The 115,343-nt window shown below is 34.9% G+C and carries 116 protein-coding genes, 7 pseudogenes and 1 riboswitch (2 of these 124 only partly in view); of the genes and pseudogenes, 17 read left to right on the top strand and 106 right to left on the bottom strand.

Annotated elements, in window-relative coordinates; translation table 11 throughout:
* A protein-coding gene (locus ILS93_RS06185) for a DUF2515 domain-containing protein (protein WP_064469407.1) crosses the window boundary here: on the top strand, positions 1-864 show its 3' portion. 315 nt of this gene lie to the left of the window's left edge; 864 of the gene's 1,179 nt are visible here — the last part of the coding sequence; its start codon lies beyond the left edge, outside the window; its stop codon occupies positions 862-864.
* Positions 827-1,240, top strand: coding sequence for a CBO0543 family protein (locus ILS93_RS06190; RefSeq protein WP_222660175.1), 414 nt, complete (start codon positions 827-829; stop codon positions 1,238-1,240). The genes ILS93_RS06185 and ILS93_RS06190 overlap by 38 nt, the downstream gene beginning before the upstream one ends.
* A 22-nt stretch (positions 1,241-1,262) precedes the next feature.
* On the opposite strand, the gene ILS93_RS06195 is transcribed toward ILS93_RS06190, so the two are convergent.
* The 12 genes from ILS93_RS06195 to ILS93_RS06250 form a co-directional block, all read right to left on the bottom strand.
* A complete protein-coding gene (locus ILS93_RS06195; protein WP_064469405.1) occupies positions 1,263-1,688 on the bottom strand; it encodes a YfmQ family protein in 426 nt (141 codons plus the stop codon).
* Positions 1,689-1,709: 21 nt separating this feature from the next.
* Positions 1,710-2,381: an LrgB family protein gene (locus tag ILS93_RS06200; protein WP_048545914.1), complete on the bottom strand. Its 672-nt coding sequence runs from the start codon at positions 2,379-2,381 to the stop codon at positions 1,710-1,712.
* Between the two features lie 23 nt (positions 2,382-2,404).
* A complete protein-coding gene (locus tag ILS93_RS06205) occupies positions 2,405-2,761 on the bottom strand; it encodes a CidA/LrgA family holin-like protein (protein WP_000878487.1) in 357 nt (118 codons plus the stop codon).
* Between the two features lie 30 nt (positions 2,762-2,791).
* Positions 2,792-4,225 carry a MocR-like pyridoxine biosynthesis transcription factor PdxR gene (pdxR, locus tag ILS93_RS06210; protein ID WP_064469404.1) on the bottom strand — a complete coding sequence of 478 codons (1,434 nt, stop codon included), beginning with the start codon at positions 4,223-4,225 and terminating at the stop codon, positions 2,792-2,794.
* A 67-nt stretch (positions 4,226-4,292) separates the two neighbouring features.
* Positions 4,293-5,066: an alpha/beta fold hydrolase gene (locus ILS93_RS06215; RefSeq protein ID WP_222660177.1), complete on the bottom strand. Its 774-nt coding sequence runs from the start codon at positions 5,064-5,066 to the stop codon at positions 4,293-4,295.
* Between the two features lie 23 nt (positions 5,067-5,089).
* Positions 5,090-5,770, bottom strand: coding sequence for a bacillithiol biosynthesis deacetylase BshB2 (gene bshB2, locus ILS93_RS06220; protein WP_064469420.1), 681 nt, complete (start codon positions 5,768-5,770; stop codon positions 5,090-5,092).
* 53 nt (positions 5,771-5,823) lie between these two features.
* Complete coding sequence (locus tag ILS93_RS06225) at positions 5,824-6,015, bottom strand: hypothetical protein (protein WP_000006469.1); 192 nt, start codon at positions 6,013-6,015, stop codon at positions 5,824-5,826.
* Between the two features lie 214 nt (positions 6,016-6,229).
* Positions 6,230-6,937, bottom strand: coding sequence for a GntR family transcriptional regulator (locus ILS93_RS06230; protein ID WP_064469403.1), 708 nt, complete (start codon positions 6,935-6,937; stop codon positions 6,230-6,232).
* A 30-nt stretch (positions 6,938-6,967) separates the two neighbouring features.
* A complete protein-coding gene (locus ILS93_RS06235; RefSeq protein ID WP_222660179.1) occupies positions 6,968-8,377 on the bottom strand; it encodes a glycoside hydrolase family 1 protein in 1,410 nt (469 codons plus the stop codon).
* 231 nt (positions 8,378-8,608) lie between these two features.
* On the bottom strand, positions 8,609-10,324 hold the full coding sequence (locus tag ILS93_RS06240) for a methyl-accepting chemotaxis protein (protein ID WP_098111125.1): 1,716 nt from the start codon (positions 10,322-10,324) through the stop codon (positions 8,609-8,611).
* Between the two features lie 233 nt (positions 10,325-10,557).
* Positions 10,558-11,538: a phosphatidylinositol-specific phospholipase C gene (locus ILS93_RS06245; protein ID WP_064475043.1), complete on the bottom strand. Its 981-nt coding sequence runs from the start codon at positions 11,536-11,538 to the stop codon at positions 10,558-10,560.
* A gap of 177 nt (positions 11,539-11,715) precedes the next feature.
* On the bottom strand, positions 11,716-13,557 hold the full coding sequence (locus ILS93_RS06250; RefSeq protein WP_222660181.1) for a S8 family peptidase: 1,842 nt from the start codon (positions 13,555-13,557) through the stop codon (positions 11,716-11,718).
* Positions 13,558-13,847: 290 nt separating this feature from the next.
* On the opposite strand from ILS93_RS06250, the gene ILS93_RS06255 reads away from it, so the two are divergent.
* The 3 genes from ILS93_RS06255 (at position 13,848) to ILS93_RS06265 (ending at position 18,632) form a co-directional block, all read left to right on the top strand.
* Positions 13,848-14,645, top strand: a complete 798-nt coding sequence (locus ILS93_RS06255) for a cell wall hydrolase (protein WP_064475041.1) — start codon at positions 13,848-13,850, stop codon at positions 14,643-14,645.
* A 264-nt stretch (positions 14,646-14,909) separates the two neighbouring features.
* Positions 14,910-16,247, top strand: coding sequence for an NAD(P)/FAD-dependent oxidoreductase (locus tag ILS93_RS06260; RefSeq protein WP_064469397.1), 1,338 nt, complete (start codon positions 14,910-14,912; stop codon positions 16,245-16,247).
* 465 nt (positions 16,248-16,712) lie between these two features.
* Complete coding sequence (locus ILS93_RS06265; RefSeq protein ID WP_064475040.1) at positions 16,713-18,632, top strand: LTA synthase family protein; 1,920 nt, start codon at positions 16,713-16,715, stop codon at positions 18,630-18,632.
* A 98-nt stretch (positions 18,633-18,730) separates the two neighbouring features.
* Here ILS93_RS06265 and ILS93_RS06270 read toward each other — a convergent pair whose 3' ends face one another.
* Positions 18,731-21,514: a dynamin family protein gene (locus ILS93_RS06270; protein WP_222660184.1), complete on the bottom strand. Its 2,784-nt coding sequence runs from the start codon at positions 21,512-21,514 to the stop codon at positions 18,731-18,733.
* 482 nt (positions 21,515-21,996) lie between these two features.
* On the opposite strand from ILS93_RS06270, the gene ILS93_RS06275 reads away from it, so the two are divergent.
* Positions 21,997-22,182, top strand: coding sequence for a hypothetical protein (locus ILS93_RS06275; RefSeq protein ID WP_000461129.1), 186 nt, complete (start codon positions 21,997-21,999; stop codon positions 22,180-22,182).
* 468 nt (positions 22,183-22,650) lie between these two features.
* Here the strand turns inward: ILS93_RS06275 and ILS93_RS06280 are convergent, their stop codons facing one another.
* The 41 genes and pseudogenes from ILS93_RS06280 to spoVFB form a co-directional block, all read right to left on the bottom strand.
* Entirely contained in the window at positions 22,651-23,637 is a 987-nt protein-coding gene (locus ILS93_RS06280; protein ID WP_064475038.1) for a choloylglycine hydrolase family protein, read from the bottom strand.
* A gap of 214 nt (positions 23,638-23,851) precedes the next feature.
* On the bottom strand, positions 23,852-25,213 hold the full coding sequence (locus ILS93_RS06285) for a sensor histidine kinase (protein WP_064475037.1): 1,362 nt from the start codon (positions 25,211-25,213) through the stop codon (positions 23,852-23,854).
* On the bottom strand, positions 25,201-25,863 hold the full coding sequence (locus ILS93_RS06290) for a response regulator transcription factor (protein ID WP_064475036.1): 663 nt from the start codon (positions 25,861-25,863) through the stop codon (positions 25,201-25,203). The genes ILS93_RS06285 and ILS93_RS06290 overlap by 13 nt, the downstream gene beginning before the upstream one ends.
* Positions 25,864-25,904: 41 nt before the next feature.
* On the bottom strand, positions 25,905-26,663 hold the full coding sequence (locus tag ILS93_RS06295) for a lantibiotic immunity ABC transporter MutG family permease subunit (RefSeq protein WP_000279847.1): 759 nt from the start codon (positions 26,661-26,663) through the stop codon (positions 25,905-25,907).
* A gap of 1 nt (position 26,664) precedes the next feature.
* Positions 26,665-27,417, bottom strand: a complete 753-nt coding sequence (locus tag ILS93_RS06300; RefSeq protein WP_064475035.1) for a lantibiotic immunity ABC transporter MutE/EpiE family permease subunit — start codon at positions 27,415-27,417, stop codon at positions 26,665-26,667.
* 3 nt (positions 27,418-27,420) lie between these two features.
* The gene (locus tag ILS93_RS06305; RefSeq protein WP_000138158.1) at positions 27,421-28,125 is read right to left on the bottom strand and encodes a lantibiotic protection ABC transporter ATP-binding protein; all 705 of its coding nucleotides are present in this window, start codon (positions 28,123-28,125) and stop codon (positions 27,421-27,423) included.
* Between the two features lie 269 nt (positions 28,126-28,394).
* Positions 28,395-30,338 (bottom strand): DNA mismatch repair endonuclease MutL, encoded by a 1,944-nt coding sequence (gene mutL / locus ILS93_RS06310; protein WP_064475034.1) that lies wholly within the window; start codon positions 30,336-30,338, stop codon positions 28,395-28,397.
* Between the two features lie 8 nt (positions 30,339-30,346).
* A complete protein-coding gene (mutS, locus tag ILS93_RS06315) occupies positions 30,347-33,019 on the bottom strand; it encodes a DNA mismatch repair protein MutS (protein ID WP_064475033.1) in 2,673 nt (890 codons plus the stop codon).
* Between the two features lie 181 nt (positions 33,020-33,200).
* The gene (gene cotE / locus ILS93_RS06320; protein ID WP_001288802.1) at positions 33,201-33,743 is read right to left on the bottom strand and encodes an outer spore coat protein CotE; all 543 of its coding nucleotides are present in this window, start codon (positions 33,741-33,743) and stop codon (positions 33,201-33,203) included.
* A 125-nt stretch (positions 33,744-33,868) separates the two neighbouring features.
* Positions 33,869-34,300 carry a YlbF/YmcA family competence regulator gene (locus ILS93_RS06325; RefSeq protein WP_000649386.1) on the bottom strand — a complete coding sequence of 144 codons (432 nt, stop codon included), beginning with the start codon at positions 34,298-34,300 and terminating at the stop codon, positions 33,869-33,871.
* A gap of 3 nt (positions 34,301-34,303) precedes the next feature.
* Complete coding sequence (miaB, locus tag ILS93_RS06330; RefSeq protein WP_001005383.1) at positions 34,304-35,833, bottom strand: tRNA (N6-isopentenyl adenosine(37)-C2)-methylthiotransferase MiaB; 1,530 nt, start codon at positions 35,831-35,833, stop codon at positions 34,304-34,306.
* 429 nt (positions 35,834-36,262) lie between these two features.
* Entirely contained in the window at positions 36,263-37,129 is an 867-nt protein-coding gene (locus ILS93_RS06335) for a 2-oxoacid:ferredoxin oxidoreductase subunit beta (RefSeq protein ID WP_000190158.1), read from the bottom strand.
* A complete protein-coding gene (locus tag ILS93_RS06340; protein ID WP_000625413.1) occupies positions 37,116-38,873 on the bottom strand; it encodes a 2-oxoacid:acceptor oxidoreductase subunit alpha in 1,758 nt (585 codons plus the stop codon). Before ILS93_RS06340 ends, ILS93_RS06335 begins: the two co-directional genes overlap by 14 nt.
* Before the next feature lie 227 nt (positions 38,874-39,100).
* A complete protein-coding gene (locus tag ILS93_RS06345) occupies positions 39,101-40,024 on the bottom strand; it encodes a dipeptidase (protein WP_064475031.1) in 924 nt (307 codons plus the stop codon).
* 58 nt (positions 40,025-40,082) lie between these two features.
* On the bottom strand, positions 40,083-40,343 hold the full coding sequence (gene spoVS, locus ILS93_RS06350) for a stage V sporulation protein SpoVS (protein WP_000404341.1): 261 nt from the start codon (positions 40,341-40,343) through the stop codon (positions 40,083-40,085).
* Between the two features lie 149 nt (positions 40,344-40,492).
* Positions 40,493-41,287: a TIGR00282 family metallophosphoesterase gene (locus ILS93_RS06355; protein ID WP_001221093.1), complete on the bottom strand. Its 795-nt coding sequence runs from the start codon at positions 41,285-41,287 to the stop codon at positions 40,493-40,495.
* A gap of 164 nt (positions 41,288-41,451) precedes the next feature.
* Complete coding sequence (rny, locus tag ILS93_RS06360) at positions 41,452-43,014, bottom strand: ribonuclease Y (RefSeq protein ID WP_064475030.1); 1,563 nt, start codon at positions 43,012-43,014, stop codon at positions 41,452-41,454.
* Positions 43,015-43,496: 482 nt separating this feature from the next.
* Positions 43,497-43,919, bottom strand: a pseudogene (locus ILS93_RS06365) (recombinase RecA family protein); the annotation flags it as partial.
* Between the two features lie 268 nt (positions 43,920-44,187).
* Positions 44,188-44,811, bottom strand: a complete 624-nt coding sequence (locus ILS93_RS06370) for a PDDEXK family nuclease (protein ID WP_222660186.1) — start codon at positions 44,809-44,811, stop codon at positions 44,188-44,190.
* Between the two features lie 97 nt (positions 44,812-44,908).
* A pseudogene (recA, locus tag ILS93_RS06375) lies at positions 44,909-45,517 on the bottom strand (recombinase RecA); the annotation flags it as partial.
* Positions 45,518-45,659: 142 nt separating this feature from the next.
* Positions 45,660-46,898, bottom strand: a complete 1,239-nt coding sequence (gene cinA / locus ILS93_RS06380; protein WP_088047316.1) for a competence/damage-inducible protein CinA — start codon at positions 46,896-46,898, stop codon at positions 45,660-45,662.
* Positions 46,899-46,918: 20 nt separating this feature from the next.
* Entirely contained in the window at positions 46,919-47,497 is a 579-nt protein-coding gene (gene pgsA / locus ILS93_RS06385) for a CDP-diacylglycerol--glycerol-3-phosphate 3-phosphatidyltransferase (protein ID WP_048563304.1), read from the bottom strand.
* A gap of 63 nt (positions 47,498-47,560) precedes the next feature.
* Complete coding sequence (locus tag ILS93_RS06390) at positions 47,561-48,472, bottom strand: helix-turn-helix domain-containing protein (protein ID WP_064475028.1); 912 nt, start codon at positions 48,470-48,472, stop codon at positions 47,561-47,563.
* 21 nt (positions 48,473-48,493) lie between these two features.
* A complete protein-coding gene (locus ILS93_RS06395) occupies positions 48,494-49,279 on the bottom strand; it encodes a DUF3388 domain-containing protein (protein WP_000574107.1) in 786 nt (261 codons plus the stop codon).
* Positions 49,280-49,418: 139 nt separating this feature from the next.
* Positions 49,419-49,667, bottom strand: coding sequence for a DUF3243 domain-containing protein (locus tag ILS93_RS06400; protein WP_000114455.1), 249 nt, complete (start codon positions 49,665-49,667; stop codon positions 49,419-49,421).
* A gap of 75 nt (positions 49,668-49,742) precedes the next feature.
* Positions 49,743-50,456, bottom strand: a complete 714-nt coding sequence (ymfI, locus tag ILS93_RS06405) for an elongation factor P 5-aminopentanone reductase (protein ID WP_048563302.1) — start codon at positions 50,454-50,456, stop codon at positions 49,743-49,745.
* 255 nt (positions 50,457-50,711) lie between these two features.
* On the bottom strand, positions 50,712-51,998 hold the full coding sequence (yfmH, locus tag ILS93_RS06410) for an EF-P 5-aminopentanol modification-associated protein YfmH (protein ID WP_064475027.1): 1,287 nt from the start codon (positions 51,996-51,998) through the stop codon (positions 50,712-50,714).
* Positions 51,999-53,273 carry an EF-P 5-aminopentanol modification-associated protein YfmF gene (yfmF, locus tag ILS93_RS06415; RefSeq protein WP_000772421.1) on the bottom strand — a complete coding sequence of 425 codons (1,275 nt, stop codon included), beginning with the start codon at positions 53,271-53,273 and terminating at the stop codon, positions 51,999-52,001.
* A 198-nt stretch (positions 53,274-53,471) separates the two neighbouring features.
* A complete protein-coding gene (locus ILS93_RS06420) occupies positions 53,472-54,431 on the bottom strand; it encodes an ABC transporter permease (protein ID WP_000008857.1) in 960 nt (319 codons plus the stop codon).
* Positions 54,432-55,490 (bottom strand): ABC transporter permease, encoded by a 1,059-nt coding sequence (locus ILS93_RS06425; RefSeq protein ID WP_001085261.1) that lies wholly within the window; start codon positions 55,488-55,490, stop codon positions 54,432-54,434.
* Positions 55,483-57,015 (bottom strand): ABC transporter ATP-binding protein, encoded by a 1,533-nt coding sequence (locus tag ILS93_RS06430; protein WP_064475025.1) that lies wholly within the window; start codon positions 57,013-57,015, stop codon positions 55,483-55,485. Before ILS93_RS06430 ends, ILS93_RS06425 begins: the two co-directional genes overlap by 8 nt.
* Positions 57,016-57,133: 118 nt before the next feature.
* Positions 57,134-58,210 carry a BMP family lipoprotein gene (locus tag ILS93_RS06435; protein WP_222660188.1) on the bottom strand — a complete coding sequence of 359 codons (1,077 nt, stop codon included), beginning with the start codon at positions 58,208-58,210 and terminating at the stop codon, positions 57,134-57,136.
* Between the two features lie 89 nt (positions 58,211-58,299).
* On the bottom strand, positions 58,300-59,025 hold the full coding sequence (locus tag ILS93_RS06440) for a GntR family transcriptional regulator (RefSeq protein ID WP_064475023.1): 726 nt from the start codon (positions 59,023-59,025) through the stop codon (positions 58,300-58,302).
* A 232-nt stretch (positions 59,026-59,257) separates the two neighbouring features.
* Positions 59,258-59,359, bottom strand: a riboswitch (purine riboswitch).
* A gap of 203 nt (positions 59,360-59,562) precedes the next feature.
* Positions 59,563-61,947: a DNA translocase FtsK gene (locus ILS93_RS06445; RefSeq protein ID WP_222654927.1), complete on the bottom strand. Its 2,385-nt coding sequence runs from the start codon at positions 61,945-61,947 to the stop codon at positions 59,563-59,565.
* A 212-nt stretch (positions 61,948-62,159) separates the two neighbouring features.
* The gene (locus tag ILS93_RS06450) at positions 62,160-62,363 is read right to left on the bottom strand and encodes a YlzJ-like family protein (RefSeq protein WP_000605035.1); all 204 of its coding nucleotides are present in this window, start codon (positions 62,361-62,363) and stop codon (positions 62,160-62,162) included.
* Positions 62,360-63,109: a translocation-enhancing protein TepA gene (tepA, locus tag ILS93_RS06455; RefSeq protein WP_000139828.1), complete on the bottom strand. Its 750-nt coding sequence runs from the start codon at positions 63,107-63,109 to the stop codon at positions 62,360-62,362. The genes ILS93_RS06450 and tepA overlap by 4 nt, the downstream gene beginning before the upstream one ends.
* A gap of 104 nt (positions 63,110-63,213) precedes the next feature.
* A complete protein-coding gene (locus tag ILS93_RS06460; RefSeq protein WP_000823080.1) occupies positions 63,214-64,884 on the bottom strand; it encodes a ribonuclease J in 1,671 nt (556 codons plus the stop codon).
* A 776-nt stretch (positions 64,885-65,660) separates the two neighbouring features.
* Positions 65,661-66,539, bottom strand: coding sequence for a 4-hydroxy-tetrahydrodipicolinate synthase (gene dapA, locus ILS93_RS06465; protein ID WP_222660190.1), 879 nt, complete (start codon positions 66,537-66,539; stop codon positions 65,661-65,663).
* Positions 66,540-66,550: 11 nt separating this feature from the next.
* Positions 66,551-67,783 carry an aspartate kinase gene (gene dapG, locus ILS93_RS06470; protein WP_064475022.1) on the bottom strand — a complete coding sequence of 411 codons (1,233 nt, stop codon included), beginning with the start codon at positions 67,781-67,783 and terminating at the stop codon, positions 66,551-66,553.
* A gap of 23 nt (positions 67,784-67,806) precedes the next feature.
* A complete protein-coding gene (gene asd / locus ILS93_RS06475; RefSeq protein ID WP_000414854.1) occupies positions 67,807-68,853 on the bottom strand; it encodes an aspartate-semialdehyde dehydrogenase in 1,047 nt (348 codons plus the stop codon).
* Positions 68,854-69,003: 150 nt separating this feature from the next.
* A pseudogene (gene spoVFB, locus ILS93_RS06480) lies at positions 69,004-69,192 on the bottom strand (dipicolinate synthase subunit B); the annotation flags it as partial.
* Positions 69,193-69,683: 491 nt separating this feature from the next.
* Between spoVFB and ILS93_RS06485 the strand changes: the two are divergent.
* The 3 genes from ILS93_RS06485 (at position 69,684) to ILS93_RS06495 (ending at position 72,079) form a co-directional block, all read left to right on the top strand.
* Positions 69,684-70,178, top strand: a complete 495-nt coding sequence (locus tag ILS93_RS06485) for a hypothetical protein (RefSeq protein ID WP_088047312.1) — start codon at positions 69,684-69,686, stop codon at positions 70,176-70,178.
* A gap of 579 nt (positions 70,179-70,757) precedes the next feature.
* Positions 70,758-71,672 (top strand): WXG100 family type VII secretion target, encoded by a 915-nt coding sequence (locus ILS93_RS28660; RefSeq protein ID WP_261783933.1) that lies wholly within the window; start codon positions 70,758-70,760, stop codon positions 71,670-71,672.
* 17 nt (positions 71,673-71,689) lie between these two features.
* Positions 71,690-72,079: a hypothetical protein gene (locus ILS93_RS06495; RefSeq protein ID WP_222660192.1), complete on the top strand. Its 390-nt coding sequence runs from the start codon at positions 71,690-71,692 to the stop codon at positions 72,077-72,079.
* 121 nt (positions 72,080-72,200) lie between these two features.
* Here ILS93_RS06495 and ILS93_RS06500 read toward each other — a convergent pair whose 3' ends face one another.
* The 32 genes and pseudogenes from ILS93_RS06500 to ILS93_RS06655 all read right to left on the bottom strand — a co-directional run bounded on the left by ILS93_RS06500 (position 72,201) and on the right by ILS93_RS06655 (position 97,057).
* A complete protein-coding gene (locus tag ILS93_RS06500) occupies positions 72,201-73,007 on the bottom strand; it encodes an N-acetylmuramoyl-L-alanine amidase C-terminal domain-containing protein (RefSeq protein ID WP_222660194.1) in 807 nt (268 codons plus the stop codon).
* Complete coding sequence (locus ILS93_RS06505; RefSeq protein ID WP_222660196.1) at positions 73,007-73,219, bottom strand: hypothetical protein; 213 nt, start codon at positions 73,217-73,219, stop codon at positions 73,007-73,009. The genes ILS93_RS06500 and ILS93_RS06505 overlap by 1 nt, the downstream gene beginning before the upstream one ends.
* Positions 73,220-73,221: 2 nt before the next feature.
* Positions 73,222-73,710: a phage holin family protein gene (locus tag ILS93_RS06510; RefSeq protein ID WP_222660198.1), complete on the bottom strand. Its 489-nt coding sequence runs from the start codon at positions 73,708-73,710 to the stop codon at positions 73,222-73,224.
* 34 nt (positions 73,711-73,744) lie between these two features.
* A complete protein-coding gene (locus tag ILS93_RS06515) occupies positions 73,745-73,999 on the bottom strand; it encodes a hypothetical protein (protein ID WP_222660200.1) in 255 nt (84 codons plus the stop codon).
* A 97-nt stretch (positions 74,000-74,096) separates the two neighbouring features.
* Positions 74,097-74,579: a hypothetical protein gene (locus tag ILS93_RS06520; RefSeq protein WP_222660202.1), complete on the bottom strand. Its 483-nt coding sequence runs from the start codon at positions 74,577-74,579 to the stop codon at positions 74,097-74,099.
* Between the two features lie 36 nt (positions 74,580-74,615).
* Positions 74,616-76,589: a phage tail protein gene (locus ILS93_RS06525; RefSeq protein ID WP_222660204.1), complete on the bottom strand. Its 1,974-nt coding sequence runs from the start codon at positions 76,587-76,589 to the stop codon at positions 74,616-74,618.
* Positions 76,590-76,636: 47 nt separating this feature from the next.
* Positions 76,637-77,479 (bottom strand): LPO_1073/Vpar_1526 family protein, encoded by an 843-nt coding sequence (locus ILS93_RS06530; protein ID WP_222660206.1) that lies wholly within the window; start codon positions 77,477-77,479, stop codon positions 76,637-76,639.
* Positions 77,469-77,669 carry a hypothetical protein gene (locus tag ILS93_RS06535; RefSeq protein WP_222660208.1) on the bottom strand — a complete coding sequence of 67 codons (201 nt, stop codon included), beginning with the start codon at positions 77,667-77,669 and terminating at the stop codon, positions 77,469-77,471. The genes ILS93_RS06530 and ILS93_RS06535 overlap by 11 nt, the downstream gene beginning before the upstream one ends.
* A 67-nt stretch (positions 77,670-77,736) precedes the next feature.
* Positions 77,737-77,985 (bottom strand): hypothetical protein, encoded by a 249-nt coding sequence (locus ILS93_RS06540; protein WP_261783935.1) that lies wholly within the window; start codon positions 77,983-77,985, stop codon positions 77,737-77,739.
* Between the two features lie 3 nt (positions 77,986-77,988).
* A complete protein-coding gene (locus ILS93_RS06545) occupies positions 77,989-78,171 on the bottom strand; it encodes a hypothetical protein (protein WP_222660210.1) in 183 nt (60 codons plus the stop codon).
* 22 nt (positions 78,172-78,193) lie between these two features.
* Positions 78,194-79,675, bottom strand: coding sequence for an SGNH/GDSL hydrolase family protein (locus tag ILS93_RS06550; protein WP_222660212.1), 1,482 nt, complete (start codon positions 79,673-79,675; stop codon positions 78,194-78,196).
* Positions 79,676-79,692: 17 nt separating this feature from the next.
* On the bottom strand, positions 79,693-80,499 hold the full coding sequence (locus ILS93_RS06555; RefSeq protein WP_222660215.1) for a distal tail protein Dit: 807 nt from the start codon (positions 80,497-80,499) through the stop codon (positions 79,693-79,695).
* Positions 80,496-81,935 (bottom strand): annotated as a pseudogene (locus tag ILS93_RS06560) (phage tail protein); the annotation flags it as partial. The gene ILS93_RS06555 and the pseudogene ILS93_RS06560, both read right to left, overlap by 4 nt.
* Positions 81,936-82,182: 247 nt before the next feature.
* Positions 82,183-83,451, bottom strand: a pseudogene (locus ILS93_RS29065) (tape measure protein); the annotation flags it as partial.
* Positions 83,452-83,709: 258 nt separating this feature from the next.
* Positions 83,710-84,936 (bottom strand): annotated as a pseudogene (locus ILS93_RS29070) (tape measure protein); the annotation flags it as partial.
* 241 nt (positions 84,937-85,177) lie between these two features.
* Complete coding sequence (locus ILS93_RS06575) at positions 85,178-85,540, bottom strand: hypothetical protein (RefSeq protein ID WP_098103277.1); 363 nt, start codon at positions 85,538-85,540, stop codon at positions 85,178-85,180.
* A gap of 4 nt (positions 85,541-85,544) precedes the next feature.
* Positions 85,545-86,123: a major tail protein gene (locus ILS93_RS06580; RefSeq protein ID WP_098103278.1), complete on the bottom strand. Its 579-nt coding sequence runs from the start codon at positions 86,121-86,123 to the stop codon at positions 85,545-85,547.
* Positions 86,124-86,453 (bottom strand): hypothetical protein, encoded by a 330-nt coding sequence (locus ILS93_RS06585; RefSeq protein WP_098103279.1) that lies wholly within the window; start codon positions 86,451-86,453, stop codon positions 86,124-86,126.
* Positions 86,453-86,794, bottom strand: a complete 342-nt coding sequence (locus ILS93_RS06590) for an HK97 gp10 family phage protein (protein WP_098103280.1) — start codon at positions 86,792-86,794, stop codon at positions 86,453-86,455. The genes ILS93_RS06585 and ILS93_RS06590 overlap by 1 nt, the downstream gene beginning before the upstream one ends.
* Position 86,795: 1 nt before the next feature.
* Positions 86,796-87,149: a phage head closure protein gene (locus ILS93_RS06595; protein WP_222660221.1), complete on the bottom strand. Its 354-nt coding sequence runs from the start codon at positions 87,147-87,149 to the stop codon at positions 86,796-86,798.
* A 1-nt stretch (position 87,150) separates the two neighbouring features.
* Positions 87,151-87,444: a hypothetical protein gene (locus tag ILS93_RS06600; RefSeq protein WP_074602631.1), complete on the bottom strand. Its 294-nt coding sequence runs from the start codon at positions 87,442-87,444 to the stop codon at positions 87,151-87,153.
* 5 nt (positions 87,445-87,449) lie between these two features.
* Entirely contained in the window at positions 87,450-88,601 is a 1,152-nt protein-coding gene (locus ILS93_RS06605; RefSeq protein ID WP_222660224.1) for a phage major capsid protein, read from the bottom strand.
* A gap of 3 nt (positions 88,602-88,604) precedes the next feature.
* Complete coding sequence (locus ILS93_RS06610) at positions 88,605-89,348, bottom strand: head maturation protease, ClpP-related (protein WP_098103283.1); 744 nt, start codon at positions 89,346-89,348, stop codon at positions 88,605-88,607.
* Positions 89,348-90,490: a phage portal protein gene (locus ILS93_RS06615; protein WP_261783937.1), complete on the bottom strand. Its 1,143-nt coding sequence runs from the start codon at positions 90,488-90,490 to the stop codon at positions 89,348-89,350. Before ILS93_RS06615 ends, ILS93_RS06610 begins: the two co-directional genes overlap by 1 nt.
* An 11-nt stretch (positions 90,491-90,501) precedes the next feature.
* Complete coding sequence (locus ILS93_RS06620) at positions 90,502-92,169, bottom strand: terminase TerL endonuclease subunit (protein WP_222660226.1); 1,668 nt, start codon at positions 92,167-92,169, stop codon at positions 90,502-90,504.
* The gene (locus ILS93_RS06625; protein WP_000301140.1) at positions 92,166-92,477 is read right to left on the bottom strand and encodes a P27 family phage terminase small subunit; all 312 of its coding nucleotides are present in this window, start codon (positions 92,475-92,477) and stop codon (positions 92,166-92,168) included. The genes ILS93_RS06620 and ILS93_RS06625 overlap by 4 nt, the downstream gene beginning before the upstream one ends.
* A 126-nt stretch (positions 92,478-92,603) precedes the next feature.
* On the bottom strand, positions 92,604-92,939 hold the full coding sequence (locus ILS93_RS06630; RefSeq protein ID WP_222660228.1) for an HNH endonuclease: 336 nt from the start codon (positions 92,937-92,939) through the stop codon (positions 92,604-92,606).
* A complete protein-coding gene (locus tag ILS93_RS06635) occupies positions 92,932-93,189 on the bottom strand; it encodes a hydrolase (protein WP_222660230.1) in 258 nt (85 codons plus the stop codon). Before ILS93_RS06635 ends, ILS93_RS06630 begins: the two co-directional genes overlap by 8 nt.
* A 247-nt stretch (positions 93,190-93,436) precedes the next feature.
* Positions 93,437-94,249 (bottom strand): hypothetical protein, encoded by an 813-nt coding sequence (locus ILS93_RS06640; RefSeq protein WP_222660232.1) that lies wholly within the window; start codon positions 94,247-94,249, stop codon positions 93,437-93,439.
* Positions 94,250-94,787: 538 nt separating this feature from the next.
* A complete protein-coding gene (locus ILS93_RS06645; protein WP_222660234.1) occupies positions 94,788-95,837 on the bottom strand; it encodes a hypothetical protein in 1,050 nt (349 codons plus the stop codon).
* A 210-nt stretch (positions 95,838-96,047) separates the two neighbouring features.
* Positions 96,048-96,590: a site-specific integrase gene (locus tag ILS93_RS06650; protein WP_088047291.1), complete on the bottom strand. Its 543-nt coding sequence runs from the start codon at positions 96,588-96,590 to the stop codon at positions 96,048-96,050.
* Positions 96,587-97,057 (bottom strand): ArpU family phage packaging/lysis transcriptional regulator, encoded by a 471-nt coding sequence (locus tag ILS93_RS06655; RefSeq protein WP_098103290.1) that lies wholly within the window; start codon positions 97,055-97,057, stop codon positions 96,587-96,589. Before ILS93_RS06655 ends, ILS93_RS06650 begins: the two co-directional genes overlap by 4 nt.
* Positions 97,058-97,429: 372 nt before the next feature.
* Here ILS93_RS06655 and ILS93_RS06660 point away from each other — a divergent pair, with 372 nt between their 5' ends.
* A complete protein-coding gene (locus ILS93_RS06660; protein WP_088047290.1) occupies positions 97,430-98,014 on the top strand; it encodes a hypothetical protein in 585 nt (194 codons plus the stop codon).
* 10 nt (positions 98,015-98,024) lie between these two features.
* Positions 98,025-98,300: a DUF3986 family protein gene (locus ILS93_RS06665; RefSeq protein ID WP_088047289.1), complete on the top strand. Its 276-nt coding sequence runs from the start codon at positions 98,025-98,027 to the stop codon at positions 98,298-98,300.
* 99 nt (positions 98,301-98,399) lie between these two features.
* Here the strand turns inward: ILS93_RS06665 and ILS93_RS06670 are convergent, their stop codons facing one another.
* A complete protein-coding gene (locus tag ILS93_RS06670; protein WP_088047288.1) occupies positions 98,400-98,582 on the bottom strand; it encodes a hypothetical protein in 183 nt (60 codons plus the stop codon).
* A 1,463-nt stretch (positions 98,583-100,045) separates the two neighbouring features.
* Here ILS93_RS06670 and ILS93_RS06675 point away from each other — a divergent pair.
* Positions 100,046-100,453: a magnetosome magnetite crystal formation protein family gene (locus ILS93_RS06675; protein WP_222660236.1), complete on the top strand. Its 408-nt coding sequence runs from the start codon at positions 100,046-100,048 to the stop codon at positions 100,451-100,453.
* A 138-nt stretch (positions 100,454-100,591) separates the two neighbouring features.
* On the opposite strand, the gene ILS93_RS06680 is transcribed toward ILS93_RS06675, so the two are convergent.
* The 8 genes from ILS93_RS06680 to ILS93_RS06715 all read right to left on the bottom strand — a co-directional run bounded on the left by ILS93_RS06680 (position 100,592) and on the right by ILS93_RS06715 (position 104,896).
* Positions 100,592-100,801: a hypothetical protein gene (locus tag ILS93_RS06680; protein WP_088047286.1), complete on the bottom strand. Its 210-nt coding sequence runs from the start codon at positions 100,799-100,801 to the stop codon at positions 100,592-100,594.
* Positions 100,802-101,060: 259 nt separating this feature from the next.
* Positions 101,061-101,249, bottom strand: a complete 189-nt coding sequence (locus ILS93_RS06685; protein WP_222660238.1) for a hypothetical protein — start codon at positions 101,247-101,249, stop codon at positions 101,061-101,063.
* A 15-nt stretch (positions 101,250-101,264) separates the two neighbouring features.
* Positions 101,265-101,456 (bottom strand): DUF3954 domain-containing protein, encoded by a 192-nt coding sequence (locus ILS93_RS06690; RefSeq protein ID WP_088047284.1) that lies wholly within the window; start codon positions 101,454-101,456, stop codon positions 101,265-101,267.
* Between the two features lie 73 nt (positions 101,457-101,529).
* On the bottom strand, positions 101,530-101,892 hold the full coding sequence (locus tag ILS93_RS06695) for a cell division protein SepF (RefSeq protein WP_088047283.1): 363 nt from the start codon (positions 101,890-101,892) through the stop codon (positions 101,530-101,532).
* The gene (locus ILS93_RS06700) at positions 101,867-102,055 is read right to left on the bottom strand and encodes a hypothetical protein (protein WP_088047282.1); all 189 of its coding nucleotides are present in this window, start codon (positions 102,053-102,055) and stop codon (positions 101,867-101,869) included. The genes ILS93_RS06695 and ILS93_RS06700 overlap by 26 nt, the downstream gene beginning before the upstream one ends.
* 2 nt (positions 102,056-102,057) lie before the next feature.
* Entirely contained in the window at positions 102,058-103,380 is a 1,323-nt protein-coding gene (gene dnaB, locus ILS93_RS06705) for a replicative DNA helicase (protein ID WP_222660240.1), read from the bottom strand.
* Positions 103,377-104,333, bottom strand: coding sequence for a DnaD domain-containing protein (locus ILS93_RS06710; protein WP_222660243.1), 957 nt, complete (start codon positions 104,331-104,333; stop codon positions 103,377-103,379). The genes dnaB and ILS93_RS06710 overlap by 4 nt, the downstream gene beginning before the upstream one ends.
* A gap of 278 nt (positions 104,334-104,611) precedes the next feature.
* Positions 104,612-104,896: a hypothetical protein gene (locus ILS93_RS06715; RefSeq protein ID WP_222660244.1), complete on the bottom strand. Its 285-nt coding sequence runs from the start codon at positions 104,894-104,896 to the stop codon at positions 104,612-104,614.
* Between the two features lie 181 nt (positions 104,897-105,077).
* On the opposite strand from ILS93_RS06715, the gene ILS93_RS06720 reads away from it, so the two are divergent.
* Complete coding sequence (locus ILS93_RS06720) at positions 105,078-105,344, top strand: hypothetical protein (protein WP_098103552.1); 267 nt, start codon at positions 105,078-105,080, stop codon at positions 105,342-105,344.
* Positions 105,345-105,356: 12 nt separating this feature from the next.
* Here the strand turns inward: ILS93_RS06720 and ILS93_RS29075 are convergent, their stop codons facing one another.
* The 5 genes from ILS93_RS29075 to ILS93_RS06740 all read right to left on the bottom strand — a co-directional run bounded on the left by ILS93_RS29075 (position 105,357) and on the right by ILS93_RS06740 (position 107,031).
* On the bottom strand, positions 105,357-105,449 hold the full coding sequence (locus ILS93_RS29075) for a zinc-ribbon domain-containing protein (protein WP_116892287.1): 93 nt from the start codon (positions 105,447-105,449) through the stop codon (positions 105,357-105,359).
* Positions 105,450-105,629: 180 nt separating this feature from the next.
* The gene (locus ILS93_RS06725) at positions 105,630-105,851 is read right to left on the bottom strand and encodes a hypothetical protein (RefSeq protein ID WP_000215313.1); all 222 of its coding nucleotides are present in this window, start codon (positions 105,849-105,851) and stop codon (positions 105,630-105,632) included.
* 13 nt (positions 105,852-105,864) lie between these two features.
* Positions 105,865-106,452 carry a hypothetical protein gene (locus ILS93_RS06730; protein ID WP_000537276.1) on the bottom strand — a complete coding sequence of 196 codons (588 nt, stop codon included), beginning with the start codon at positions 106,450-106,452 and terminating at the stop codon, positions 105,865-105,867.
* 90 nt (positions 106,453-106,542) lie between these two features.
* Entirely contained in the window at positions 106,543-106,791 is a 249-nt protein-coding gene (locus ILS93_RS06735; RefSeq protein ID WP_098103551.1) for a hypothetical protein, read from the bottom strand.
* 51 nt (positions 106,792-106,842) lie between these two features.
* Positions 106,843-107,031 carry a helix-turn-helix transcriptional regulator gene (locus ILS93_RS06740; RefSeq protein WP_061654401.1) on the bottom strand — a complete coding sequence of 63 codons (189 nt, stop codon included), beginning with the start codon at positions 107,029-107,031 and terminating at the stop codon, positions 106,843-106,845.
* A 155-nt stretch (positions 107,032-107,186) separates the two neighbouring features.
* On the opposite strand from ILS93_RS06740, the gene ILS93_RS06745 reads away from it, so the two are divergent.
* The 4 genes from ILS93_RS06745 to ILS93_RS06760 all read left to right on the top strand — a co-directional run bounded on the left by ILS93_RS06745 (position 107,187) and on the right by ILS93_RS06760 (position 110,557).
* Entirely contained in the window at positions 107,187-107,621 is a 435-nt protein-coding gene (locus ILS93_RS06745; protein WP_061654403.1) for a helix-turn-helix domain-containing protein, read from the top strand.
* A gap of 12 nt (positions 107,622-107,633) precedes the next feature.
* Complete coding sequence (locus ILS93_RS06750) at positions 107,634-108,077, top strand: ImmA/IrrE family metallo-endopeptidase (RefSeq protein ID WP_098103550.1); 444 nt, start codon at positions 107,634-107,636, stop codon at positions 108,075-108,077.
* A 20-nt stretch (positions 108,078-108,097) separates the two neighbouring features.
* Complete coding sequence (locus ILS93_RS06755) at positions 108,098-108,916, top strand: hypothetical protein (RefSeq protein ID WP_098101675.1); 819 nt, start codon at positions 108,098-108,100, stop codon at positions 108,914-108,916.
* Positions 108,917-109,009: 93 nt separating this feature from the next.
* Positions 109,010-110,557, top strand: a complete 1,548-nt coding sequence (locus ILS93_RS06760; protein WP_098101674.1) for a recombinase family protein — start codon at positions 109,010-109,012, stop codon at positions 110,555-110,557.
* A 32-nt stretch (positions 110,558-110,589) separates the two neighbouring features.
* Here ILS93_RS06760 and dpaB read toward each other — a convergent pair.
* The 6 genes and pseudogenes from dpaB to pnp all read right to left on the bottom strand — a co-directional run.
* Positions 110,590-111,015: pseudogene (gene dpaB, locus ILS93_RS06765) on the bottom strand (dipicolinate synthase subunit B); the annotation flags it as partial.
* Positions 111,012-111,914, bottom strand: a complete 903-nt coding sequence (dpaA, locus tag ILS93_RS06770; protein WP_222660247.1) for a dipicolinic acid synthetase subunit A — start codon at positions 111,912-111,914, stop codon at positions 111,012-111,014. The gene dpaA and the pseudogene dpaB, both read right to left, overlap by 4 nt.
* A 274-nt stretch (positions 111,915-112,188) precedes the next feature.
* A complete protein-coding gene (locus ILS93_RS06775) occupies positions 112,189-112,440 on the bottom strand; it encodes a YlmC/YmxH family sporulation protein (RefSeq protein ID WP_064475021.1) in 252 nt (83 codons plus the stop codon).
* A 130-nt stretch (positions 112,441-112,570) separates the two neighbouring features.
* Positions 112,571-113,812, bottom strand: coding sequence for a M16 family metallopeptidase (locus ILS93_RS06780; protein WP_000593005.1), 1,242 nt, complete (start codon positions 113,810-113,812; stop codon positions 112,571-112,573).
* Between the two features lie 86 nt (positions 113,813-113,898).
* Positions 113,899-114,798: a polysaccharide deacetylase family protein gene (locus tag ILS93_RS06785; RefSeq protein ID WP_064475020.1), complete on the bottom strand. Its 900-nt coding sequence runs from the start codon at positions 114,796-114,798 to the stop codon at positions 113,899-113,901.
* 152 nt (positions 114,799-114,950) lie between these two features.
* Positions 114,951-115,343, bottom strand: partial view of a polyribonucleotide nucleotidyltransferase gene (gene pnp, locus ILS93_RS06790; protein ID WP_046957398.1) — the 3' portion only. It continues 1,746 nt past the right edge of the window; 393 of the gene's 2,139 nt are visible here — the last part of the coding sequence; the start codon falls outside the window, past its right edge; the stop codon is at positions 114,951-114,953.

The raw sequence follows: 115,343 nt of genomic DNA on the forward strand, positions 1-115,343 counted from the left end.
TTATATACGAAAATTTTATCAGAGAAAGATCAAATCACATTTTTTTCTTTTTTAGAAAGAGGAAATTGGCTTATTTTCCAAGATGTATATCCTCAATTTCTGCTTTATGAACAAAGTGTAAAAAGAGCACAAAAGCTATTTCACCTTCTCCCTCACCTAAATGTTTCTACATTTATGGAAACGATGTGGAACGATTTTTGGAAAACAGGTAACAAAAAAACATTAGCTATTGCAACTATTATTAATGAACAAAACTACTTAGAAAAAAGAGTGATTCAAAATATACAATTTAAAAAGACTGTACTTAATAGTATTGGATTTAAACTCTTTGATTTCTTTCAGTTTAATCATATCCTTTTCCCATTCTACGAAAATGATAAGAAACACAAAGTATTACTATTTGGTGATACAATGAAACATTTTACTTCCTTACACGAACGAATCTTAATTGGAAAAAGGTTGTATTCATTATTATTTCGAGACACACATGTTTTATCTCAAATAATAAGCTGGGCCCAGCACCATCCGCATACAGGATCAAGGAAAGATTACTGGCCCCATTTATTCTCAAGTGTAAATGAATCTTTTTCCCGTGAGTTTTATAAACGTCGAATAAAGAAATGCCAGTTGCGTACTGGCACCTATCGTATATACAGTCCTGCACTTATCTATGCATGGCGAGATATGAAGCATGAAGAAGTTGACAGTGAAGATTGGTTTACGGACTGGCAAGTTGTAAATTACTTAGTAGATAAGGAGGAAAATATAAATGGACAAATTACAGAAGACTACTGTAAAACACTCGAAAAAATTGAGTTGGCAATTCTTGCAAAGAAAAACGTCCTCCTTCGAGAAGAAGAATGATTTTCTAGCATTAGCAGTTACAATCTTACTCTCTTCTATTATCGGCACTTGCTTAGATGCTTTCTTTGTTGCAAAACAAATCTATTCCTTTCCCGTTAGACCATTCTCATCCATATTTTCAGTTAACATTGGCTTTACTTTGTTTGTACTACCGATTTTAACAACGCTTTTCATACAAATTTCAAAAACATTATCTGCAGTTTCTAGAATTTTATTTATTGTTTCAATAGGTATTTGTGCTAGTATTTTTGAACAGATTGCAGAAAGATTCGGTTTCTTTATTCATAGCGTAGATTGGAATCATACATACTCTTTATTTGGCTATATGATTTTCTTTTCTTTTATTTTGAAAACATATCATTTCATACAAAAATAAAGAGACCATAATCGATCTCTTCTTAAGCATAATCTTCAGTTATTGTTAATGATATAGGATTTTGAAGACTTTTTGAACGTAAACGATAGGCAACGATTTTCTTCTTATATTGCTTGATTACATCAACATGTTCCTCATGGCTATACAGAGAAAATCTAATCTCTTTATTCCCTTTCTTCGTATTAATAACGATTGGTGTTCCTTCCCCGTGCGGTGGGAAATAATGTTTATCTAAAAATAAAGCCTCATTAAATTCATGAATAACTTGTAGTTTCATTTCTCCCACTATATTTTTTCCATCTATCGATATAGAGGTATTCTCTTCTTCAAGTTTTTGATGCAATTCAAATCTACTAATAATTGATTCTACAACAGAAGTTGGCATACTAGAAACTAGTACTTTAAGAGCGCCAAAAATAAATAATGTAACTATAAACCATGTTGTCATTTTCATCATCTCCATTATATTTTAAAATATAAATTTCGTTCCATAAGGTATAAATATACTAATGAGTATTCCGGTTACAATCATCGTCACTGAACCGATCGTCGCCTCTTTCTCGCCTTCCTTCACGAGACGGCTCACACCAATAATATGTGATGCGCAGCCCATCCCCACTCCTTTTCCAATCGTACTTGTTATACGGAAAAACTTAAGTACTGTTGGTCCGATAATAGCACCTGTTATTCCTGCTACAACTACAAAACTAGAAGTCATAGATGGAATACCACCAATTTGATCCGCTAATGAAATGGCGATAGGCATCGTCGCTAATTGCGGCAGTGTTGTTAATATGAGTTCCTTATCTATATTTAACATTCCGCCTATCACTACATTCATACTCGTTAAAGCCACTATACCTACCGCTACGCCGATAAGTATCGACAAAAAATTTTTCATAAGTATATTTCGCTCTTTAAATAAAGGTATCGCTAACGCTACAATTGCAGGACTCAATAAGCCGGAAAGAATGTCTCCCCCATTTTCTCTATACTCATGATGAGAAATACCCAAAATCAGAAATAAGCAAATCATACTTGCTGTAACTGTTAACACCGGTAACGTAAATGGAAACGGAATTTTTTTATATAACTTTGTCGCCAATACATACATTACTACAGTAATAATAATTAAGACCATTTGCATCTTGCACCTTGTCGATTTTATTTTTTTGATGCTACTAATAATTGACTTATATACCCTGAAACAATCAATGTTACTATTGTGCTTGCAACTACTAAAAGGAATATAACACTCCCCTTACTGAAAAGAAAAGACCCATATTCCATCAGCCCTGTTGTCGAAGGAATTAGAAATAACGGTAAAAATATAATTAACTTTTCCGCACCTTCCTCAAACCACTTTAATGGTAAAATACGAGTAGCAAGGAGTAAAAACAGCATTAACATCCCTATTAAACTTCCTGGCATTGATAAATGGAATACTTCCTGAATCCACGTACCAACTAAGCTAAATACATATAGCACGCCTACTTGAAGTAAAAGCGTCACGTACTTCATTTCTTTCCCTCATTTCAATATGCATCACTATTATGAAATCTCGTTTAATGTTTCCGCAAACCTCGTGATTCCCAGTTGAATTTGTTCGACATCTACTCTTCCAAAAGTAAAACGAATATATTCACTTTTAGTACCTAAAACACTTCCTGGGACAAACGCTACACCATTTCGTATAGATTCGCCTAATAAATGATATTCATCAAACGTTCCTTGCACTTTGCACCATAAATGTATTCCACCCTCTGGAACAAAAAATTCAACCTGGTCCCCCAATATTTCTTCGAGCTTTCTAATTAACACATCTCTTCTTTCTTTCAATTGTTCACGAAGCATTGCAATATGTGCATGAAAATCTGCTGATTCTAAAAACTGATTTGCCACCCACTGCGTAAATACACTATGGCCAAAATCAACTTGCTGCTTCGCATCTGCTAAACGTTCTATTACACGTGTAGGGCCAATTACCCAGCCAATACGTAATCCTGATGCAACAATTTTTGATAATGAACTTATATAAAGAACATTCCCGTTTTGATCCATTGATTTTAATGTTGGATTCACTTCTCCATTAAATGAAGTTAAACTATACGGATCATCTTCTACAATCGGTATCCCAAATTCAGAAGACAGTTCTAAAATTTTTTTACGTCTCGCCAATGAAAGCACAGTTCCCGTTGGATTTTGATAATCTGGATTCAAAAACACCATACGAATACGATGCTTTTTATGCAAATCAATTAAATCATCTGGATTCATTCCATACTGATCAACAGGTAAATGGAATATTTTTAAGCCAGCGGATTTAAACATCGGCAATGAGAAACAATACGAAGGGTCCTCAATTGCAATCGCATCGCCAGGTTTTAATAAGCATTGAACGATAAGATTAAGTGCCTGTTGTGCGCCAGATGTAATAAGGATAGAATTCGAATCCGCTTCAATTTGTTTATATTGCTGAACATGTGCTGCAATTGTTTTTCTCAACATTTCATTTCCAAGTGGATGGTCATAACCGAGGTTCCCCATAAATGTTTTCTCCGACAAAATCGTTCGGAATCTATCACTCGGAATTAATTCTGGTGACAATTCACCACTCGCTAAATTAATTAAGTCATCTTTTTGTGTTTCCGTTCTAATTTGTTGAACGAGTGGTACATTAGGTAAGAACGATCCATCCTCAACGTACCTACCCCAGTTCGGTATTCGTTTATGTGAAACACCCCATATGTCTGTATTTACCCGTGTTCCGCTTCCTTTTTGCCGTTCTACTACTCCCAGTGATTTTAATTCTTCATATGCAGCTACTATCGTACTTCGGTTCACCTGTAATTCTTTCGCTAACGTACGCTCAGAAGGTAACTTGCTGTCAGAAGGAAACTCACCTGAAGAAATACCCCTTTCAATATAATCCGCTATTTGTTTATATACAGGCGTCTTATCTGCACGATTTGGTTTCCATTCCACCTTCTTGCCCCTCTCAAAACGAAATATACTTGATTTCCTACTAACAGTATTGACTGTAATAATAGTATTAATTAAGCGCATGATTTAAAAACATTTTTACAGTCCTATTAAAGCTAGTCGGCTGTTTTAAATAAGGTAAGTGACCACTACTTTTCAACTCAATGAAAGTTGTATTTTTCAAATGTCGTTCAAACTCTCTTACATATTTCTCAGGGACAAAATCATCATTTTCCCCTCTTATAATTAAAATAGGACATGAAATATTTGATAGAAACGGTCTTTGATCATAGTCCACTAATTCAGCAAATAACCTTTGAATATGCACCGAATTAATTGACTGTAAAGATTGATAAAATCCCCTGACAATTACTTCATTATCTGCTACTCCCATCGCCTTCAATAATGTATCCGCCCATGTTTTTCCGTCATCGTGCAAGCTAAGTAAATCATATACTTCAATTCGTTCTTTTCGATCTTCAGGCTCCAAATAGGGAAATGCATTTACAACAATTAAGCTAGAAACAAAGCCTGGATATTGAATAGCAAAATCGATACCGACTCTAGCTCCTTTTGAAAGACCACACATAACTACTTTTTGTAGCTTTAAATAACTGCATAACTCATACAAAACATTTGTATATTCTTTAAAAGGGATTTCCAGCCCTTCAGATTTCCCATGCCCCGGTAAATCAAGAGAAATCACCGTCCAATTCTCTTTGAAATATTGCCTTTGATATAGCCAATTGTTTGCGTTCCCACCAAGACCGTGTATTAACAATATAACAGGGCCCGACCCTTCTATATTGTAAGAAATTTTCCAATTATTATATTCAAAATACATATTCATCACCTTCAGCTATAACGTCACTTACTCTTATCTTTGAATGAATATATCCAAAATGGTTCCTTTTCTAACCACTCTACTATTTCCGGTACACCTTCTTCATACTCTCTTTTTAGTTCCGTTACTTTCGTCGCAAATTGTGATGCATGTGCTTGCAATGCCTCTAACTTTTTGGGAACATATTCTTTCACTTCATTTTTAAAATGCGGAGGACCTATTTCCGCTTCATGATTCTTCGAAAAAGCTACCGCATAAAATGTTGGCCTTTTATATTCCGGAATATTAGCTAACACCTCTGCTACCGCTTCTCCTGTTGCATCATGATCTGGATGAACCGCATATCCCGGATAAAAAGAAATGACTAACGAAGGATTCAATTCTTCTACACATTTTTGTATTACACATCTTAACTCTCCGGGAGTTTCAAATTCCAGGATTTTATCACGATATCCCATCATACGTACATCTTTAATCCCTAAAATATTTGTAGCCCTCTTTAGTTCCTTCTCTCTTATAACATATAATGATTCACGTGTTGCAAAAGGAGGATTTCCCATCGTCCTCCCCATTTCCCCTAACGTTAAGCAAACATAAGTAAGAGGAACATTTCGCTGCGCATAAGCTAAAATTGTACCTGCCACGCAATATGACTCATCATCTGGATGCGGAAATACAATTAAAACGTGGCGTTCATTTTTTATCAAAATCATACTCCTCCATCATACACAATATTAACCTTTTTCTTTCAAAACTATTAAATCACTACCGCATACCACGTTACCCCAACAAGTAGTACGAAAAGAAGGAGAATATAAATAGTTGATAAGTTTTTCACATTTCTCTTTGTAGACTTGCCGTAATTCTCCTCCACATTTCGTGCAACTAGCACGGTCCCAAACAGCGATACAATTACAATAATAACCACTAGTGAAATTGCAAAACTCATTGTATTTTCACCTCTCTAAAGACAATCTATTTTAATAAAGAACTTCCTCTTTAAAACATTAATAACATACTACCTTTCTTCTCTTATCATAATGTATGTTTGCAAAAAACGGACCAACCACTTTTGTGTTTTTTTGCTCATCCACTTTGAAAATAAAAAACAACTGATCACTTTGGACTCAGTTGCTTTTCACACGATAAATTATTTTCTTTTTTTATTTGAAATTAATTCGATTTAAAAGTTTAGTCTTTTCATAATGAAACATCGATTGAGATAACTCGAAAATTGTCCCGTTTACAAGACATACTGTATTTTCAATAAGAAGCGCCGGCTCACCTTCATTTAATTCTAACAGCTGCGCGTTTTCTTTATTTACTTTTTCACAACTAATAACTTTATCGGCAAAGCCAATATTTAATCGTAAATCTTCAATGAAATAACTGTATACAGAGCTTAATGCTATTTCTTTATTCAAATATGGAATAATATCCTTTTTGAAATAACTTACTTCAATAGAGAATGGTTTACCATCTACAATTCTTAAACGCTTCAAAAAATATATTCTAGTTCCAGCTTCGCATTGCATCCGCTTTGCTATATCTTCATCCGCATCTATTACTTCAAGCTCTAACACTCTCGTTTTAATATTTTGCGAAACGAGATTTTTCGTTAATCCACGTAAACTTCCTAAATTAATGTAATCTGTTACAGAAGTTTCGCGTAAAAACATACCACTACCTTGCACTTGAAAAATATAACCTCTATTTACAAGCTGGCTACTTACTTTACGTATCGTATTACGGCTTACTTCAAATCGATTCATCAACGCTTCTTCTGTAGGTAGTTTTTTCGTTTCATTAAAAAGCCCATCTCGAATGTTTTGCTCTAACACATCTGCAATTTGTTTATACTTTGCACTCATACACTTTCTCCTAAAATACTCTTTTATCTGTTATAACTCTTCTCCTCTCGTTTCGATCACATGTTTATACCAATGAAACGAAAGTTTTTTCTTACGTTTTAAGTTATCATTATGATCGACAAAAATAAAGCCATATTGCTTTTTATATCCATTTAACCAACTTAATAAATCAATTACTGACCATGCATAATAACCTTTTAAATTGATTCCCTCTTCAATTGCACGCTTTATTATTTTTAAATGCTTTTCAATAAATTTAATTCTCGGAACATCTACAACTTCTCCTTCAATGATTGGATCTTCATCACCAAGTCCATTTTCCGTTACATACATCTTTATGTCACCGTAACGCTCTTTCAACATATGCAATCCATCTAAGAAACCTTCGGGAGATATTTCCCATCCCCATTTTGTATATGTTTTATCATCCATTTTTACTGTTCGATAAAAACCATCAAAAGAAGGATTACCTGGAGCAAGTGTTGAGTTTTCTCGAGAATGCTCATCGCTCTTTATATCCATATCGTATCTTTCTATTCGTATTGGTTGATAATAATTCAAGCCAATAAAATCATTCTTTTCGGCATTTTGTTTAATGATTTCTAATTCTTCAACCGTCCAATTAGGAGTCCACCCTTTTTCCTTTAATTGTTGAACAACATAAGGTGGGTACTCACCTTTTAAAACTGGATCATAATACCAATACGTTTCATATTCATTCGCATGATTTGCTGCTAGTATATTTTCTTTTTCATCATCCACACTATAAGCAGGTAAGAAAACATGTGTAATCCCAATCTCCCCATATTGTTTCAGCTGCTTGTACACCGCAACTGTTTTCGCATGCGCATAAAATACATAATGAGTCGCTTGAAAATACTTTGGAACATCATTTTGTATTCCTGGTGGATGTGCACCTTTTAAATAGCCTAATCCACAAAACATTACGGTTTCATTAAAAGTAATCCAATGTTTCACTCTATCACCAAATGCCTTAAAGCAAATTTCGGCATACTTTACAAAAGCATCTGCTGTTCGTTTATTCGTCCACCCACCATCCTTTTCTAACGGTAATGGTAGATCCCAATGATATAAAGTGACAAACGGTACAATCCCGTACTTTAAACATTCATCAATTAAATTGTTATAAAATTTAATGCCTTTTTCATTTACCTCTCCATCTCCAGTCGGCAATATTCTCGCCCAAGAAATCGAAAAACGATATGATTCCAATCCCATCTCAGCCATTAAACGAACATCTTCCTTATATCGATGATAATGATCAACCGCTACATCACCATTTGTTCCATTGTATGTTTTGCCAGGAATTTTTGAAAACTCATCCCAATTCGTAACACCTTTTCCATCCTCATTCCATGCACCTTCTACTTGATAAGAAGCTGAAGCAGCTCCGAATAAAAAATCATGTGGAAACTTCATAGTATATACCTCCATTTCATTAGAATAAATCAAATTCATTATTACATATAAAATTTGTAGGTACAAATTTAAATAATTATTATATAATAAGTTTCTGTTTTTCACTATAATTAAACATAGCATTCACACCATTTACAAAAAAAGAACCTATGAAGGTCCTTTTTCAAATTGTGCAACGCAGCACTATATTGAGTATCTTAAAGTTTATACTACTGATAAATGTTAACAAACTTATTCTTCAATAATGAATTGTGAAATGAGCATTTCTAAATTTTCGACTTTCTTTTTCATTTCATTAGATTTCGTCGTTATTTCTTGAATCAATGTGGCTTGTGCTTGAATTGATTGTACCGTTCGATTCGTTTCTTGTGCGACTTGTGTTGCAGTTTCAGAAACTATTGATAAAGAGGCATTCACTTCTTCTGTCCCAGCAGACATTTCTTCTGTGGCAGCAGACACTTCTTGAATTTGGGACGTTATTCTATTAATATCTTGCATAATAGATGAAAAAGCGAGTTCTGCCTTATGTGCCGCTTCTTTACCACCACTAGCCTGTTGTTGACCTTTTTTCATTACATGAACTGTATCCTGTGTATCTTGATGTATAAAACGTATTAAATTATTTATATCATTTACAGATGTTTTAGATTTCTCAGCCAGACCTCTTACTTCAGCTGCAACTACTGCAAATCCTTTTCCATTTTCTCCGGCGCGTGCTGCCTCAATTGCAGCGTTTAAGGCCAGTAAATTCGTTTGTTCTGCAATATTAGTAATAACATCTAGCGCTTCTTCAATTTGTTGTGTCCGCGTAACAAGTCTATCAATGACCTTAGAAGTTTCTTCAACAACTTCATTCACACTATTCATTTGACGAATAGATTGTTTTATAACTTCACTACCAGAATTTGCTTGGTCTATTGTTGTAACAGCAACTTCAGCAACCATCGCTGAAGATTCAGCTACTGTTTGAACTCCAGTTGCAATTTCTTCCATCGAAGTTGAACTTTCTTGAATACTAGTCACTTGTCCCTCTATTTCTTTATTTATTTCAGAAGTAGTTCGAACAACCTCGTTTGATATATGTGCTGCCGTTTTTGTCTCTTGTAACATATTTTCAGTTGAAATAATCACTTCTTTCGCTGTAACCTTCACCTGACCGACTAATTGTTGCAAGTTATCTAACATACTATTAAAGGATTGTACAATATGGCCTAATTCGTTCTCGGATTTATAAAAAGTTCGAATTGTTAAATCTCCAGCAGATACTCGTTCCATATCTTTTTGTAATAATACAATTGGTTTTTTTATAACATTTTTTATTATAAAACCAATAAAAATAATTATTATGATTCCAACAAATGAAATAATTACAAATGTTATTATCGTATTTTTCACACTATTGATATTCTCTTTTTGTAGTTGTTCAGCCGCGGTATTATTATATAAAATAAGTTCACGGATAGACTGAATTGTTTTTCCCATATTAGGCTCAATTTCTTTTAAATAATAGCTATACGCTTCTTCATTATTAGTCAGTCCCAAGTCCTGTGCTTTCTTCATTTGTATTCTTAAATCTTTGAATTGACTTTGAAATGCATTATACAAGCCCTTTTCTTTATGAGAACTAATTCTAGTTTCAAATTGTTTTAATAACTCATCATTTTCTTTCCTAGTCTTATCCATTTCTGTTATTAGTTCTTTCATTCTTTTTTCATCTTTCGATATCATAATCTCCATAAAATTCATATTCACATGGTAAAAATTTGATTCTACAGTTCCTATCCATTCAATTGGTAATAGCCTTTCGTCATACATACTAGAAGATGTATTTTCACCTTTTTGAAGCCCTAGAAACCCCAGAGAAGATAACATGATGCACGCCAAACTCGATATAATGACTAACACATTTAATTTCGTTCCAATTTTACTATTTTTAATAAAAGACAATAAATCCACCTCATCTGTATATTACACTTATATGTTTTATATTACAATATTAATCGACATTTATCGACAATTTTTTTCGTGTCGATTTTATAACCGTATTAAATTATTATATTAACTATATAAACCTATTCAAAGAACTTTGATTCTCATAATATTAAATACTAAAAAGTCTTATGGGAATTCCACAAGACTTTTAATAGCGTTACATTGTTTCTATGAAATTATGGTGAAACTTAAAGTGACTTATTAGTTCTTATAACTTCTTGATAGAGAATCGGTGACCACTTATCACTAACATAATCTTGGATCACCCAACCAACTCTTTTGGGATCCTCTTGTTTAATATATGCCGCAATTTCGGGATTTATATAAGAGGCATAATAATATGGACTATTCCATGCTGTACCACCAGAAGACAAGCTTGTAAAATTAATATATAGATGATTTAAATCCTCACTATTGTTAATCGTTTCATTTATCGTCTCTTTAATAGATTTTACTTTCTCATCATAACTCACTTTATATTTATCTTGTACTGTTACATTTATATTTTGATTTACAGTTGTCGTAAACGTCTCATTATCTGGCCAATAAAAATTATTATACCCTCCAGATTCATTACTACCACTATATCTTTTTAGTAGTACAATTTTCCCTCGAGCATCTCCAAGTTTTATATTTCCTTCTGTTTTTAAAAAGATAGGATCAACAAAATAATTTTTTTCAAACGTATTACTAAATGAACCTTCTGCCCCTTTCATATCCTCATACTCTTTTTTTAAAGACATAATAATTGTTTCACTTGGGTTATCTTTTAAAAATTGTTTCGCTTCGTTTATGAATTCATGCAGTGTTACATAAAGAAATAATGGCCCATGATGAAGAACTATCGTATTATCATCTGTTAAACGGCCTCTTATATCAAAAATGCGAGCTCCATGATCCATTTGATAACGAAAATCATACTCTTGCGTCATTCCCCATACTTGCTTTATTGGATTTTGTAATTTGAACGTACCACTATCATGTGTTCCTGGAATTGAAATTCGTGCTAACGGGATGTTATCAGGTATAGGTTGCATCCATTTTGACCAATTTTCAAGTTCAATAACAGAACTAGCTGCAACGACTTGCTTATCATGTAAAGCAAATACAGATGTGATAAATATCATACTACATATGAATAATTTCAAAATAAACTTCTTATTGCTCATTATTATTCCTCCTTTTTCTGTTTTACATCAAACTTATTGAATATAATATAATCTGGTGAGTAAAAAATAAATAATATTTCATCAATATGAAATATTGCATAGAAGTAAAGTTAAAAAATCATTCACATATACTGAATTAGAAAAATTTAAAGGAACTTCATCTGAAGTTCCTTTCGTTTATTTTATATTCAATATATATGAACCATCTTTATTCTCATACTTATAAACATATAAATAATATTTACCTGGCTTTGCATTATAAGTTCCCTTAACTACATTCCCTTCATTTTCACCATATGCTACATAGTTGTTTAAATCTGATTCATGATGAAGTACCCATGTCATTCCAATGTTTTGTTCATTTAGTAGAGAAATATTAATATTCTCTGGTGAGTCAATTTGGAAAGTAAATACATCTACCTTATCACGATTATGTAGTGTTCCTTTCATTGGTGTATGAAAGTTAACTTTATTTGCCTGTCTAGGTTCATTATTTGGTTCATTTTCTGTTACTTGTAACTCATTCCCACCGTTCGGCTCTCTTTGTTCATACCCTAAGTTTACTAGTATAGACTTCAAATCTGGTAAAACACCAATTTTATCTGCATATGGATTTTTAGATTTCGTTCCAGTGTTATGGTTACTTAATATCGTTCTTAATTCACTCGGTCTATACGGTTGTCCTGAATTTTTTTTAGCAATGCTTTGTACTAAAGTCGCTGCCCCAGCAATAATTGGCGAAGCACTAGATGTTCCACTAAAGCTTGTAGTATAAAGATTTACAGCACTTCTACTTTGCTCGGCTTTAGTTGTATCTACATTTTCTCCCCACCCGTACACATCAATCCGACTTCCATAATTTGAAAACCACATACGCTCATGAGGGAATGTTGAAGAGCCCGCTCCTACCATAATTGCACCTGAATCTTTAAAATCTTTACTATTACGATTTAAAACTTGTTTACCATTTCTATCTTTAAATTGATCTAAATCATTCCAGCCATTTGCTCCAGCCTCTATAATTACAACACCTTTATCTGTACCAGCACGAATTACATCAAAGATATCTGGTTGTACTTCAACAGGTAAATATTTATCACCATATCCATCAAAGGAAGCTTGTGCCTCTAATAATAAAACATCCCCAGCTTCTAAATGATTTACAGCACTTAATATTGCATCAGCTGTATTATACTGTCCGTTATCTCTTATTTGAGAAATCACTTTCGCTTTCGCTTTTGGCGCAATCCCAATATTCCCCACTTCATTATCTTCGGAGGATACAATTCCTAGTACAGACGTCCCATGTCCAACATGCTGATCTATATTTCTTCCAGACATTAATTCAATATTTTGATGTACTAAATCCTCATGATTTAATAACCATCCATATTCCATATCAACAAAAGTTATACCATTTCCATTACCGCCTTGAACTCCCCAGGCGAAAGGCGCATTAATACCGTATGGTGCTGCTTCAAGGTAACCTTGTTTTTTATATCTAGGATTGTTATTAGGATTAAAAGATACACTTAATGGTTGTACTTCCGGTGGCGTTATTTTTTCTTGTTTTTTCATATACACATCTTCTATTAAAGAAGATGCCTTTAACTTATCTACTAGTTCTTCTTTCTGCCCACCATTTTGAGTTTGAAGAATATAGTAGTTTAATAAACTTGTAGATACATTATTGGGTGCTTTCACTTCAAGGTCTTGTATTTCTTCTGGACTTACAGATGTGAATAAACGAGTGAATGTTACATCTGGATATTCTACCAAAAGATCTTCTAGTACTTTATCACTTGCTTGAGCTTGTATCTGTTTTTCAATACCATCTTCATATGGTAATTTCAAATCCGCATTGAATTTTACAATGATTTGTTTATCTGTTTCTTGTTCTATCCCTAATTTACTCTGCTGTTCTATAGAATCAGCATTTACAATATTGACAGTGTCCCCTATTCCTAAAAATGTTGAAATGATTACAGCTGAAACAGATATTCTTTTAAAGATATTCATTACATCACTCCTCCAACTTAAAAATCATTATATCAATCTATAATGATTTAACTTCTATAACATATAAAGTTACCTTTCTACTAAATAGATTATAGTAATCAGCAATATGAACTTCAATGTATTTTCATATGCAATATTTCATATTTGGACTCTACACTGCATAAATAAAAAACTTATGATGATTATTTATTTTATACGTGCTAATATACTTATATTAAAATATTATACATAGATATTCTGAACTACATTACTTAACAGTTTCACCTTAATTTTTTCTAGGAGGATTTACAATGAAATTATTAAAAATAAAACATATACTCCCTTTATCTGCAGCGGCAATTACATTCGTATGTAATCAAGGCATAGCTGAAGCATCTACCATTCATACAGTAAAAAAGAATGATACACTTTGGGGCATTAGTAAACAATACGGAGTTTCAATACAATCCATTAAACAGGCTAATAATAAAGGAAACGATCAAGCTTTTATTGGTGAACAGTTACATATTCCAGGGTCTACGAACTCAAATGAAATCACCGTTCGTCAAAACGCCAAACCTGCGAACATATCTGGACAAATTATTTATCAAGTACAACAGGGAGATTCATTAGAAACGATAGCAAAGCGTTACAATGTTACCGTTCAATCTATAAAACAAATTAACAATACAGTCGGAAACAAGCTTTATACAGGGCAACATCTAAAAATTAACTCAAGCATTTCAGAAAAAGAAAAAGACTTAATGGCACGCTTAGTTACCGCTGAAGCAGGTGGCGAATCCTATAAAGGAAAAGTGGCTGTAGCAAAAGTTATACTAAATCGTGTAAATGCAAAAGGTTTTCCAAATACAATAACAGGCGTTATTTATGAACCTATTAAATACGGATATGCCTTTACTCCTGTTACAGATGGAAGAATCAATCATCCTGCAAGCCCAGAAGCAAAAATGGCAGTAGAAGAAGCTATCTCCACAAATGGAATACATTCTGATTGGCTTTATTTCTACAATCCGAAAACATCAACAGACAAATGGATTACGACACGTCAAACAGTAGCAGTAATTGGTAACCATGTGTTTGCTAAATAACATTTAAAATCATTAACAGACCTCTTCACTTGGAAGGTCTGTTTTTTATATGTTAGATTTTATTAATCATATGACATAGTGATCATTTAAAACTATTTCTTCTTTCAAATAAAAACATTTGTATTTACCCCACCACTCGGAGAAATTAAAAAAGCATCCAGTTCAAAAACTCCCTCTTTATTAATAAAAGCTATTTCTTAACTTCATAAAATTGTTATACACTAGAAAAATAAAAACAAATTATTCGTTAGCAGGTGAAAAAATATGTATGATGTTACAATTATCGGTGCTGGAGTAAGTAGCATTTTTATGGCTTATTCACTAGCTAAAAGTAACAAAAAGGTTTTAATTCTTGATAAAGGTAAAGCGCTAGAAGATCGCCATTGTCCTTTAGACGAAGGAAAAGTGTGTACTTGTACTACATGTGATAAATATTTCGGGTTTGGTGGTTTAGGAAAATCTGAAGGGAAATTTAATTATACAAACGGATTTGGCGGAGAACTTGAGCAAAAAGTCGGTAAAGAAAGCTTTATTCAACTCATGGCTGAAGTAGATGAAATTCTATGTCAGTTCGGAGGAAGTTCTGTTTCAAAATACTCTACAGAAAATCCAAATCTCAATAAGAGAGCTGAAACGTGTGGTTTACAAATGCTAACAACAGAAGTAAGGCATCTTGGTACTACCCTTTCAAGTGACATTTTTCAGCAGCTCTATGAATTTTTACTTACAAAAATAAATATTCAATTTCATATAGATGTACAACATATTATGAAACAGAAAGATCATTTTACAATAGAGACAAATGAAGGAATAGTTGAATCTAAGCAACTAGTGTTTGCAACTGGGCGTTCCGGAGCGGATTGGTTAAAAGAAATGTGCACTTCTCTTAAAATTTCTCAGGAGCAAACTCGTGTAGATTTAGGGATTAGAGTAGAGATGAAAGAACACCAATTACGTTCTATATTAAAAGATACATTTGAGACAAAACTTTCTTATGAGCATGAACACTTCACCGCAACTACGTACTGTATGAATCCAAAAGGACGCATCATTAGAAAGTACGAAGAAGGTTTAGTTATGCCTGACGGTCAAAATTTTCGAGAGGAAGGAACTGGCACACCTAACTTAAATTTCACTTTATTTATCCCGCGCTATTTTTCAACTCTCAAAGAAGCAAATGTATACGCAAGTTCAATTATAAAAAACATTAACCAAGGACGAGATCGGATTGTTATACAGCGCTTAGAGGACTTACTAAATAAACAACCTACAATAAAGAACGACATGAAACATAACCGTATACAACCTACACTACAAGGAGATTATGGAGATTTGAATACAGAAATTCCCCCATTATATATTGAAGGACTAAAAGAGTTTTTATTACGCTTAGAACGATTTATCAAAGAACCGATCGATAAAGATACTTTGTTATATGGAATTGACGGAAAGTTCTATGCTCCTACGATAAAAATCAATAACCATTTTGAAACAAGTGTGCATGGACTATTTTTAGTTGGAGATTGTTCAGGCGTCACTCATTCATTATCTCAAGCTGCTGCAAGTGGGTTGTATGTTGGAAAATATTTATCTCATATTTAATTTCTTTCATTAAGATATCAATCAAATATTTTAACTTCCATAACGCTTTATTTATGTACCTTGTCCTTCCCCCGCTAATGATTATCCCGCCAAAAATCGGGATTTTACGAGATACATTTTTAACATAACTATGTATGGTAAAACTATCGACATTCAATTCTAAAAAATTGAATGTCAACAGTTTTAAAAGCCTCTATTCATTTCCACTTTCATTTGTTCGGTATTTTGTAACATCATCATAGTGTTTAATATGTTAGGATGTCTATAAGTATTTTTTACTACAACTATGACTTTTTCTGTTCTGTTTCCCAAAATAGATTTGCGCTTTAAAATTCCTCATTGTACGTATATGAATACTTCATATTGTTACCTTTAGAAACCATTAAATGGTACATTACACTCTAATAGTTATGAAAATATAATATATAACACAAGTTAAATAAATTGTATAAAGAAGGTGTAAAAATGAAAAATAAAATCAATTTACAAATGCAAAATATAAGCTTTGTTTTAATAATTGCTTTAGCAGTATGGTTAAAAACATATCTTATTACAAGATTCAGTTTTGATTTAAAAATTGAGTCTTCAACGCAAGAGCTTATTTTGTTTATTAGCCCTCTCGCTGCATCATTAGCTTTTGTCGGATTAGCATTATTTGCAACCGGTGAAAAGCGAAATTATATAGCGCTATGTATTAATCTCTTATTAACAATCATACTTGTTGGGAATGTAATGTTCTATGATTTTTATAGTGATTTCGTTACGTTACCAGTACTTGGACAAACATCAAACTTTGGCCAATTAGGCGGCAGTATTATAGAAATATTGAACTATAAAATTATACTCGCTTTCGTAGACATTATTTTCTTCTTTATTTTGTTAAAGAAGAAGGCACTAGTCTTCCAAACAGGACGTGTAACTCATCCGGCACGCTTGTTATATTTTCTCTTAACGTTTGGTGTATTTTTTGCGAATCTACACCTTGCAGAAAAAGAACGCCCTGAACTATTAACGAGATCATTCGACCGAGTCATGCTTGTTAAAAATTTGGGACTATACACTCATCAAGTATATGATTTAACACTACAAGTAAAAGCAGGATCACAAAAAGCACTTGCTGATAGTAGTAAATTACAAGAAACTGAAAACTACGTAAAGGCAAACCAAAGTGAGCCAAACCCTAACATGTTTGGTGCAGCAAAAGGAAAAAACGTAATTGTTGTCACTCTTGAATCCCTACAAACCTTTTTAATAGGCGCATCAGTTAACGGTCAAGAAGTTACACCATTCTTGAATGAATTCATAAATGAAAGCTATTACTTCGATAACTTTTTCCACCAAACTGGGCAAGGAAAAACATCCGATTCTGAATTTCTAATCGATACGTCATTGTATCCATTAAATCGAGGAGCTGTATTTTTCACACACGGTAACAATGATTATACTGCGACTCCAGAAATTTTACGTCAGCAAGGTTATTTCACTTCTGTATTCCATGCGAATAACGCAACATTTTGGAATCGTAATATTATGTACTCCGCTCTTGGTTATGATCGTTACTATAACGAACTTGATTACAAAATTACACCCGAAACAAATTTAAATTGGGGATTAAAAGATATCGAATACTTCGATCAATCAGTAGATATATTAAAAACTGTTGATCAACCATTTTACGCTCGTTTCCTTACGTTAACGAACCATTATCCATTTACGTATGATGAAGATACAAAATTCATTGAACCATATAACTCTGGTAATGGCGTATTTGATCGTTATATCGTAACAGCACGTTACTTAGACGAATCAATTAAAAAGTTTATTGAGCGTTTAAAAGCCGAAGGAATGTATGATGATTCTATTATTGTGTTGTATGGTGATCATTATGGTATTTCTGAAAAACATAATCGTGCAATGGCACAGTTTTTAGAAAAAGATCAAATAACAGAATTTGATACTTTAAATTTACAACGCACACCTTTATATATTCATGTACCTGGCCAAACAGAAGGTCAAACGATTTCAAAGCCTACGGGACAAATCGATATGAAACCTACTATTCTAAATTTATTAGGGATTGATACTACGAACGATATCCGTTTTGGTCATGATATGTTTTCAGATGAATATGCCGGTTTTGTCGTTTTACGTGATGGTAGCTTTATTACAGACAAGTATGCATACACAAACAATACTTTCTATGACCGCATAACAGGTGAAATTGTAGATTTACCAAAAAAAGAAGCACAAGCACTCATTAACCGTGCACAAAATGAATTACGAATGTCCGACAAAATTATTGAAGGCGATTTATTACGTTTCTCAGAAAGTAATAAAATTAAAACTGGCAAAGTACAAACTAAAATTAAAGAGACTGAAAAATAATCTAAATACGAAAAGGGAGCAACTTATTACAGTTGCTCCCTTTCACTCTCTTATAACATATGATGCAATGTCATATAAAAACCTCGTATATTTTACTTTTATTCTACGCTTGTTTCTAAAGTTACATCTGTATAGGTATGATCATCACCTATATTTAAAATTACTTCACATTGACGTAATCTCAATTCAAAGAGCATGATAGAATCTTGATAAACTTCAGGTTGTGATTTCATCTTATGTAACATCTCTTGTTTTTCTTGTATTTCTAAATGAGTGTTTTCTACAGCTTGTTTCAAGGAGTTAAATGGATTTCTAAAGAATATGTTAATATCCCGCTCTTGCGTGTTTTCAAATAGCTCAAATTGCAAGAAAAATTTCTTCATAATAGAAGCCGTTACCTCGGTATAATCTTCATTTTCTACATACTGTTTGTATTTGTTATATAGCATACCTTTGTTTTTAGGAAGAACTCCAAATAATTTACCGGCACTTTTCAGTAAAAATTGCGCTGGCGTAAAGCGACGTAAAATATTTACTTCATCCATTTGTATTCTAGTCGTCATTCTGTCAGTATCTCTGCGCCAGTCATCAAGCACTTTAAAATCACATTCTAACTGTATTCGATTTTCTCCAAATAAAGAATTAAGCCCTTCACTAAGTTCTTCTAAGTACGATTGACTTTGAAGGAGCTCATTATTAGAAATCGCAATCCAATTTTGCATAGAAAGAGCAAAATTAGGTAATACAGTTTGCTCTAAATATTTATGTACTCTTTCATTCATCGCTTTATTTAGTTCCGTATCAATGTGCCCGAAATCGCTTTCTTCACTAATTAAATCCGAACAACTCTGTAATATCTTCGGAATATTTTCAGTAAGGTCATTCATAATTTCAGTTTTCATTGTACGATATGATTTTGTAATGAAATGAATTTTTTCCTTCTCAAAAGCAGTAAGATTATTAATACTACCATTTAGTTTCACTAGCATATCTTCGTTCCAATTAATCGCATCCACTAGATTATTTTCTTTCTCAACGCGTTTATCCAAAAGATATGTAATTGTTTTTCGAATGAAAAACAATAGCTTTTCCGTACGTTCTGCATCGATATTTTTATGATTACAGTTAAAATGAATAAACTCAGTTAAATCATTTAATTGTTGACTACTTGTATATAGCGAAGAGTAAGGGAAAATTCTCGCATGCGGGAAATATGTGTTTATTCTCGCTTGCGTATCATGTAATACTCTTTTCACTTCTGCATCACTGTATATGTTATCGATTTTATTTAATAAGAAATGAATTTGTAAATTTGGTGTATGTTCTTGAATGCTTAATAGAATATCACGTTCTTTGTCAGTAAAAGGTGAATCCGCATTTAATACGAATAGTAATTCGTCTACAGAATTTAAATATTCGAATATCTCATCCCTAGTATCGTTATTTCTATTAAAGCCAGGTGTAACTACAAATGTAAGTTTATTTTCACTTAAAAATCTGCATGGTAATTTAAATTCAACACACGCTCTATCTCTATATGTTTGATGGTGCTGAGACATCATATTATAGTAATCAGAGACATCTTCCGTTGTTGTAATTGTAGAGTCTGTTATGGCGTTAATTTCTGTATGCTCATCATTTTTTAAAACTACTACATTTGAAATTGATTTTTCTAATATATTTTCTCCTAATATAGAGTTAATAAATGTAGTTTTTCCGTTTCCTGAAGTTCCCGTTACTAAAATGCGATTTGTGCTTAAATCTGCGAGCTCGCCAACTAACCATCTAAATCGGTGACCCATTTCTATATTATGCTTTTGTGCCCACTCTGTAATAGATTCAAAAAGATGCAAACTATACTCTAAGCCGTTCACATGATTAATAGAATATAACAACAGGTTTTCAGCATGTTTTATATTTGCTGCATCTATTTTAGAAGGGAAAATCTCATCCCATGCCAACACAGCTGCAGATGGAAATACAGCATAAGATGGATTGACTACCTTTAACCAATTTGTTAACAAGTTTGGAATGATGTCGTGTAATTGTTTAAGCTTATATTGACCTTGAATTAATTCAAAGTACGTTCCTTCGTAAAGAGAAGAAATTTTGTCCCATATATCGGACGAATGTATTTCAATATGTAAGAAAAATTCATTTATTGTGTTAAGCCATGATAAGTAATTTTGTTCGTTTTTATAACTATTCCAAAGTGATGAAACCATTTGCGTAAATTGTACTTGATCTACATTATTTAACGTAACTAATACTTCATAAAAATAATCTGGTGAAATATGTTTAGTAAATCTTTTATCGATATATCCTTTTAAAACCTCAAACCACGGATAAGATTCTGTTCGAATTAACTCATTGACAGCAAGCTCTACTGCACTATCAAAATCTTGCTGCTCCTCATAAAAGGAACGTGCAATTTTTGTAACATTTGGATAATCCGGGTTTATAGAAACTGCTTCTTTAATAACAGCGAAAGCAGAGTCAAAATTATTTTGCTCTATGTAAAGAGAAAGTAATTGTAATCTAATCTCCGTCATCAATATTATATTATCAGTAGTAATGGAAGTATAAACATTTTCAGCAACTGGTAATTGATTAAGCTCGAAATAAGCATCGGCAATATTTTTTTGTGCCCATGGTGCTAATTCATTACTAACCTTCTCCCATTTAAAAATAGCTGCTTCAAAATCTTGATGGCGATAATAAAATTCACCTTGTGCAAAACGAATGTAAGATCCATCAGAAATCTCATTTCTTTCTTCGTTTACATAAGCTTCTCCAAGTACGTCAATAGGTGGTTTTGTTTCATTCTCCATTAGGAATGTTTCATAATACATCTTTTTTATTAATTGTTTTTCTACTCTCATCTTTTCCCCCACTATATCTTAAAAATACATTTTTAAGATATGTCAATACTTTTTGTATGTATGCTTTTTATCTTAACAAAGAATATCTTTTGGAAAATTTCATTTTCCTTTCATTTTTTAAGTTAGATTGAATTTTTATGAGAAAAGTTTCAGTTTTTTTTCATTTTCCTTTCAGTTGTGAAACAGCATTAAATGTTCCTAATAACCTAATAACACTATAATCTCCCGCATTATATTATCAGGAAAAATCTATATAAACCATATTATAAAAACAATTTATAACGAATATATATGCAATATTTCCTTCCCTAATAAATAAAAGAAGCATTATCATATATTTCTCACATTGTTTTCCTTTGAAATATTTCAGTAGTTACGTAATTTAATTCCATTAACCTATATAAATAACTAGTCCAAAAAAAATCTATATGCATATCATGTTATAGTAAAGAATTCAGGAAATCCTAAAAGGAGGCATTTTCATGTTTGAAGATAAATCTAAAATAAATTACCCATATGAATTTACTGAAACTACAACAATCCCGCTAAAAAACCCCATCAATAAAACTTTCAAAAACGGCTCTGGTACACATACTTTCCCAATTAAAAAACACTATAAAGAACAAGTGTTATATACGGAAAAAATTAATAATAATAAAAATAAATAAGCGTATAGTTCTTCATTTTGACGCTGCATAGTTACGTTTTAAGTAATTTATACTTTTTATACAGCTCATGTACTTTTAAAAAGTGCTGATATACAGCGCTTTTTTATACATAGATAATAGAAAAACAAAAAAGGTATGGATATTTTCCACACCTTTTTTGTTCTTTACTATTTATAAATGGAGTACGTCCATGTTCATTTTACCTAATAGCACTTTAATGGGCCTTCTAGAAGAAATAAGTTTCTTAGCGTTTTTAGAGATATTCAGGATAATACTATTCAAATACATTAGGCAATAAAGTCCACCATCACTGCACCTTAGCCAATGCTTCTACCAGCAAAGTTTTACTTGTTGGAGTCATTGAAGAAAGGAGTAGATCTATGGTGAATCACAAAGTTAAAGAAGTACCCAAGAATTATATAGGCATTATTGCTCTATTATATTTACCAAACATTGTTTCAAAGCTACCTAGTTTTCATAAAATATTTTTTGTTTCCGTTGGAACGGATAGGCTTTAATCTCATTTGTATCTAAATTTTCATGAAATAAATGAATGGCTATAATTTGTCTACAATCGTAGGTATGATAATAATATGTTCCGGACTCCATACACATTACGCTTGTATATATGGTATTATCTAATGCACCTTCTTCTGTTATTACTCCGCCTTTAGGAACCTCGCAATTTGATAAAATATGAAATAGGGCCGATACTCCCTCTTCTTCACTATCTATACCTTGAATGTTTTGTTTGCCATATGCTGCTCGCACAAACCTTGATGGCGGGGTGAAATCCCCTGGAAGTCCCATTGAGCCTGAGCCCTGACCAAAAGCACTTAATGATAAGTTACTCCACTCAGTTGGCGCGAATGGCTGCGATTTAAGGCCTATATATTGTCTTAAATTTTGCAAATGCCAATTAAACTCCGGACTATTCGTCATCACTCCTAGTGGGTTATCATACATTTTTAATCCTTCATTTGTCGGCTCCAGTACAATACAATCTCCCCATTTATCCGCTAAAATCCAATGTAGTGGTGGCGTAAGTCCTAAATCCGGTAATGGTATATCCAAAAAGGTAAGGCTATCTACAGATTTCTTTAACTCTTTGACAGAATTGAATTGCGTGAGACTCCAAGTCACAAAATCAAATGGAGCCAAATTCGTTTTGTTGTCATCTATGCTTTGACTATAAGCAGCGAATCCTGGAAAATAGAGTGTTGCACATGTCATACCAGCTTCATTTACTCCGTCCGCCATAATGACCCTTCCGTGATGATTAATCCCCATTCCGACCGTAGCATGTTTCGTATTAATAATTTCACCAGTTATATTATTCCACTGGTAATGTCGAGGAATGATTATTACTTCTTGATTCATATCTAATGTGAAGTCCATCGTTCTTGCAAAAAGATGCTGACCGTTTTTTGTCTGTAATGTCAAACTAGTACACATAAAGAACACCCCGTTTTATGGTTTTATCTACACTTTACATAATTCTGATAAATCTGTAAATTGAAAACCTCTTTCCTTACAAAAAAATTGAGAAGGCACATATAAAGTACAAATAGGTTGAGGTTATCTCTAGTTTATAAATGAATTTTTAAAATGTAGTTGCAAAAGAATTATATTAAAAAGGAGCGACTTGTTATAATCTGTACCCTCTCTACTACGCTGATATTTCCAAAACAACTTTTGCACCGTGCAGCTTTTCCGAATTACTTAAGTAAAGGTTTCCACCGTGTTGCTTTGCAAAGCTTTTAGCAATGTATAACCCCATTCCATGATGATCTTTGGAGTTTCTACTTTTATCTCCTCTATAAAACTGCTCTGTAGCTGAATGCATTTCCTCTTCTGTAAACCCTCTTCCCGAGTCCTCTACAATAAATTGCAGTTTTTCACTAATCATTTCCACTGAGAACATCAAGTCACCCTTTGTTGGAGAATATTCAATTGCATTCATCATTATATTCATAATTGCTCTTTTCAAAGCGGTCTCGTCAATAGGAATAAAATTTGGTATGTCCTGAACATTTTCAATTAGATTTAACTGTTTGCCTAAAACACAAATTGCACTTTCTTCTATAATATTACGAATAAAGTCGCGGAGATCTGTTTGCTTGAATTGAAGTGAAGCGCCTTCCTCACATTTCGTAATATCGAGCAAAGATTTCATATATATTTCCATCTCATCAATACTTTTCAAAATATGCTCATTACATTTCTTCTGATTTGAATCTAGCATTGATTCATTTAATAGCTCTGCATTCCCTCTCAATATCGTTAATGGCGTTTTAATGTCATGTGCCAAAGCAGCAATCTGCTCTCTTCTATTTGTTTCCATATTCCACTGTGTACGTAACGAATGATTTAATTCATCTTTCATTTTTACTAAAGAAGTTAATACTTCATTCACTTCTTTTATTTTAGATTGTTCCACTTGAAAATCTAAATCTTCCTTTTGAATTTTATCTGTTACATTTCTCAAAATCAGCATTTCCTTTGACAATGTTTTACCAAAAGAGCGAGATAGAAATATCACTTCGGCAACAAATAATAGAATAAAAAGAACAATTTCACAAACTTCCGGACTTGGTAAATACTTCTTCAAAAAAGGATTTTTAAAAGTAGCATGTAACGTATATAGAATGACACAAATATCTTTATCACGTTCTATAACTGCATAGTAGTACTTACTATCACCTTTTTCATCCTTATGTATGTTATTCCATATTTGTCCCGCATAATCTTTATTAATACTCCCTTGAATAACGTTTCCAGAAAAATCATACACAACATATTTATATTGCTTTAAAATTTGATCATCGTCCTGCTCCGCTTTAACTATAGCATCTCTTTGCGACTCAATCTGCTTTTCATAATAATTTGCTGGCAAGATTACCTCTGCGTTAACTCCAACTTGGAATAGAATCATAAAAAAAGTAACTAATGCAATCGTCCCTATTGAAAATGCAAAAATATACTGTATTAAAATCTTACTAAGATTGACTTGCTTTTTCACTTTCTCCATTTATAACCAATTCCCCATACTGTTTCTATTGGATTCATGTTATGCTTACATAATTTTTGACGGATATTTTTAATATGTTCCACAATTACTTGGTTATCACTTTCTCCCTCATAACCAAAAACATTTTCGTAAATCTTTTCTCTTGAAAATACTTGTCCATGATTCAAAGCTAAATATTCGCAAATTCCATACTCACTTTTCGTAAATGCGATAGATGTATCGTCATGCCATATTTCTTTACATGACAGATGAAATGTAAGACCTGACAGGAAAAATGCATTTTGCTTTTCTCTATGCTCACGCCTTACATGTGCGGATACCCTCGCACGCAGTTCTCCAATTCCAAAAGGTTTTGTAATATAGTCATCTCCACCGAGACTAAGCCCTGTGATCAGATCCTTCTCCATTGTTTTGGCTGTTAGAAATACAATTGGACTATCAACCAAATCCCGTATTTCCTTACAAAGTGTAAAACCATCTATTTCTGGCATCATGACATCTAATAGAATTAAATCATAATGACAAAATTTCTCCTTTGGTATAGTAAGAGGATTACTAACGGCAGTTACCTCATGGCCTTCTTTCTCTAAAGCACTTTTTATAATATAAAGGATGCCTTCTTCATCATCAATTGCTAATATTCTTGCCATATAGAATCCCTCCTCTCACTTCCATTATAATACAAATGCACTTACATTTCTTTACGGCCTTCATAAAAGGAAAACCATACAAGGGAAATAACAAATGCAATGATCGTGAAACAAACGCAAATCACTGCTCCAATTTTTCCCTCTACTTGTAAGACATGAATAGAAGCGGGGCTCAATTTGTGCTCCAAAAAATAATTGCATAATCTCACACTCCACGCACATGGCGTGTATTTCCAAATCACATCTCCCATCCCTGTAAGCATTAAAGCTACCAGCAAGCTTTCTATAATTCCAATCCCAATGGAAGCACCTTTACTAAAGCGAAAATTTAAGAACAGATGCCATATATACATAAAGATTTGACAACCAAAAAGAATGAAGGAAATTTCAACATACAAAGCAAATGGAAAGTTATTTTGTCCTAACAGAGAATGAAACCCTGCCGCAAACCCAACGACTGCCAACATAGTTGAACAAAACCCACATATTAAAAGTAAACATACTTTACTAATAAATGCTTTACGCCTTCCGTATTCCGTTGATAAAAGTTCTTTAAAATTCCCTGCCACAGCCTCCTGTTCCACAACAGAAGAGCACACAATGCTAATTAGCAACGGAAAAGATATCGATAATACTTGAATATATCCTGAAACCTTATTTATAGAATCAACTTTTGAAATGGAATAATAACTTAAAAAAAGAGCAATACCGATGATTGGCATCGCTATATGTATCCAGAAAAAAATCGTATGTTTCATTTTTATAAAATCAGCTCTTACTATCCTCGACAAAACCGCCATATTATTTTGCCTCCTGCTTTTCAAACCATTTTGCCGTCATATAAGTAAACAAAAAGAACAACACGACAGAAATTGCCACGCCTGGCAAAATTACATCGTAGGAAAGGAGTTCTGGTTTGAACGTTACACTTCCGGTTTCTGCATATAGACCATTTGGTAGTATTTTCAAAATAGGAATCATAAGTCTACTTGGATATGTGTATGGACTAATCATCCAAATATTTTTTGTTGCCAATACAACTCCAAAAATTCCATTTGCCCCTACATTCAACAGAAGCGTCGGAAATAGACCTATTTTGTTACCTAAAAACAAGCAGAGTGGAATTTGCCACATAAAAGTAACGATTAAAAGAACGCTTCCTAATAGCGCATTTACTGTAGGAATGATTTGGAAGTTCTCCTTATTTAATAGTAAACTAGATAACTGGATTCCACAGAAAAAAAGTATGCATGAAAAGCTCAAAATCCCTAAAATTAGTAATACTTTAGAAATCCATACTCGTTTTAATGAAACTGGTAACGATAAGATAGAACGATTATTCATTTTCTTATCTTTCTCCGCAAGAAGTACACAACTTAAAGAAATCATTCCTGGAAGCATCGTAATGTACCACCAATTGTAACTAGATAATTGAAAATAATCCGCCGATAATAAAAAAGCAATTAGTATTGTGGCAAATGGAACTAGCCATATAAGTTTGTTCAAAAAAGTATGTTTAATTTTAATTTTTTCAGATGCAATATATAAATTCATTTCTTATGCCTCCCTTCTATACTTTCCAGCCACTTGTACAAATAAATCTTCCAGGTCATCATCCTTATTCAGTTTCCCCTGATACCCCAACACACCGCCTGAGATAATCCCAACATGATCTGCAATTTGACTTACTTCGCTTAAAATATGACTGGATAAAATGACAGTAATTCCTTTTGTGGGAAAGGAAAGGATTAATTTTCTTAATTCCTGAATCCCAAAAGGATCTAGTCCATTCATCGGTTCATCTAATATTAAAAACTTCGGATGATTCAGCAATGCAATCGCAATTCCCAATCGTTGCTTCATCCCCATAGAGAATTCCCTCGCTTTTTTCCTATCTGTATTCTCTAGCTCCACAACATGCAATACTTCATCAATCCTTGATTTAGGTAATCCTAAAACAGTCGTACGAACCAACAGATTTTCTCTTGCTGTTAAATTTTCATAAAGTGGCGGAGACTCAATTAAAGCACCAATAGAATGTAAATCTTGCCGCGTCCATTTATGACCATCAAAATAAATCTCACCAGAAGTAGGTATAAGCATACCTGTTATCATTTTTAAAGTTGTCGATTTCCCTGCCCCATTAGGACCTAACAATCCATAAATTGCATATTTTGGTACAGAAAGCGAAATATTTTGTACTACACTTTGCTTTCTAAATGTTTTGCAAAGATTTTTTGTTTCTAACATCATCTCAGTCATCCTAAACTTCCTCCTCGTATATTGTAATTCTAGAGTAAACGACAATTATAAGGATTCTATAAGGAAAATAAAAAAACATAGAGAAAAAGGAAAAGCTTTTTCAAATGCTATATGTATGAAACTATAGATTCACTTGATTTTTCTACACATGGTTACAAATGAAAAATTTATAAAAAAATGAAAAGCTTTTAATATAAATGCAAACAAAAAAGAAGCGATTTATTTCATCGCTTCTTTTTTATTAAATCATATCCAAAATGACAGTATCCCTACATAACCCTCTTAAACATCTTCTCCAACTCATAAGTAGAATGATGCACAAGAATTGGTCTTCCGTGCGGGCATGTGTATGGGTTTGTTGTTGTACGTAGTTCTTCCAATAAAGCAAATATTTGATCGTTCGTTAAATATTGATTTGCTTTAATGGACGCTTTACAGCTCATCATGATGGCTGCTTCTTCACGTAATTTTTTAATATCAACTTTTTTTAGTTTGACGACTTGTTCCATCATTTCGTCGATAATTTCTGTTTCTTGTCCTTTCGGGAACCACGTTGGATGTGAGCGGACGATAAAGGATTGATGACCGAATTGCTCTAAGAACAGTCCAACTTTTTTCAGTTCTTCTAGTTGCTCTTCGACACGTAAAAATTCAGTAAGAGATAAGTCAATACGGTATGGTACAAGTAGCTCTTGTACTTCTTGCGCTACTCTTCCTACTTTGTCACGGAAGTATTCATAATTAATACGTTCCTGCGCGGCATGTTGGTCAATCATATATAAACCTTTATCATTTTGAGCGAAAATATATGTTCCATGCATTTGTCCAATTGGATAAAGCGGTGGTAAGTCATTACCGTTCATTTCAATCTCTTTTATTTCCTGAACTTCTTCTTCCAATTCCTCTAATTCAAAGTCTTCATCGTTACTGTTCCACGATTTCTCTTCTCGAATTGGTTCTTCTATTATCGGTTTAGTAGATGGCTGCCAACTTTGTTCTTCTCTTACGAGCGACTGTGGTGGTTGCCATTCTTGTTTCGGCGGTTGCCACAGTTGTGCTGGCTGTTTCACAGCCAGTGGTTCTTCTCGTTTTTCATCCATGCCCGTCGGTAAAATGATGTCCGGCATAGATGGCTCTTTCGGCTTCGCATGCTCAAACTTGAACTGTTCTTGCACACTTTCATCTTTTTCTTTTTTCTTCGTTGTTACACCTGCATCTGGGATGAGCTGTATTTTTTTAAATGCTGCTTGCAATGTTTCTTCGATAAGTTTTAGCAATTCTTGTTCTTTACTAAAACGGACTTCTAATTTCGCAGGATGTACGTTAACGTCAACAAGCATTGGATCCATTTCAATCGATAAGAAACCGATTGGATATCGTCCAATTGGCAATAATGTATGGTATCCTTGCTGAACTGCTTTCATTAATACGAAATTTCGAACGTAACGACCATTTACGATCGTTGACATATAATTTCGAGATGCTCTCGTTACTTCTGGTAGTGTTACATAACCTTTAATTGTGAAATCTAAAGATTCAGCTTCAATTGGAATAAGCTTTTTCGCAACTTGAATGCTGTAAATCGATGCAAGTACTTGTCTTACATCACCATTTCCTGATGTGTGAAGCAATTTCTTTTCATTATGAAACAGCTTTAATGATACTTCTGGATGTGACATTGCAATACGATACACGATATCCGTAATATTCCCAAGCTCTGTATGAATGGTTTTCATATATTTAAGACGCGCTGGTGTATTAAAGAATAAGTTTTGTACTGTAATATCTGTTCCTTTTCGGCTCGCTGTTTTCTCCTGCTTTATAATGTCTCCACCTTTAATCATAAGGTGTGTACCAGGCGCATCACCTGTGCTTGTGATTAATTCTAATTCACTAACTGAGGCAATACTCGGCAATGCCTCACCGCGGAAACCGAGTGTTCTAATGCGAAACAGATCGTTTTCATCTTTAATTTTGCTCGTCGCATGTCGTTCAAAAGCGACGATACAATCTTCTTCTGCAATGCCATCCCCATTATCAATGATGCGAATTTTTGATAAACCAGCTTCTTCTAAGTGGATTTCAATAGATGTACTATTCGCATCGATAGAATTTTCCACAAGTTCTTTTACGACTGAGGCAGGGCGCTCTACTACTTCCCCTGCCGCAATTAAGTTAGAGAGTTGATCATCGAGTTTGCGAATTTTCCCCATCTACTTACTCATCCTTTCTTTAACTTTTTCTGCAAGCGATACAGTTCGTTCATCGCCTCTAAAGGTGTCATATCAAGTAAATCAATTTTTTTAATTTGTGCAAGTACCGTCGTTTCTTTTGCATCTAGCACTGACTTGTCTTGTTTTTTTGAAGACTGTTCTCCACCAAAGAATGATAATTGCGATTCTTCCTCAGTCTCTACTTTCGGCTCTTGTATTTCTGCTGGTTCTTCTTTTACAACAGCTGGTTCTGGAGCCACTTCTTGTACTTTCACTTCTGTACGCTTTGGAATAATAATTTCTTCTTGTCCTTCTAGTTGCGCTAACACTTCTTTCGCACGAGCGATTAAGCTATCTGGAAGCTCCGCAAGTTGCGCAACGTGAATTCCGTAACTTTTATCAGCTGCTCCATCTTGAATTTTATGAAGGAATACTACTTTTCCGTTTTCTTCAATAGCTGAAACGTGTACATTCTTCAATTGTCCTAAACTTTCTTCTAGCACCGTCAATTCATGATAATGCGTAGAGAATAACGTTTTCGCACCAATTTGGTCATGAATATGTTCAATGATTGCTTGTGCAAGTGCCATACCATCATAAGTAGATGTACCGCGTCCAATTTCATCGAATAAAATTAAACTTCTTTCTGATGCATTTGCAATTGCATTTTTCGCTTCTAACATTTCGACCATAAATGTACTTTGACCCGAAATTAAATCATCCGCTGCACCAATTCTCGTAAAGATTTGATCGAATACAGGTAATACCGCTTCTGTTGCTGGTACGAAACAACCAATCTGTGACATAACAGTTACAAGTGCTAATTGTCTCATATACGTACTTTTACCAGACATGTTCGGTCCTGTAATTAAAAAGACATCCATCTTCTCCGGCATAATACAATCATTCGGTACATACAATTTCCCGTTCAATACTTTTTCAACGACAGGATGACGACCATCTTTTATAAAGATTTCGCGCTTAGTTGTTAAAACAGGTTTTACAAACTGTTCTTCTTCACTAACTGTCGCGAAACTTTGCAGTACGTCTAATTCACTAATTACTTTCGCTAAATGTTGTAATTTCGGAATAAATACTTTTACTTCTTCACGAAGCGCTGTAAATAAATCGTATTCTAATTGTACAATTTTTTCTTCTGCTTCTAAGATTAATGTTTCTTTTTCTTTCAATTCATCTGTAATGAAACGTTCCGCATTAGCAAGCGTTTGTTTACGCTCATAGCGGCCTTCTGGAAGTGCTGCAAGATTCGCCTTCGTCACTTCAATGTAGTAGCCGAAAATACGGTTGTACCCGATTTTTAATGATTTAACTCCTGTAATATCACGCTCTCGTTTTTCAAGCTCAGCGATCCACGTTTTCCCGTTTTTACTAACGTAACGATATTGATCAAGCTTGTCATTATAACCGTCTTTAATAATATCTCCATCTTTAATAGAAAGTGGTGGGTTTTCTTGAATACTTCTTCCTAGTAATTCAGTTAAGCTCTCACATGGATCCGCACCTTGAATTAACCTTGCTGCATAAGCATTATCTAATAGACTAATCGCTTCTAAAATAGCTGGTACTTGAAGTAAAGATCGTCTTAACTGTAATAAGTCCCGTGCATTCACATTACCAAATGCAACTTTCCCTGCTAAACGTTCTAAATCATATACTTCTTTTAATTTTTCTTTTAAATCTTCACGTAAGAAGTAATCATTTACAAATGTTTCAACCATTTCTAAACGCTCTTCTACTTTTTCTTTTTGAATCAATGGACGTTCCATCCACTGTTTTAACATACGACCACCCATAGCTGTTTTCGTTTTATCTAATAGCCATAATAATGATCCTGTTTTTTCTTTCGTTCGAAGTGTTTCTGTCAGCTCTAAATTTCGCTTTGAATGCACATCAATTTTCATAAATTGATTCGTATAATAAATTTCCACTGGTTGCAAATGGTCTAACGAACGTTTTTGCGTTCTTATCACATAGTTAAATAAGCGTCCAACTGCTTTAATTAACTTTGCTTGCGAAACGTTTTTCACAAGATGTTCTAACCCTTCCGGAATCGTTGTTGCATCTTCATACGAAATCGTCATTTTTAATGTTGCAGTTAATTTATTTAATTCATCTTTTGAAAATGTAGAATCTACAACAATTTCTTTTGAACCAGTTGCATACACTTCTAATAAAATATCTTCTACTGAACCTGTTAACAACGTTACTGTATTTTGTCCAGTCGTTAAATCATTACAAGCTAAAGCATACGATCCATCTTCAAAATGTGTTAATGCTGCTAAGAAGTTATTTTCTTTCTCATCAATAGTACGCCCTTCCATCATCGTTCCTGGCGTAATTAGTTGTACGACTTCACGGCGCACTACACCTTTAGCTGTTTTTGGATCTTCCACTTGCTCACAAACAGCTACTTTATATCCTTTTTCAACAAGTTGTTCAATATAATTTTTAGCTGCATGATGCGGTACACCGCACATCGGTATACGATCACTACTACCACCATCTCGGCTCGTTAATGTAATTTCAAGTTCATGAGCTGCTTTAACCGCATCTTCAAAGAACATTTCATAAAAATCACCTAATCGGAAAAATAAAAAGGCATCTTGATAGTCTGCCTTAACCTTTAAATATTGCTGTATCATAGGGGTATATTGCGTCATACTTTTCCTCCATAATTCTTACATAGTAATCAATTTTCATATATGTCACACTTCACGGACATCCATATCTCCTATTTCAGGAGTCTTTCCTCATTATAGCACATTTCATAAGGAATCATGTTCATTCAAGCATCACTTATGTAAAGTAAAAAGCTAGGAAGAACTTCTCCCTAGCTTTCTATTACTCTTCTTCTGCATCGACGATAAAGTTCGGATCTAATTCTTCAAACTCATCATCATCGACTTGGAAATCCTCGTCTGATTCTACACAACCTTCAGGATTTACACTTACACAAATTTTCGTTTCCCCAACTACTTCTGTTACAAATTCACGTTCTACAGTTACAACAATTTTATTACCATTTGGTGATACAAGAGCTTCTAAACAATTTGGTGGCTGAATGACACGAGCAATAATTTCTAAATCATCACCAGAAAAGTTTTTATCACGATACCCAATACTCACTTCATCAGTGTAGTTCACACGTTCTGTTACAACTTCTGTCTTTGTATTACCATCAAATGAATACCAAGTGTTCACATCATAGAAACCTTCAATTTCCACATGCTTTCCATTCTTTCTTGCTTCGTACGAGTGGTTAATTACCCAGCACCCTAAAATACTTGTTGGCTCATTATTCGATTCACATGTATGCGTTGACTTTGTATACTTACGTCCTTTTCCAACCACTGCTTTTGTAATAATCTCTCTAAATTCGGACATTCGTAACCCTCCTCAATCACTATTCACTTAATCATATGCGTGACAATAGCGGAATGTGTCATTCTTTTTTCGAGAAGAACTTACGTTTAACCCACTAAAAAAAGAGATGTCAATTCGACATCTCTTTAACAACCACAATTTCCTTTTTTACTTTCTACCGCCGCACCCGTTTCACCCTTCAATACATCGCCATTAGTTGAAATTAATATTTCATCTGTTACGTTGTTAGAAATCGTACTTGCAACTAGCTGTAGTAAGTCATTTACATATGTTTGTGAAGATTTAAATTCTTGCACAACTGGGATACTATCCAACTTATCTTGCAATGCATCAATGTCAGCTTCTACTTTTTTCAAAGCTTCCCATTTCCCGTAATGCTGCAAGTTTACTGCTTGTTTTTGCAGTGCTTTAATTTCATCAATTGCGCGCTTTACATTTTCATTTTTATGAATTTGCGCCTCTGCTTTCTTAAAGAAATCAACTTCTTCTGTTTCAGAAATCATTTTTGCTAATTCTTTCGCTTGTTCAACAATTTCATCTTTCGAATATGCTTTCATCTATTATTCCACCTCAATCGGCTCTTCAACTAATTCCCCGTTAAGAGACCAAGTTTTTGCTTCCGTTACTTTTACTTTCACAAGCTGACCAATTAAAGATTTTGAAGCGACGAAGTTTACAAGTTTATTCGTACGAGTATAACCTGCGAGTACTTCTGGATTATTTTTACTTTCTCCATCAACTAACACTTCTACAATTTGACCTTTGTAACGATTATTCTTTTCAATTGCCAACGTATTTACTAGTGTATTTAAGCGTTGAAGACGTTCTTTTTTCACTTCCATCGGTACATTATCTTTCATTTTTGCAGCTGGTGTACCTTCGCGCGGAGAATAAATAAAGGTAAAGGCAGTATCAAATCCTACTTCACGATATAACGACATCGTTTCTTCAAATTGCTCATCTGTTTCATTTGGGAAACCAACGATAATATCAGTTGTGAATACTGCATTTGGAATTGCTTCTTTAATTTTTCTTACAAGTTCTAAATAATGCTCACGTGAATATTTACGCGCCATAATTTTTAACATATCTGTGCTTCCAGATTGAACTGGTAAGTGAATATGTTCTACTAAGTTTCCAGCTTTTCCAAGCACTTCAATTAAGTGATCATCGAAATCACGTGGATGGCTCGTTGTAAAACGAATACGAGCAATATCAACTTTACGGAGTTCGTCCATTAAATCGCCAAGTCCGTATTCAAAATCTTCAAAGTCTTTACCATATGCATTTACGTTCTGGCCAAGTAACGTAATTTCTTTATAACCATTCGCAGCTAAATGACGAATTTCTTGGATAATGTCTTCTGGACGTCTGCTTCGCTCTTTTCCACGTGTATACGGCACGATACAATATGTACAGAACTTATCACAGCCATACATAATATTTACCCAAGCTTTAATATCACCACGGCGTACTTTCGGAAGGTTTTCAATTACATCCCCTTCTTTTGACCAAACTTCAACTACCGTCTCCTTCGAGAACATTGCATCTTTTAGAATATACGGCAATCTATGAATATTATGCGTTCCAAACACCATATCTACATGCTGATTTTTTTGCATAATTTTATTTACAACAGATTCTTCTTGAGACATACAACCACATACACCAATTAAAAGGTCCGGATTTCTTCTTTTTAATGACTTTAAATGACCTAGTTCACCGAACACTTTATTTTCAGCATTTTCACGAATTGCACAAGTATTTAATAAAACTACATCTGCATCTTCAGTTGAAAAGGTTGGCTCATATCCAAGTGCGGTGAAAATACCCGCCATTACTTCCGTATCATGCTCATTCATTTGACAACCATATGTACGAATATAGAACTTTCTTCCTGTACCAAAATTGCGAAATTCTTCAGGTAAGCCAAAATCCCGTTCAATTTTAACTTCTTCTTTCCCTCGTTTTTTCGCGTCTTTTAAGGAAGGTGGCTGGTATACACTTTCAAAGTATTTACTATAATCTTTCTCTTCTTTTTTCGTAGAGGAATTTGCTTGTTGACTTGCTAATCGTTGTTGCTCGTTCATCGGTAATCTCCTTTCACCCTTAACTATACACACTCTATAGTCCATTTTAATGCGCTTTGACTCACCTCAAAAATGGTTAGATAGCTTGAGAGATAACTTGTCCTTTGAAACTTGAGTAATCAATCTAATCATTCATAAGAATGAAGTCTTCCCCACACAAATAGACATTCCCTTTTCATACTTCTTTTTGTCCTATCCAAAAGCATATTGCTTTATCCCTATAAACATTACCATAGTATGAAGCGTTGCGCCAATTTTAACAAGAAAGAGGCTCTGTCTGATCTTACATTTCATCAGCAATGAACTCGCCATTTTCATACAACGATTTATATATTATTTTACCATTCTGAATTTTCTAAGTAAATAAGACTACCCTATATTTTTTACTCATAAAAAAAGGTTACCAAATGGCAACCTCCTCTTCTTATATTACATAAATTCAGCAACAAGTTCATCAAACATTTTCTGATCCATATTTAAATCAGCTTGCACTAAAGGCTTCTCACTATAGCCTTTTACAAGTTCTTGGTATGAAGGTTGCGCTGTATTTTGATATATTAAACCTGTTACTAATCCGTTATTTTCCATTAACGTTTGCATAGCCATCATGCGATTAGACGGATCATATCCCTCTACTGTACTTAGTTTTGTTAAATTTTCTTTAAACCAATCGTAAGTATTTACTTTATTGTAAGTAACACATGGGCTGTATACGTTAATTAATGAAAATCCTTTATGGTTAATACCAGCTTCAATAATTTGTGTTAGTTCTTTTAAATCACTTGAAAAGCTTTGCGCCACAAATGTCGCACCAGCTGTTAAAGCCATTTCCATAACATTTAGTGACGGTTCAATTGAACCTTGTGGTGTACTTTTCGTTTTAAATCCAGCTTCACTACGCGGTGAAGTTTGCCCTTTTGTTAATCCGTAAATTTGGTTATCCATTACGATGTACGTAATGTCTATGTTACGACGAATAGAATGGATTGTATGTCCCATACCAATCGCAAATCCATCACCGTCACCACCTGATGCGATAACTGTTAAATCACGATTTGCCATTTTCACACCTTGTGCAATTGGAAGGGCACGACCATGAATACTATGCACACCATATGAATTAATATAACCCGAAATACGACCTGAACAGCCGATACCGGAGATAACAGCAAGTTCATCTGGATTTAAGCCAACGTTAGCTGCCGCACGTTGAATTGCAGCTTGCACCGAGAAGTCTCCGCAACCTGGGCACCAGTTTGGTTTTACACTGTTACGAAAGTCCTTAAATGTTGCCATTTAATACAACCCCTTTTTTGCATTCGTTGTAAATCTCTTTCGGCAAGAATGGGTTCCCATCATATTTTAAAAGACTAGAAATTTTCTCACCGTTACCAAGATTCATTTTCATAATGTTAGCAAGCTGACCTGTTGCATTGTTTTCTACTACTACAACACGCTTCGCATTTTTCACAAGTGGATCGATTTCAGCTGTTGGGAACGGGTGAATTAAACGCACATGAGCATGGTTTACTTTCATACCCTCTTGTTCTAAGCGCTCCATTGCCTCTTCGATCGCACCACGAGTTGAGTTAAATCCAACAAGCAATACGTCCGCTTCTTCATGCTTAACATTTTTATAGACAGGGGTGTTAAACTTCAAGTTCTCCATTTTACGGAAACGTTTGTCCATTTGATCTTTACGGTTTATTGCTGATTCAGATGGTTTACCAGTTTCATCATGTTCTACACCTGTAACATGGTGAACACCATTTTTCATACCAGGTAAAACACGTGGTGAAACGCCATCTTCGGTTACTTCATAACGCTTGAAGTATGCTTTATTTTCACGTTCTGGTAATTCCGCTTCTAAATCAAGCTTACCGCGACGAATTTCCACTTTATCTAACGTAAGCGGTTCTACAGTTTGTTTTCCTAAAGAAAGCTGTAAATCCGTTAAGAAAATAACAGGTACTTGATATTCTTCAGCTAGGTTAAATGCTTCTACAATATCATAGAAAGCTTCTTCAACTGTACTTGGCGCCATTACGATTTTTGGAATCTCACCGTGCGTACCGTAAATCATCGCCATTAAATCCGACTGCTCTTGTTTCGTTGGTAATCCTGTACTTGGACCACCACGTTGTGTATCAACAATTACTAATGGTGTTTCTGTAATACCCGCTAAACCAATCGCTTCCATCATTAAAGATAGACCCGGACCAGCAGATGCAGTTAATGTACGAACACCAGCATAGTTTGCACCGATTGCCATTGTACAAGCTGCGATTTCATCCTCAGTTTGGATTACTGTTCCGCCAACTTTTGGCAATTTTTTAATTAAGTATTCCATAATTTCAGATGCAGGTGTAATTGGATATGCAGACATAAAGCGAGCACCACCAGCTACCGCACCAAATGCGATTGCATCGTTTCCAATCATAAACATGCGTTTCTTACCATCAGCTTTTTCAAGCTGCATCATGTTTACTTTCTCACCTAGCAATTCTTTCATATATTGAGAGCCGCGCTTAATTGCGTCCATATTCTTTTGAACAACTTGCTCTCCTTTACGACCAAAGATTTCTTCAACAACATCTAAATAAGCTGTTTCATCTAATCCTAATACCGCACTTGATGCCCCAACAGCAACCATGTTTTTCATTAATGATGTGCCTAATTCTGAAGCAATATCTGTAAACGGTATCACATATAGATTTACATCTGTATTATCAGGTATTGTTGGATTAAATTTCGCATCCGCAACTACAATTCCACCTGGACGTAGTTCGTGGAAGTTAAAATCAATTGTTTCTTGATCAAAAGCAATTAGAATATCTAAATCATCTGAGATCGCGCGTACTTCTGTTGTACTTACGCGAATTTTATTATTTGTATGGCCGCCTTTAATACGTGATGAGAAGTGGCGGTAACCGTATAGGTAATATCCTAATCGGTTTAATGCAATACAGAAGATTTCTCCTGTACTTTCAATTCCTTCACCTTGTTGGCCTCCAACTTTCCATGAAAGTTGACTAATCATCTCCTACACCCCTTTTGGCTGCATTCATTGTAGTGTATTTTTTTACAGTAATAGTTTAGCATTTTTTATACAAATAAACTACAACGGACGCAAATTATGCCTCTTCTGATTTCCCTGAATCTTTAGTATAAAGCTATTTTGTTTTTCATTCTAGTATTAGGTCTTAAAAAAAGCAATAATATCAAATGAATTAATTCTAATTTTTCTGGATTTTTAAAACAAAAATCTTAAAAGCTTATATGATCAACAAAATTATCATATAAAAATCGCTCTACTGTAGATGCAGCATAGTGTTTACAAAGCTCATTAATTACATTTTCATATTCTCCATACGCTGATACATTTACAACTGTTTCTAATATCCCATCAAAATCCGAACCAAACCCTATATTGTTCTCTCCACCTAATGAACAAATATATTCAATATGTTTTACTATATCTGCTATATTCGCTTGTTTTTCACTTATTAGAAACTGTGGTACGAAAGTAACACCAATCATGCTATTTCGCTTTATAAGAGCTCTAAGTTGTTCATCGTTTAAATTACGTGGGTGCTGACAAAGTTTCATACAATTTGAATGGGAGGCAATAGGATTTTTTGCAATTTCTATCACATCCCAAAAGCTTCTTTCATTCAGATGCGACACATCAGTCCATACATGTAACGTATTAAGTTCTTGTACAACATGTTTACCAAAGGTCGTTAAACCCGCCCCACGTGTCTCTAGCGCACCATCAGCTAATAAATTGGCATAATTCCATGTTAGTCCAAAAGAACGTACTCCTAGACGATAAAACAACCGTAATTTCATTGCATCTTTTCCAATTGCTTCGCATCCTTCTAGTGTTAATATCGCTCCAATCTCGTCCTGTTTTAACATGTTAATATCATCTTTTGTCTGAATAAACTTTACACCCGGTAATGATAAAATTTCATTATAAAAAATATCTACCATTTGTAATGCCGCTTCAAATCGTTTTTCATATAGCACCGTTTCTGGCACATATATAGCAAAACATTGTATACTTCCTTTTCTTTTCTTTAACTGTTCAAATGTAATATGTAATTGCGGATCGTTTTTAAAATCCTTTTTCCCCTGTGCACTCCATAACTGAAAGAGTACATCACAATGAGCATCAAAAATTTTCATTTCCATTCCTCCATTACAAAAACAACCTGTTTGCATACTGCAAACAGGTTGTTTAAACTTAACGAGGTTCTACAATTAATTTTATTGCTGTACGCTCTTCCCCATCAATCATAATATCTGTGAACGCTGGGATACAAATCAGGTCCAAACCACTAGGCGCTACAAATCCTCTTGCAATTGCTACTGCCTTTACCGCTTGGTTCAATGCACCAGCACCAATGGCTTGAATTTCTGCTGTTCCGCGTTCGCGAATAACACCTGCAAGTGCACCAGCTACAGAATTAGGGACCGACGTTGCTTTAACTTTTAATATTTCCATTCCGCGTTTCCTCCTCGTTTCTATAAAAAGTATTAGCAATTATTTTACTTTAACTTATATTCACGAGGAATGACGCGTATTCCTGCTAAATTTCTGTAATTTTTCTAAAAAATTAAAAAATAATAACTTTTCTAAATTCTATCCAGGAATTACTCAAAAAATGGCTGATCATCATTAATTAAGATACGCTGGATTTTCTTAGCTTTTCCTGTATTAGGATCCACATCAACTAACACTGCACTTAATTGTGTTCTACCACTTGTCACTTCAAATCGTACTGGTAAGTTTGTTAAAAACTTCTTCAATACCGCTTCTCGATCCATACCTAAAATCCCATCGTAAGGCCCTGTCATACCAACATCTGTGATATATGCGGTTCCGCTTGGTAAAATACGATTATCTGCTGTAGGAACATGTGTATGTGTACCCACTACTGCCGTAGCACGACCATCTACATACCAACCTAACGCTTGTTTTTCACTTGTAGTTTCCGCATGAAAATCAATAAAGATAATATTCGTACGTTTTTTTGCAATGTTAATCAATTCATCCACTTTACGGAATGGGCAATCAATCGGAGGAAGGAATGTACGTCCTTGTAAGTTAATAACTGCAACTTCTGTTCCATTACAGTTCACAAAGATAAGTCCTTTTCCTGGAGTTCCTTCTGGGAAGTTAGCTGGTCTTGCAAGATATTTTGCGTCATCAATAAATTCAAATACTTCACGGTTATCCCAAGCGTGGTTTCCAAGTGTAACCGCTTGTGCCCCGCATTCTAAAAAGTTTCGATATATTTTTTCCGTAATTCCACGTCCACCTGCTGCATTTTCTCCATTAATAATGGTTACTGTAGGTGTATATTTCTTTTTTAATGCCGGTACGTATTGTTGAATCATACCTCTACCAGGAGATCCTACTACATCCCCAACAAATAATATTCTCATATGTCTTACCCTTCCTATGTACTACATTTTTTATTACTATAGCTTCAAGTGATTTCCTTACAATATATTTATTATAAGTTTGTTTCACTTATATACTAGGTATAACTAATTTCCTTTATTTTAACCAATTCCAACACAAAAAAATAAAGTGGTGTTTCACCACTTTATTTTGCGTATTCCACTGCACGTGTTTCACGAATAACAGTTACTTTAATATGTCCTGGGTAATCCAGTTCATTTTCAATACGTTTTCGAATATCACGAGCTAAACGATGAGCTTCTAAATCATCAATTGTATCTGGTTTTACCAGAATACGAACTTCTCGTCCTGCTTGAATTGCGAAGGATTTTTCTACGCCTTCATAAGACTCTGAAATCTCTTCTAACTTTTCAAGACGACGAATATAGTTCTCAAGTGTTTCACTACGAGCTCCAGGTCTTGCAGCTGATAATGCATCTGCTGCTGCAACTAAAACTGCAATGATAGAAGTTGGTTCTGTGTCCCCATGGTGAGATGCAATACTGTTTATAACTACAGGATGCTCTTTATACTTCGTTGCGAGTTCGACACCAATTTCAACGTGGCTACCTTCTACTTCATGATCAATTGCTTTACCGATATCATGTAATAGACCAGCACGTCTTGCTAGTTTTTCATCCTCACCAAGCTCCGCTGCCATAAGTCCAGTTAAATATGCAACTTCCATAGAATGTTTTAAGACGTTTTGTCCGTAACTTGTACGGTATTTTAAACGACCTAAAATCTTAATTAAATCTGGATGTAATCCGTGAACACCCACTTCAAACGTTGTTTGCTCTCCGACTTCGCGAATATACTCGTCCACTTCACGTCTTGATTTTTCGACCATCTCTTCAATACGCGCTGGGTGAATACGTCCGTCCTGTACTAGTTTATCAAGAGCGATACGAGCTGTTTCACGACGAATTGGGTCGAATCCAGAAAGGATAACTGCTTCTGGTGTATCATCGATAATTAGGTCAATACCTGTTAACGTTTCTAACGTACGAATATTTCGACCTTCACGTCCGATAATACGTCCCTTCATTTCGTCATTTGGAAGATTTACAACCGAAACGGTTGTTTCAGCAACATGATCAGCTGCACATCTTTGCATTGCAAGAGATAAAATCTCTTTTGCTTTCTTATCCGCTTCTTCTTTCGCACGAACTTCACTTTCTTTTACCATTACGGCAATTTCATGAGAAACTTCACTTTCTACTTTACCAAGAATAATTGCTTTCGCTTGTTCGCGTGTCAGATTGGAAATGCGCTCTAATTCTGTTTGTTGCTTTTGAACTAACTCTCCCACTTTGCTTTCCAACTCTTCAATCTGTTGTTGTCTCGCTACAAAAGAATCCTCTTTCTTTTCTAACTGTTGCTCGCGTTTATCGAGCGTTTCGTCTTTACGATCAAGGTTCTCTTCTTTTTGCATTAAACGATTTTCTTGTTTTTGTAATTCGCTTCTACGGTCACGAATTTCTAATTCAGCTTCTGTACGAAGTGTATGAATTTCATCCTTTGCTTCTAAAAGCGCTTCTTTCTTAAGTGCTTCAGCCTCACGATTCGCTTCGTCTAGAATACGTTTCGCTTCATTAGCTGCACCATTAATCTTCGCTTCAGCAATAGACTTTCGAACAAAAAAGCCAACAACTGCACCGACTGTTGCAAGCAAAATGGAGATGAGTATCCAAACTGTACTACTCATGATTTCACCTCCCCTTGCTATGAATGAAAAAAGACTGTCGGCATGTACATTGAATACCAACATACAGCAAAGACCGTCGTCCCGCTTTTTTAAGGGACTTTCTTCATTTCACAATTAAAATGTCATATTATTATTTCGGCAAGATTTAAGTCTTACTCCGAATATTACTTCTCTTCTTGAGAAGAGTGTTTCGTATATAAGAAAAAATATACATTCTCATTGTATCTATCGCAATTTTCATTGTCAAGCGTTGTCTACTTTTACTTTCTTTACCTTCAGCCCTAATTCATATATGAATTTAAAAAGAAGACAGCATATTATCCTGGAAAACCTTAGTAAATTCCAGTTTATGCATACAAAACATGCATATATCCCTCTTTATACATAGCCTTTTAGGCAGATTAAATATTTTATCTCCAATGATATACAACGCTTTCATAATGATTAAAAAATAAAAGACACGGAACCGTGTCTTTTATTTTTTAATCTTGAAGATTTGAATCTTCCGTGTCTTCAGCACCAGAGTCTTCACCAATTCCGTGATGGTCACGAACAAAGAAGGCAATTTCCTCTCTTAAATCCGTATTCTCTTTTAAGAATTGCTTCGAATTTTCACGACCTTGCCCTAAACGCTCTTCATTATAAGAGTACCAAGCACCACTCTTTTGAACGATATCAAGTTCAGAAGCCATATCTAAGATTTCACCTTCTCTTGAAATACCTTCTCCATACATAATATCAACTTCAGCAACACGGAATGGTGGTGCCACTTTATTTTTAACTACTTTTACTTTTGTTTTATTACCAACGATGTCATTGCCTTGCTTTAATTGCTCCGCACGACGTACTTCAAGACGAACTGTTGAATAGAATTTCAACGCACGACCACCTGGAGTTGTTTCTGGCACTATCTATAGATTTTCCATCTCTATAGTCCGGACTATCTCTTCATCTCTTTACAGAGAGCCTTGCACTTCCAGCAGTAGCCTATCATCTGCCGTACCCTACTCAGTTAACTAAAAGTCCTTTTCGGTAGTCTCTACACCTTCCCCATATAAATATGAAGCTTGGCACGGTATTACCCTAAATAATGGTGGGCTTCACCGTTAGCAACTATATAAATAGTTACACCCTTAGGCAATAAGGTTCACAAGGTTTTTTAACATGCTATCACTAGCAAGGGAAACCCATGGTATACTCCTTAATCTTTTGTGCGACTTTTTCTTTATTTACTAACTCTTCTTCATGTATAACAAGATATTTATAGCAGCTCTCTTCCATAAATAAAAGTTTTCTTTTATCTCGTTCTTTTATTTTTTTGAGTGAGTGTGCCCATTTCCCATGGACGTCTAAACAATATTTTCTACCTAAGTAGAAATCAATAGACCACTTATCGATTCTTTTTTGCTTAATGAACGCCAGATCTAAGCTTAATAATATCTGTTCAACCTGTTGTTCCAGTAAAGTATCATAATTTTTCTTTCTGACCTTTACATTAAGCTCTTTTCTCCTTTTAGCAACACATGTATCGGATACGCCATACTTAACGGCAATTTCAACATGTGATAAATATGGATTTTTTAACTCCTGTTCAACTTCTGCGGTTTTAGGTAAATAAACCTTCCTATGTCTGGTTCTTTTAATTCCGAGTAACTTTAATATTTCACCTACTCGCCTTTCATCAAGATTAATTTCTTTACCTATATCTTTTAATTTTCTCTCCGCATGTGTCGTGATAAAATCCACTTGCCATTGTTCTATGTTTCGATAAGTTCTATTTCCAATTGTCACTGCCACCTTAATCTCTCCTTATAAGAAATCCCTTATAAAGACTTAAATGAAGAAGACAAATAAAGATTCAAGTACTACGCTCTGATTAAGCAACTTGTGGTTGATTTCCGAACATAACCCCAACTTTTTCACGAATTTGGTTAATAAAGATTGCAATTGTTTTTGATTTATTGATTGCACCTGACAGCTTACGAAGTGCTTGAGACATTAAACGAGCTTGTAGACCTACGTGTGAGTCCCCCATGTCTCCTTCAATCTCAGCTTTCGGTACAAGAGCTGCTACAGAGTCAATTACGATAATATCAACCGCGCCACTTCGTACAAGTGCTTCTGCGATTTCTAGTCCTTGCTCTCCTGTGTCAGGTTGTGATAATAGTAATTCATCTATGTTAACGCCTAATTTTTGTGCATATACAGGATCCATTGCATGCTCCGCATCAATAAACGCTGCTTGTCCACCTTGACGCTGTACTTCCGCGATTGCGTGTAATGAAACTGTTGTTTTACCTGAACTTTCTGGTCCATAAATTTCGATAATACGGCCACGTGGGTATCCGCCTACCCCTAATGCCACATCAAGTGCTAAAGAACCACTTGAAATTGTAGAAATTCTACGCTCCGCTTGTTCTCCTAATTTCATAATTGAACCTTTACCGAATTGCTTCTCTATTTGTTTTAACGCCATATCTAACGCCGCTTGACGATCACTCATTCAAAATTCCTCCTTAACTGAATTGCTAATCTTATTATACCTATTTTCAATTCAATTTGCCAACAAAATCGAACATTTATTCGATTTTTTTATTTTCCATTAAATAAAAATGAGTTTAACCATAAAAAAAGCTAGAAGAAACTTATATCTCTTCTAGCTTTTTATATAAATGATAAAATCCATATTTCACCGAACGTTCCCTAATTTGTTGACGACTTCCACTTAAAATAAGAGGAAAGACTACAGTTGGTTCATCCTTCATCGCCAATCCAACGAATACTGTTCCCGGCTCTTTATGTTCTGAAGCATCCGGTCCTGCTACCCCAGTGAAACTAATTCCGATATCCGCTTTTAATAAGCCCTTAACATTTTCAGCAAGATAACGAGCACATTCTTTACTAACTGCACCATCAGTAGACAACACTTCCGCAGGTACATGTAAAACATGTTGCTTCACATCATTATGATAACAAATGACACCGCCTTTAAATACTGAAGACACACCAGCACTTTCTGTTACTTGATTGCCGAAGAGACCACCGGTTAAACTTTCTGCACACGCTAAAGTTAATCCTTTTTTCTTCAATAACTCTATTGCCTTATCATGCAGAAACTCTTGATCATACCCGTAGAAAAATTTTCCTACTCTTTCTAAAATCAAATCTTCCATATGCTGAATGCGTTTCGCAGCTTCATCAGCATTTTGATGTTTGGCAGTTAAACGTAGTGTCACTTCTCCATCATTCGCAAGGGGGGCGATTGTCGGGTTCGTTTGTCCATCAATTAAATCTTGAACTTTCACTTCTAATTGAGATTCCCCAATCCCGAAAAAGCGAAGCACACGAGAATAAATGTTTTCTCCTGTTGTAAAGTTACGTAAAAAAGGCTCTACATAACTTATATACATCGGCTTCATCTCTTTCGGTGGTCCTGGTAATAAAATATAAACTTTCCTGTTCTTATTTAGCCCCATACCAGGTGCCATGCCGTGATCATTCGCAAATACAGTTGCTCCATTCAAAACGAGCGCTTGCTTTTTATTATTCTCTGTGAACTCGCGACCTGTACGCTTAAAGTACTCGCTTATCGATGCTAATGCCTTTTCATCATATACAAGCTCTTCACCCAAACTAGAAGATATCGTTTCTTTCGTCAAATCATCTTTTGTCGGGCCTAATCCACCTGTGAAAATAAGTATGTCAGCACGTTCTTCCGCAACTTCAATCGCCTGCTGTAATCGCTTGTTATTATCTCCAACTACAGTATGGTAGTACACATTAATTCCGATTGAAGCTAACTTTTCAGATAAAAACTGGGCATTTGTATTTGCAATTTGTCCAAGTAATAATTCAGTTCCAACCGCAATAATTTCAGCATTCATCCCAATTCCCCCATAAACTTCTATTTTGAGTTTACAAAAGCAGCTCTATTTTTCCAGAAATAATCCCACCCTGAAATAACAGTAAAGATTAATGCAATCCATATGAAAATATCAGCAACTGGGATATGGATTAAATTTAAAGGTACATCGTGTAATAAATACGCCGCAATTGCAATAATTTGTGTCCACGTCTTAATTTTCCCTAACTGATTTGCTGCCACTACTTCTCCTGTTCCAGCAAGTACAAGACGTAAACCAGTTACTGCAAACTCACGGCTGATAATTACAATAACGATCCAAGCAGGTACGTATTGCATCTCAACTAATGTAATAAGTGCTGCTGAAACAAGTAATTTATCAGCTAACGGGTCAAGAAACTTCCCTAAATTCGTTACAAGATTATACTTTCTTGCGTAATGTCCATCAATCCAATCTGTAGCCGAAGCAATAATAAAGATAAGTGCCCCTACTAAATGTTGAATTGGTAAATCAACATCACCAATTGTGTATGAACCCCAATCAAAGGGCGCTAACATAATTACCATAAAAACTGGAATTAAGAAGATTCTAGATATTGTAATTTTATTTGGTAAATTCACAGCTATTCCTCCATCATATCAAAAACATTTGTTCATTGAAAAAAGTCATCGAGGCGATGACTATTATTGTGCAGGTTGCCCTATCCCTTGGTTTTTTATCACCAATCTTTGGTGAAGTTCTTTTTCTGGATTCAATGGATAAGCGACCACTTGGCCATTCAGTTTAACTTCAACATTCGTTGCATTCCCAATATTAAGTCGCACTTCTTTTAATGTTGATACATCACGTTTTTCTATTTGGCCCTCTTGTACTGTAGCGTTTAGAATCACATTCCCCGCATCATCTTTAACATCTACATAGCTCGCACCTTTACCCGATATTTCCAGTTCTAATGTTTTATTGTTATGAATTTCCAAAGTAGATACTTTACCAGTTGTACCAACTACTTTTACTTCTTCTTGTCCCGTTGGTTGTGCTGGTTGTTCCTCTTTCTTTGGCTCTTCTTTCTTTGGTTCCTCTTTTTTCGGCTCTTCCGCTTTCACTTCATCTTTCTTCGTATCTAACGGAGAGTTTTCTGCTTTTTTAACTTCAATTTTCTCACTTTGAGCATTCGGAACTTTCTCATCACCTTTTCCAGTTAACGCTTGGAAAACAAACCAAATTACCACTCCAAATGCAATTACTAATAGCGCAACTAAAACTTTCGGCATATGATCTGCAATTGGCCATGATGAAGATTTTTGCATTGTTTCTTGCGTTTTCTGTCCTGTTGATACTTGTGGAACGTCGCGTTTTTCAGATTGTGGTATCGTACTCTGATATTCTACAAGCAGTTCCTCTCCATTTAACCCAACCGCATCTGCGTATTGTTTAATGAATGCACGCGCATAAAAAGCTCCGGGCAATACATCATAATTGCCTTCCTCAATCGCTACTAAATGGCGTTTTTGAATTTTTGTAATCTCATGCAGCTGATCCATAGACAAGCCCTTCGTTCCTCTTGCTTCTTTCAGCTTTTGTCCTAATTCTGTCACTACTAACACCTCAATATTTCTTTAAAAGTCAAACATAGAGAAATTATTTTGCGTACCTTGCTCAATTTCATCTACTAAATTATATTGGATTTCTTCATCATAATCGTTACGCAACTCGATAATATAATCAAAATCATCCAATGTGTATTCTGACTGACTCACAAATACGTCAGGATGTTCCACAACTTTCGTTGCAGGTAATCTCATAATTTCACGAACAAGCTGCCAATGCCTTTCGTTAGCACGCTTTGTTGACACGATTCCATCTAAGATAAAAATATTGTCGTCGCTATACTCATCTTCAATCAATTGACTACGAACAGTTTGCTTAATAAGAGTAGATGATACAAATAACCATCTTTTATTTGCACAAACACTTGCGGCAACAATGGATTCTGTTTTTCCGACACGAGGCATTCCTCGTATCCCGATTAGTTTATGACCTTCTTTTTTCATTATTTCAGCCATAAAGTCTACAAGTAACCCTAATTCATCACGTACAAATCGAAATGTCTTCTTATCATCTGCATCTCGTTGTATGTACCTACCATGTCTAACCGCTAGCTTATCTCTTAGCTTTGGCGGACGATATTTCGTTACCGTTATGTTATCCATCGTATTTAAAATTGATTCAAGTCTAGAGATTTGCTCTTGATTATCACACATAAGGAGTAATCCACGTCGTGCATTATCTACACCATTAATTGTGACAATATTAATGCCGAGCATACCGATTAACGAAGAAACGTCACCAAGCAAGCCAGGTCGGTTTTTATGTATTTCATATTCAAAATACCATTCAATCATCCAAGATCACTCCCCTTGCTTACTTTACACCTACGTACTATATTATATGATTTCACCTTAATAGGGAAGCTAAATGTATAATCTATCCTGCGTTATTATTATACAAAAAAAATAGAGAGGAGAATCTCCTCTCTATTTTTTACTTATGCTGTACAAACTTCACCATTAAGTTTGCGATTGTATGTTGCTCTTGTTCATCAGCGACTTTCCAAAGCTCAGACAATAATTTCTCTTGATCGTTGCGCGCTTCTACTTCATTTGCTAAATAATCTCCAACACGAAATGCCATATCTGATACAGCACCACCATCAAGACCTTTTCCTGATGCTTGTTCTAAACGTTCTCCTAAAAAGCTCTTCCATTGATCAAAATTATCTAAAACTGACATGTTTAAGCACCTCACTACTTAGTAATAGAATCATGCTTAATTTGTACAGTTTTTTATTTTTTATGTAAAAATTTTTTAGCAATGCCAACCGCCATTCACTCCGATAATTTGTCCAGTTATGTAAGAGGCACCTGGTGACACGAGAAATGACACTGTTTTCGCTACTTCTTCTGGTAATCCTAATCGTCCTAACGGAATCTCTTCAGCAATTTCATTCTTATCCTCTTCTGAAAATACGTTTAACATTTCCGTTTCAATTGCACCTGGTGCTACCGCGTTCACTCTTACTCCACTTAATGAAACTTCTTTTGCTAATGCTTTCACATATGAATTTTGTGCACCTTTTACCATCGAATAAAGCACTTCACATGATGCGCCGATTTGGCCCCATATAGACGAAACAAGTACAATATTACCGCTTCTCCGCTGAATCATTGATGGCAGTGCCATTGATAATAGTTTATAGATGCTCTTCACTTGAAGTTCTACCATATAATTTAATTCATCGTTCGTTACATCTGTTACGAGTCCAAAAATACTCTTCCCAGCTGCATATACGATAACATCAAGAGGATGTTCAATTTGTTCCCACAATTGCTCCGCTCCATCACTAGAAGCTAAATCCGCTTGAACAGGAATCACTTCCCCCCACTCTTTCTGTAACTCATTCACTTGCCCTTCACCGTTATTATAATGAACATATACTGTATATCCATCTTGAATTAATTGTTTTGAAATAGCAGAGCCAATCCCTCCGCTTCCTCCAGTTACTAATGCATACTTCTTCATACAATTCCTCTCTTATCTCAACAAAATCTTTTTCCTATAAATAAAGTGAAACTTTAATCAGTGGGTGGATGAACATCCCCCACTGATTATTAGTTGAACCAATCGGGCTTTTACGGGCAGTTGATCCCCCCACCTACTTCTGTGCTTTCACTGAATTTTTAAGTGGGGGGTCTTACTGCCCGTTAATGCGGGGTAAATAATACCCTCATCTTACAATTTATCAATGATAAGATGAGGGTATTATTATGAAACCTTTTATTTTTTCGGTAAAACTTGACAAACACTCATTCTTTCTTCTGATAATAATAATTTAGCTACTTCTTGTAAATCTTGAACAGTTAGACTTTCTAATACAGTCAATGCCTCAAACAGACTAGATTCATTAAACGCATATCGTGTAAATTGATTCGCGATATATTCTGGCGAATTCAACGAGCGTAAAAAGCCACCTATTTTCTTTTTCTTTACTCGTTCTAATGCCGCCTCATCTAATTGATCATAATTTGTATTTAGTAAAATGCTTTTCAAACGCTCTTCCAGCTCATCAGGTTGCTTCGTATCGCCGCCAACCATTGCAAAACCGAAGTTATTCTCTTCCGTATAATCATACGAGAACGAATCATCAATAAGACCTTCATTATATAAAGATTCGTAATGAACGGAGCTTTTCCCAAATAAATAATCTAAAAGTAACGTAAGCGCAATTTCTTGTTTTAAAAGGGCTTTCCCTTTTTCTTTTAAATTTGTCGCTTTAATACCAACTAAACATTTCGGTGTTTGTACAGGCATGGAAATAATTTTCTTCTTTTCATTTACCTCATCAGGTTCTTCCTCAAATGAACGTACAATTTCTGACTGGTTTTTATAATCTTTTTTCGCTTGATTTTCACGTACTAAATCCATTGTTTCCTCTGGATCAATTGCCCCCACAACGAATAATAACATATTGCTCGGATGATAAAATGTTTCATAACATTCATATAATAAGTCTTTCGTAATTTTACTAATAGACTCGATTGTCCCTGCGATATCAATTTTAATTGGGTGCTTTACAAACAAGCTATCAATTAATCCAAAGTATAAGCGCCAATCTGGATTATCTTGATACATTTGAATTTCTTGCCCAATAATCCCCTTCTCTTTTTCAACTGTTTTTTCAGAGAAGTAAGGCTCTTGTACGAAGTTTAACAATGTATTTAAATTTTGTTCTACATTTGATGTACATGAAAACAGATAAGCTGTTCTTGTGAAAGATGTGAAAGCATTTGCTGATGCTCCTTGTTTACTAAACAATTGGAAAGCATCGTGATCTTCTTTTTCAAATAATTTATGCTCAAGAAAATGAGCAATTCCATCAGGCACACGAATCATTTCTTCTTTACCTAGTGGTACGAATGTATTATCCATAGAACCATATTTTGTCGTAAACGTTGCAAATGTTTTATTAAATCCTTGCTTCGGTAAAATATATACATCTAATCCATTAGGAAGTTTTTCATAATAGAGTGTCTCTTTTAATTGCTCATAAACAATTTTCTCCATTTATTCTCCCTCCGTTCCATGTAAAAAGTAAATTGTGTCTAGTTCAATATTTTTAGCAACTTTCACAATCTCTTCTTTCGTCACACTTTCAATACCTGAAAGCCATTCTTCAACCGGACGCGTACGGTCTGAAATAATACCATGATACAGCATTTCCACAAATCCGCGCGGTGTATCAATCGCCTCTAATATTTGATTTTGAATAACACTTTTCGTTTGATGCATCTCTTCTTCTGAAAAATCACCATTTTGCATCGCCAACATTTGTTCTTTAATAATCTCAACAGCTTTTTCATAATTTTTCGCTTCGATTCCTGACATGACAAACAATAAGCCTTTATGACTTTCAAAGCGGGATGCTGCATAGTACGCTAAACTATTTTTTTCACGAACATTAACGAATAACTTTGAATGAGAGAATCCTCCAAACAGTCCATTGAACAATTGCAGTGCAAAATAATCTTCGTCTTTATACGTAATAAACGTACGATAACCGATGTGTAATTTACTTTGTTTTAATTCTTGTTTTTCCACAACTTCTTTTTCTTCATTATTTCTCTTATGAAGAAGTACATTTCTTTCTCTCACAGGACGCGCTGAAATAGAAAAATACTTACTTACAAGATCAACTGCGTTTTCTGAAATATCACCAATAATGTATAGATCCATTTCATCTTCCGCTAACACTTTTTGATAATATTGATACAAACTTTCATTTGTAATAGATGCAACACTCTCTTTTTTTCCATTTGCACTTAATCGATACGGTTCTACTTTGCACATTTCTTCAATTAAACGCTCGTTTGCATAGCGCATTTTATCATCATACGTAGCTTCAATTCGTTGCAAGAGCGCTCTCTTTTCACTTTCTACAATAGAAGGTAGAAAACTATTCCCCTCTGTTGCTGGATGTAAAACTATATCCGATAACATAGAAAGTGCTTTTTCAAATAACGGTGGTGCATCATGTAAATATACTTCATTTGCAATGTCTACATAAATAGAGATGATATGGTCTTCTCCTTTTTTACTTACATCTACTGCCAAAGAAGATCCATATAATTCTTCTAAATATTGACGAAGACGAATTACAGAAGGAAGTTTTTCTGTCGCACTTTGCAATACGTATGGCAATAGGGCACGCTCTGTCACCGTCTCCTCATTTAAAGGTGCTTTAAAACGAAATACAAAAGTATTTGTTTTATATTTATCAGTCGGAATAATATGTACTCGCAAACCACCTAACTCATGTAACTGTTGTTCCATTAGTTTCATTTATAGCCCTCCTTTACGTATATAGGAATATTCCTCTTCAATATACAGTTTTTAGAAATGAAAAATCAACTTTTCTTCCTCACTATACTTACATCAGGCTCTTTCTAAAAACTTTTATATGTAAGGAACATAGTAAAATTCCGTATTACATATATTCTATGTAAAAAAGCCCGCACTAATGTGCGAGCTTTTTTATACTTATCGTTTTCCTTTTTCATACGGCGTTCCTAACGCTTTCGGAGCTTCAGAACGACCTACAAAACCAACAAGCGCTAATATTGTGAATACATATGGTAATATCGTTAATAAAACACTCGGAATTTGATCTAATACAGGAATTGTTCCACCTGTTACACTTAACGATTGTGCAAAACCAAAGAATAGCGCTGCACCTAATGCACCTAGTGGATTCCACTTCCCAAAGATCATGGCAGCTAACGCTAAGAAACCTTGTCCAGTAATAGTTGCCCCTGAGAAGTTATTAGAAATTGACATTGCAAAAATTGCTCCACCAATTCCAGCAAACACACCTGATATACAAACACCAATATAGCGCATTTTATATACGTTAATTCCCATCGTATCAGCTGCCATTGGATGCTCACCAACCGCACGAAGACGAAGACCGAACGGTGTTTTATAAATAACATACCAAACAACGAATGCTAAAATAATAGCAATATACGACGTTATCGGTACGTTAGAGAAGAATATTTTCCCTAAAACCGGGATATCCGAAAGGCCTGGAATATCAATCTTTTCAATACGGTACTGAATAAAGTCAGTCTGTCCTTTATCAAAAATCTTCTTAATTGCAAATACCGTTAATCCAAGAGATAAGAAGTTAATCGCTACACCACTTACAACTTGATCCGCTCGGAATGTAATAGATGCTACCGCATGAAGTAATGCAAATAACCCACTACCAATTGCCGCAAATAATAACGCAATCCACGGAGTCATCGTTCCCCATGTATCACCCATTAATAAGTTTGTAACAACTCCAATAAATGCACCAAATAGCATTAGTCCTTCTAATCCGATATTTACAACACCCGATCGTTCACTAAATACACCACCTAGTGCTGTAAAAATTATAGGTGCTGATGTATATAACGTACCCGTCACAAGAATGGCTAATATATCTAAAAAGCTCATTTATTTCCCCTCCTTGCTCATGCGTGTAAGCGCCCATCTTAACACATAACTACATGCAACAAAGAAGATGATACATGCAATAATCACATTAATAAGCTCTGATGGTACATCTGCCTCAAAGTTCATTTGAGGGGAAGCACTTTTCAAACCACCAAATAATAAAGCTGAAAGGATAATACCAAACGGATTATTCCCCCCAAGTAAGGCTACGGCAATCCCGTCAAATCCTACTCCTGTAAACGAAGACATTGCTGTCATACTTTGGAATGTTCCTAACCCTTCCATCGCACCACCAATCCCCGCAAATGCACCAGCAATTGTCATAGAGAATACTACATTGCGAGAAACTTTCATACCAGCATATTGGGAGGCATGTTGATTAAATCCTACCGACTTTAATTCATACCCTAAAGTTGTTCGATCTAATAAGAACCACATTAAAATAGCGATTAAAATTGCTACAACAATTCCCCAGTGAAGGCGCGAACCGTCAGTGATGGCAGCAAGCCAGTCTGAAGATAATGACGCACTCGCTTTGATGTCGTACGTTTTATCATTACCCTCGTGCAAGAAACGCTTAATAATGTCATATGTTACGTATAACGCAATATAGTTCATCATAATTGTTACAATAACTTCATTAACTTGAAATTTCCCCTTTAAATATCCAGGGATGAAACCCCAAATTCCACCTACCAATGCTGCAAATAAAATAGATAACGGAATGTGAAGAACAGCTGGTAGCGAAACTGCATAACCGAACCAAACCGCTGCAAGCCAACCAACTAGTAATTGACCCTCTACCCCGATATTAAATAAACCTGTACGAAATGCAAACGCCACTGATAAGCCGGCAAGAATAAGCGGGATCATTGTACGAAGCGTTTCACCTATTGCACTTGGGCTACCGAACATTCCTGTCCAAAGTGCACTATAACCAACAATTGGATCATAGCCACTAACTAGCATTACAATTGCTCCGACAAGTAAGCCGAAAATAACGGATAGTACTGGGACTAAAATATTTATCGTTCGTTCTGTTAAAAGTTTTTTAGCCATTTGTACCCACCTGCTCCTTCTTTGTTCCTCCAGCCATTAACAATCCAAGCTGTTGTTCATTCGTTTCTTTCGCATCAACAATTGCTACGATTTTCCCTTCATAAATAACAGCAATTCGGTCACTAACATTTAAGATTTCATCTAACTCTAAAGATAAAAGTAATACACCTTTTCCTTTATCCCTTTGCTCTATTAATCTCTTATGAATAAATTCAATTGCTCCTACATCTAAACCACGTGTTGGCTGTGCCGCGATTAATAAATCTGGATCACGGTCTACTTCACGTGCAATAATTGCTTTTTGTTGATTCCCCCCAGATAAAGCGCGCGCTAACGTTTGCTCACTAGGTGTACGTACATCAAACTGTTCAATAAGTGCCTTTGCTTTTTCTGTAATTTTACTAAAATTTAAAATCCCTTTCTTTGAAAACGGATTTTTATAGTACGTTTGCAGAACGATATTATCTCTAACAGAAAAATCAAGAACAAGGCCGTGTTTATGACGATCTTCTGGAATATGACCAATTCCTTCTTCTGTTATCCTTCTAACAGGCCAATTTGTTATTTCTTTTCCTTTAATTGCAATAGAACCTGACTCAACTTTTCGTAAACCAGTAATTGCTTCTATCAATTCACTTTGTCCGTTTCCATCAATCCCTGCAATTCCAACAATTTCCCCCGCACGAACAGTTAAGTCAAGGCCTTTTACAGCAGGTAGTTGACGTGCATCGTGAGCAACAAGATTTGCAATTGAAAGTACCTCTTCTTTTGGCTTCGCGTCTATTTTTTCTGTTTTAAAATTCACTTGACGTCCGACCATTAATTCTGCAAGTTTATTTTCATCCGTATTTGCAACGTCAACCGTTCCAATCCCTTTTCCTTTACGAATAATCGTACAACGATCGCAAACTTCCATAATTTCTTTCAACTTATGTGTAATAAGAACAATAGATTTCCCTTCTTGTACAAGCTTTTTCATAATTTGAATTAGCTCATGAATTTCTTGCGGTGTTAACACAGCTGTCGGTTCATCAAATATTAAAATTTCTGCCCCACGGTAAAGTGTTTTTAAAATCTCAACACGCTGCTGCATACCAACTGAAATATCCTGTATTTTCGCGTATGGATCTACAGCTAATCCGTATTGTTCAGACAGTTTTTGAATTTCTTTAGCAGCTTCCTCAACAGCAATTTTCCCGTTTTTCTTCGGTTCATTTCCGAGAATAATATTCTCTGTAACTGTAAAATTATGAACAAGCATAAAGTGCTGATGAACCATTCCAATACCAAGGTCATTTGCCACATTCGGATTGGTAATGTTTACAGACTTTCCTTTAATTTTAATTTCACCTTGTTCTGGTTGATACAAACCAAATAGTACATTCATCAATGTGGATTTCCCTGCACCATTTTCTCCAAGTAAAGCATGTATTTCTCCTTGCTTTACTTGCAGCGTAATATCATCATTCGCTACAATGCCTGGGAATACTTTCGTAATGTTATTCATCTCAATTACGTATTCCATTTTGTTCCTCCTTTTAACAGGGAACATTCCCCTATTACACTATTAACTTATTAAGCAATTTGGAAGTTTTATACATACAAAGGTTAGTTCTATGAACTAACCTTTGCTATTTCTCTATTTATTTTTTTAGAGAAGCTTCATATTCTTTATACTCTTTATCTGTAGCTGGTACTTTAATTTCACCATCTGTAATTTTCTTTTCAAACGCTTCTACTTTTTTTAAAATTTCAGGGTTAACTTTTTTCACATTGTCAGTTGTTTTTGCAATACCAACACCGTCATCTTTTAAACCAAACGCTTCTACTTTACCGCCTTTTAATTTACCATCTTTCGCTTCTTGTGCTACTTTTTCAACAGCGATATCTACACGTTTTACCATTGAAGTTAATGTTACGTTTTCAGGCATACCTTCTTGGTTTTGGTCACGGTCAACACCGATTACCCAAACATTTTCACCTTTTTTCTTACGGTTTTTCGCTTCAGTGAACACGCCGTTACCTGTACCACCAGCAGCATGATAAATTACATCTACACCTTGACCATACATTGCTGATGCAAGAACTGTACCTTTTTCAGGTTTATCAAATGCTTCCGCATATTCAGATACGATTTCAATGTTTGGATTTACTGCCTTTGCACCAGCTTTAAATCCATTTTCGAATTTACTAATTAAATCACTCTTCATTCCACCAACAAATCCTACTTTATTCGATTTTGTTGACATAGCCGCTACCGCACCTACAAGGAATGATCCTTCATGATCTTTAAATGTAATACTTGTTACGTTCGGTGCTTCTACAACAGTATCAACGATTGCGAATTGTTGTTTTGGAGATTCTTTTGCAACTTCTTTAATTGCACCTTCTAATTTATAACCGATTCCGAAAGATAAATCATACTTATCTTTTGAAAATTTCTTTAAGTTCGGAATATAATCTGCTTCTTTTTCAGACTGTAGGTAACGATAATTTGTTTTTTCCTTTAATCCATTATCTTTACCAAACTTTTTCAAACCTTCCCAAGAAGATTGGTTGAATGATTTATCATCAACGCCCCCAACATCCGTTACCATACCAACTTTGAATTCTTTATCTTCTTTCTTGTCACTGCTCGCCTTATCCGAGTTACCACATGCACCTAAAACCGCGCTTGCTGCTAATGTTAATGATAATAAAAGACCTGTTTTTTTCTTCATACTAGAAACCCCTCCTGAAATGATTTGTCTATTTTTTATACGCTGCTGTCCCTAACTTCTTGCTGTCACCTCCCCAAAAAGGAACTTACCTACATACGTTTTCTTAATACGTGGAAGCTAAACTTATCAGCTCTAAAGTAATTGAGAGAATATAAGATTGGCTCATCATTTTGATCATAGTGCATTTGTTTTAAAACTAGCAGTGCCGTTTCCGGTTCACATTCTAAAATCGGTGAAATTTTCGGATGATAGCCAATTGGCTCAATGTGAGCAACTGCGTATGTGATACGTTTGTGCGTGTTGTTATGTATCACTGTAAGCAATGATTCTTCGTTGTATCCCGATAAATCTGGCAATATTTCTTTTGCAAGTTTATCGATACAATATACAACAGGTTCCCCATCTGCTGTACGCACACGCTCAATCATTACTGCATTAAAACCATCTTCACTATTAAACTTCTCTTTTTCTTCTTCTGTTAAACTTGTTGTAGATGATGATAAAAAGATAGTTCCTGGTGTTTTCCCCACACTAGAAATCATATCTGTAATACTAGAAAGTTGTTCAATCCCAGAAGAAAATAACGGCTTTGCATTTACAAATGTTCCTACACCATGTCTACGAATGACAACATTTTCTTCTTCTAAAATACGCAGTGCTTCCCTTAAAGTCGCCCTACTTACACCAAGTTCTTTCGCTAAATCAAACTCTGATGGTAACTTCTGTCTTTCTTTGTAAGCTCCATCTTTAATTTTTTCTTTAATGTGATCAATCACCCGTAAATATAGGTGACGACTATCGGATTTTACTGACATAAGACTCCCCCGCATTTCAATTATTCGACCTCTGATGTAAGACTTCTTTTCTCTTTTTTCAACTTACAACATAATAAAATTACTAAATACTAAAAATAAGCATAATTGTCGAATAAATATTAATAATTTTTTAAGATGAAATTTTCACTCTTTACTGCATAAAAAAAACTTTGCACCATAAACATTCCTCATTTCGAGAAAAAGTTCGGCACAAAGATCTCTTACATCCTTTGTTACACACTTTTCCCCTCATAGTCCAGCAATTCATGGTTGCCGGGTAGAAACTTATGGACCTTATCTCCAAGATTATATGAGGCAGTGATTCTTTTCGAAGTAATCTTACCACTTGCTCCCATACGTGTCAACAAAATTTAACATTTTTCTACATTAAATATCGAACATTCATTAAAAACATAATCAAAGTATTCGTATTCTAAAGAATCGCTTTAAATGTAAGCCCTTTCTTTATCGCTGAATATAGTATATAACAAAACTAGCATATAAAAAAGCCTAATTGTAAAAACAATTAGGCTTTTTTTATGAACTTTTTTCTTGTACATCATTAATGAGCACCTCTCGTGGTTTACTACCTTCATACGGACCTACTACACCATTCATTTCCATTGCATCAATTAAACGGGCAGCTCGCGTATAACCTACTCTAAACCTACGTTGCAACATAGAAACAGATGCTGTTTGCATTTCCACTACAAGCTGAACTGCTTCATCATATAATTCATCTTCTACTTCCTGCTTCGTATCAGGAACATCTTGTGGAATCATATCTTCTTGATATTGCGCTTTTTGCTGACCAATAACATACTCTACAACTCTCTCAACTTCATCATCGGATAAAAATGCACCTTGTACACGTACAGGCTTCGATGCACCAATTGGTATAAACAGCATATCTCCACGACCTAGCAGTTTCTCTGCACCACCACCGTCAAGAATTGTACGAGAGTCCGTTTGAGAAGATACCGCGAATGCAATACGTGATGGAATATTCGCTTTAATAACTCCCGTAATAACATCAACCGATGGACGCTGCGTCGCAATAATTAAATGAATACCAGCCGCACGAGCCATTTGTGCTAAACGCATAATCGCATCCTCTACATCTGATGAAGCAACCATCATTAAATCAGCTAACTCGTCCACTATTACTACAATATAAGGTAATTCCGGTTGTTTCGCTTCTGATTGACTATTATGTTCTTTAATATGATCATTATATCCTTCAATGTTACGCGTGCCACTATGAGCAAATAATTCATAACGTCGTTCCATTTCACTCACGACTTTTTTCAAAGCTTGTGATGCTTTTTTCGGATCAGTTACAACTGGTGTTAATAAATGCGGAACACCGTTATATACATTTAACTCTACCATTTTTGGATCAATCATCATTAATTTTACTTCATGTGGTTTTGCACGCATTAAAATACTAACAATAATACCATTAATACATACACTTTTCCCGCTACCTGTCGCACCAGCTACTAGTAAATGGGGCATTTTATTTAAACGCGCTAATACAGCTTCACCTGTAATATCTCGTCCAAGACCAATTAACAACTTCTCTTCCGGATGATTATTAGCCTTAGAATCAAGAACTTCTCTAAGCGTTACCATAGAAACTTCTGAGTTCGGAACTTCAATCCCTACAGCTGATTTCCCGGGAATAGGTGCTTCAATACGAATGTCTTTCGCAGCTAAAGCAAGTGCTAAATCATCACTTAAACTAACGATTTTGCTTACCTTTACTCCCATATCAGGATATACTTCATATTTTGTAACTGCAGGACCTCTATGTACTTTTGTTACTTTCGCTTTCACTCCAAAGCTTTGGAATGTACGTTCTAATTTACGAGCATTCTCATAAATTTCTGCATTTTCATTTGTAACTTGCTTATTCTTAGGAAATTTCAATATATCAAGTGCAGGAAGCTTGTAATCTTTATTTTCTACATTTGAAAATTGCATTGGCGGGGCACTTGTTTCCGCCTCTAAAGATTCTACAATCTTTTCTCCACGCTTTTTCTTAGATTCTTCAACAGGCGGAGCCTCTTCAATAGACGGTGAAGTTATTAACTCTACTTCCTGTTCTTCGCTAATTCGTTTATTCTCTTCTTCATTTACAGGATAATTCTCAGTGAAATTCGAAATAATGGGAGGATCAATTGAAATTTCTTCCATCGGCTCAATAATCTCTTCTTGTTCTGCAGAACGTTTGCTCCTTGTGCTTCTCGTTGTTTTTTTCTTTTCTGTTTGTTCAGCCGTCCTTTTGGATCTCCAATCTTTATAATCCCCTTGCATTACTTCAAATTGACTTCTAAGGATTCTCCCTACAGGGGCAAGTACTTCTCCGATATGCTTATTTGTTATACAAAGTATACCGAGAATCACTAAAATAATACCAATGATATAAGCTCCTACTTCGTCAAATAAGAAGTAACACGTCGCGAACATAAGCGCACCAAACATACCACCGCCTAAATGAACGCTATCCGGCCCCTTTTTCATTTCAAGAAAGAAGTTATCTTTCGTACTCACAATAACAGAAGTATTTTGCACTGCTCCATCTTTCGTAAGAAGGTTAAATAATGTAATATGACTAAACATTAATATCGCCAATACTATTAAATAAAAACCGATTAACCGTTTATTTAAAAGGTTCGGCCATCCACGTTTGATAACAAACGAAACCGATAAAGCTATTACACCTAACACACCAATTATGTACCACTCACCAAAGAAGAAGCGAAAAAATAACACAAACGATTTCCCTACAACACCTAGCTGTAAAATCGTAATGATTGAAAGCGCAAAAAGAGTTAAACCGACGATTTCATAATACAAAGTTGGCTTTATCGTGCGTCTTGCTTTTGCCTTCGTCCCTCTTTGCTTTTGTTTTGCCATTTCTTCACCTCGTGTTCTACATGTAAGCAGGGCTTCCTTAAAAAAGCTCTACTTATATGTCTGTTTTCTCTATTTTTTCAGGTCTTATATCTTCTATTTTTACACTTCTTGTAAATTGTTAAATAAACAGAAGAAAGCAGCCCTCTCATGGCTGCTCAACCGTCTTGTTTTTTATATTATACCATAGCTTCTAAACAAAATCCTTCTTTTTGCTAAAAGGTTATTTTTTGGCCGGGCTCAAACTCTAAGTAGTGTAGCGGATCCGTACTTAACACACGTACAATAGAATAACACCCATGTTCTTCTTCAGAAACCATTAATTCAACACCGTTTATATTTACAACTTTTTGGCTTTCACATTGCGAATAATCAGTTGGATATACAAGTTGCTCTGGCATAATTGTGTATAAAATCATTGTAACATTGTCCCTTCTGCACTATCATCCATGCGAGCATCTATTAATTCATTCAGCTTTCGAATCGCATTCCCAATACCACCGACATCATCTATAAGACCATATTTCACTGCATCGCCACCAATTACATTCGTCCCAATATCTCGCGTCAAATTCCCTTTCGCAAACATAAGTTCTTTAAAACGATCTTCGGTTACTTTCGAATGCTTCGTCACAAATCGAATGACTCTTTCTTGCATTTTATCTAAATACTCAAATGTTTGTGGCACACCTATAACAAGACCTGTTAGACGAATGGGATGAATTGTCATCGTCGCAGTTTCCGCAATAAATGAATAATCCGTAGAGACGGCGATTGGTACACCGATAGAATGCCCGCCGCCCAGAACAAGTGATACCGTTGGCTTTGAAAGCGAAGCTACCATCTCAGAAATTGCTAAACCTGCTTCAACGTCACCTCCGACCGTGTTTAATATTAAAAGCAAACCTTCAATTTTCGGATTTTGTTCTATCGCAACAATTTGCGGAATAATATGCTCATATTTTGTTGTTTTATTTTGCGGCGGCAACTGAACATGACCTTCCACCTGCCCAATGATTGTTAAACAATGAATACTCGATTCATTCATTTGTGGTACATTCGTTTGCCCTAGCTGTTGAATTTTTTCCACTATCGAGGCTTCTTTCCCAGTTTCTTTCGGCTCAGCCTCTTTCCCTTCATTTGTATAACGATCACGTTCTGTCATATCGCATCCCCTTTCACTCGTATATAACTATTATTTCTTAAGTTATAAATTTCATTCGATAGAGTTTAAAAAGAAAAAAAGATCACCCGTAAAGGTGATCTTTTTTATACTTCCATAATAATCGGTAAAATCATAGGTTTTCTCTTTGTCTCTTCGTACAAGAACTGCCCTAATAATTCACGAATATTTTGTTTTAACATAGACCATTCAATTGAATACTCTTTAATTGATTGCTCAACAATCATACGTACAATCTCTGTAGAGCGGTCAATTAACGCTTCTGATTCACGAACATACACAAAACCACGTGAAATGATTTCTGGACCAGAGATAATTTTCTTTTCATCTTTACCAAGTGTTACAACAACTACTAATATTCCATCTTGAGATAACATTTTTCTATCTCGAAGAACGATATTACCAACGTCACCTACACCTAATCCATCAATTAACACATTACCAGCTTGTACTTTGCCAACTAAGTTTGCTTCATCGTCACCAAAAGCAATCACATCGCCTTTTTCTACGATAAAGATATTCTCTCTTGCAATACCTACATCTTCAGCTAAATATGCATGTGCTTTTTGCATACGGAACTCACCATGTACGGGTACAAAATACTTAGGTTTCATTAAATTTAACATTAATTTTAATTCTTCTTGGCTACCGTGACCTGAAACGTGAACTTTTCTTTCACCGTAATAAATAACATCAGCTCCAGCTCTAAATAACAAGTCAATAATTTTCGATACAGATATTTCATTACCCGGAATTGGAGAAGCCGCAATAATAACCGTATCACCTTTACGAATTGAAATTTGTTTATGAGCTTGCTTCGCCATTCTAGAAAGGGCTGCCATCGGTTCACCTTGGCTACCTGTCGTTAAAATAGCTACCTTTTTCTCTGGGAAATTGTCTACTTCTTGTAGTGAAATAACCATACCTTCTGGAACATCTAAATAACCAAGACGTCTTGCGATATCTACCACTTTCACCATACTACGTCCTACAACCGCTACTTTTCGTCCTGTTTCAGCAGCTGCATCAAATACTTGTTGAATACGATGTACATTCGATGCAAATGAAGCAACGATAATACGTCCTTCTGCGCCGTAGAACACTTTAGAAATTTCTACACCAACTTCTTTTTCAGAACCTGTATAGCCTGGACGCTCAGCATTTGTACTATCAGATAATAAGCACAGTACGCCTTCATTTCCGATTTGTGCCATTTTTCCAAGGTCTGCTCCACTATTTCCAATTGGAGTTTGATCGAATTTAAAGTCTCCCGTATATACGATAGCACCTTTTGATGTATGGAAACAAACACCAACAGAATCTGGAATACTATGTGTCGTTCCAAAGAATGACACCGTTGTAGTATTAAACTCTACTGTTGAATTTGAATCGATTGTTTTTAAGTCTACACGGCCTAACATACCCGCTTCGCCAAGTTTTTCTTGTATAAGTCCTACTGTTAATTTCGTTGCATACACTGGAATTGATAATTTACGAAGTACGTAAACAATTCCACCAATATGATCTTCATGACCGTGAGTAATAAATAAACCTTTTACTCGCTCTTGGTTTTCCACTAAATATGTAATATCAGGAATAACGATATCAATTCCAAACATTTCATCTCCCGGGAACATTAACCCTGCATCTACAATAAAGATTTCAGAATCAATTTCAACACAGTACATGTTTTTCCCGATTTCACCTACTCCACCAAGAGCAAATACTTTAACAGACTCATTCTCTTTTCTCTTCATGTTGTTGCCTGGTTTAAAAATCTTTCAAACACTGATTTCACTAAAATTGCAGAGACACCAGGGGAAACTCTACAACCACCATATATTCACCGTCCAAGACGAATGTCCTTACCGTTATGCGATATCATGTCCTTGTTTATTTTTTAAACCAGGTTTCACCTCTCTTTCATTATATAAATCAAATATCTTATTCGATATGATATGAAAATGTAATCAAATTATAATTTTTACCAATTTTGCTAAGCATACCCGTACTAAGCTACTTAGCCATATTATACCTGATACAAGAAATAGAACACAAGTTAAATCGTGCGAAAGAAGAAGTAAAAGAACGGAATTACAACAAAAATATCGAACGTATTTCCTTTATATTTACTCCGATTTTATACTCCATATTATTTTGAAGAAATAACCATACATACGCTAAATTAATTTCATAATATGGATTTTCAAGACTTATTTTTCTAGAATCGAACAAAAACACTTATAAAATGAATCTTTTTTATGAATCACGTCACATTTGAGACAATCCCTCTAAAAAACAGAATCGATATTTTATTACGTTTATACAAATGTTTATCCTATAATAACTATGATTTTTTGATTCATTTAAAGGTGTACGATTATTTTCTTATACATGTTGCAACACATAATGAAGAAGCGGTTAAACAAGTGGCATAATATGATCTTATAAGAACACATGTAGGTGAGAAACGAGAGGCAAAGATTTTCATAACATAAAAAAATAACCTAGTTCTACACTAGGTCATTTTTTATTAACGAGGGATAGATTGCATTACAGATTGTAACGTTACTCTTTCTTCTTCTGTTAATGGAAGAAGCGGTAAACGTACAGAACCTACATCTAATCCAACCATTTGTAACGCTGTTTTTACTGGCGTTGGGCTTGGCGCCATAAATAATGAATCCGTTACTCTTACAAGTAATTGATGTAATTTTTGCGCCTTTTTAAATTCTCCTGCTTGGAATGCTGCAATCATTTCTTGCATTTCATTTCCAATCACATGAGATGCTACAGAAACGATACCTTTCGCTCCAACTGACATAGCTGGTAACGTTAAACCATCATCACCGCTGTATACTGCAAAGTCGTCCGCTGTTTTTTCAATGATTTCTGTCATTGTTAACACATCGCCGCCTGCATCTTTAATCGCAACAATGTTTTCTATTTCTGATAAACGAACAACTGTATCAACGGAGATTTGTACAATAGATCGTCCTGGAACGTTATATAGCATAACCGGAAGCGGCGTGCTTTCAGCAATTGCTTTAAAGTGCTGATACATTCCTTCTTGACTCGGTTTGTTATAATACGGTGCTACTAGCATTACTGCATCAACACCAACCTCTGTTGCCTTTTTAGTTAAGTCAATAGAAGCATGCGTATTATTACTACCTGTTCCAGCGATTACGGGCACCCTTTTATCGACAACAGATACGACATGGCGATATAACGCTACTTTTTCTTCTGAAGTTAATGTAGGAGATTCTCCTGTCGTTCCTCCTACCACGATTGCTGTTGTACCGTTATCTATTAAATAATTTACCAATTTCGTTGTCTTCGCAAAATCGATATTTCCGTTTTTATCAAACGGAGTTACCATCGCGGTTGCAATTGTCCCAAAATCTATCATGGTCTCACTCCTTATTGTTCCAGTTGCTTTTCTTTTGAAAGCTCAAACGCACTATGTAATGCATTTACAGCCTCCACTAAATCAGTTTCTTTTACAAGAACCCAAATTGTCGTATGGCTATCTGCCGATTGCAAAATTTGAATACCTTTTTCCGCTAAAGCTGTAACGATTTTCGCAGTAACCCCTGGGTATCCTGCCATTCCAGCTCCTACAATAGATACTTTTGCACAATGCTCTGTCACAATTGGCTCATATCCAAGGTTTCTTAATAATTCAACTGCACGACTTGATACATTATCACTCACCGTATAAGCTACCCCAGTAGGTGAAATGTTAATTAAATCGACACTGATTCCTTCATTCGCCATTTCTTTAAACACATGCTGTTGTAAATCATATGCTGTTTCTTTTGCCAGCACTTTAATTTGCGTCACATTTGATACATGAGCGATACCTGTAACAGGCCGTTCTTCTACATCACGGCCTTTTGTAGCACCGTCCGATGCTGAAATAAGCGTACCTTCACTATCAGAATACGTAGAACGTACACGAAGTGGTACTTTGGCATGCATCGCAATTTCAACTGCACGTGGATGAACGACTTTTGCACCTTGATATGCCATGTTACAAATTTCATTGTATGTTACCGTTTGAAGATGACGTGCATCTTTTACAATGCGAGGATCCGCAGTCATAACACCTTCTACATCTGTAAAGATATCAATAAATTCAGCATGAAGCGCAACACCTAATGCAGAAGCTGAAGTATCGCTACCTCCGCGTCCAAGTGTTGTCGTATCACCTTTTTTCGTTTGTCCTTGGAATCCTGTAACGACGATTACATCTACATTTTCTAACTCTTCATGTACACGATCGCAATTCATTTCAATAATCTTAGCATTCGTAAAATCCTCATTTGTTACAAAACCAGCTTGTGCACCATTTAATGCCGCTGCTTTTATACCGTTCTCATTTAACATGTTAGAAAAGACGATTGCTGAGATTAATTCTCCGCATGATAATAATAAATCTTGCTCACGATTAGAAATGCGAGATTCCTCTTGATTTACAAGACTTAACAAAGTATCAGTTGCATATGGTTCACCTTTACGGCCCATAGCAGATACGACAGTAACTACTTTATAACCCGCATCTAGCGATTTTTTTATATGATGAAGCGCATGCTTACGTCCATTTTCATCACGTACGGATGTGCCACCAAATTTTTGAACAATAATTTTCATATTTTGCACCTTCTCTTAGCCGTTTACACTAATTGTAATTTTACTAAGCGCTCTGCAATTTGAACAGAATTCCATGCAGCGCCTTTTAATAAGTTATCAGATACGACCCAAAGATGGAATCCTTTATCATTATTTAAATCTTTACGGATTCTTCCAACGAATACTTCGTTTTTACCTACTGCAGTAGCTGGCATTGGATATAACTGCTCTTCTGGATTATCTTGTAGAACAATACCTTCCGCATTTGCAAGTAAGCTCTTGAATTCTTCTACTGTTACACCTTCTTTTTCTACTTCGATGTAAACAGACTCAGAGTGACCTGATACAACTGGTAAACGTACACATGTTGCCGCTACTTCTAATTCAGGCATATGCATAATTTTTTTCGTTTCATTAATCATTTTCATTTCTTCAAACGTAAATCCATTATCTTGGAATTTATCAATCTGTGGAATCGCGTTGAAAGCAATTTGGAAATGCTTTTTATCACCTGATACAGGTAAAACATTTGCCTTCACTTCTTCACCATTTAAGATTGCTTGTGATTGTTCATGAAGTTCTTCAATCGCTGCCGCACCAGCACCTGATACAGCTTGATATGTGGAAACGATTACTCGTTTTAAACCATATTGCTGACGAACTGGCTCAAGAGCTACTACCATTTGAATTGTAGAACAGTTTGGATTTGCAATAATACCATTATGTTCTTTTAAGTCGTTTTCATTTACTTCAGGTACAACAAGTGGCACGTTTTCTGTCATACGGAATGCACTTGTATTATCAACAACAATCGCACCGCGCTTTGCTGCTTCTGGCGCTAATTGTTTTGATACAGATCCACCAGCACTAAATAGTGCGATATCTACTCCTTCAAAACTTTCAGGAGTTGCCTCTTGAACTGTAAATTCTTCGCCTTTAAATACAAGTTTCTTACCTGCAGATCGTTTAGATGAAAGTAACGTTAACTTCCCGATTGGAAATTCTCGTTTCTCTAAAGTATTTAACATTTGTTCACCAACTGCGCCGGTTGCTCCAACTACAGCGACATGAAAAGTTTTTTGCTTTTCCATCACTATGCCCCTTTCTAGATACCAATCCTTCTATAACTTAGAATCAGAAGGAGTATACAATACCCCTTCTAATCTTAATAACGTTAATTTTATCATATTCTACAGTAAGAATGATGGTTTCATCAAAAATTGTCCGTTTTTTTTCGTTTTTTAATTCATATATCTGAATTTTTCTACGACAACCGGTTGCAATTGCTTTCCTTGCAGCGCTTCTAATACTGTATCTTCAAGCAGCTCCATACGAGCTACCATTGAGTTCGGTTTTTTCTCTGGTGCATCTTGACCGAATGGGACGAAGTAGATGTTTTTTGTTGCCATTAGGCGCATGAGGTTGACGCCAACAGGGTGATGACAATATAAATATTTCGTTTTTCTTCTATTATATAATCATTTCACAAGCTGTAAATTTATTTTCATTTCCATACATGTCTATCCTACTCTTCATTAATACAATAACCCATCCAAAGGGATTTTAAGTAGCTTAATGGACGGACAAGTTTTACTTTGAATATGGGTTTATGCGAGCTTAAGAAAGTATAAATTAGATTTTTTTACAATAATTATGTAACTCAACCACTTATTCCTGCTATAATTATATTTTGATTTACATATATAAAGGGTTTTTATTTATTTACTGCATTAATGTTTTTGTTTTTATTAGTGCCAATACTATCAGTAATTGCATTAATTATAGGTCTAATCAAACCAGGAAAGGTCGTTCGTTTTTGCAACATAAAAAACAAGAGGTCGAATTATATTAATGTTGGCTTAAGTAATGAAGAGAGCCCTAACTAGAGAAACAAATAATATCACAAGGAGAATACACTAAAATGAAAGCAATGAAACTAGTATATCTCGCACTTGCACTCATGCTTGTGGGTGGAGGTTGTGAGGTATCTAAAGACCATTTAAAAGATAGTACATCTCTAGATGCATCAGACAAACAAGAAACTGCTAAAGAAAGCCCCGCAGCAAAAGCTTATAAGACTGAAGTTATGGATTTAACTAAAGAGTTAGAAACCTCTATGGGTGAAATGTCTAAGATAATTAATGAAGATAGTACGCTAAGTACATCAAAACAGCGTTTCAGAGACGCATTAGCTAATGTATCAAACGTAACAAACAAATTCAATGCTCTAACACCTGGTGATGGGCAAAAAGATGTTCATGAACTTATTTTACGTTCGTTGAAAATTATGCGTGACGGGATAGAAGACGTATACGTTTACCTAGATAATATGAATAATTCTGAGGTTAATGATGGTTTTATCTTAATAAATCAAGGGTCAGACATGTATATGAAAGCTATAAAGAAGTTGTACTAGAGTAGACTTATATAACACCAAATTTGAAAATGATGATTCAAAAGGTAAAGTATTAAATTTCATTGAAGTTAAATACGAAGTTAAAGAAAAGAAATAATACATACTTAATATATAATTTCTTTTAGGGGGTATCTTCTTGAAAGTTGTACGCTCTATATTTAAAGACTTTCGTTTAATAGGTTTAATTGTAAAGCCAGTACTTAAAGTATTATCTAAAAGTAAATTTTAAATCTCATAAATATTAAAATCCCCTTCTGCATATAGGTGCAAAAGGGGATTTTTTTCAAATTATTCTATTCGTTCTACAGACACTACTAATAGATAAATAAGAAACGGTGTATACTTACACTAACATCTATAAATTCAAAAATCAAGATATAATTATCTACATATAGAATCAGGTAATAATTTTTATTCATAAAACTATTCTTTTGTAAGAAAATATTTAACATATATAGGCTTCATTTACAATTAAGCAGATTCTATTTCACGCGAATATTATTATATTAATCTAAAGTTTCTATATTTACATTTTTTTCTTTTTGTCTCATAATTTTAATTGGGGGAGGGAGGAAAAAAATGGTTCAAATCAAAGTAACACCTGAAATGCTAGAAGAAGTTGCTAATCGTGCAAGTAATACCCGAATCGCATTAGAATCTATACATAATAATTTATGTAATGAAATAGATCAATTGTGTTTTCAATGGATTGGTGCCTCTAATCAACAGTTCATTCAAATGTTCAATGATGCGAGACCAAAAGCTTTTACAGCTATCAATTCAATTATACAAGTGGAAGAAGATTTAAAACGAATTGCTGAAAAATTCCGTAATGCGGATGATCAAGATGTTACAATGGAAGAAGGTGCAATGTGTGGTAAGCCTTCTTCTGAAGAAAAAGGATTTGATAGCGGTAAACTAGCTCGAGATATTACTGGTGAATTAACTGGTGAGTATGATATTCGTCGCGTTTGGGATGGTATTGATCCATCTACTGGCGAAAAACTTTCTGGGTGGGAACGTGCTGGAGCAGGTTTCATGGCTGTAGCTGGCCTTACCCCTTTTGGAAAGCTAGCTAAAGTAGGAAAAGGAGTTAAAATGACTGCAAATGCGGTTGAAAGTGTTAAGACCGCTGAGAAGGCTGCTGAAGGTATTAAGAACGCTGAGAGGGTGGCTGAAGCTAAAAATATTCCTGGTAGAGGCTATCACAAAGAAGTGTATGCTAATAAACCTGTGAAAGTACAAGACGCCGTAACTAAGTGGGATGAGTTTTTAGGAACTGGTACGCATACTAATGTTCATCCAAGAACAGGATTAGAAGACGCAGATAGAATATTTTCAGCTGATGGAACTAGAAGTATACGATTCGGTTCTCATGAAATGAACTCAAAACCAAGTAAGTTCCACTATCATGAAGAAACATGGACCTATGACCCAGTAAATAATGTTATGAATGTTGACAATACCCTTGTTAGAGTACCATATAAAAAATAATAAAGGAGTAATAAGCAATGAATGTAAAAATAGTAGATATATCAGAAAAGTTAATAGATGGATATAAAGTATTAGTTCAAGTTGATAGCAGTCAATTTATCGCTGATTGGGATGGCGATAAGCCAGAAGAAAATGAGAACTATAATGTAGAAATAGATATAGATGATGAATTTATATGGAATACAAATATAGCCTTTTCAGATGAAAATGCAAATGCAATAATCCAGAATGATGAAGGCTTTAAAGTCATCGCTAAGCTAGATTATAACAGTGAGGATAACTTAGCAACACTAAATGTCTATGATAGTATAGCACTAATTGATATAGAAGGAATCGAGCAAGATATAGCAAATGAATGGGTAGAAATGCAGTGCACTTCAATTAAATTATTTAATACCAATTTATAATAGAAACCAAATACAATAACTATGGCATAGTCGTTATAATGTAGTAAGATATAGCAAAAGTAAACTTGTATAAAAAAGCCGTCCAATTAAGGGCGACTTTTTTTATACATCAAACTATTTTTTACTTAACTTCATACCACCAACCTTTACGATCGAGGTATTCTTTCATTGCTTTTAATTGAGTGTCTGAAGTTGGATCGGAAACGAAATATGTTAATCCATCAGGTTGTAAAATGAATTTAGCAGTCATTTTTAAGGATGTTAACGCCCCTGTAACATCAGGAGTTTCATAAGGCGAAAAAGCACCTGATTGGATGATGTTTTGTTTAGGTTCCTCCACTTGTACTTGCTCCTGTTTTTGTTCTGCTCCAGTAAACCAAGATAAAGACTTACTACCGATTAATTCATTTAAATCACATTTACCAATGCCAGGTACATTGCCTGTTTCCGTGTATTGCCAAATATCACAAGAGTATGCTGGCTTTTTACCGCCGTAACGCGGAATCCATACGAAGTCAGATTTCACATTCGCCATACCAAAAGGTTCATACATATGATGGCCGACATATAAACCAACTTTCTTAGCACCTAGTCGCCGTAATTCATCGATAAAAGCTTGTGTACCGGATCTCATGTCCTCCATTGTTTTCACTTCTACATCCGCCACCCAAACCGTAGCGCTCTTGTCACCGCGATTCCAAAAGTCCTGCGCTTCTTTCTTTGCATCATTAATCGATACAAATCGGCAGAAAGCATAATTACCAAAAGGAATGTTGCGAGTCTTCATCGCAGCTACATAGGATTTGTATACGGGATCAACATAGTTAGAACCATCTTGCACACGAGCGATAACGAAATCTAAATGTTTTTCTGCTGTGTCCCAATCAGGGCTTCCATTCCATTTTGACATATCAACGATATATCCCATTACTTATCCGCTCCTTCATTTCGTTTATCAGCAAACCATTTGCCAGCTGTAGGATTAGATACAACACCTGCAGCAATCAAAATGTATAGAATCATATCTACGTATTCTTGATACCTTCCTAAGTTAAAGTGTGGAACGGCATCCATTAATACCATCCCTACCAACGCGAATAACGCCACCCATAATCCATAATTCTTGAATTTCTCTTGCATCGTTATTTCCTCCGTTTCCTTGTATCAGAACGTTTTATTTTTGCTTCAATTTCACTCGCTACACTTTCTAATAACCATGTTGGAATCCATTTATCCCAACCAACACGAACGCAATTAGCTGTGAAACTGTTGAAAATGTGATATGTTAAACCGCCAGTTACCATAAAGAAGAAGAAATCTGGTAGCTTGAATGCTATATCAAACAAGTGAGCTAAACATGGCAATAAAAAAAGCACCACGGTACGCGCGATGCCTTCTACTCCATATGCTGATGAATACGATCCATCTAGTTTTGATGCTTTACTGCCAGTAATCCAATCTAACGCGACTACCATCATCAGAATAAAGATCCATATTAAATTCGCTTTTCCATAAACTAGACTTAAGAATGTTCCTATTCCACCACTTACAAGTGAAGCGGATTTAAATTGTGCTGTATTAAAAACATCGATTATGTTAAGACTTCTGAAAATGTCATGAACTCGCTCCAATTGTTCACCTCCTTTTAAAATAAAAACGCAACCCTTATTGGCTTGCGTTCTCTTGTTTGTCGTAATCCCTAATAGCATCTATGATGTTTTTACGAATATAACGAATGCTTTTTTTTGAAAGTCGCTCCTCCTCTGAATTAAGGTACCGACCATCAATATGACCGTGATAATACGTAAAGAAATCCTCATAATTTAGATTTAGTTCTTTATCATATCCATAACCATGCACAAAATATTTGTCATCTTGTTTTTCAACGTTCTTAACATAAAATACCGAACTCTGTTCCATATCTTATCATCCTCTCTAATCGTTTGGCTTAATTAAAACGAAAAACAGACAGAATGGTCAAGCGTTAGTCTCAGAAGTTTCAAAAAAGGAACTATCTTTATTCAATTGTACTCTTTTCTTCTATTTCTCCTGCTGGTTCTTCAGTTGTTGGCGGGTCAATTTGGTCTGTCGATTGCTCAGGCTCGGTTACAGGTGATTGTTCCGGATCTTTAGGTTCTTCTTTTACAGGGACAACCTGTTTTACATCAATTCGAGAGAAAATATAGTCACCAATTACAACCGTAATGGTATTGCTATTGTTCAATTGTTCATTTAAGTAGATTGGATCATAATCATTTGTTGTAATCTCAATTACTTTTCCAGCGTTTGTGTGAACTTCTACCTTTTTAGCGCCTTCCGCATCAATGATATTTAATGGAATGATACGTTTCACGTCAATACGTTGAATAATAAAATCACCAATCAATACTGTAATTAAATCGTTGTCGTTTAGTTTCGTATTTAATGCTTCTGCGTTATATACCTCAGTCTGTACTTTATGTTTCAATCCGCCTTGTGTATGGATTTCAATTGTTTGCATATGTTATCAATCTCCTTCTAAATTTTATGATTTATCTTAATACGTACCGCCACTTCTGGACTGGATAAACAGTCGCCCTGTAACAGTAGCGTTTATCCTTGCTAAACTATTTGGAGTAATTTTAATTTCGACATAACGCCCACGCTGAAGTTTCCCATCAGAATCCTTGGCTAAATAAGGAATCAAATTAATATCTTGTCCTCTTATTGAATCAAACGGTAATGTATTCCCATCTACTTCAATCGTCACCTTCGATGGGGTTTGGTATAATTCGAATATCCCGAACTCAATATCATGGGTGTGATTTGGCAAGGTGATTTCATGGCTGTGCGGGTCTAGATGTATATCGTGCTGGTGGTTTGGCAGACTAATAGAATGTTGGTGGCCTGGAATGCTAATAGAATGTTGGTGATTTGGTATGGACAGACTATGCGTGTGATCGCCACTAGAACCATGTGTGTATAGGCTTGCCCCAGTTCCTTTTGCGTAAAATGAAGCCGCTGTATTCCTACCAGGATCAGAAAAAGCTGTATACAATCCTATCGTTGTCGGTTCAGCAGGAACAATACCGCCACCATGAAACATCTTATGAACGTGATCTCCGCCACCGCTAGACGTTTGCACACTACCACCACCGCTAGTTGATGTTTGTGTACTACTACCGCCACTAGACGTCGATTGTACAATAGAACCACCAGCGGATGTTGAGGACACTGTACCACCGCCCGCGCTTGTTGAACCCACTACTGCGCCTCCGCCTTTAATAGCGCGCTCGTACGCCCTGAATCGTAATGTTTCGAATGTAAGTATCAGCTGATTCACATTCTTAACATCATTAGGTATTTGAAACCTTATGATAGCTGGATGACCTGGATCACAGTTGTCTTGGAAAGGTTGACTGTCAATATTTGTTGTCCCTTGGGAATACACTTCGTTGACTTTCTGACGTTTTTCAATATCAGCTTGTATTGTCCCTAGATCAGTTACCTTATTTTCTAATACAAGCTTTACATCAAGTGGATTACCGGTGACATCATCTTTTGAACGGTCCATTACTCGTAAGTCAACCGATATATTAAAATCCTCATCATACAAGCGAACTAACTTACCAGTCTCATACTTTTCTATTTTGTATGGATCAATTAACTCGTAATCAATTGCACTAATTTCATACGTAACTTTTGGCATGCAAGCTTTTAACAACAATGATTTCGCTGAAGCATAAAGTGTTTTTGCGTCTTCAATTTTTCTATCTACCCAAATATAATCAAACCCATCATGTAACTCTCGGACAAAATCAGGAGCATCAATATAAGGAAGACCGTTGTTAACACTTTTTATCGTAAGCTGATTAACACCCTCGCCATAACCAAGTGGATAAATCCTTGTCATGACATCTTTAGCTTCTACCTTTCTTTTAATCCCCTTCATATTCTTTCGATATCGAAGTTCGCCTGTAATTTCATCAGAATATCGTACAAGGTTTAAAGTCCAAGGATAAGATGAATCGTTCCAAGTCCATTGGAATTTCTCGTCAAATGGCTTTGCTATACTATATAACGGTCCTAATATGGTATCTTCATTTTCCCAACTGTATTGGAAATATTTCACGAAATCACATCTTCCCAGTTTCCAATGCTTTATTCTTTGTTTGCTTAGGAGATACTCAATATTCTCCCTTGTGGTTAAATTAATTCTTTCGTGATAACCAAAAAGCACGCTATCCATTAAAGTAGATAAAACGTGCTCGCAATCATAAGTTATTATTTTTTCATGTACTTCTCTTTCTTCATCACTATCCATGATACGAAACATCCCAATGCGCTTGCCGTTATCAAATAACTCCACATAATCAAATGTTTCAATTTCTTTTCGTTTTGGATCGGTAAATGGTAATGAAAAACCCGCCGTCCAAAGTTCATTGAGCGGCGGACTATATTTTATATTGTATGCATTTTCAAGATATGCCTTGAGTTGCAATTGTTTGTTATAGAGTTTTATATGTTTCAATGTATCACCTACTTTAAAATATAAAAAGAGCCAAAAGTGACTCTTTTTTATTCATGTATCCAATTACTCAGGTCCCCACTAATTTTAACTTTTCTTTTTAAATTTGTATATGCGATAGCCATACCAACACTCGTCAAACTTGAATGACATAATTCCGTATTATTCCACCTATCCATAAATAAATTCAAATTTGGATTAAGACTATTTAAATCCTTTACTGCCTCATCATAATCTATACCTTCTTTAAATAGATACGGAAACCTATTAGACATAATACTTTCATACGTACATGATCCAATACTAATTGATAAACAGCCAGCATATTGCAAATGCTGATAAAACATATCATTTGTTGGGATATCTTGTATGAACGGATGCAGATGAGGATAATATTCTTCAAATGGCATTTCATTAAATCTAGCATAATTGAATATGAAAATTAGAGATAAAATATCTATTTGTTTAATTGTTAATTTAGGAATGATTGCAAGAGATTCATTTAAAACTAATTTCATAAACGATTCATTTTGTTCAATCGTTCTATTTACTAACATATCCACTAATAAATCTGATATTTCTTTATCACCAAGTCTCACATAATTCTTTTGCGCCTCGTAAATAACAAATCGTAAATCCGGATCTTGAGTATTAGCAATTGCTGCAGCGTTTGTTTCTTTTAACTGCTTTAAATATTTGTTTATTATTTCTTCAGCACGTTCATTAACTAGTTTGTCAACTTTGTCTCCCAAATCATAAAAATTACTCTTAAATACATTCATAGCAACTCTTTCAACATTTTCGTAACTAAGACCATATTGATTGACGATAGCTTTTTGGGCTTGAATATTGTTAGAGTAATCACCAGCTGTTAACTCTTGTCTATCGTTCATTTTTTTCACCAAACGTTACATTTACATCCTTACCGCCTTGAATATTATTAGAATTGTCTCCTGCGGTAATAGTTTGACTTGGTTGACTTTCATCTTTCTTCTTTATAAAGTTTCCAATTATTCCAGCCAATATGGTCAATATTACTCCACCAATCCCACTAAGCACTTTATTATCTGCTATCCAATCCATCATATTTTTCACCCCTAATATTATATTATCAATCAATTTATATATTAGGGATGAAATTATATATTGTCTATACTTGTTGATACCTAATCAATGGATATTTTTCTAAAAAATCTCTTTCAGCTCCACATTTTTGACACTTATGGGTGAATTCCATATGTTTTTCATATATTTTAAAGTCATCTGTTAAGACCATTTCACCCTCTTCACAAGAATCACAAATATATTTAACTCCAAACGGACGAACTTCAAATTCTTTTTCCATGATTACACCTCTTTTTTTCAAAATAAAAAAGCCTGCTTCTGCACGCCTTAACATTGCTTAATATGATTGTTTTTTATGTTCAATACTGTTACCACAATTGCAATTAATACTCAGTTCAGCACTACTATTTCCACCGAATGCATAAGAACGAAGATACATATCAATTGTTCCCTTTTTAAATTCGTTACTTTTGAATTCCTGTTCTTCTCCGCATTTAGAACATTTAATAATAAACCCCACATTACCAACTCTTTATAAACTTTTATAATCTAAGAATGAACTCATATATCAGCTTCGCTAAACGTTCATGACCTTTATTGTTAAAGTGAAGCTGATCTACACTATAAATTGTTGCTTGTGCTTCTATTTCAAAGTTAAAGCCGCCACCTGCATATAAATCTAACAAAGGAATTGAATAGTATTCGCATACTTCTCTTGTAGCTTTTACGTAGTCCATCATAGTAAGACCAAACTGATTAGTTTCAGGGAAATAGCTTCCGAAATGATGCATAGAAACAAATCCAGTCTTCTTATCTGGATACTTCTCTAATAATCCTTTTAGTAGCACATGCATGGCTCCATAAAACGTATCGTTCGTTCTGTCTGCCATAGTTCCTAATAGTTGGTTTCTTCCAAAATCATTTGTTCCACCATAAACAAGTGTAACTTTAGCTGTATCGCTCATACCGGTATAACGAACACTCATAGGATCATATTTACTTCCAACCGTCGAACCACTAATACCATAATTATTAATTTTAGCGCCTAACCAATCACCTACCCATGAATGATACGGTTTTGAGGCGTGCTGCGTATTAACGGATAAACTATCTCCTAAAATGTTAACTTCATCAATATCACAATTATTTATAAATCCATAACTATTAGGATGAATGACACAACCGAAGTAATTGCTTCCTGCGATATAACTTAATCGACTTCCTTTGTAGGAACCCATATTATCACGGCTGTATGTTACGACTATTTTTAATTTGTAATTCGGGACATCGTATACTTTAGTTACGATTGAATCTGTTATAGGTACTGTATTATCAGTGGCATCCACAATACTTAAAACTTGCTTATAGGTAGCTGCATCAACTTTTCCATCATCTTGTTTATCAAATTGTCCAAAGGAAACGCCATACCTCGCTGTTCCACTAACTACAAATCCATCATAAACGGTTTCTACAGCGTAAATTTTATTAGGTTTCGCTCCCATAACTTTTACAGATAGAATTACGTTTTGGTGTGTATCTGTTGGTGTGGGATTTGGTAAGGTATTATTTAAAACCTCTGCCGAACGTAATGGATATAAAGTACCTGTGTTTATCCCTATGCCTCGAGTATCTTCTGATAGCCTTGTATAATTCACTGCCTTCGGAGCAATTTTAGACCCTGACACTGATTCGGGAGCGATTTTAGGGTTTGTAATTGCTTCTGTAGCAACATTATCAGTACCTACTGCAAATTTTGTTAATTTCGCGTTACTTACCGATTCATTCGCTATTTTTGAATTAGTTACTGACTCTGTAGCGATATTATCAGTACCAACAGCGTACTTTGTTAGTTTTGGTCCGTTCACAGAACCATCCATTATCTTGGAATTTGTGATTGCGTTAGCGGCAATTCTATCGCTTCCTGCTGGCTTTAAAGCTTCATTGGCATTATCAATTGCTTGATTTATCTTTGGTATCCCTTGCCATAACTTGTCTGAATCTAATAAATGAGGCGCATCAGCCATTTCTATTCACCACCTTATCAATATTTAGCGCGGTACTTGAATGCAATGTTAATGTTTAGGTTAGTACCACCTATTGGTATTGCATTAGCGCCTGGTTTCAAATCTAACTTTTCTAAATTTCCTTTTAACTGAAATAAGAAGTTTTTTCCATCCTTAATTGCTGCATATCTTTCTGCATCAATTACAAATGAAGAATCAGTAAAGGTTCCAAAAGAAAAAACCTCCCCATTCATATTAAGAGTTAAGGAGGTTGCGCTTCCGGATATTTCTACAACTGGCCTTGATACTTTCAAACCTGCATTTTTGACACTTAAATTCTGTGGTTTGGTTACAACATAAGAAGAATCGTTACCACCAAATAGAATATCTGACATAAACGGAATGTTATCCCCCCACATAACGTCTTCTGTACTTTCGATAATGGAATATGCATGAGGATCATAAGCTATCAAAGGTAACTCAAATTTCCCCATACTAAAATAACGGTCAATCGGAAGTGAACCACTATACCGGACCAAGTAGTATTTATCAGGTTCATAATCAAATATCAATTTCACCGTTTTCGGCCTACCGTACGGATCAATAAAAACAGCTACCATTTTCCTGATAGCTGTTGCTAAAGAGTATCTATTTTTTTGAGGTTTAATAATTAATGGCAGATTAAACTGTAAAGGATCTATGTCTGAACCAAAGTAATAAGCACCAGGGCGACCAGGAATAGAAACGGTATAGTCACGAACTGGCGGGGAAGCTGGATGTTGATAGCCTGGTAAAAGTGCTAAATTTAATTGACTTAATCTTTTTCCAGCAATCGTTAAACTCATAGTTGTCCCACCCTTCTCCCTGATGTCTTAATATATTTCCCTAATTCTACTGCTAATTTTTGTACATCTGCTTCTTCTCTAACCACAAATGTAGAACCTCTAAACATATCAGCAAAGTTATATGAATCCGATTTATTTGCATTTGAAGAGGAATTGCCATCCACAGTTCTTTGACTAGCATTTCTATTCATTGCTTCTGAACTGTTAGCCAGACTGCCATATACATTGCTCATGACGCTTTTCAATCCAGATAACTCTTTCATAGAGATAGCCATTGAATAACTCATGTCGCCTATTAATCGACTCATAGTACCTGTTATACCAAGTGATTTTTCATTTGAGGATAATGGTGTTACAGATACACGGTTTCCTCTCTTGGTAAATAACTCTGGTCCAGCTTCACCAGCAATAAACGATCCATCTCCAAGAACATGTCCTCCGGTTGCTAACATCGGGATTGTTGGTATATGAGTTTTCCCTCCGCCGACAAATGGAACCCAATCGGGCATATCTATACTGTTAATACCCTCAATCAATGCATTAATCATTGAAATCACGGCATTGATTGGCGCTTTTGCTGCTAATTCTATTCCGTTGAATACTCCATCAAATATTTTCACAATTCCTTTCCATGCTTTATCCCAGTCTCCTGAAAAAGCACCAGAAATGAAATCGATAATTCCATTTAAAATTGGTTTTAAGACCGTATCCCACACAACTTTGATTCCATCAAATGCATCTGATACAACACTACCGATAGCACTAAATACAAATTTAAATGCCGGTAGTAAGACTGTATTAATATCCGAGGTGATTTTTGAAAAAACAGGTGCTAGTATTTCATTCCAAACACGCTGAATAATTGCAAATGCATCTTGAACAATATCTTTTATGAGTGTAAAACCTTTATCAAATACCGGTTGTAAAGTCCCAACAATTATAGATACTATTTGATCTATTGTTGGCTTGAAATACTGATTGTATATGGCCATTATTTTATCGCCAAACAATACCCATATAGCAATTAAGCCTGCGACGGCGGCAACTACTAAAGCTATTGGACTTGTTAGAGCAGCCATTACCCCAGCCCAGGTTATCGCACCAGAGGTAATTACTAATATCAGAGGCGCTAGTGCAGCACACAGACCAAGAAGAATACCTAATACAGTAATTATGGCTGTAATCGCAGCTGCCAACACTGGATGAGCTGAAATAAAATCAGCAAAAGCAGAAACCATATCAGCTATTACAAGTAATACTGGTTTAAGAGCTAATAGCAATTCATTCATTGCTTCTTTCAATTTAACAATTGCTGTAGCATCCGTTTTATTTACAGATTGTTGTAAATCATCTATTCCTTGTTTTAAGTCAGCTTGTTTTTCTTCAGTTTGTAAAATTGTATTTATGATTTTTTGGCCTTGGTCTTCCCACATTGTCATTTTGTTATCGTAAAGGTTTTTTATCCTCTACTTCCGGGGATTCCTCCGCATTAAAGGATGTTAATTCATCCTCGGTTCGGCATACGTTTTCACTTAAAAAGTGTCGCGGTCTCGTGGAGGGATTATATCTTTTCACCCTCTATGCTCTGCCCCTGACTATACTTTGCATAGCCTTCGGTTCAAATTAGGATTCGCACCCTCTTTGCTTTATACCGCGATTTTACTTCGGCACAATTTATCATCTACCGAAAAGTTCTACACCAATCGCTTCTTTTAAATCCGCATCCTCGATTTGATCTAACCATTTCACCATATCTACAAATGCTTTTTTACCCTCTTCTCCACCTTTAGCAATCGCTTTGCCCCAGCCTTCTAGTTGAGAGAATATTTCTTGTACCGCTGCACTATCTGGTGGATTTTTCGCTAGCTCTAGTTTTTCTGCATTCATTTCTTTAAAAGATTCTAACTCAGCTCTATGTGATTCACGTACAGCGTCCATTTCATCACTTAAACGCTCACTTAGCGCTTGTTTGCGTTCATTTTGACTTTCCTTTAAAGCTGATAAGTTCGCTTGATTTACTTCTCTTAATGAATCAAGTTGTGCTTTATTCGATTCACTAATTTCCTTTAAATTCTCTTGTTTGTTTTGCTGAAAAGCTTCTTTTTGTTCTTGTTGTCGTTCTTTTAAAGCTTCCTTTTCATTATTTATTTGTTCTTTAACTTGTTCTTTACGATTATCGATTTCTAATTTTAGCGCTTCTTTCTTTGCATCAGACGCTTCTTTTATGCTGTCTTTTTCCTCTTTTAATCTATCGATTTGACTTTTGCGTTCTTCGCGTATTTTGTCTAAGCGCATTTTCTCTTCTAGATCTCGTAGAGCTTTAATTGCTGCCTGACGTTCTTCTTCATTTTTCGCTTTACTTATTTTAACTTTTAAATCAGCACGTTTTTCCGCATTCTCACGATCTTTAAAATATTTATCTTCAGCTGCCGTTTTCGCATCCAAAGAATTAATTTGATCGTCTACTGCTTTAAGACGATTGTACTTTTCCTCATCGATCAGCTTCATTCGTTCCGTATATTCTTTATCGATGAGTTTTATTTTCTGTTCAGAAGACTTTTCAAACGCTTTAACTTCTGCATCTAAGGACTTCTCAAGTGCTTTTTGTTGTCGATCATAATTCTTTGATGCCGCATCATATTCAGCGCTAAGTTTCTTTTCTAAATTCTTTTGTTGATTTTCATAACTTTTGGAAACCGCATTATATTCAGCATCAAGACTTTTAGCTAATTCATTCTGTCTTCGACTATGGCTTTTAGAAAGTGCCTTTTCTTGATTACTAAATGAGTTCGCAAGTGCAGATTCTTGTTTGGCGAACCCTTTTTGCATTGCTGAAATCTGTGCATCAGACATTTTTTCAGTATCATCTACAGCATCACGGACCGCATCCTTCATAGAATTGCTTAATCCTCGTGCCATTTCAACTGAACGAATACGTCCTTCTTTTAAACCCGATATGTTCAGCAGGATTCGCAAGTCCCTACCAGTTCTCTTATGAACTTCTGTATATCACTATACAGACCAGACTATATCATCATCTTTATATAAGACGCTCCCCATTTCGGATGTCATCAGCTTACACCCTACGCTTTTCAGCTAGTCGTTGCACGTTCCCTTTTACAGGCTTCGCTCAGTATTGTCTCTTATAGAGATTTTCACTGAATTAAAGGAGTTTTCTATGAATGTCACCACTCATAGGGACAATTGTTTATCCAATAGGTTATCTACATTCCACGATTTTTCCTTAGCCGCACTTGCCATAATACTTTGTACTTCTTGTGCTGTATAACCAACTCGTCTTAGCTGCGCGCCATATTCTGCTATAATGTCTAATTGTCCTGGTGGGAATCCTATTTTTAAAAGGGAATTAACCAATCCTAGCGCTTCTTCATTAGAAATTTCTAATTCACTACCAATTTCATTCGTTTCTTGTATCAACTCTGTAAAATCGATACCTGCGTATGAATTAGAAACCACAGCTGCTCCCTTTACTATCGCTGCATTAGATTCATCAGATGCTTCCTTATTTAAAGCCCATTGTAAACGTACACCTTCTAAAGCTTCTTCTGCATCAGCGCCATAGGCTGTAACAGTCCTGACTGCATCCTCCACAGTTCTTTTTGATGATTCTGGAACATCAAAAGTAATATCGATTTTAGTCTTTAGCTCATCCATATTTAGAGACTGTTCGATAACTTCTTTAAGTCCTAGACCAGCGCCTATTCCAGCTACTACGTTTTCTAACTCAACACCTAACCCTTTAACACTTTCGCCCGCTTCCTCTGCTTCTTGGGAAAGTTGATTTAAGTCGTTTCTGATGTTTTGAATGGAATTACCATTATCAATAGAACGAAGCGCTTGTTGCAACTTCCCAATATCTGCTTCGGCTCCTAGCGCTTCTCTTCCAATTATCTCAATCGCTTGATCTAACTGCCTACTCGATGCTGTACCGTTTTTAATTGCATTCACAAGACGATTCCCTAATGCATCCGCAAAATCATCAACACTTTTCCCTGTGGCACTAAATAAAGTCTCTAATTGTCTTGTTGAACTTGCTGCTTTTTCTTGCTCAGCCTTTAATCCTGCAAGACTGTTTTTGAATCCATTAAGTTGCCCTTCTGTAAATTCAATTTCACGCCTGAACGCCCGATATTGCTCTTCATTAATCGCGCCGCTTTCGAATTGTGCTTGCACTTGCTGTTGAGCTGACTTTAAACTATCTAACTTTTTCGTTGTATTTTCAATTTGCTGAGTAAGCAATTGTTGTTTTTGTGCTAGAGCTTCCACGTTACCTGGGTTGAATTTTAAGAGCCGTTCTACATCTTTTAATTCTTTCGATAGTTCGCTACTTCGTTTGTTAACATCTTTTAAGGCGTTTTGAAGACCGGTTGTTTCTCCGACAATTTCTATCGTTATTCCCTTAATTCTTCCTGCCATGTTATCACCTCGTTTACTTAGAAATTATTAAAGTCATCTTGTGTAGCTGTTCTTGTATTTTCTTTTTCTTTCTTCGGATTTCGTAATTCCACATACTCATCGATATAATCTAAGCAATCACCTATTGTCATATCTTCTAAATCTTCTTTTGAAAGTTTGCATGAATAACAAAGAGCAAGGAATGTATCAACGGAAAATCCACCTTTTCCATCGTTACGTCCTTGCCCTTGTTCATCTTCTGTTAGTTTTTTTTTGACTGAACGGTGCTTTTAATTAAGTCCTGAATTTCAGTAATAATTTCAGCAATCGGAAATTCACCAAATGTATCTAGCCATGTTAATGGGTCCTGAACCTCTTTGCTTGCCGTTTTTGCAAATGCCCATACTAAGTTATAAATAACTTCAAAATCTAATTTACTTAAATCAACCTGTGAAAGATCAATATTGCTTTGGTCACCATCAGTTGAAATGTATGAAGAAAGTAAACCTAAACTAAGGATATCGGCGAACATATCACGTCTAAATTGGGCCTTATAGCGAATAGCTGTGCCAGCGGTACTTTTCAAAAGAACTGCTTTTTCATCGATTACAATTGTTTTTTCCATCTAGTTACGCCCCTTGTGTTACTTTTTTTTCGTAAGGTTTTGTATACCAAGCATCATAAACACTTGCTGGTGTTGTTACCTTTGTAGAAGATTTCACTTTAAGTGTTTCCGGATGCTGTGACGCAATAAATTTCAATTCAGTTGTATTAGGCTCTGTTTTATCACTCTTTGTGGAAGAACCAAAACCAGGACGAGAAACTGATACATTATAAAGTACATGACGTGTCGCTTTCACATCTCCATCAAATTCAAACATAAGAGCAATTCTCTTAATCTTTGCATTCGAAACTTCTGAAAGAACTTGGTCATCTTCATCTAAGATTTCTCCTAATACATCAGTTCTGAATGCCTCAGTAACCATAGCGATATTTAATGTCCCTTCGTACCCTTGGTTACTTGAGTCAGCGTAATAGTTACTATCATCAGCCCAAAAGTCTGATTGTTCACCTTTTGGATCCATCTTCAGTTCAACAGCACCAGGTAATTTCCCAGCTGTACCATATGTGATTTTTCCAGTTTCATCTTCAGTAATTACGCAATAGTGTACTTTCTTTAGACCAAAGACAACTTTATTTTCATTCATTCATATCAACCTCGTTTCGTATATTTTTTGATACAATTTTTCAGATTCAATAAAAGTCCCATACGAGTCATAAGGAATCTCATGATCTTCTAAGACTTGTTCAAGTTTGGATTCCGCAATTAAATCCTTTTTAGTTGTGTAAAGTTCAATATTTAAATCATTTATCTTGTGATATACCTTGTTATCAGCCATTAAGTTATCTGATCCATCCACAAGGAAGCAAATATAAGGTGGTGCTGGCACTGACTTACCTGGCGTTGCTATGAAATGCGAATAAGCCACAGGATAACCTGTAACTTCAAGGATTTTTGTTAATTCACCTAATGTCATTATTCAAGCGCCCTTTCAATCTGTCTCGGTAATTCATTAATTACATACTCTTCAACTGGACGAATATGTACTTGAGCCGGAACACGTCCACCACCAGCCTTTGCATGGCCATTTTCCAAAAGATGCGTTAGTTGTCCTTTGGTATTGTGGACGACAACACTATTACCTTCTTTTTTCTTACGCCACCCTTTACGATAAGCGCCTGTTTTTTTAGGGCCACTTTGTCTTAATTTACTTACAGCAAGATCAGCTACTTCTTCTTGTGCTGTTAGCAATTCTTCTTCTACAACATTTGCATACCTTTGTAACTCCCTAGCAAGTTCGCTCGCAAAATCATTCATATTAAACATGCTCCTTTGCGATAATAGTCCATGTTTGATACATTTCATCATCATTCATTGGCGGTTCGATAATGTCAAAGATACGACTCTTCATTTTAATTCGCATTAATTCTGTAATGCCTGTTGTATAAGGGATTACAAAACGATAAATTCGTGTAGACTGTGAAGCTGAAGCTTCAATATACTCCGAACCTTTTACCGTTTTTATCATCGCCCATGCTTTTTTAACTTCTTGCCAATTACCTGTTTCAACTTCTTGATTTATCTCATCTTTTATTACTTCAGGTTGTTCAATGATAATTCGATTTCTAAAATCACCTGTATTCAGTGGTTTCTTGTATTGAAAAGGACGCATATTAATCACCGTCCAACTTAATTTCTTCTAATGCTTTATCGATGCCTAAACTATTAATTTGACTTAAAAAATTCTTGTCAAAATACTCTAATGCATCGTTATAAACATAACGAGAGCGTTCAAAGACTAATTCCTTGAACTCCTCGTCATTATTCAAATCATAATCCCCACAAACCCTAAGTAACGCCTTATTAGACGTAGAAAGGATGCGCTTTAGGTTATCATCTTCCTCATCACCTAAGTGCATCCTCTCTTTAAACTCCTGTATAATTACATCTGAAATTACTGTATTCATTCACATCATCCTTGTGTCGGTGGCGTTACTTCCTCAATTTTCAATTCATAAACTTGTGCTGCATATTTATCTTTTGGTTTACCTGTAGCATATTGTTTAGCGATATAAAGTGTTGCATCCTCTAACGCTAACGTTTGATCAAACTTTTTAATCGGCTCCGTTCCACCCATTGCTGCAATATACTGCCCTTTAACAAAAAACAACACTTTTCCTTGAGGTACAAACACTGATTCTGTAGGTGTTGGATTAAATGGTAAGCTCGTTAAATAAACCCCAGCTGCATTTAAAGTTGTTGCATTTGCTTGAATATCAAATGTGTCAAAGGGATTCGTCACCATAACTACTTTTCCAGCAATATTCTTCGGCTTATCTGCATCTTTACCATCAGCTTTTAATTTTTTAGCAAGTAATTTAACAACATTTTTTAATTCATTAATTGTTTTGCGACCTGGCTCAAATGTTAATGTACCAGCAACCTTTTTATCCGGATATACACCACCAACAACATTTCCACTTGGATCTTTTAGCAAGCCAATAGGTTCATTTTTACCTGTACCAATTACAAATCCTCGCTCTAATCCAACCGCCATAGCTTCTGTAATCATTGTACGAACATAACGTTCCACCCATACAGGCCCAAGATTTAACATATCATTTGACAATGGAATAAATGCTGTTAATTTAAGTTGAGTAATTGGTTCTTTTCGGAATGTTGCGTTTAACTGCCCTTGAATATCACCAAATAATGGTCCCCATACAGCTGCACCTTCTGGATCTCCATAGATGAATTCTGTAACAGCGCCTAAATTCTCTAATCCAACGTGTTGTAAGAACGGATGCCCGTCAACTAAATCATCAAAGATTCGCTCCTGCGTTGTTTTAGGGAGAATCTCCGTATCTTTAAATCCACCATCTTGCACAACTGCATTAAAGAACTTCATTTCCTCACTAGTTAATACATTGGAACCACGAGATTGCATAATAGAACGGTCTACCATAGATTCATTTACTTGATTTAGAATATCTACTCGCACATCTGTAGCAAGTGCTTCAATCATAGAATTTAATGCTGCTGATTGTTCTTCCGCTGTACCTTCCTGTGTTGCTTTTGCAAATGCTATTTTCTTCTCTTCAAAATTATTAAATTTTATCACCATATTTTATTTTCCTCCTAAAGTTAAAAAGAGCGTACTCAGATTCTGTTTTGTATTAACAGGCTCTTGAATAGGCTCTTTTGGATTTTGATTATTTGGTTGTTTCGTATACTTTGCTACTAAATCTTCTTTGAAATTTTCTACAACTTCCTCTTCTTCATCTTCTTGCGTATCATCAATTTCAATTTCATCAGCAATTTCATCCGCTAAACCAAGAGCAACTGCTTCATCTGCTGTTAGCCAAGTTTCATCTTTTAAAAGTTGTTTTAATTCTTCATCTGTTCCAACAAAACGTTTCTTATAAGATGCTGCTAAAGCTGAATCAATCTTTCGTAAGTCTCGTGCTGTTTTTTCAAAAAGATCTGCATTCCCATATTCAAAGGTACTCGCTTGATGAATCATCATCATAGTATTACTAGGCATAATGATTTTATCTCCTGCCATTGCAATTACAGATGCGGCACTAGCCGCCCAACCATCAATATGAACTATGATTTCTGCATTATGCTGTTTTAACTGATTACAAATCGCTACACCATCGAATGCGGAACCTCCACCTGAATTAATATGAACGTGTATTTTTTCTGCTTTAACATCTTGAATTTTCCTTCTTACAGCTTCAGCATTATTTTCACTAAACCATCCACCGATTGAACCGTAAACAGTTAATTTATACTCATTTTCACCTTTAGCTTCAAAACGAATATCTCGTTTTAAGTTTAAAAGCTTATTCATATTCACTTGCTCCATTATTCCTCACCTCCCTCAGATTTATCTAATTTTGTATAATTTTTCGTAATATGATGAACATTTAAGTTCGGATCATCAGAATCTTCATAATCTACTTCTGATCGAATCTCATTTCCTGTAAATGCACTTGAAGAAATGAGTTTATCAATACTTGTAGCAAGATCAAATATACTTTGATAAGAAACAGCCTTAACCACAATTTTTTGTCCTAAAAGATATTCGCTCATTTCAAAAAATTTAACGTTCGCTTCATCAGATAGCTTTTTTAATAATGGCCGTACTGTGAAAAGCATATAATTTTTCGTCTGCTTTTCTACATCAGCCATTTCCCCATATATCAAAGCTATTGGAATACCCATTGCCATAGCTACTTGATTTAGGAAACCACTTGTTACTTTATTGATTTCTTCCACACTTGGTCCATTCGCCACACCATTGTATATCTCGTTATAATTAATACCCTTTTGTTGTGGAACAATAGCTATATCTTTTGACCCAATTGACTTATACATGTTGTCTATAAACTCTTGTAACTTCGTTATTTGTTCTTCTGTTTTGGCACCAATCATATCCATATCAACCGTGCCACGAACTTGATTTTTACGCTTTTGTGAATTTAATATCCTACCAAATAAATCACCGTAATCTGCAAACAATCCATCGATAAGTGGAGATAGTTTATCATTTCGATACTTTAAGTGAATGACTTCGCTTTGTTTAAAACTTCGCTTAAACGTGTAATCTTTTACTGTTACATCTGTAAAAGTATCTTCATATACAGCATATTCGTTATGCTGAAATCCATCGGCAATAAGTAAATCACCATCATCCGCCTGTACAACTAAGCATTCATTATCATAAATGAGTTTACGGATGAATCTTTCCCAAAAGGTGCTGGCCGTCATATTCTTATTCGGCCTAATATTTAAGCGATAATAAAGTTCATTTTTCTGAAATACCTTACCATTTTTCACTCTAAATTCAGATTGACTAATTGTCCTTCCTAAAAATGATACACATGTATCAATCGCTAGACGTTTCATATGAAGTCTGTTTGCTGTATCAGCAATCAAATCCAAATCTAGCATAAATTCTAGCTCTTTATTTCTTTTAAATATTGAACCGAACCATCCAATTATCATCACCCCCTTTACTAGAATTTAATATCACCAATTAGGAATTCTGTTGATTCTTGTATCTCATCCGCTCGATAAAGAGCATGGACAAAACATTGGAATCCATCTGTTTTCCTTCTCACAGGTTCTTTTTTCTCGTAAATCTTGTTACCATCATTTTTGATAACAACCAATACGTTTTGTGTATACCAACGCATAAGAGGATTATCATCAAAAATAATTTGTTTATTCGCAAAGGCCATTTCAATACGTGGTGCCAATAAGCTATGAATTGCTTTAGGGTTTCTTATAATTTCAACTTCAAAACCTTCTGCTATTAACAATGGTTTTATAGCTTCTAATCTGAAATTATCACCTATAATCTTTTTAAGTCCATAACTCTCACGCATCTCTACAAACCAATCTACAATGTGAGATGGATTTATAGTCGGTTCGTCCACAACTGTTAGCAAGCCTTGTTCTTCCCAATCTTTAATTGGCGCAAACTTTTGTTTTTTATATTCACCAGCTTTTTTTGAATATCCATAGTAAATATCAACAAATTCCTTACGTACAAATGAATGTGTTTTAAAAATATAATTACCATCTTTTCTAAACAAAAGCCCACATGCAGCAAAGTCTCGCATACTTGCAAAATCTAAAGCTCCAATACATTCTTGGCCATATAAATCAGGAAATGGACGATTTGTAGCAAGAATTTCTGACCATTTAGCAACAGATCGTTCTAGATTTGTAACCGGTAGGTTCATACGCTTTGTCATAAATTCTTCTCGGTTACTTGGATCATCCTCTAAATCTTCATATTCTTCCTTTATCGTTTCAAGCAACCCTTCAGCATACTCACTTAATGGATGCGACAACATAGGGTTAGCTAATTCCCAATTTTCAATATCATCAACTTCCTTTTCATCATTAAGCTTACAGATAAAAGGAAATACAGCATTAGGACGAGCTTCACCATTTAAAACCTTCATAGCTTTTTCTTTTTGTTTATCTAAAAAGCCATCTCGTACATAACCATCTGTACCAATATAAAATTCACGGGGGTTTTTCTTTTTCCCTAAGCCACTGATATGGACACGAACATCTTTATTACTTTCATATTGATGTATCTCATCAAATACGACTGCACCATCACGCAAGCCGTCTTTTGTATCCCCGTTTGAAGTTCTAAACTTTAGTATACTTTCAGTAGCCTTTGAAACAGTTTGAGTTAACGTGGTTTTAAAAGCTCTCTGTAAAACTTCATTTTTCTTTACACATTTATGAACTTCGTCAGGACTTGTTTTCGCTTGTTCCTCACTATTCGCAACAACAGAAATGTTATACTCCGGGATGCCGTGCAATTCACTAATTAAAAAGTGAATAATTACAGATATTAGACCATTTTTACCGCCACCACGTCCTAACATCCATAAGAATTTCCGATAAAATACGCGTCCATTTTTCTTATAAAACAAAAAAACGTATGCTATTAAGAATTTTTGAAATGACTGCAACGGAAAATACCACTTCTCACCAAAGTTGATACAATCCTGAATCATTTCATCATCAAAATACAAATCGTCTCTGTTTAAAACGTATTTTTCTAGATAATTAATTAACAGTTCTCTTTCTTTGTTGAACTTTATTTTTCCACTTCGATAAAGTTCAATGTATTCTTCTACATACTTTTGCCTAATCATGTTAAATCACTTTTACTGTAACCAGCCTTAGGAATATTCGGTTTACAAACAAACTTTATATCTCTTCCTAAAGCAATTAAAGAACTGTTAATTTTATTCCTTTCACTTATAAGAGGATGGGCCTTAACAAAAACTTGAGATCCATTTTTGACTGTAACGGACTCACCTTCTTTATTAATAGTCCTGTTTATTTTTCTAAATGCTTTAACTAAATCAATGTATCGTTCTACTTTTTCAACCTCGACTAAATCTTCAATATCAATACTATTCATTAGCTGTTCCTTCAACTTTGTAATACTGACAGCCATCTACCCACCCCCCTTACGTGCGTAAAATCGAAAAAAACCTGACAGTTAACCCTCTCCTCCGGTGCCCCTTAGAACATTTTTTGATGAATTTTTTTAAGGGGGGGACTTATTATTGCCGATTCTTTTTTACCACTTTTCATCGTGTTCCCATTTGTTGATTTTCTTTTCGAATACTCTACCATGTTCTTTATTATGGCAATCCACACAGACTGTTTCGAGATTTTCTTTATCTAATGCAAGTTCAGGATGATGTTCAAGCTCTTTTATATGATGGACAACGAGTTGAATCTTCTTACGCTTGGCACTCTCACTGTATTCATTGATGTCCACACGAACACTGCCATTGCGCTTACACTCTTGGCATTCATTGTTGTCTCGCTTCTTTACTTGTTCACGTATACTCTTCCACACACCACTGTCATAGAACTTACGCTTCTGTTGTTTGGTTTTATATTCATTCATCTGTCTTTATCCAACGTTCTTGATTACCTTTATCTCTTTCCAATAAATCTTGTATTGGAGTTTGCTTAATATATTCCATAGAGTAAAATATAGGCTTCTTTCCATACAGCTTATAATATTTGAATCGATTAGTATCAACCTCAGCCTTCTTATTTACTTTCTCATGTGGCTTAAGGTAATTGATGTACACTTTTTTATTAATAGGCATAAGCCCAAGCACAGCAATCTTACCGTTTAAAACACTATCCATTTATCCTCACTCCTTATCAGTATCTATATACTCACGAGCATCAGAGTCCCAAACCTCACAATAGTCGAATCGTTCTTTTTCTTCTCCATACCACTTAATCGCTTCTTGTTTAGGATTAGTAGTTTTATGAATATTAGCAAATCCACCATTAGGATAATATTGATTGAATCCATTACTTACACTGCCTTATTAATTCCAAAATAAAAAGCACTCCATGTGGAGCGCTTAATCTCGAAATATTGACTACCTATTCTTTTAATTTTTTGGGGAATCTTTTCCGTTTTAAACTAAGCAGATATAATGGCGCAGATATATAAATCATCCCGAATACAAAGAAAATACTAAGTGTTATATTGTTAGATTTCCCCTTAAACATATGATTTAACTCGCGATATGCATCTGGAAAGAACCAATATATAATCGGCATTAAACATAAATATGATCCCGATAAAAACGTTGTTCCGAGTGCTATTTTGATAGCCCATGATTTTTTTATGAAAGGAAATATACCCTTATTCTTTTTTACTCCTCTTTCTGTATTCCAACTTTTTATATCTTGTTTCATTCCTATAACAGTCCCTTTAAATACAACTGGGTTCTTATCATCTGTATGTAATATCTCTACTCTGACTCCATCATTTGGATCCAAGTAGTCAAAATTAAAAAGTAATACATTTTCTTTATCTGGAACTAAATTCACCTTATTTGTATGTCGAGTTTCTTTAAGAATACGATAACTAATAATACTTTCTGATTCTTCAATTTGTATTCTTAACGGATCTTCTTTAGTAACATGACTACTCTTTATTGTCTCATTTCCGGAATTCCAGATAACCAAATTTGTTTTAATTACTCGAGGCACTTCACTTCCACGAAAATAAATTTGTATCTCTTCTGGTGTATTTTGATTCTTTCCTATTATTTTAGTAGCACTAGATTGATAAACTAACCTCTGGCCAATTTTAGATTTTCGATAGGTTACTATTGCAATTAATATCCCAATTATCCCTATTAAAGATCCTACCCAGCCTTGATTAAAAAAACTAAATATTATCGCCAATCCAACCAAACCCCTCTTCTATATATATACCAATTAATATATTAATTGGTATTATTTGAAGAATCAACATTTAAATATTCAGTTTTACAACAAAAGAACAACCATGCAACAGTTGCCCTTTCGTCAAAATCTTATATTATTACTATAAATACGGTAAATGCAGTTTTACATTGATAACGGTATTTCAAATAGACGAATCGTGTTAGTATGCTTCATATTTTATTACGTTGGGTTAAGAGGTTCTACATCTCTTTCAATCGCCGACGATACATCACTCTCCCGTAGTTTTTACTGCGTCTCATAGTCAGCGATTGAAAGAAGAGCAAAAGCCCTTCCCAGTTTACACAACGCGAATCGCAATTGAATGTGGAATCAAGAAACAACTGTTCATCCAATTTGCAACCATCGCCACCGGTTATGACGATCCATTTTCAGTTATAAGGAATTTTATGAGCAATGTTTTCCGCCACTACTCACAATACAAATATAACACGCCAATACCAAAACAACCGGCACATTTACTGCCAAAAAGCGGTCACTACTCTGCCACTTTTTTTGGACTAACAAACTGTAATATTAAAGCCGATTTAAGTAATTGAAATAATTTAAGTACATCTACCTTAGAAAGAGTACTATAGTCATGAAAACCATGAGCTATTGAATTACGGTTAAGGTTTGTTCCTAATTCATCCGAACCTGTAATAAACATATTGTGAAAACCTCTAAGAACTGATGCCACAAAGACATTTTTAATTTGTTCTATCTCTAGCTCACGATATTCTTCCGGCTTAACCCTTTTATAAAGTCTCCTTATATTAGGATTAGACTTAATCGATATCATTTCTGTTGTTATGTTACCCTTTAGCCAAAAGGCAATAACATGCTCAAATGCTGCAAATAATGGCATAATACACAATTTATATAAACCTATTTTATAAGCTTCATAGGCCTCTTTTATTAAAGATACATGAATTTCATACATAGGATTTCGAATTATTTCTGCTACATATGCTTCCAAATTATCTTCTACATACTTTGATACATTGTCTTTTGTTACATTACCGTTAATTATGAATTGTACAACATTCATATCTAAACACCAATATTCTTTTTCATGTTTAATTAAGATTCCCTCAATCTGCCTTAGCTCATCTTCTGCAGATTGATTCAATATATTCCAATTAATATACTTGTATTTGTCTACTAGTTCAAATAATGGCTTGTATTGTTTTTGTATTCTTTTTTGTATCTCCCATATTAGTTTTGATTGTTCCCGCATTCTTTTTTGCATCTCCTGCGTTGGCTTGTACTGTTCTAGTATTATTTTTTGCATTTCCCTAATTGGCTTGAATTCTTCTTGGAATTTTTTTTGCATCTCCTGCACTGTTTTGAACTGTTCTTGCGCTCTTCTTTTCACCTTCCATATTATTACATTCCGTTCCTTGCTTCTTTTATGTAAATCTATTAAATCCTGAAAATATTTTGGTATTTCATATTGTAAAGGAACAATTTCATCTTTTTTCCCTAATAAGTCCCTATTCTGTTTTTCTTTCTTTCTCTTCTTTAGATATCTTCTTTTTTTCCCCACGCTTAGCACCTCTTTTCTATAAATATTCTATCATCAAAATATTTATAGAAAAAGATTACTTTAACCAATTACCCATATCTTATATTTTGTGTAACTGTCCCTGTCGCTGAAACCCTTGATATTCATAGCTTCATAATACTTTCCCTTTTGAGTTACACAACGCATAAAAAATGGGTAATTATAAAAAAACAAAAAATAAAAAAGGTGTTGCTATATTTTAAATCGAGTCATAGCCTTATCCATTGCGTCTTGGTTTACACCGATATATCTAAGTGTCACTTTCTCGCTTGAATGATTGAATATCTCCATTAGCAAAGCTATATTCTTCGTTTGCATGTACATATGATACCCAAAGGTTTTTCTTAATGTATGAGTCCCTATCTCCCTTAAGCCAAACTCTGCTGCTGTGCTTCTAAGTATCTTATAAGCCATACTTCGTCCAATTGGTCTATTAGTACCTTCGCGACTTTTAATTACATACTCCCGATCATCTCGTTCTTCAATATACCAACGTAATTCTCTTTTTAACGCTGGCGTTAACTGGATGCGTTTTTGCTTCCCAGTCTTTTTTTCTCTCATTGAAATATGGCTACCTTTCAAATCACATATCTTCAATTTGAGGATGTCACTAATACGTAAACCTGTGTTGATTCCAATTACAAACAAAATAAAGTTCCGTTCACTGTTTTCTTTCAGATATTCTTTAATTTGTTGTATTTGCTCTGGATCACGAATAGGTTGAACAAAGTTCATAGCCTCTCTCCTCCATTCTGCTCTTCTGTCTCGTACACTTCTAATCTAAGAGCAAAAGCTAGTTTGTAAAAAGCATTAGATTTATTCCGTCTATACGTACGTTCACTCATACCAATCTCGTTGTAAACCATGTAATCAAAAACTTCTTCATCTTCCAAATATCGTTTTATAATAATGTCTCTTTGGCTTTTGCTAAAACGGCTTAATGCCTTATCAATTTGAAAAGATAAACGTTGTAATTTCACTTCCCTTTCACTCATTGCAACATTTGCTAAAGCGATATCTTCGGCTGGCTTTCCTACTACATTTGTTGGACCATGATATCTTACCTCGCTAGATGCTGTAACCTTCATCTCATTTCTAATCATTCCAAACTGTCTATGAATACGAACATTTTCAAGAATCTCTTCTAAACGAACTTGCGTTGCTTTTCGATCAATTTTGGGTAAAAAAGTTAATTGAGCCACCATATATAAAAACACCCCTTATCTATTTTGTTAATAAAAACAAAAAAGCGGACACCGAACTATAGAGCAATATTACTAATGCTCTATAGTTCGGTGTCCGCTGGTTCTTCCAGTAGGACTAAATGTGTAATTGGTATTATTATATCATTTTCTCATATTTTAGTAACTTATTAATTTAACCCCCTAATAATATTTTCCATAAAATAAACATTTCATGTATCTTTTTCTTTTTAATAATACATCTGATTAACTATATTAGGGTTATATGGATATATTATCAAATTATTACTCAAAAAACCATTCTTATTATCCTTTTATTTATATATTAATATTCAACGTGAGGTAAAAATCATATTAAAAGGAGTGGTAATTTTGTTTAAAAAGTTTTTCACTAGTCTACTTGCAACAGTAATGTTATTCAGCTTTGTAGGTAGCGCATTTGCGGAGGATACTGAGGTTGACTCTATTAATAACCAAGAGGAATTTACAGGTTCCTTCGATATTAATCAGCATATTACTTTTGAAGATATGTATAACTTTGACAACGCTCAATTCGAAAAGGATTTTCCTTTCCTTGCAAATGATCCTGTATTTTTAGAGTTAGAGGCAACTTTAGCAAATGGGCAATTTGAAACTGAAATGACTGATGGGCCAGTTATTCAACAACGAGCTTTACCAGCTATAGTAATTGGAGCTTTACGAATTCTGACATCTAAAGTAGGTAGAAAAGCGGCAGATAAAGCATGGGCAATAGCACGTCCACATATACAAAAAGCTTTAAGTGCCCCGAGTAAATTCATCATTGATGGTCCTGATGGTGGTAAAATCATTCAAGTCAGAAGTAAAGCTACAAAAAAACCAATCTTCCGTTTAGACTATCATTATATCGATGGCAAAGGACCATATTTACACTATCATGTGCCACCAAATATGGACGCACACCACTTTATTTGGTAAGGTGTAAATTATGAAAATTAAATATGATTCTAAACACCTGCACTTAGGTTACTATGAAGATGGTCATGATATTGAAGCTATAGCATATAAAAGAACTGATAAGGATATTTGGGATATATTTTTAGACTTTGATCATTATAAAATTTCTTTAAACCGAGATAACTATGAATATAAAGAATATGATGGTTATAAAATATTATCGATATCCACACATGATTTAGACTATGATTATGGCGTTTTACAATTTACAGAATGGCTATTCGAAAATAAGGTATTGCATACTTAATAAAAAAGCTAGTATTATACTAGCTTTTTTATTAAGTATATACATTCCTTCTTACGCCTCTACATTAAAGTCACATATATTCTTTCCCTTATCAAAGGATTATTTTATTAAGTTATGTTTCTTTAACCGAAACCAAGTCTCCATGCCTTTTACGTCTTTCTCATAAATTGGCATTACATATATCTCTTCGTTTATTAACAGTTGGAACTCTACACATTGTTTTTCTCTGTTCCACCCGTAAGATGCCATTGGAACCATTTTCGGCTCTGTTTTCCCTTCCATTTCTCTTCCTCCCTTGAATAAAACTCAAAATTCCGTCAATACTATAGACACATGGTTATCTTTCTCCGTTTTCCTTACATGAGCAGTTAGCTTTTGCTAGCTGCTTTTTTATTTGTGACCAAATGAAATTTTTATTAAATTGCTTATACTTTATTTCTCAACCACAGCGTATGGAATTATAATGAAATGAATGGTAATATATAGGCATCTCAATTACGTTAGAGCTTGTTTCCTTGCAAGCTCTTTTTTTATTTAAATAGCGTTTTTTTTTCAAAATGATGCCCTTTCTAATTTGGACACATTTACCAGTATTTTTACCAAAAAAATTCATGATATGGTTATTTAGTCGAGTACGTCATTACTTGACGATTACCCTTAGAAGCCCCGCAGACAATCGGGGTTTCTTTTATTTAAATAACAATTTTGTTCACTTTTATAGCTTACTATTCCTCATAGTTGTGTTTTTCTTCTAGGACTTTTATAAAGTTAAAGTGTCCATCGAGATAACAATCATTGATTTAACCCCCAAAATATATTTCATTAACTTCGCTTAAAGTAAAATTTTCATTTTTTCATTCAACCGAGTTCATAACATATTCTTTTCCTCCGATAAAATAATGATTAGGTGTCCCATGCGCATTTTATCCATTGGAAATAACACCTTTCACGTACTTACGTATTAGAAACTTCATTTCTGCATCTTCTGCAATAGCAATTTTGTTCACTTTTTTGATACATTTATGAAACATTCACATGTTATCTTCAGTATGTTCTATTCTTTTTGAAGAACCATGTGAGAATACCAAAACAAGAAGCCCTAGAGCCCTAACTCTGGGGCTTTTTGTTTTTAAATACGGATTTTGTATACTTTTATTCATTTCGTCTTAAATATTATATATACGCAATATATCGATATATGTTATAATTCCTTTGTGAAACATCACGTGTTTCAAATACAACATCTTTTGATGACCTCTTATCTTTCCATAAGAGGTCTTTTTTTCAAATAACTATTTTGTTAAAAACTCTCTTTTTTTGTTTTCTTAAATTTCAAAATACAAATGTAGTAAAATATAAGAACACATAATTTAAGGAGGTGCAAAAATGTCGGTTGGAGCATGGATTCCCATTTTATTAGTATTTGCTGGTTCAATTTACTTTGCTTGCAAGAAAGCAAAAAGTAATTAATTAAAAGAAAACTGTTAATACATATCAGTTGATTCACTGTTTATTTTTAAAGTACATATACTTATACGGACTATAAAAAATAAACATTATAGTTCTTGGTCCAAGAGAACCATACGCCCTAATGGTTCTCTTTTCGATTAAAATAACGCTTTTGTTTAATTTAATACGTGTTCTTTTCGATGCAGTATTCTATTACAATTAATTTTGATGTTATAATTATCTACAGCATATATATTGATAGGCACAACAAATCTCATACATATAGGAGGACCTTAATGATCCTAACTCAAGAAAAGAACATAAAATTAATTATGCATTTTCTTACCTTGTTATCTTTTTTTATTCTTATTTTCTTTAGCATCACAATTTTTTATATACCATTGATTTTTTATTTAATATGCAAATCACAAGACATTCGAAAAAATATCCTTGAAGCTGTTTTTTACCAACTATTCATTTGGATAATTACAATGATTTGGAATCTATTCATAATAAGAATCTTAATGTTATCTTTGTCTAATTTAGACTTAACTTCAAATAACGCTTTGATTATTTTCGGAGTAGCTCCTTTATATTTAATACTGTTTCTTTTATTAATTTTCGGTCCTATAAAAGGAATTTTATATGTGATACAAGAAAAAGACTTTCATTATCCTATTATTTCTAAATGGATTAACAAATAAAAATACTTGTAAAAGAATTCAGAGTTTTACTGAATTCTTTTTTTATGGACCTTTCAAACTCTTTTACATATTCCTCTGTTCCTTCTTTTTAATAAAATTCAAATTGTATGAAGTTCAGAGGGGAGTAACTTAGCAACGTTACACTCCCTCATTGAACTTCTCGTTTAAACTACCGCAAATGAAAACACCCTCAGCTTTTAAATATTTTTCAATAGCATCATATAGTTCCATTTCATTTTTATTAAAGACATCCACATCGTCATGAAGTACCGACTGTTCTTCTACCGTGTCCAATTTGCACCATAATTCATAAGCTAAATTCTGTACATCCTTGCGTAAACATTTCACTCACTCCACTACTTTCGTCAATAAAGTCAATTTATTTTTAAATATTTATCAAAAATTTAAATATATAAATGATACGTAAAATTCTTGTTAAGCTTGCTGTCATTCGCACTATTTGTCCCAAAGTTGTTATATAGTAAAGGTGTGGCAAGCGTTCTATTTCTACGTAAGCCCCTTCCTTATAAATAGCGAGTTGCTTGAGCGCTAGGAGAAATCCTAGCCTTTTTTAATACATAGAACCTTACTTTTGTTTCAGATAACCTTATGGATCTAATGCATAGTCTGTACCTATATTCATGATTTCGATAAGGTGATGGGTAGGAGTATCCTCCCTTCCTACCCTTTGATTCATTTCTACAACTGTAGCCAATGCATTAAATACAAAATTATTTCTTATTTTTTCTTGCTTTGGCGTTAACTCAAGTGCTTTTAATTCTGTGGCACTTTTCATATTGAATACCTCCAGTTAAATTAATTGTGTTTTCCGTTCATCCATACGAGTTACTTTTCCACTTTTATATACAAATGATTGCTCACCATGACCAGTTGTTGGTGGTTCAATCGGATAAATCTTTCCATCTTTCACAACATAAATCATGTTTCCTACTAAAGAAATTTCAGCCTTCATTTCCGCAACGTTTTCTTTGATAATTGCCACCGAAACCACTCCCAAATGTGTTATAATTACTTTGTCGAAGTAAGTTGAGAGTGATCTCAGCTTTTTTATTTGTCTACAAATATTGAATAACGTTTTCTGGAATAAATGTTTGTTCCAGTGATAGATGGAGCCGAATCGGAATCGGCTCTTTTTCATCTCTTGCTTGCTTACATATTTCTTCAGCATCTTCCCATACAAATTGTTTATCCTCCGCTCGTTTATAACGCCAAATCCCAATTGCGTAATCCTCAAATAACTCATAACGTTCATCCGGTGCTGTCGTCGGTTTTAATTCATCACTTGCTTTTGCGTGACGTGGTATTTGCACAACCATATCTGCATACCTTAGTTTTGAATTTAAACGATGGATATGAGCTTTCTTAGGATCAAATGATACGACTGATTCCACATCAAAAATTGTTAGTTGCTTGGGCATTGTTGCTTCCCTCCAATACTTGCAAACTTGCAAGTAAAATTCCTTCTAGCTGCGTTAGCGTTAGTTGGTCTAATGTTTGTCCATTAATCTCAGCCAAACCTAATCCTAATAGTTTGTGAATAATCACTAGCTTTCTACGTTCTACTTCCTGACGTAACAGCATCATTAAGCCCCCTGCTGGTTATTAAACTTTCGCTCTAAACCTACGAACTTACTAAATTCTTTAATAAATGCTAATTCCACAACACCTACTGGACCATTTCTCTGTTTCGCCAAAATGATTTCTGTAATGTTTTTATTTTCGGTTTCACGGTCATAGTAATCTTCACGATATAAGAACGCGATTAAGTCCGCATCTTGCTCAATTTGTCCATTTTCACGTAGGTCTGAGAGTAACGGCCTTTTATCTTGCCTACTTTCAACAGCACGGCTTAACTGTGATAATGCAACTACACATACATTCAACTCCCTTGCCATAAGTTTTAACTTACGGCTTATCTCACCAATCTCTTGCATACGATTTCCTTTATGCTTCGGGTCACCTACAATAAGCTGCAAGTAATCAATTGCGACTAGCACCTTTTTATCTGGGTATTTACGCTTAAGTTTCCTAGTCTTCGCATAAATCTCTTGCATCGTTACATTTGCTTTATCATAAATTTCTAATGGCAAATCATTTATCAATCCCATTGCTTGACTAATCTTTTCCCAATCCTTTAGATCACATAGTTTTTTAGGGTTCTTTAATTTCGTAGCATCTATATTTCCAGTACTTGAAATCATCCGCTTAAGTAGCTGTTCTTCTCCCATCTCTAGCGAGAAAACTCCCGTTGCTGTCTGAGCACTTGCTGCATGAAAAGCAACGTTTAATACAAATGCTGTTTTCCCCATAGAAGGACGGGCGCCGACAATAATTAAATCGCCTTCTTGTAATCCAGCTGTCATTCTGTTCAAGTCATCATAACCAGTTGGAATACCAGTTAAATCGCCTACATCAATTTGCATTTTTTTATACAAATCAACAAGTGTATCTTTCAAGTTAAATTCATCTGAGTAACCGGTTTCTTCGATGGCACTTAGTTCATCAATCGATTTACTAATAACACTCATATCTTTGTTTTGCTGAAGGCCGTTGTATAAGTTACCAGCAACCTCTTGAGCATGTCTCATCTTCCAAGCTTCAATCACCAGTCCTTCGTGATACGAGAAGTTTTTAGTTGTTGTTACAACTTCTGTTAGATTTACAAAGAATTCAATCCCACCAATTTGATGCATAAATCCTTCATCGAATTTTCCAATGAGAGCAACAAGATCTATCGGAGCCTCAGCATCCTCTATCTCTCTCATCGCCTTAAAAATCATTTGATGTGTTGGTAAGAAAAATTGTTTTGCCTTTAGCTGGCAATCTTTAATTAAATCCCCTTCCTGAATGATGCTCCCTAAAACACTTTGTTCAGCTTCTACGTTTCGAATCATATCGTTACTCATTGTGCCAACCACCCATTCTGTTGGTTAAGTGCTGCAAGTTCTTCTTCTGTTGGAATGTTTTGTTTCCATGCTTCTTGTTGCTGTAATACGTTTTGAGTAGATGCTGATAAACCTTTATTTTGATAAGGTGCTTGCATAGTTTGTTGTCCTTTTGCTAATCGCTGAGCGCGAAATGCTTGATCAGCTGCTTCAACATCTGCTACTGTTTTCAATCCCTTAAGATGCCAATCTCTTAAAATCGTATTTACGTAATTCATATTTCTCGTATTTTTCTCTAAAGCAATTTGCATAGCCTTTACAACAAGCTCTGCATTTAAATCATCTATCCAAGCATGAATACCATCTGCAATAAAAGGTGTAATCAGTCCGAAGTTTTGTTCGTAAAAAGAAATTGGATTAACCTCAACAACTTCTTCCGCGCCTGCGCGTTCTTCTTGTTGTTGTTCTTTTTCTTCTTCTTTTTCTTTTTCTTTTTCTTCTTCCTTGCTAGGGTCTTGGAAGCCCCTTATAAGCCCCTCCAAACGGACTGATAAATACTCCTTAATACGAGGGATTTTGAAATCTTGTTCACGTTCTAATTGCAAACATGTTTCATAGAAATCAACTAAGAAATCCTGGTCCTTCACAGATTGAATCTCTTTTAAGACGCACTTTTCAATGTTTACATTTTTAATTGGATTGAACTTCAACCAGTTAATTAAGAACAACTCTTTTGTTTTTTGGTTGTAATTAATTTTTCCGTACTCAGCAAAACGTTCTAATAACTTCATAACAGTTTCACGATTGTATCCTGTATCAGTTTCAATAATACGAAGTGGAAGCTCATAGATTCCTGATTGAGACGTCTTACTGTTTGTCATCAAATATAAGTAGAAATACTTCTCCTCCGGTGTAAGATCTAAAACAAATGAATCCTGCCAAAATGAAACGTGTACTGGTCTATAAACTGCCATATTATTCATCCTCCTGTTTACATATCGCAAATCCGTCCTCTACACGTAATAAGCAATAATTCTTATATCCTGTTTTGAGATATTGGTTTACTAAGTAATTTAGGTGTTGTGTTGATGTTGCTTGTTGAAACACTTTAGAATTCAACAACACTCTATGTAATGATTTGTCTAAAAGCATGCAACACACCCCGTTGTTATACGAATACTAATTTGATATAATTAATCCTAAGATCTTTTGCAAAACCATTTATCTATCACTCTGCTAAGTGATAGATTTTTTATTTTCTACGTCTTACTAATGAGGCGTTAACTCCCCTTGTTCTTAAATCCTTAATCACTACACGATAGCTCATCGAAGCCTCATGTTCTTCTTTTGTATCACAAAGCATTTTAAATTCTTTCATACATCGCTCCAGTTCTTCTTCCCAGCGATTTGATTCTTCAGTTGATTCTGCATTAAACATGTTATGAACGCATGCAACCATACAATTATGAAGATTATTTGCAAACGAAAAATCTCCTGGAAGAACTAGATCATGAAGACGATTGTTTTTATCATTCATGAATTACATCTCCTTTCTAATTAAATTAATGCTGTACGCATCGTTACAACCAGAAAAGTAAAGCCGTTAAACGAACAACGTTCCTGGTCATAACGACAAGCACAAGCTTGTCTGAACTTATTTGTGGAAACTTCTCCCTTTTACCTGTAAAATTTATACTGACAAAAGGAGGTGTCAATTTATGCAAGAGGATATATCATTAAGACTTTCTTCATGTATGAAATGCGGTAATGATGATTTTTCTGATATTGCTACACACTGTAAAAAGTGTGGTACATACCTTTACAATCCTTGCGCTGATTCCGACAATCTATGCCATCATGTAAACCCACCGGATGCGTATTATTGTGAACTCTGTGGTTCAGAAACATTTTTACTCTTAGAATCAGCCGAACAAGCTCAAATGGATCCGGCTGATTTTGTTGCAATGCAGTTAAGCGGTGTTTAAAACACCGCTTTTTTAATTCAATTTCTTACCGCACATTTCGCAATAATTTGCATCTGAAGGATTAACATTATTACATTCTGAACATTGTTTCTTTACCCCAGTCATGGTTCACACCTTCTTTCTTGTTAAATTGATGCTGTACGCATCGTTACAACCGGAAAGGCACATTGTAGGGGTATGGGAGGAACAATCCCTTTCTGGTCATAACGACAAGCACAGTGGCTTGTCCAAATGATTTATATAATGTTATAATTGATTTACGATATTTTTCAGAGCTACTGTTGTCTAGGCGGTAGCTTTTTCTTTTGCCCATTTATGTTTCAAAATAAATGATGCTTCAATAATTTTGATTCGAATCCCCAACAATTTCTTCTCTTGTTTTAACTCAACTGATTTTGAATCCTCATTAAGTAATTCTGCTATTTTAATTTCACCAGTTAGCTTTGCATCATAGCGAATTAATTCCTTATATTCTCTTAAACTTGGTTTCTTATAATCTACTGTCATTTTCCTTCCTCCCTTACAGCACCTTTGTTAAAGTCATTAAGCTATCCACCGATTGAATAATAACGTTCTCCGCCATAGCCTTTTGCAACCAACTTCTTTGTATTTGTTCCATAATGCCAAAATGAACTTGCTCAAGAGCTTGTACTACACATTGAGTAGCTTGGATTGTATCGAAGATTTCTTTTGCATGAACTGTGTATTCATGTTTCTTCTTTTCATCCAACTTCCATGACCTGGTTGCAACTTGTAAGTTCATGATTTCCTTTGCTGCCGCAATCCCCTCTTCAGCTTGTTTAATGTAGTTCATCAATTGTAGATTTACATCTTGAGTTAAACGTGGATCTGTAGGCGGTAATCCAACACCATAAATATGTTTAATCGCTTGTTGATTTAACTTTGCTCCTGTTGCATGACACCAATCCATCGCAAGCTCAAATTCTGGTTTAGAAAGTCCAGATTCAATCCGGGTTAATCTTTCATGTGTAATACCAAGGTACTTAGATAACCCTTTCTTCGTTTTCAACTGAACATTATCACAACATTCTCTAGCATTCTGTAGTAACTCCCCTATCGCTGAATTGCAGTATATGCTTGTTCCCATATTTGTTCGCCTCCATATTTAGTTTTCAAATGGTTACAATGAACTTAGTACATATGTAGCTTGTCTATTATTCATGTAAAAAGAGAGGAGCTATTCCTCCACATTTTCTTTTACTTGTATTTCTTTGATGATGGCCCAACAAGCCTTGTAATATGCTTGACGGATTTTATCAATATCCTTTTGTGATTTTGGCTCAGGAGCCACAATATGAACTTTCGTTTTTCCAAATTCATAAGTCGCCGCATATTCTTCTTGTTGGCTCATGGTGTCACCTCTTGAAGTGCTTTTTATATGTTTATGCGACGGTTCTGTTGGTACTGCCATGTTAGTTGATGGCATTTTTTCACCTACTTCCCACCTTGAAGTATAAGATTCTTGTACTTTTGTACCTCAAATTAAATCCTTTATATCACGACCAAGAATAGTTGCTAATCTGATAGCCTTTTCAAGATTGGGATTACTATAACCATTTTCCCAATTACTTATTGTAGATTTTGTAACTTGCATTCTATTTGCAAGATCTTGTTGGGTTAACTTACTTTTTTTCCTAGCTCTAATTAATTTGATATTTTTGATCACTGTCTCGCTCCTTGTATAAGTATTTTGTACTTTTAGTATAAGTACAAGATTCTTGTACGTCAATGCATTTGTACAATTATCTTGTACAAAGTTTTACAATCAATCTATATAAGGTACAATATCTTTGTACTTTTTATTAACGGGAGGTGCTAAAAATGTTGAGACAAAGACTAAAAGAAACGCGTAAAACGCGTAAACTCACTCAGCAAGAATTAGCCGATAAAGTGAATACCACTAAAGGCACCATTAGTAACTATGAGAATGGTCATAGCACTCCCTCAAACGAAATGCTAAAAGATTTAGCGAATGTTTTAGGAGTAACAACAGATTATTTATTAGGAAGAGAAGATGAATCAAGAGTGTCTAATGCACTTCCTGATTTAAACAAAAAAGATACTCGTGATATCGCTCGTGACTTAGAAAAGACTTTAAAAGACTTAGAAAATAGCGAAGATGCTTTAATGTTTGACGGAGAACCAATAGACGAACACACAAAAGAAATGATTCGTATTTCTCTTGAAAACTCTATGCGCATGGCAAAGCAATTAGCAAAACAAAAATTCACTCCAAACAAGTACAAAAAAGATTGAATGGAGCGAGAAATGGAAATTAAAGAATACGTACTCAAAATCGTTAAAAAACACAGCACAGCAAATCCCTTTGAAATTGCTAAACGAAAAAATATTATAGTGTTGTTTGAAGACCTTGGGAATACTCTTGGTTTTTACAACACTTATAAACGCTTTAAATTCATTCATATTAATAATCAAATTAACGAAACTGTTCAACGATTTGTTTGTGCACATGAATTAGGTCATGCTGTACTTCATCCTAAAGCAAATACCCCCTTCTTACGTAACCAAACCTTCTTTTCTGTGGATCGCTTAGAAATTGAAGCAAATACATTTGCTGTGGAGCTATTACTTACCGATGAAATGGTTTCTGCTTATGAAGATACTCAATTATCTATTCAAGATATTGCGGAAATTCATGGGGTTCCTGGTGGGTTTTCTTGTTTAAAAACTTACAAAAGAAAAAATATATAACTAATTACAGGAGTTTTAATATGGAAAAAATTATAATAGACATTTTAAAAAATGATAATTTTTTAAAATCAATTCCTGCGATAGTTGCTGTTATAGGACTATTAATAACTGGATACAAACAGGTTTTCAAGGTAAAAACAATTACTGAAATTGATAAGTTATTTCTGGATAAAGAAACTAAAGAAAGACTAAAGTTTGGTAAATATATTTTTAGTGTTTTACAGTTCTTCTTTAGTTATATAATAGTAAGTTTATATTTGAAATTTTTTTATTACGACTATCTAACAAGTGATTCTGAATCATTTTTCCTGTCTTTCCTAAAATATAGTTTAAATATTTTCGGTATTTCATTTCTAATTTCTTCTGTGTTATTTTCTTTTCAAAATAAATTAAAAAAACACAGATGGTTCATGTTTATTTTCATATTCTTTGTTTTAATTAATTTATTAAGTAGTTATCCTATATTTGGGTGCATATTAAGTTTACTATTTTTCCAAAGCGATAACCTATATAATTTATATGTAACCCTTCTGTTGCTTTTGGGACTGTGTTTTTTCTATGCACATATCTTTTCAAAAATCCTGCAGGAAAGCCATGTTCCATATTCATTTCGAATAATCAGTGAAGCTGAGTTAAAAAAAATAAAAAATCTAATTCACGGCTATACAATAGACGAAAAAAGAACAATTTGTTTTATTGGGGACATCTTAAACAAAGAAAAATTTTATGTATGTGATTTTTCATCAAAAGTTTATATTGAATATAAACAATTAACTTCACAAAAAAAAGAAAGTAAATCATCTGGATCTCGCGCTAAAAAATCCAAAGCTAATCGCTGAAAAGCTCCCTATTAGGAGCTTTTCTTTAATCACAGTTCATTCTTCTATCTCTCCATATCCCATATAATAACAATATACTAAGGAGGTAAAACTATGAAAACCGCAATCTACTTAAGAAAATCCCGTGCCGATCTTGAAGCCGAAGCACGTGGCGAAGGCGAAACTTTAGCGAAGCATCGCACTACCCTGCTGAAAATAGCTAAGGAAATGAACTTAAATGTTTTATCTGTCCGTGAAGAAATTGTTTCTGGTGAGAGCTTAGTGAAACGACCTGAGATGTTAGCACTGCTTGAAGAAATTGAAGATAACAAATATGATGTTGTTCTTTGTATGGATATGGACCGTTTAGGTCGTGGCGGTATGAAAGAGCAAGGAATCATTTTAGAAACGTTTAAACGCTCGAATACGAAGATTATGACACCTAGGAAGACTTACGACCTTAATGATGAGTGGGACGAAGAATACAGCGAATTTGAAGCGTTTATGGCACGCAAGGAGTTAAAGATTATTACACGCCGTATGCAACGAGGCCGTGTTGCTAGTGTAGAGGCTGGTAATTACCTTGGGACCCATGCACCTTATGGTTATGATATCCACCGTTTAAATAAGCGAGAACGTACTTTAACAATTAATTCAGAAGAAGCTTCTGTTGTAAGAATGATATTCGATTGGTATGCAAACGAGGATATGGGAGCTAACGCAATCCGAAGCAAGTTAAATGATCTTGGCTACAAAAGTAAGCTAGGTAATGAATGGAACCCCTACAGCATCTTGGATATATTAAAAAATAATGTGTACATAGGAAAAGTAACGTGGCAAAAACGAAAAGAAGTAAAACGGCCTGACGCTGTGAAACGTAGTTGTGCAAGACAAGATAAATCAGATTGGATTATTGCTGATGGCAAACATGAGCCTATCATACCCGAAAGTTTATTTGAGCAAGTACAAGAAAAATTAAACTCAAGATATCACATTCCCTACAATACGAACGGAATAAAGAATCCATTGGCTGGTATTATTAAATGCGCTAAATGTGGTTACAGTATGGTACAACGTTATCCGAAGAACCGAAAAGAAACGATGGATTGTAAACACCGTGGCTGTGAAAACAAATCAAGTTATACTGAATTAATTGAGAAGCGTTTACTCGAGGCATTAAAAGAATGGTACATCAATTATAAAGCTGATTTTGAAAAACATAAGCAAGATGACAAGTTAAAAGAAACACAAGTTATTCAAATAAATGAAGCTGCATTACGCAAGCTTGAAAAAGAATTAGTGGATGTCCAAAAACAAAAAAATAATTTACATGATTTATTAGAACGTGGCGTTTACACAGTTGATATGTTTTTAGAACGCTCGAATGTAGTTTCGGATCGTATTACTGAAATCACTTCCACCATGGAAAACTTAAAGAAAGAAATTAAAACAGAAATTAAAAAGGAAAAGGTGAAGAAAGATACAATACCTCAAGTGGAGCATGTTCTTGATCTGTACTTTAAAACAGATGATCCAAAAAAGAAAAACAGCCTCCTAAAGTCGGTTTTAGAAAAGGCTGTTTATAAAAAGGAAAAGTGGCAAAGGCTTGATGATTTCGAACTTGTGCTTTACCCTAAGCTCCCTCAAGATGGCGACATATAAGCGTTCGTGCTTTGTCGTCACCTTGTTGGTGTAATTAGGTTTACGCCATTCAGCCCTAAAGCATCATTCGTCGAAACAGCCAATACGACAGGCTTGCCATTTCTTAGCGTCGCTTTTGCTGCCATTAATACTGGAGAGTCTGTCATTGCATTTGCAAATTTACTCATAGAATTTCCTGTTAGTGGCGCAATCACCATACAATCTAGTGGAATTTTAGGTCCTAGTGGTTCTGCACCAACGATGGAATTAATCGCTTTAAAACCTGTTACTTCTTCAATCTTTTTAATCCACTCTGCTCCTTCGCCAAATCTCGTATTTGTTGATTGAACAGTGTAAGAAACAACGGGGCGTACTTCTGCTCCCTCAGCAATTAATTTTTCTAAATGAGGCATTACTTCTTCGTACGTACAATGTGAACCCGTAAAACCAAACCCTATTCTTTTCCCTTTTAAATTCATTCCCCATTCTCCTTTCTTGCTATTACGTCTTCTGCTAGTAACTGAGAAAGAACGTTCGCTAAAATTTGTCCTGCTGTTTTTGGAGCAACAATACCAGGTAATCCAGATGCTAACAGCGCTTTGACTCCTCTTTTTTCCGCATATCTAAAGTCGGTACCGCCTGGTTTAGAAGCTAAATCAATTACTAACGTATGAGCTGGCATTTTTGAAATGACATTCGCTGTCACGACGAGATGCGGAATTGTATTAATGACAATATCGATATTTCCTACTTCTTTCTCAATGTTTTGCATATGAAAAGGAGAAAACATCATTTCTGTAATACGTGCAATATGTTCCGATCGTCTTGCTCCAACTTTGACATGGGCCCCTAATGATTGAAATGCTCTGGCAACACTCATCCCTGTTCTACCAAATCCTAAAACCATTACATTGGAACCATGAATTGTATAGTCGGTATGTTGAATTACCATCATTAATGTACCTTCTACAGTTGGAATAGAATTGTAGATTGCCACATCATCACGATCAAATAATTTAACAAGTTTGCGGTTTGTAGTAGATACGAGATTTTCCAAGTAAGGCGTACCAATACCTGAATATATAGTAAAGTGTTCTGGTGTATTTTCAATTTGTTCTTTCGTTATTGAAACTTTTTCGTTTGAAAAAATAGTATCTACTTCTCCCTTGGCATTTGTACCTGCAACTGGCAAAATAATTGCATCTACAGAAGTGAAATCTAAATTTTGTATACTTTCTTTTGCTGCCCCTGTGAAGCCATGATCTAACTGATCAAACCCTATCAATGAAAGTTTCGCATCCAATTCAACTAGCTTGCGAATTACTTCTAGCTGTCTTGCATCTCCTCCTATGACAGCAATATGCATCTCAGTCAACATTCCCTAATTCACCTTCTTTTTCTGTCATTTATAAGAAAAGTGCCTACTTTTTCTTTTTCCTCCACATCTTATGTAATGTACGAGTTTTAGGTGATTGAAAAACAAAAAGCACGTATGATTTATCCTGCTATTTGTATGCAGTAAGACAACCGTCTGAAAATTCGGCATATTAGAGGACATTATGCGAGAAATTGATTGCCGGTAAAAGCTCAATTCATGTGAGCTAATAATCAAAGGGAAATGAACAAAAAAAGATGACCAAAATGGCCATCTTTCACTTCGAATTTGAACGATCCGTAATATCACAAAGGATCATATCATACCCCACTTTTTTAATTTGGCTCCACCCTACTCTTATTTCTTGTGGTTCCTTTTTAAAACCTCCCCATTTTCCAGCAGGTATGATAAGAGCCTGTATTTGGCCATCCTTCTCATCAATCTCTAAATCCACATATCCTAAAACCCCCATTTTCTCGGCACTTTCTAAATTTACGATCTCTTTACCACTTAATTCGCTTAAACGCATACACTCTCCCCCTACCGAAATTGTGAATTTAAGTTATCCATAATTAGTACCTATTCTGTATATCCAAAAAAAATAACCGTATCTCATTTAAAAGAGATACGGTTATTTTTACATACTTCATATAAAGCAATTATAGTTTTATTCCTTTTGGAAGTTTTCCATCTGGACTAATTAATGCTGCAGAGAATTCATCTGTAAACATGTTACGAATTAACTCATCAACATTTTCTTTTGTTACTGTGTTTACACTTTCAATAATCTCATCAAGTGAACGATGCTTACGAAGTAGCAATTCATTTTTACCATTACGGCTCATACGGCTATTCGTACTTTCTAAACTTAACATTAAGTTTCCTTTTAATTGCTCTTTACTATTAATAAGCTCTTTTTCTGTAATACCTGTATTTTTCAATGTGTCTAATGTTTCTTGCATTGTTTCATACAGTGTATCTAATTGTTGGCTACCTGTTCCACCATACAGCGTTAACATACCTGTATCTTCATAAGAAGAATGGTAAGAAAATACTGAGTAGGCTAACCCGCGTTGCTCACGTACTTCTTGGAATAAACGGCTACTCATACTACCGCCTAAAACGTTATTTAATACAATTAAGTTATAAATATCTTCGTGTCCCATTTGTAAGCCTTTATATCCTAAACATAAATGAGCTTGTTCTGTTTCCTTTTTACGTGCTACTTTATTAAAATGGAAAATTGGGCTATGTACTTGTTCACGGTTTGTTGTTCCTTCATAACTACCGAAATATTGCTCTACCGTTTGTAAAAAGGCTTCATCAATATTTCCTGCAACTGAAACAACGACATTTTCAGGTGTGTAATGATCTTTTATATATTGGCGTAGCGTATCACCTGTAAACGTATCAAGCGTTTCTTCAGTTCCTAAAATAGGATATCCAAGCGGATGCGTTTCATATGTTGCTTTCGTTAACATATCATGCACAATATCATCTGGAGCATCTTCGTACATTTTAATTTCTTCACATACGACATTCTTCTCTTTTTTCAGTTCTTCCTCATCAAATGTTGAATTAAAGAACATATCTGCTAATACATCTAAAGCATATTTAGCATGCTCATCTAGCACTTTTGCATAGTAACAAGTGTATTCTTTTGAAGTAAAAGCATTCACTTGCCCACCAATGCTATCAAATGATTCTGCAATTTCGCGTGCACTACGTGTTTCCGTTCCTTTAAAGAACATATGCTCTAAAAAGTGGGAAACCCCATTATTTTTTTCATTTTCATTTCTTGATCCCGCATGGATCCAAATACCAATCGCAACCGATCTTACGGTTGGTATATTCTCCATAACTATTCTTACACCATTTTTACAAGTATATTTTTTAATCAAAAACTTTCCTCCTACTGCCAGTTTCTCTAAATAAGTGCTATTATTTAATGATAACAAGTTTAAGGATGAATGTCATGCAAATGTATTTAATCCACACGTTTTTCATCCAGTAATTCTGTTATATTCCCTACTTTATATCCTTGTTCCTTCAATTTTGTAATCATTGTATCTAATGCTTCTGTTGTTGATGAAGTTGGATGCATTAATACGATAGCACCTGGATGTATTTTTCTCATTACTCTCTGCAATAGTACATCTGGATCAGGTCGCTTCCAATCAATTGTATCGACAGTCCACATAATCGTTCCCATTTGGAAATCATCAGCAATTTTCACGACTTCATCCCGAAAACTTCCACTCGGCGGAGCAAACCATCTCACCTTTTGATTCGTAGCTGCTTCGATCATTCGATTTGTTTTTTGTAACTGATCTCGTATTTCATCAGAAGATAACGTTTTCATATTAGGGTGTGTGTAAGAATGATTTCCGACTTCTTGATTTGCATCGACAATCATTTTTGCAAATCGTAAATTTTCTTTCACCCAGCGTCCTTCTAAAAAGAAAGTCGCCTTCACATCATGTTTTTTCAATATCTCTAATATACGTGGCAAATACTCGTTTCCCCATGCCACATTTATTGTTAATCCCACCATCTTTTTATTTGGATGTCCCCTATAAATTGGAGCTGGTGATAAATCTTTTAAGTGGACACCCGGTGATACTTCCTTGAATTCAAGATTTTTTTGATCAAATTTCTTTAGCTTCTTCATATTATTATAGGATGCTTCGATATCAACTTGTCTTCCATTATATCCTGGTGTTGCTTTCCATATTTTATCAATCATCGCATTTTGAGGTGCAATCTCATATTGTTTTGCATGTTTTTGAATTTCTTCATACAAGTTATCCTGTGCAAAAACGGAATAAGAGCCTACACTGACATATAAAAAAACTATACATATGTATGCCAATATACGAGCTTTCATATAAACCCTCCCATTAACTATATAAAAACCTTTTTTCTTCTTATCTTTGTTAATTTGAGCGTTATAATGAAAACTATACCTATACTGACATAAAAATATATGTAAATCATATTTTTCACATAACAAAAAAAGCCAGTTTAACTGGCTTTTACTTATTGCTGCTCTTGTTTGTTTTCTTCTTTAGCAGCTTCTTTTTCTTGCTCTTCTTTTAGCAATACTTTTCTAGATAGATTCACGCGACCTTGTTTGTCAATCTCGATAACTTTAACTGTAATTACATCACCGATTTTTACAACGTCTTCTACTTTACCTACACGCTCAAGTGCAAGTTCAGAAATGTGAACTAATCCGTCTTTACCGCTGAATAATTCAACGAAAGCACCGAATTTCTCAACACGTTTCACTTTTCCTTCGTAGATTTCACCTACTTGTACTTCGCGAACGATATCTTCGATAATTTTCTTAGCTTTGTCATTCATTTCTTGATTTATTGAAGAAATGAATACTGTACCATCTTGCTCGATGTCAATTTTAACGCCAGTTTC

Origin of the sequence: Bacillus sp. 16GRE42 (genome assembly GCF_019837435.1) — a bacterium.
Lineage (GTDB): Bacteria > Bacillota > Bacilli > Bacillales > Bacillaceae_G > Bacillus_A > Bacillus_A wiedmannii.

What these genes read in the sequence shown, in the direction of transcription:
- ILS93_RS06195 (WP_064469405.1), bottom strand. Translation starts at nt 1,688, where the DNA reads ATGACAACATGGTTTATAGTTACATTATTTATTTTTGGCGCTCTTAAA.
- ILS93_RS06200 (WP_048545914.1), bottom strand. Translation starts at nt 2,381, where the DNA reads ATGGTCTTAATTATTATTACTGTAGTAATGTATGTATTGGCGACAAAG.
- ILS93_RS06205 (WP_000878487.1), bottom strand. Translation starts at nt 2,761, where the DNA reads ATGAAGTACGTGACGCTTTTACTTCAAGTAGGCGTGCTATATGTATTT.
- ILS93_RS06215 (WP_222660177.1), bottom strand. Translation starts at nt 5,066, where the DNA reads ATGTATTTTGAATATAATAATTGGAAAATTTCTTACAATATAGAAGGG.
- ILS93_RS06225 (WP_000006469.1), bottom strand. Translation starts at nt 6,015, where the DNA reads ATGAGTTTTGCAATTTCACTAGTGGTTATTATTGTAATTGTATCGCTG.
- ILS93_RS06230 (WP_064469403.1), bottom strand. Translation starts at nt 6,937, where the DNA reads ATGAGTGCAAAGTATAAACAAATTGCAGATGTGTTAGAGCAAAACATT.
- ILS93_RS06235 (WP_222660179.1), bottom strand. Translation starts at nt 8,377, where the DNA reads ATGAAGTTTCCACATGATTTTTTATTCGGAGCTGCTTCAGCTTCTTAT.
- ILS93_RS06245 (WP_064475043.1), bottom strand. Translation starts at nt 11,538, where the DNA reads ATGAGCAATAAGAAGTTTATTTTGAAATTATTCATATGTAGTATGATA.
- ILS93_RS06250 (WP_222660181.1), bottom strand. Translation starts at nt 13,557, where the DNA reads ATGAATATCTTTAAAAGAATATCTGTTTCAGCTGTAATCATTTCAACA.
- ILS93_RS06255 (WP_064475041.1), top strand. Translation starts at nt 13,848, where the DNA reads ATGAAATTATTAAAAATAAAACATATACTCCCTTTATCTGCAGCGGCA.
- ILS93_RS06260 (WP_064469397.1), top strand. Translation starts at nt 14,910, where the DNA reads ATGTATGATGTTACAATTATCGGTGCTGGAGTAAGTAGCATTTTTATG.
- ILS93_RS06265 (WP_064475040.1), top strand. Translation starts at nt 16,713, where the DNA reads ATGAAAAATAAAATCAATTTACAAATGCAAAATATAAGCTTTGTTTTA.
- ILS93_RS06270 (WP_222660184.1), bottom strand. Translation starts at nt 21,514, where the DNA reads ATGAGAGTAGAAAAACAATTAATAAAAAAGATGTATTATGAAACATTC.
- ILS93_RS06275 (WP_000461129.1), top strand. Translation starts at nt 21,997, where the DNA reads ATGTTTGAAGATAAATCTAAAATAAATTACCCATATGAATTTACTGAA.
- ILS93_RS06280 (WP_064475038.1), bottom strand. Translation starts at nt 23,637, where the DNA reads ATGTGTACTAGTTTGACATTACAGACAAAAAACGGTCAGCATCTTTTT.
- ILS93_RS06285 (WP_064475037.1), bottom strand. Translation starts at nt 25,213, where the DNA reads ATGGAGAAAGTGAAAAAGCAAGTCAATCTTAGTAAGATTTTAATACAG.
- ILS93_RS06290 (WP_064475036.1), bottom strand. Translation starts at nt 25,863, where the DNA reads ATGGCAAGAATATTAGCAATTGATGATGAAGAAGGCATCCTTTATATT.
- ILS93_RS06295 (WP_000279847.1), bottom strand. Translation starts at nt 26,663, where the DNA reads ATGGCGGTTTTGTCGAGGATAGTAAGAGCTGATTTTATAAAAATGAAA.
- ILS93_RS06300 (WP_064475035.1), bottom strand. Translation starts at nt 27,417, where the DNA reads ATGAATTTATATATTGCATCTGAAAAAATTAAAATTAAACATACTTTT.
- ILS93_RS06305 (WP_000138158.1), bottom strand. Translation starts at nt 28,125, where the DNA reads ATGACTGAGATGATGTTAGAAACAAAAAATCTTTGCAAAACATTTAGA.
- mutL (WP_064475034.1), bottom strand. Translation starts at nt 30,338, where the DNA reads ATGGGGAAAATTCGCAAACTCGATGATCAACTCTCTAACTTAATTGCG.
- mutS (WP_064475033.1), bottom strand. Translation starts at nt 33,019, where the DNA reads ATGACGCAATATACCCCTATGATACAGCAATATTTAAAGGTTAAGGCA.
- cotE (WP_001288802.1), bottom strand. Translation starts at nt 33,743, where the DNA reads ATGTCCGAATTTAGAGAGATTATTACAAAAGCAGTGGTTGGAAAAGGA.
- ILS93_RS06325 (WP_000649386.1), bottom strand. Translation starts at nt 34,300, where the DNA reads ATGAAAGCATATTCGAAAGATGAAATTGTTGAACAAGCGAAAGAATTA.
- miaB (WP_001005383.1), bottom strand. Translation starts at nt 35,833, where the DNA reads ATGAACGAGCAACAACGATTAGCAAGTCAACAAGCAAATTCCTCTACG.
- ILS93_RS06335 (WP_000190158.1), bottom strand. Translation starts at nt 37,129, where the DNA reads ATGGCAACATTTAAGGACTTTCGTAACAGTGTAAAACCAAACTGGTGC.
- ILS93_RS06340 (WP_000625413.1), bottom strand. Translation starts at nt 38,873, where the DNA reads ATGATTAGTCAACTTTCATGGAAAGTTGGAGGCCAACAAGGTGAAGGA.
- ILS93_RS06345 (WP_064475031.1), bottom strand. Translation starts at nt 40,024, where the DNA reads ATGAAAATTTTTGATGCTCATTGTGATGTACTCTTTCAGTTATGGAGT.
- spoVS (WP_000404341.1), bottom strand. Translation starts at nt 40,343, where the DNA reads ATGGAAATATTAAAAGTTAAAGCAACGTCGGTCCCTAATTCTGTAGCT.
- ILS93_RS06355 (WP_001221093.1), bottom strand. Translation starts at nt 41,287, where the DNA reads ATGAGAATATTATTTGTTGGGGATGTAGTAGGATCTCCTGGTAGAGGT.
- rny (WP_064475030.1), bottom strand. Translation starts at nt 43,014, where the DNA reads ATGAGTAGTACAGTTTGGATACTCATCTCCATTTTGCTTGCAACAGTC.
- cinA (WP_088047316.1), bottom strand. Translation starts at nt 46,898, where the DNA reads ATGAATGCTGAAATTATTGCGGTTGGAACTGAATTATTACTTGGACAA.
- ILS93_RS06395 (WP_000574107.1), bottom strand. Translation starts at nt 49,279, where the DNA reads ATGATTGAATGGTATTTTGAATATGAAATACATAAAAACCGACCTGGC.
- ILS93_RS06400 (WP_000114455.1), bottom strand. Translation starts at nt 49,667, where the DNA reads ATGTCAGTTTTAGATAATTTTGATCAATGGAAGAGCTTTTTAGGAGAA.
- ymfI (WP_048563302.1), bottom strand. Translation starts at nt 50,456, where the DNA reads ATGAAGAAGTATGCATTAGTAACTGGAGGAAGCGGAGGGATTGGCTCT.
- yfmH (WP_064475027.1), bottom strand. Translation starts at nt 51,998, where the DNA reads ATGGAGAAAATTGTTTATGAGCAATTAAAAGAGACACTCTATTATGAA.
- yfmF (WP_000772421.1), bottom strand. Translation starts at nt 53,273, where the DNA reads ATGAAACTAATGGAACAACAGTTACATGAGTTAGGTGGTTTGCGAGTA.
- ILS93_RS06420 (WP_000008857.1), bottom strand. Translation starts at nt 54,431, where the DNA reads ATGAGCTTTTTAGATATATTAGCCATTCTTGTGACGGGTACGTTATAT.
- ILS93_RS06425 (WP_001085261.1), bottom strand. Translation starts at nt 55,490, where the DNA reads ATGGCTAAAAAACTTTTAACAGAACGAACGATAAATATTTTAGTCCCA.
- ILS93_RS06430 (WP_064475025.1), bottom strand. Translation starts at nt 57,015, where the DNA reads ATGGAATACGTAATTGAGATGAATAACATTACGAAAGTATTCCCAGGC.
- ILS93_RS06435 (WP_222660188.1), bottom strand. Translation starts at nt 58,210, where the DNA reads ATGAAGAAAAAAACAGGTCTTTTATTATCATTAACATTAGCAGCAAGC.
- ILS93_RS06440 (WP_064475023.1), bottom strand. Translation starts at nt 59,025, where the DNA reads ATGTCAGTAAAATCCGATAGTCGTCACCTATATTTACGGGTGATTGAT.
- ILS93_RS06445 (WP_222654927.1), bottom strand. Translation starts at nt 61,947, where the DNA reads ATGGCAAAACAAAAGCAAAGAGGGACGAAGGCAAAAGCAAGACGCACG.
- ILS93_RS06450 (WP_000605035.1), bottom strand. Translation starts at nt 62,363, where the DNA reads ATGATTTTATACACAATTATGCCAGAGCAACTTGTATATCCAACTGAT.
- tepA (WP_000139828.1), bottom strand. Translation starts at nt 63,109, where the DNA reads ATGACAGAACGTGATCGTTATACAAATGAAGGGAAAGAGGCTGAGCCG.
- ILS93_RS06460 (WP_000823080.1), bottom strand. Translation starts at nt 64,884, where the DNA reads ATGAAGAGAAAAGAGAATGAGTCTGTTAAAGTATTTGCTCTTGGTGGA.
- dapA (WP_222660190.1), bottom strand. Translation starts at nt 66,539, where the DNA reads ATGATAGATTTTGGGACAATTGCAACCGCGATGGTAACTCCGTTTGAT.
- dapG (WP_064475022.1), bottom strand. Translation starts at nt 67,783, where the DNA reads ATGAAAATTATTGTTCAAAAATTTGGTGGCACATCCGTACGTGATGAA.
- asd (WP_000414854.1), bottom strand. Translation starts at nt 68,853, where the DNA reads ATGGAAAAGCAAAAAACTTTTCATGTCGCTGTAGTTGGAGCAACCGGC.
- ILS93_RS06485 (WP_088047312.1), top strand. Translation starts at nt 69,684, where the DNA reads ATGAAAGCAATGAAACTAGTATATCTCGCACTTGCACTCATGCTTGTG.
- ILS93_RS28660 (WP_261783933.1), top strand. Translation starts at nt 70,758, where the DNA reads ATGGTTCAAATCAAAGTAACACCTGAAATGCTAGAAGAAGTTGCTAAT.
- ILS93_RS06495 (WP_222660192.1), top strand. Translation starts at nt 71,690, where the DNA reads ATGAATGTAAAAATAGTAGATATATCAGAAAAGTTAATAGATGGATAT.
- ILS93_RS06500 (WP_222660194.1), bottom strand. Translation starts at nt 73,007, where the DNA reads ATGGGATATATCGTTGATATGTCAAAATGGAATGGAAGCCCTGATTGG.
- ILS93_RS06505 (WP_222660196.1), bottom strand. Translation starts at nt 73,219, where the DNA reads ATGCAAGAGAAATTCAAGAATTATGGATTATGGGTGGCGTTATTCGCG.
- ILS93_RS06515 (WP_222660200.1), bottom strand. Translation starts at nt 73,999, where the DNA reads ATGGAACAGAGTTCGGTATTTTATGTTAAGAACGTTGAAAAACAAGAT.
- ILS93_RS06520 (WP_222660202.1), bottom strand. Translation starts at nt 74,579, where the DNA reads ATGCAAACAATTGAAATCCATACACAAGGCGGATTGAAACATAAAGTA.
- ILS93_RS06530 (WP_222660206.1), bottom strand. Translation starts at nt 77,479, where the DNA reads ATGAACGATAGACAAGAGTTAACAGCTGGTGATTACTCTAACAATATT.
- ILS93_RS06535 (WP_222660208.1), bottom strand. Translation starts at nt 77,669, where the DNA reads ATGGATTGGATAGCAGATAATAAAGTGCTTAGTGGGATTGGTGGAGTA.
- ILS93_RS06540 (WP_261783935.1), bottom strand. Translation starts at nt 77,985, where the DNA reads ATGTTAAGGCGTGCAGAAGCAGGCTTTTTTATTTTGAAAAAAAGAGGT.
- ILS93_RS06550 (WP_222660212.1), bottom strand. Translation starts at nt 79,675, where the DNA reads ATGGCTGATGCGCCTCATTTATTAGATTCAGACAAGTTATGGCAAGGG.
- ILS93_RS06555 (WP_222660215.1), bottom strand. Translation starts at nt 80,499, where the DNA reads ATGAGTTTAACGATTGCTGGAAAAAGATTAAGTCAATTAAATTTAGCA.
- ILS93_RS06575 (WP_098103277.1), bottom strand. Translation starts at nt 85,540, where the DNA reads ATGGAAAAAACAATTGTAATCGATGAAAAAGCAGTTCTTTTGAAAAGT.
- ILS93_RS06580 (WP_098103278.1), bottom strand. Translation starts at nt 86,123, where the DNA reads ATGAATGAAAATAAAGTTGTCTTTGGTCTAAAGAAAGTACACTATTGC.
- ILS93_RS06585 (WP_098103279.1), bottom strand. Translation starts at nt 86,453, where the DNA reads ATGACATTAGGTGAATTAACAAAAATCCTTGAAGTTACAGGTTATCCT.
- ILS93_RS06590 (WP_098103280.1), bottom strand. Translation starts at nt 86,794, where the DNA reads ATGAATGATTTTGCGAGCGAACTTGCTAGGGAGTTACAAAGGTATGCA.
- ILS93_RS06595 (WP_222660221.1), bottom strand. Translation starts at nt 87,149, where the DNA reads ATGCGTCCTTTTCAATACAAGAAACCACTGAATACAGGTGATTTTAGA.
- ILS93_RS06600 (WP_074602631.1), bottom strand. Translation starts at nt 87,444, where the DNA reads ATGAATACAGTAATTTCAGATGTAATTATACAGGAGTTTAAAGAGAGG.
- ILS93_RS06605 (WP_222660224.1), bottom strand. Translation starts at nt 88,601, where the DNA reads ATGGTGATAAAATTTAATAATTTTGAAGAGAAGAAAATAGCATTTGCA.
- ILS93_RS06610 (WP_098103283.1), bottom strand. Translation starts at nt 89,348, where the DNA reads ATGGAGCAAGTGAATATGAATAAGCTTTTAAACTTAAAACGAGATATT.
- ILS93_RS06615 (WP_261783937.1), bottom strand. Translation starts at nt 90,490, where the DNA reads ATGATAATTGGATGGTTCGGTTCAATATTTAAAAGAAATAAAGAGCTA.
- ILS93_RS06620 (WP_222660226.1), bottom strand. Translation starts at nt 92,169, where the DNA reads ATGATTAGGCAAAAGTATGTAGAAGAATACATTGAACTTTATCGAAGT.
- ILS93_RS06625 (WP_000301140.1), bottom strand. Translation starts at nt 92,477, where the DNA reads ATGGCTGTCAGTATTACAAAGTTGAAGGAACAGCTAATGAATAGTATT.
- ILS93_RS06630 (WP_222660228.1), bottom strand. Translation starts at nt 92,939, where the DNA reads ATGAATGAATATAAAACCAAACAACAGAAGCGTAAGTTCTATGACAGT.
- ILS93_RS06635 (WP_222660230.1), bottom strand. Translation starts at nt 93,189, where the DNA reads ATGGATAGTGTTTTAAACGGTAAGATTGCTGTGCTTGGGCTTATGCCT.
- ILS93_RS06650 (WP_088047291.1), bottom strand. Translation starts at nt 96,590, where the DNA reads ATGAACTTTGTTCAACCTATTCGTGATCCAGAGCAAATACAACAAATT.
- ILS93_RS06665 (WP_088047289.1), top strand. Translation starts at nt 98,025, where the DNA reads ATGAAAATTAAATATGATTCTAAACACCTGCACTTAGGTTACTATGAA.
- ILS93_RS06670 (WP_088047288.1), bottom strand. Translation starts at nt 98,582, where the DNA reads ATGGAAGGGAAAACAGAGCCGAAAATGGTTCCAATGGCATCTTACGGG.
- ILS93_RS06675 (WP_222660236.1), top strand. Translation starts at nt 100,046, where the DNA reads ATGATCCTAACTCAAGAAAAGAACATAAAATTAATTATGCATTTTCTT.
- ILS93_RS06685 (WP_222660238.1), bottom strand. Translation starts at nt 101,249, where the DNA reads ATGAAAAGTGCCACAGAATTAAAAGCACTTGAGTTAACGCCAAAGCAA.
- ILS93_RS06695 (WP_088047283.1), bottom strand. Translation starts at nt 101,892, where the DNA reads ATGCCCAAGCAACTAACAATTTTTGATGTGGAATCAGTCGTATCATTT.
- ILS93_RS06700 (WP_088047282.1), bottom strand. Translation starts at nt 102,055, where the DNA reads ATGCTGTTACGTCAGGAAGTAGAACGTAGAAAGCTAGTGATTATTCAC.
- dnaB (WP_222660240.1), bottom strand. Translation starts at nt 103,380, where the DNA reads ATGAGTAACGATATGATTCGAAACGTAGAAGCTGAACAAAGTGTTTTA.
- ILS93_RS06710 (WP_222660243.1), bottom strand. Translation starts at nt 104,333, where the DNA reads ATGGCAGTTTATAGACCAGTACACGTTTCATTTTGGCAGGATTCATTT.
- ILS93_RS06715 (WP_222660244.1), bottom strand. Translation starts at nt 104,896, where the DNA reads ATGAATGATAAAAACAATCGTCTTCATGATCTAGTTCTTCCAGGAGAT.
- ILS93_RS06720 (WP_098103552.1), top strand. Translation starts at nt 105,078, where the DNA reads ATGCAAGAGGATATATCATTAAGACTTTCTTCATGTATGAAATGCGGT.
- ILS93_RS29075 (WP_116892287.1), bottom strand. Translation starts at nt 105,449, where the DNA reads ATGACTGGGGTAAAGAAACAATGTTCAGAATGTAATAATGTTAATCCT.
- ILS93_RS06725 (WP_000215313.1), bottom strand. Translation starts at nt 105,851, where the DNA reads ATGACAGTAGATTATAAGAAACCAAGTTTAAGAGAATATAAGGAATTA.
- ILS93_RS06730 (WP_000537276.1), bottom strand. Translation starts at nt 106,452, where the DNA reads ATGGGAACAAGCATATACTGCAATTCAGCGATAGGGGAGTTACTACAG.
- ILS93_RS06735 (WP_098103551.1), bottom strand. Translation starts at nt 106,791, where the DNA reads ATGCCATCAACTAACATGGCAGTACCAACAGAACCGTCGCATAAACAT.
- ILS93_RS06745 (WP_061654403.1), top strand. Translation starts at nt 107,187, where the DNA reads ATGTTGAGACAAAGACTAAAAGAAACGCGTAAAACGCGTAAACTCACT.
- ILS93_RS06750 (WP_098103550.1), top strand. Translation starts at nt 107,634, where the DNA reads ATGGAAATTAAAGAATACGTACTCAAAATCGTTAAAAAACACAGCACA.
- ILS93_RS06755 (WP_098101675.1), top strand. Translation starts at nt 108,098, where the DNA reads ATGGAAAAAATTATAATAGACATTTTAAAAAATGATAATTTTTTAAAA.
- ILS93_RS06760 (WP_098101674.1), top strand. Translation starts at nt 109,010, where the DNA reads ATGAAAACCGCAATCTACTTAAGAAAATCCCGTGCCGATCTTGAAGCC.
- dpaA (WP_222660247.1), bottom strand. Translation starts at nt 111,914, where the DNA reads ATGTTGACTGAGATGCATATTGCTGTCATAGGAGGAGATGCAAGACAG.
- ILS93_RS06775 (WP_064475021.1), bottom strand. Translation starts at nt 112,440, where the DNA reads ATGCGTTTAAGCGAATTAAGTGGTAAAGAGATCGTAAATTTAGAAAGT.
- ILS93_RS06785 (WP_064475020.1), bottom strand. Translation starts at nt 114,798, where the DNA reads ATGAAAGCTCGTATATTGGCATACATATGTATAGTTTTTTTATATGTC.